Below are 98,802 nucleotides of genomic sequence, written 5' to 3' on the forward strand. Positions count from 1 at the left end.
CTCGTTCACTTTTATGAAGAGATTAAAAGGTGGGGCCGCATTGGACTTTGAATAATATTCTTTGCAGGCACTGCTTTCCGCTTTTCTACTCGTGCGCAGCGGGACAGATGACACCCCGCAGGCGGAGCTTTAGGAGGTTCACCGTCCGCCCCTCGGAAAGCAAAGCGGCTGGAACGGAACTTAGGTACCCCGCTTTTATACATATAACAAAATAGCGGCTGGTTTAAACGCAAAAAAATAGGGATTTGGAATAGTATCTATCCCAAATCCCTTTTAACGATCTGCCTGTGATCTTCCCTCATTGGAAAGGTTATTCTTACACAGCTAGTGTATTCTTATTTTGCCTGCTTCCAGTCTTCAAGCGGACTGATGAGCGCCATGGAGTATTGGTCATCGAAGATTTCACGCGCTAGTGAATTTACACTTTCTTCCGTAACGCCGTCTATTTCTTCAACAATCTCATCCAGAGAGCGGTGTCTTCCGAGCAGCAGCTCGTTTTTTCCGTTCCGGCTCATTCTGCTGTTGGTGCTTTCGAGGCTTAGCATCAGGCTGCCCTTTAACTGCTCTTTGCTATTTTTCAGCTCCCGCTCTGTAATTCCGTCTGCTTTTAACTTAGCAAGAGTTTCATGTACCGTGGATAGCAGAAGTTCAAGCTGGCTGGCCCCTGTGCCGCCATAAATGGTCACCAGCCCGTTCTTCTCATAGCCTGAATGATACGAATAGACGGAGTAAGCAAGCCCTCTTTGTTCCCGCACTTCCTGGAATAAACGGCTGCTCATGCTGCCTCCAAGGATATTGTTAAGGGAAATGAGGCTGTATACTTTATCATGGCCGATCGGAAGACCATTAAAGCCCAGGCAGACATGTGCCTGCTCAGTTTCTTTCTTCCTTGATAATGTATTCTGGTGGAAGTCTGCTTTAATCACTGGTCTCTGCCCTTTTCCTCCAGTATAGCTTCCAAAGTATTTTTCCGCTTCATTGACGAACAGTTCATCAATGTTCCCGGCAATGGAGACCACTACATTATCAGGAATATAATAATCATGCATATACTGCTTCAAAGTATCCCCTGTAAAGGTATCGAGGGTTTCTTCTGTTCCGAGTATCGGATATCCGAGAGGATGCTTTTCATATACCGCCTGGCTCAATAGATCATGCACGATATCATCCGGAGTATCTTCATACATCTTAATTTCTTCGTACACTACCTTCTTCTCTTTTTTCAATTCTTCATCAACAAAGGTCGAATTGAAAAACATATCTGCCAGAACTTCAAGGGCATAACTGGCATGATTATCCAGCACTTTTGCATAATAGCAGGTATATTCTTTTGACGTGAATGCATTCACATGTCCGCCAATGCTGTCAAAGGATTCTGCTATTTCCCTTGCAGAGCGGGTGGAAGTCCCCTTAAAGAACATGTGCTCCAGGAAATGGGAGATCCCATTATTTTCTGGATTTTCATTCCGTGATCCTGTTTTAATCCAAATCCCAATTGCAACCGAACGTACAGTCGGAATATTTTCTAAAACAATCCTTACTCCATTCTGGCAAGTATATCTCTTTATCAATACAATTCCTCCTAATCTAGCTGCAAAACAAACATCTATTGACTATTAATGCATAATTCTTTCTTCACTTAATGAACCGGAAACGGTCATTATATGAAGATTTTCCTGTTTGATTCGTTTAATTAGCTTATCCAAAGCTTTAGAACTTGATTCTGTAGGATGCATAAGGATAAACGCCCCTGGATGCAGCTTGTTCATCACTCTCTCAGTAAGAGTTTCCGGGCTGGGCTTCTGCCAATCAATCGTATCAACGCTCCACATAATAGTGCCCATTTTGTTTGCACTTGCAATTTTCACTGTTTCGTCCTTGAAACTTCCGCTTGGTGGTGCAAACCATTTGCAGGTAACGCCTGTAACTGCCTTGATGATGCCGTTTGTCTTTTGTATCTCATCCTGTGCCCTGCCGGAGGATAATGCAGCCATGTTGGGATGGGAATAGGAATGATTCCCTATTTCATGTCCGCCTTCTGCAATCATTTTAGCAAGCTCAGGGTATTTTTTGGCCCATCGTCCTTCAAGGAAAAATGTTGCCTTAACATCATTCTTTTTCAGAACGGCCAGCATGTCCTGTAAGTATTCGTTTCCCCAGGCAACATTTATCAGCAGGCTGACAACAGGCTTATCAGGGTTTGCTCTATATATAGGGGCAGGGGGGAGATCTTTCAAGTGTTTTTTAGGCGGAACTTGTTTATAAATCAGTTTTTTGCTGTCGAACCTGCCTGACTTTTTCATCTTTTTATATGAAGCATCCAATTCCACTTTCAAACCATTATAGCCTGGCACCGTTTTCCACACCGGGTCAATTTTAGCATTCTGAGCAGGTATTTCAAAGCGTTTCGCCTTGGTTTGCAATTCGCTGTAAAGGCTGCCGGATGCAGGCTCTGTCTGGTTGTTCTGTTCATTCCATGTCTCCATATACTCTTCTGTCAATGGATTCTGAACTAATATCCATGATATACCTGCGATTGCAAATAAAGCAATAAAATGTTGAAATTTAGTATTCATACCATGCCCTCCCATATAAACATTACCTTTACATGTTTATGTGGCAGGAGGACAAGGTAGAACATTCGGGATATCACTTAGGGTCTATAACCTAAAAAAAAGCCGGGTTTCCCCAGCCTTCTCTTATGAATTTGAGTTTTCCTCAGCCTTCTGTTCTTTAAGAACTGCTTTACGCGAAAGGTTGACTCTTCCCTGCTTATCGATATCAAGGACTTTAACCAGGATTTCATCACCGATGGCCACAACATCCTCGACTTTTCCGACACGTTCTTCAGCAAGCTCTGAAATATGGACCAATCCATCTTTACCGCTGAATATTTCTACGAACGCACCAAATTTTTCGATTCGTTTTACTTTACCAAGATACAGGGCGCCCACTTCCACTTCACGGACGATATCCTCGATGATCTTCCTTGCCTTCTGGTTCATTTCTTGATTTGTAGAAGAAATGAATACTGTTCCATCCTGCTCAATATCGATTTTTACGCCGGTTTCTTCAATGATCTTATTGATCTGTTTGCCGCTCGGCCCGATAACATCCCTGATCTTATCCGGATTGATTGTCATGGTAAGAATCTTAGGAGCATACATGGAAAGCTCTGTGCGCGGAGCCTCGATTGCTGTCTGCATATGCTCTAGAATATGCATCCGGCCTCGTTTTGCCTGCTGCAGGGCTTCCTCCAAAATCTGTCTTGACAGACCTTCAATTTTGATGTCCATCTGCAGGGCAGTAACACCTTTTGCCGTTCCAGCAACCTTGAAATCCATATCTCCAAGGTGGTCTTCCATTCCCTGGATATCTGTAAGAACCGTATAATTCTCGCCTGTCTTGATCAGACCCATTGCGATACCTGCAACTGGCGCTTTGATCGGAACACCTGCATCCATCATGGCCAGGGTGCTCGCACAGATGCTCGCCTGAGAGGTTGAACCGTTAGATTCAAGAACCTCTGCCACAAGCCTTACCGTATAAGGGAAGTCCTTCTCGGAAGGAAGCACCGGCTCAAGAGCTCTTTCTCCCAGGGCTCCATGACCGATTTCACGACGTCCCGGCCCCCTCATGAACCCTGTTTCCCCTACGCTGAAAGGAGGGAAATTGTAATGGTGCATAAAGCGCTTGGACTCTTCCACCCCAAGACCGTCAAGGATTTGAACATCCCCAAGGGCACCGAGTGTACAAATGGAAAGCGCTTGTGTCTGACCCCTTGTAAAGAGTCCTGAACCATGCGTTCTTGGCAGAATTCCTACTTCAGAAGAAAGAGGACGGATTTCATCAGGCTTTCTTCCATCCGGGCGTACCTTATCTTCCGTAATCAGCCTGCGGACTTCAGCTTTCACAAATTTCCCTAATATTTCTTTAACCTGCTTTATTACCTCAGGTTCAGCTTCCTTTTCTTCATATTGGGCAATGACCTTATCTTTAACTTCATTAATGGCCTCTTCACGTGCATGCTTTTCCTGCACCTGTACAGCTTTATTGATATCAGATTCACACATGGAGCGGATTTCCGCTTCAAGCTCTGAATCTACTTCATAAAGTGCCACTTCCCTTTTCTCTTTGCCCACTTCACCAGCGATTTCTTCCTGGAAAGCAATAAGGCGTTTGATTTCGTCATGACCAAACATGATTGCTTCAAGCATAACCTCTTCAGGCACTTCATTCGCCCCGGCTTCAACCATGTTAATGGCATCTTTGGTCCCGGCAACGGTTAAATTGATATCGCTTTTTCCCATCTGCTCGACAGTTGGATTAATAACGAATTGATTTTCAATCCTGCCGACAACCACACCAGCGATAGGACCTTCAAAAGGAATATCAGATACGGTCAAAGCAAGTGAAGATCCAAACATTGCAGCCATTTCAGATGAACAATCCTGATCCACACTCATCACCATGCTGACAACCTGTACCTCATTGCGGAAGCCATCAGCAAATAGCGGGCGGATCGGACGGTCTATCAGCCGGCTTGCCAGAATAGCCTTCTCACTTGGACGTCCTTCACGCTTGATAAATCCTCCAGGAATTTTCCCAACCGCATATAGCCTTTCTTCATAATTCACAGTTAAAGGAAAAAAGTCTACTGTTTTTGGTTCCTTGGAGGCAGTGGCGGTGCTAAGGACCGCTGTATCGCCATAACGGATCAAAGCAGCTCCGTTTGCCTGCTTGGCCAGCTGTCCAATTTCAACTGTTAACTGGCGGCCAGCCCAGTCAATGGAAAAAGTTCTTTTAGTTTGTTCCATTAAAAATAAAACCCCTCTCTGTTTCTAACGAGTATTCTAACGGCTATCAGCCGAAAAAATATGTACCTTGTTTTACTAAAAGTAATATATATGAATATGGCATATATTTTTAAAATACAAGCTCTCATTCGCATTATAGTCAATCAACAGCAAAAATAAAAACAAACTACTCCTATTATGCACGAAAAGAGCAGGATATAACAACATAATGTATTAAGTTAGCAGTAACCCAAGGAATATTTTCCCTTAGTTTAGCATATTTAAAACCTAATTCCAGTGTATAGCATTTTATATGTAAGCTGTTTTCTTGAATTTTGCTATTTTAAACAGGAGTTTGATTTTCGCTCCAGGAGTGCCCGCTTTCCGCGGGAGTCTCGAACCTTACGCTCCATCACCCTGAATTGCAAATTAGATATCTCCCATTAAAAAGCCACAATTTTTTTAGAAAAAGCGTATATGTAAAAACATGCAATGTTTTATCATTTTACTTAGGAGCTGGATACAAGATATCCTCTAATATACAAAAAAGCGGGAATAGTTCCCGCTTTCTCTTAAAAATTATCGGCGTAGGCCTAATCGGTTGATTAGTTCACGGTAACGAGTTACATCCTTGTTACGCAAGTAAGTAAGCAAGTTACGGCGTCTACCTACCATTTTTAGAAGACCGCGACGTGAGTGGTGGTCTTTCTTATGAGTGCGTAGATGATCGTTCAAATTGTTAATCTCTTCAGTTAGGACAGCAATTTGAACTTCTGGAGATCCAGTATCGCCTTCATGAGTTTTGTACTCATTGATTAGCTCATTTTTACGTTCTTTTGTAATAGCCATCTATTTTCACCTCCAAATATCTTTCAAAAATCCCCGAAAACTGAGCAAACGTTGGTGATTCGCATTGCCAAGTAATGGTTCATCTCATACAGGTTATATCATACATCTTTTCAATAAGAAAAGCAAGTACAATCAAAAATTATTGGAAAAATACTCTCTTGCTTCATCTTTATCTCTGCTGATTTGGGCAACCAGCTCATCAAGGCCGCTGAATTTCTTCTCGCTTCTCAGTCTTCTGTGCCATTCGATCTTTACTTCATTTCCGTAGATCGTATCATTAAAGTCAAAAATATGGACTTCAACATTTGGATTTTCAGGTTTTTCTTCATGGAAGGTAGGCTTGTAGCCGACATTGCAGACTCCAGAATGCCACTTGGAATCCACCTGGATCCTGACGGCATAGACACCTGTTGCCGGGTAAACAAAGGGCTCTTCCAAGGCAATATTAGCCGTAGGAAAACCTAATTGCCTTCCCCTCTTTTCACCATGAATTACGGTTCCATCCGCCGTATAGAAGCGCCCTAGAATCCTTGACAGTTCTTCAGTCTGCCCGTTTTTCATCAGCTCGCGGATTTTGGTCGAACTCACTTTTTCCTGGTTATCTGACAGCTTCTCAACTGTTGTAGAATCAAATTGGTCCCTAGAATGAAACGGCATAGTTTCCATCGTCCCTTTTCCTAATTTTCCATAAGTGTAATCAAAACCGGCAACCACATGTTTCACATTGAGGCCAATCAGGTATTGATCCACAAACTCCTGCGGGAGTAACTTAGCAAACTCCTCTGTAAAATGGACTATAAAAAGATAGTCGATCCCCAGTTCCCTCATGATCTCAATTTTAGTTTTAAGAGGGGTGATATATTTTACAACCTTATTCTTCTTCCCAAGCACCTCGGATGGGTGGGGATCAAAGGTCATGACCGATACAGGAAGTGAAAGCTCTTCCGCCTTTGCTTTGGCCGTATTGATCACCTTCCTATGTCCGAGATGGACTCCATCGAAAAAACCCAGGGCCAATACATGATGGGGAAAATCGGATTGTTTAATATGGTGGGGATGATTTATATAAATGGTCTCCACAAGAATTCTCCTCTTCCTTAGCGGGAAAGCATAACATAATCAGGCTTTACTGCTCACGAGGACACACCTAAGCCCTTTCATTCATTACGCAGGACTTTCACCGGCTTCATCAGGCCCGTTTTTTCAGGATGAAGCTTATAAATGGCCAGGGCTTTCCTGCTGCTGTCCATTATAACAAAGGGCCCATCAATTGAGTGTATTTCTTCGGGAACCGGAAGCACCGCGCCATTTTTAATTTTCTCTGATACTTTATCACTTATATGATATTTAGGCAAATGAGACAAGCCTATTTCCAGCGGCAGAAGAAAATCCTCACCCTGCCGCACTTTTTCTTCTACTTCCTCAAAGGTTAAACAGTCTTCAATCGAAAATGAGGCAGATCTGATGCGTTCTAACCGTGACATATGGGCGGGAAATCCAAGCCGTTCTCCAATCATCACAGCAAGTGTCCGAATGTATGTACCTTTGCTGCAGCTGACACGGAATTTAAAGGAAATGTGCTTCCCTTCAAATGAATCCCTCGAATCTAAAAGCTCCAAGGAATAGATGGAAACTTCACGGGAAGGCCTTTCGACAGTCTGGCCAGCTCTGGCGTATTCATACAATTTCTTTCCGTTGACCTTTACAGCCGAATACATAGGCGGAGTCTGTGTTATGACCCCTGTCAGACTTCCCAGGACCTCCACGATCTCCTGCCGGCCAATGACACGGTCTACCTCTTTTTCCTCGACGGTTTCGCCGGAGGAATCTTCCGTGGCCGTCGCATACCCCAGGGTAACTTCCCCTTCATAGGCTTTTCCGGCATCGGTTATGTATTCTGCAATTTTTGTGGCCCGTCCCACGCAGACTGGAAGCACCCCGGTCACATCAGGGTCAAGCGTTCCTGTATGGCCGACCTTCTTTGTGCCTAATATTTTACGAAGTTTAAAAACACAGTCATGGGACGTCAGCCCTTTAGGTTTCAAAAGCGGTAATATTCCCTCCAAGCCAATAACCTCCAGTTTTTAAAAATAAAATAAGAAAAAAAGAGGCTCGCTTATGCCGGGTGTCCTGCAGATCGTCCCTGACCAGACAAAATGTCTGATCAGGGACCGCAGAATCCCCCATACACAAGCCAGCCTCAAGTGGTTAATCGTTCATGCTCTTTATCTTCAGATCATTCTCCGCTTTGTTTATGATCTTCTTTATTAATCTGTGTCAGAAGATTTTCAATGCGGTTTCCATAATCTACAGATTCATCAAATTCGAAGAAGATTTCAGGCGTTTTTCGAAGCCTGATTCTCTGACCAATTTCAGAGCGGATGAAGCCCTTCGCCTTCGCAAGCCCTTTGAGAGTATTCTGCCTCTGCTCTTCATCGCCAAGAACAGAAATATATACCTTGGCCTGCTGCAGGTCTCCTGTTACTTCTACATCTGTTACTGTTACAAAGCCGATGCGAGGATCCTTGATCTTACGGCCGATGACCTCGCTCAGTTCCTTCTTCATTTGTTCGCCAACTCGGTTTGCACGAAGGCTCATATAATCACCCCGTTAAATTAAAGCCATTCTATCTCAGTTAGTGTTCGTTCTATCTCTGGAAAAGAGTCTAAATAGAGCAGGGCTTTTTGCAGCTCTTTTTCACTCATGATACGCGAGGAGGACACCACGGCGATCGCCAGCTTCGTCCGCTGCCAGACATCCTGGTGGTCCACCTCAGCGATTGAAATATTAAATCTCTGCCTGAGCCTTGTCATGATGCGCTGAAGTACTGCTCGTTTCTCTTTTAGGGAATGGGCATCGTAAATCACACACTCAAACTCGGCAAAGCCAATCATTTGCGCTCAATTTCCTCCATGACATAGGCTTCAATAACGTCGCCTTCTTTGAGGTCATTGTAGTTTTTAATCGTAATACCGCACTCATAACCTTGAGAAACTTCCTTCGCATCATCCTTGAAGCGTTTAAGAGCATCGATTTCCCCTTCAAAGATGACTACGCCCTGGCGAATCAAGCGGATTCCGCTGTCACGTGTGATTTTCCCGTCCGTAACATAAGATCCGGCAATCGTTCCGACTTTAGAAACCTTGAAGGTAGTACGGACTTCAGCCTGGCCGATGATTTTCTCTTCAAATTCAGGATCGAGCATCCCTTTCATCGCGGCTTCAATTTCCTCGATGACTTTGTAGATGATGCGGTGCAGGCGGATATCTACATTTTCAGATTCGGCCGCACGTTTAGCATTTACATCCGGGCGCACATTAAACCCAATAACAATCGCATTGGATGCAGTTGCCAGCATGATGTCATACTCGTTGATGGCGCCAACGCCGGAGTGGATGATCTTAACCTTTACGCCTTCCACTTCAATCTTCTGAAGGGAAGCTGACATAGCCTCAACAGAGCCCTGTACATCTGCTTTAACAATCAGGTTGATATCCTTAACTTCCCCTTGTTTCATTTGTTCAAATAAATTATCAAGGGTCACGCGGGCTTTTTCTGAACGATTGGATTGAACCTGGCGCTGGGCACGGGCTTCCCCAACCTGACGGGCTGTTTTCTCATCTTCAAATACCACGAACAGATCGCCTGCCTGAGGCACTTCGTTCAGACCTGTTACTTCTACAGGAGTAGAAGGACCGGCATCCTTTACACGGCGTCCCAGATCATTGACCATAGCTCTGACACGTCCGAAGGCATTGCCGACTACAATGGGATCCCCAACCTTTAACGTACCATTCTGAACAAGGAGGGTAGCCACCGCACCCCGGCCTTTATCAAGCTGTGCTTCAATAACGGTGCCTGAAGCTTTACGGTCCGGATTCGCCTTGTACTCTTCCACCTCACTGACGAGGAGGATCATCTCAAGGAGATTCTCAATGCCATCCCCATTTTTAGCAGAAATCGGAACAAAAATGGTGTCGCCGCCCCAAGCTTCCGGTACAAGGTTATGCTCCGTCAATTCCTGCATAACACGATCCGGATTAGCTCCCGGCTTATCCATTTTATTCACAGCCACAATAATTGGAACCTCAGCTGCTTTCGCGTGATTGATGGCTTCTACCGTCTGCGGCATTACGCCGTCATCCGCTGCGACTACAAGGATGGTAATATCCGTAACCTTCGCTCCGCGTGCACGCATGGTTGTGAATGCCGCGTGTCCCGGTGTATCAAGGAAAGTAATTCTTTTATCATTGACCTCTACCTGATAGGCACCGATATGCTGGGTGATGCCGCCGGCTTCACCTTCCGTCACCTTTGTGTTCCTGATAGAGTCAAGCAGAGTGGTTTTACCATGGTCAACGTGGCCCATAATCGTAACAACAGCAGGACGCCCGATAAGGTTTTCCGGAGCATCTTCTTCAGCAGCAAGAGTTTCAAGATCTGTTAGATCTACTTTAATCTCTTCTTCTACCTCTACCCCATATTCAGTAGCAATTAACTCAATCGCATCTTTATCCAGTGATTGGTTAATGGTCGCCATTACTCCAAGCAGGAATAACTTTTTAATGATTTCAGAAGGTTCTCTATGAAGCTTTTTCCCAAGCTCCTGTACAGTTAAGGATTCAGTAAAGGTGATTTTCTTAGGAAGCTCCCTTTCTTTGCGCGGAGGAGCCTGGTACGTTGATGTTTGAGGCCGTTTATTATTTCTGTTTCGATTATTGTTTCGGTTGTTATTATTATTTCTGCCTTTATTAAAGGATCTGGAATCTTTGGATGGGCTGTTGCCTGCAGCAGCTGGTTTATTAGGATTTTTCTTTGTCAGCTTCTGCTTGTTCACGCTGTTATCATTATCATGTTCCTCAAATGTATTCGGCTTAACAGCAGCTGACTGCTGGCCTTGGGGATGCTGCTGGCCACCTGTTTTATTCGCAGGCTTTTGTCCTCCCCCATTTTTCTGGTCCTTTGGCTTGTATGCACTATCTAGTTTATTTACTGTAGAATCGTCGATTGCTGTCATATGATTGGTTACCTCTATATTCATTTCTTTTAGTTTCGTAATGACGTCCTTGCTGGAAACATTATGTTTTTTTGCATATTCGTAAACACGTATCTTCGTCATACGTCCACCCCCATAAAAAATTTAATCGAGCAACGTCTGAAGTTTGTCTGCAAAACCCTCGTCAAGGACTGCAATTGTTACACGGGCGTCTTTACCGATTGCTTGACCGAGCATGAATCTATTTTCCGCTCTGAAAAGCGGAACATTATAAAACTTGCATTTATCGATAATTTTCTTTTCTGTATTCTTTGAAGCATCCTGGGAAAGGAACACAAGCTTCGCTTTTCCGTTCCTGATTTCTTTAACAACCAGCTCTTCACCGGATATCAGTTTTCTTGCACGGGCAGCGAGCCCTAGCAGTGAAATCCACCGTTCATTATCCATGGAATCAGCGGTTCTCCTTTTCAGCGAGTTCTAGAAGCTCATCATAGAGGGAAGGATCAATGGCCGCGCCCAGCTGGTTCGCCAGTATGTTCTTCTTTTTCGCCAGCAGAATCGCCTCTTTCTCAAGAGTAAGATAGGCTCCCCGTCCTGCCTTTTTTCCGGTAGGATCAACTGAAACCTCGCCCTCCTTAGAGCGGACGATGCGAATAAGCTCCTTCTTAGGCTTCATTTCGCCTGTGGCCACACACTTCCTCATAGGGATTTTCTTGCGACTAATCACTAAAAGCCCACCTCTCTATTCTTCTGACAAACTGTCTTCAATGTCAAAGGATAAAAGCTTTTCCTCTACAGGATAAATTCCTGCTTCCCGGGCTTCCGACTCACTCTTTATATCAATTTTCCAGCCTGTCAGCTTAGCCGCCAGTCGTGCATTCTGTCCGCGTTTTCCGATCGCCAGGGAAAGCTGGAAGTCAGGAACAATGACGGTTGTCGCTTTTTCTGCTTCGGAAACCATGACCTCAAGGACCTTTGAAGGGCTTAGGGCATTGGCAACAAAAACAACCGGATCTTCAGACCACTTGACAATGTCAATTTTTTCGCCTTTAAGTTCATTAACGATCGCCTGCACCCTTTGTCCCTTTGGACCCACACATGAACCTACAGGATCCACCTCAGGATTATCGGAGTGGACAGAAATCTTGGAGCGGTCCCCCGCTTCGCGGGCAACAGACTTGATTTCCACGGTGCCATCATAGATTTCCGGCACTTCGATTTCAAAAAGCCTCTTCAGCAGGCCAGGGTGCGTGCGGGATACAAAGATTTGCGGCCCTTTTGATGTTTTTTCCACTTTGGTTAAGAAAACCTTAATCCTGTCATGCGGCTTATAATGCTCGTTTGGCATCTGCTCGCTTTGAGGAAGCAAAGCCTCTATCTTTCCAAGACTGACATAGATGAAGCGGGAATCCTGGCGCTGTACGATTCCAGTCATGATGTCTTCTTCACGGTCAATGAACTCGGAATAAATAATGCCCCGTTCAGCTTCACGGACACGCTGTGTCACTACCTGCTTCGCAGTCTGGGCAGCAATTCTTCCAAAGTCCTTGGGAGTTACTTCCATCTCAACAATGTCTTCTACCTGGTAGTTAGGGTCGATTGCTTGAGCTTCTTCAATGGAAACTTCAAGGCGCGGATCGAATACCTGGTCCACCACATCCTTGCGTGCAAAAACACGCATGGATCCTCTTTCAAGATTTATATCGATTCTGACATTTTGTGCCTGGTTGAAATTGCGTTTATAGGCGGACACAAGCGCCGCTTCGATCGCTTCTAATATTACATCTCTAGAAATGCCCTTTTCCTTTTCCAAAAGGACTAAAGCATCAAGCAACTCACTGCTCATTTTTATCCCCCTCGAATACCCTTAATGAATTCCTTAAAAAGTAACCGCCAGTCTTGCCTTTGCCACTTTTTCGTATGGAATTTCCACGGTTTTGTTTCTGGTTTTAATTTTCATTGTAATGGTCACGGTCTCTCCATCAAACGCATCAAGAATGCCCTCAAACTCCTTCAAGCCGTCAAGCGGCTCATAAGTCTTGATGAATACATTCTTGCCGATGGACTTTGTAAAATCCGCCGCCTTTTTTAATGGCCGTTCAGCACCTGGAGAAGAAACTTCTAAAAAATAGTTATATGGAATCGGATCCGTCTCATCAAGCTTCTCGCTCAACCGCTCACTGACCGCGCCGCATTCATCAATATCAATGCCGCCTTCCTTATCAATGAACACTCGAAGGAACCAGTTCTTACCCTCTTTTAAATACTCTATATCCACTAATTCCAAATTCAAATCTTCCAGGATGGGCAGAACCTGCGCTTCCACTATTTCCGTCACTTTATTGCTCAAACTTAATCCCTCCTTATGAAAAAGAAGCATATGATTTGGCTCTTTTTCGCTGTTTACTGCCGCTCTTCCTGCCGAAGCCCTACATTTCTATAAAACCCTTGCATGACGCAGACATACGAAAAGGCCTTTTTTAAAAAATAAGCCAGTATATACAGGCTTATCATCAACAAAGTCAGATAAAGTTATGTAAACAACGAAAGAGTGGGTTTCCCCACTCTCCTTCGCTCTGTCTTAGTATTTCCAATAAAAATATACCATAACCAAAATATTATTGCAAACAAGAAAAGCTGAAAGCGGTGCCTTCCTAAGCAAACTTATTCTTGCTGCATGTTCTGGACAATCCATTATTTATCTTACTAATTGGAAGGCAGAGGGCCGATAAAGAAGACTTGCTGATTGGCGAGCGATAGTGAAGACAGAAGCTTAGTCGCACTTATGCTTAAGCATAAGACGAGCAGGCCGTGAGAAGCGGGTTTCTTCTCATGGACTGATTGGCTTATGACTCGAGGGCCTCAGCTTGAAGCTGGATCACAGAAAAGCGGAGAACGGTGCTTTTCAAGCATAATTGATTGTAAGCTGAATGACACACCTAGCTTTATTTTAACGAGTATCTTATTGAAAAGCAGCCATCCGACAAGCATAAGACAGGGTGGCTGTGGGAAGCGTTCTTCTTCCCATAGACAGCCTGGCTTATTACTCGAGGATGGCAGTTCGCAGCTGGATCACAGAAAAGCGGAGAACGGTGCTTATATGAATCAATTACGCAATTATAACCTGTTTTGACGCAATAAAAATCCATTTCAACGCAATAACTCAAAAAACGGCGCAATTATTGTCCAAACTGCGCAATTCCATTATAAAACACCGCAATCAGCCAAACGGCACAAATTGAACTAAAAAAAGAACCGGTGAAAACCGGTTCAAGTTTAAAACAGTGAAAGCTGGTTCTGGTCTGGCAGTGCTTCGAGGCAGCCCTGCTTGTCCAGATACTCGAGTATCGTTTTGGAAACCTTGCCGCGCTGCTGAAGGTCTTCCTTGGATAGGAACTCTCCTTCTTCGCGTGCCTTGACAATATTGAGCGCAACGTTTGTGCCCAGTCCTGGCAGGGAATTGAACGGAGGGATCAAGGAGTTCCCTTCGATAATAAATTCACTTGCATGCGATTTATATAAGTCTATCTTTTTAAAGTTAAATCCTCTTTCACACATTTCAAGCGCAAGCTCTAAAACAGTAAGAAGGTTTTTTTCCTTGGTGGATGCGTCAAGGCCTTTTTGATTGATTTCATCAATTTTTGCCCTGATGGCCTGGGAGCCGCGGGTCATTGCTTCGATATCAAAGTCCTCTGCCCTAACCGTAAAGTAAGCCGCATAATAAAGGATCGGGAAATGCACTTTGAAATAGGCAATTCTTACAGCCATGAGTACATAAGCTGCCGCATGCGCCTTAGGAAACATATACTTGATCTTTTTACAAGAATCAATATACCACTCAGGCACTTCGTTTTTCCTCATTTCAGCTTCGAATTCTTCTGAGAGGCCTTTACCTTTACGTACAGATTCCATTATCTTAAAGGCAAGGGAAGGATCCAGACCCTGATAGATAAGATAGACCATGATATCATCACGGCAGCCGATAACCTCGCTCAGGTTACAGATGCTGTTGTGGATCAGCTCTTGTGCATTCCCAAGCCAAACATCCGTTCCATGAGAAAGTCCGGATATCTGGACAAGCTCTGAGAAGGTAGTCGGTTTTGTATCCTCCAGCATCTGGCGGACAAATTTTGTCCCGAATTCCGGAATGCCGAGGGTCCCTGTCTTACACATGATCTGTTCTTCTGTGACTCCCAAAGATTCAGGTCCGCTGAAAATCTTCATTACTTCCGGATCATCCGTCGGGATCGTCTTCGGATCAATTCCGCTCAAATCCTGCAGCATACGGATGACAGTCGGATCATCGTGACCAAGTATATCGAGCTTCAGCAGATTATCATGGATGGAATGGAAGTCGAAATGAGTTGTCCGCCATTCGGAAGTTTTGTCATCTGCCGGGAACTGAATCGGTGAAAAGTCAAAGATGTCCATATAATCAGGAACAACGATAATTCCGCCGGGATGCTGCCCGGTTGTCCTTTTAACCCCTGTACATCCTGCGACCAGCCGGTCGACTTCGGCATTCCTGATATGGAGATTATTATCGGAAGCGTAGCCCTTTACATAGCCATAGGCCGTCTTTTCCGCAACGGTGCCGATGGTTCCGGCACGGTATACATACTCCTCGCCGAATAGCTCTTTTGTATAATTATGGGCCCTCGGCTGGTATTCACCGGAGAAGTTAAGGTCGATATCCGGAACCTTGTCCCCTTTAAATCCAAGGAATGTCTCAAACGGAATGTCATGGCCATCTTTTTTGAAGGCAGTTCCGCATTCAGGACAGTCTTTATTTGGAAGGTCAAAACCTGAACCGACAGACCCATCATTGAAGAATTCCGAATGCTTGCAGTTCGGACAGACATAATGCGGCGGCAGCGGGTTCACCTCTGTGATTTCCGTCATCGTTGCGACAAGCGAGGAACCGACAGAACCACGTGAACCTACGAGATAGCCGTCGTTCAATGACTTTTTAACCAGCTTATGGGAAATGAGATATATGACCGCAAAACCGTGGCCGATGATGCTTTTCAGCTCTTTTTCCAACCGGGCTTCTACAATCTCCGGCAGTTCGTCTCCGTAGATGCTTCGTGCCATATCGTAGCTCATCTTCCGCATTTCATCTTCTGCCCCTTCAATTTTCGGGGTATATAGATCGTCTTTGATTACTTTAATGTTTTCCATTTTATCCGCGATCAGGTTGGTGTTGGTAATAACCACTTCTTTTGCCTTCTCTTCGCCAAGGAACGCGAAAGCTTGGAGCATTTCATCCGTTGTCCGGAAATGGACATCAGGAAGCTTATGCCGATTAAGAGGGTTTGCCCCTCCCTGGGAATTGACCAGGATTTTGCGGTAAATTTTATCCTCTGGATCTTTATAATGGACATTGCCCGTAGCCACTACCGGTTTTTCAAGTTTTTCTCCAAGCTTGACGATATTCTCGATGATGTTTTCAAGCGACTTCTCATTGCGCACATATTCCATCTCAATCAGGTGAGCATAAACCTCTTTTGGCTGAATCTCCAGATAGTCGTAAAATTCAGCAATTTCCTCCACTTCCTCAAAGGATTTCTGCATCATTCCCTCAAACACTTCACCCTTGTCGCAGCCCGATCCTATAATGAGGCCTTCACGATGCTTCTGAAGGACAGACCGCGGAATACGGGGAACTCTGTAGAAGTATTCGAGATGCGAGATCGAAACGAGCTTGAACAGATTCTTCAATCCTGTTTCGTTGACCGCCATGAGCGTACAATGGGAAGGACGGGAGCGCTGGTACGCATTTCCCTGGCCCATATGGTCGTTGAACTGGTCATGATATTCAATTTCATACTCCAGAGAATCCTTCAGCATTTTGAGCAGTAAGTAGCCAGTTGCTTCTGTATCATAAATCGCCCTATGATGCTGAGTCAGTTCGATATCGAACTTTTTGGTCAGCGTATTGAGCCTGTGATTTTTCATTTCGGGATACAGGAACCTGCCGAGCTCGAGAGTATCGATGACCGGATTGGCTGCTTTTCCGAAGTTCAATTTCTTATAGCCTACATTTAAGAAGCCCATATCGAAGCTAGCATTATGCGCAACAAGGATACTGTCCTCGGCCCACTCTCTAAACTTGGTTAAAACCTCTCCAACCTCTGGTGCCGAAACCAGCATATCATCCGTAATCCCCGTCAGGTCGATGATTGTAGCAGAAAGAGGATGGTGCGGGTTGGCAAAGGATTCAAAACGATCGATAATTTCTCCATCCTTGATTTTAACGGCAGCAAGCTCGATGATTGTATCGTAGACAGCTGAAAGCCCCGTGGTTTCGACGTCAAACACCACATACGTATCCTCTGCTAGAAGCCGGTGCTGCGGATTATAGGCAATCGGCACCCCATCATTCACAAGGTTTGCTTCTAATCCATATAACACTTTAATATCATTCTTTTTGCCGGCATTGAACGCTTCCGGAAAGCTCTGGACATTTGAATGATCCGTAATGGCGATGGCTCTGTGGCCCCATTTTTTTGCCTGGGCTACCAATGAACTTACTGAAGAAACGGCATCCATGGTGCTCATCGGTGAATGAAGATGGAGTTCGACCCGTTTTTGATCGTCAGGAGCCAAATCCGCCCGGCCTCTCGGTTTAATTTCATTTATATCATTTGCGATCATGACAAGATCCCGGACAAAGGTGTCATTTTGAATGCTTCCCTGCACCCTGACCCACATGCCTTTTTTAATTCTTGCAAGCTGTACGGCATCTTCTTTATCACGCGAGAACATCTTGACAAGAATGGAGCTTGTATAATCAGTAATTTTGAAGGTTAATAGTGTTCTGCCGCTGCGCAGCTCGCGGGTTTCTGCATCGAATACGTATCCTTCTGCAGCGACTCGTCTTTCTTCGTCTATGATTTGTTCGAGCCTGCGGAAATCGGCATCTTCTTTAATTCGGTAGCCGATTACAAGAGGGCCGTCCGCCGCCGCTCCGTCATCTTTCGCTTTTTCGCTTTCCTTCTTCTGCATTTCTACAAGGGCAGCGAGGCCTCTTTCTTGATCTTCTTTCTGTTTCTGCTCTATGAAACGCTGATATTCTTTATTATCCTCTTCAGCAAGTACTTCTGGTTCGACAGAAAACACCGGAAAACCAATGGATTGATAAATATTGGAGATCATCCCGGAATATTTCCTTTTTAATTGGCCAGCCTCTGCATCATTTCTCGCCGAGATGAGGATTTTGTTTCCTGATAGCCTTGGCACCTGTTCATTAAGGAGTGACAGCAGTGCAGGGGAAATCCCATCGATTTCTTTGATGCAATTCGTCCAGTAATCCCTGACAAGTTCTTCTGTAACCTGAGGGTTTAGAACATTTATAGAAAATGAAACTTTAGCAATATGGGCAAAAGCCTGCATCAGCTGAGCTGAAAACCTTGAATATATGCTGCATGGAATCATCTGTTCCAGCAGGAATGTAAAATGCCACCTTTGGGATTCTCTCTCCACAAACAGTTTTTCAATCTGTGCATTATAGAAATACTGCACAAACGCATCGTCGGTTAAATCCAGCTGCTGAAGCAAGAGCTGAAATCTTTCTTTTTTTGGATTAGGATGCTGATCCATTTACTTGTCCCTCACCACCATATAATCTTTTTTAATCAATAGCACAGGTAATTATATCATATTTTCAATGAAGCCATTAAGCTGATTCGTTTGGTTTCGCCTGCCAAATAAACGCAATTTCACGTTATGTAAAACAGAAAAAGACGCGGTTAGCGCCTTTTTCTTTCTGCGTATTTTAGCCTAGGGATTTTTTTAATTCTGAAAGAATGCCGGATTTTTCGATTTCAGCCACTTCACCCGTGCTTCTCACCTTCAATTCGACAATGCCTTCTCCTGCTTTTTTGCCGACTGTAACTCTTACTGGAATTCCAATCAGATCAGAATCGGCAAATTTAACTCCCGGCCTTTCCTGGCGGTCGTCAATCAGCACTTCTATTCCTGCCTTTTTCAAATCTTGATAGATTTCTTCAGAAAGCTCCCTTTGAAGGTCATCCTTCACATTAACAGGGATAATATGGACTTGGTATGGAGCAAGGTCTGCAGGCCATACCAGTCCTCTTTCATCATTGAACTGCTCAGCGACCGCAGCAAGTGTTCTTGATACGCCAATACCATAGCAGCCCATAATCATGGACTGGCTGCGCCCGTTTTCATCAAGGAAGGATGCATCCATGGCTTCGCTGTATCTTGTACCCAGCTTAAATACATGCCCTACTTCAATTCCCTTGGCAAATTTAATGGTTCCATTGCCATCAGGTGAAAGATCGCCTTCCTGGATAAAGCGCAGGTCCTCATATCTTGAAACGGCAAAGTCACGCTCTGGATTTACATTGACATAATGATAGTGCGTTTCATTTGCCCCGCATACACCATTTATAATGGAGTTTATACTGTGGTCGGCAACGATTTCTATATCCTTGATGCCAATCGGGCCTACAGATCCGATTTCAGCTCCGGCGATCTCGGCCGTTTCTTCAGCAGATGCAAGTTCAACAGAGCCTGCCTCAAATAGGTTTTTCAATTTTATATCATTGATTTCATAGTCTCCTCTTACCAGAACCAGGACAAACTGTTCATCCACTTTAAAGAGGAGAGACTTAATGCAGTTTTCAGGCTTTGTATTTAAGAACGCGGAAACTTCTTCAATGGATTTCTGGTTTTCAGTCAGTACCTTTTCAAGCTCCCTGGCAACTTCTCCTGATTTTTCATAGGAAGCTATGACTGGCGCCATTTCAACATTGGCTGCATAATCAGAGGAATCTGAGTAGGCAATCGTATCTTCCCCGATATCGGACAGTACCATAAACTCATGTGTATCCTTTCCTCCCATAGCACCCGAGTCTGCGATGACTGCCCGGAAGTTTAGGCTGCACCGGCGGAAGACAGCAGAATAGGCATCATACATCTTCTGATACACATCATCTAGGCTTTCTGCATTAGAATGGAAAGAGTAAGCATCCTTCATGATGAATTCTCTTCCTCTTAATAAGCCGAACCGCGGTCTTTTTTCATCCCTGAATTTCGTCTGTATTTGATACAGGGCGAGGGGAAGGCGCTTATAGGATTTCACTTCATCCCGGATTAAGCTTGTGATGACTTCTTCATGAGTCGCACCGAGGGCAAACTCCCTCTCGTTGCGGTCTCTCAGTCTCATTAGCTCCGGTCCATATGTATACCAGCGGCCAGATTCCTGCCATAGCTCTGCCTGCTGAAGAGCCGGCATGAGAAGTTCAACTGCTCCTGCATGGTCCATTTCTTCCCGGATGATCGTCTCGATTTTCTGCAGTACACGTCTTGCCAGCGGCAGATAGCTGTATACGCCGCTTGAATTCTGTCTGATAAATCCGGCCCTGAGCAGCAGCTGATGGCTTTTGGTGTCTGCGTCAGCAGGAACTTCCCTAAGGGTCGGGATCAAGGTCATACTTTGTTTCATCTATTCGCACCTCATCTAAAAGCTTTTAGCAAAATAATGAGCAGAGGCTGGGAATGCATCCCGCCTCTGCCCTCAATTATTCTATCATGGTTTTTCAATATGTTCTATGTTTGTATCTCTTTTCAGATATCGCTTTTTATAAGAAGAACCTTTGAATATCATTCCAGGTTACAACAAGCATCAGCAGCATGAGAAGAGCAAAACCGATAAAATGGACGATTCCTTCCTTCTGCCGGTCAAGCGGCTTTCCTCTGACAGCTTCCACTGCGAAAAACAACAGCCTTCCGCCATCCAATGCCGGAATCGGAAGCAGGTTCATGATCCCCAGGTTGATACTGAGCACCGCTGCCCATTTCAGAAGATAAATCACTCCGGATTTAGCTACTTCCTCTGTAGATTTATAAATTCCAACCGGTCCTGACAAGGCATCGATAGAAAATTTCCCGGTTACAAGCTGACCGAGCATCGAGCCAATCTTCGTGGTCCAGAAATATGTTTCAGTAAATCCGGAAGCAGCCACCTTTCCAGGAGACTTCTCAACAGGAGGATAGACCCCTATCACACCGACCTTTTTCTTATCTCGTTCAATTTCCTTCGGAGTCACCGGTATCTCAAGTGTCTTGCCATTCCTATCTACGATAAACACGATTTCCTTGCCTGGATTTTTTTGAATGGTTTCCTGTATGTCTGTCCAGTCCGAGATTTCGTTGCCATCAATTGACTGCACCAGGTCCCCTTTTTTCAGCCCTGAAGAGACCGCTGAACCATCCTTCGTAAGGGTACCGAGTTTAGGGTCATCCACCAGAATCCCTTGGAAAGCACCTATGATCCAGAATAGGACGATAGCGAGGATAAAATTCATCATGGGTCCTGCAAATATCGCCATGGCTCGCTTTCCCAGGGACTTTGAGCCAAACTGCCTGTCATAAGGGACAATCTGGTTTTCTACCCCGTCTTCTACAAGCATGGCTTCTGGATGGACTGAAAAAGTCTGGATTGACTCATCCTCCTCCTCATCCCCATATCCTCGAATGATCAGGTCATGTTCCAGGTCAGAGCTTTCCACCTCTATGACCTTAATGTCGGGATATTTATCCCTGTTGTTTAAGATGATTTTGCTGACTAAACCTTCGCCGTTAAACAGCAGGCCGACACGATACCCAGGCTTTATTTCAGTAAGGTCCATATCTTCTCCAGCCATTTTTACGTATCCGCCGATTGGAAGGAGACGTATGGTATAGAGTGTTTCATTCCTCTTCATAGAAAAGACTTTCGGGCCTATACCTATGGCAAATTCCCGGCAGAGGATCCCGGCCCGCTTTGCAAAGAACAAATGGCCAAGCTCATGAAAAAACACCAGAGCACCAAATATCAGAATGAAGGCAATCACTGTCTGCAATGTCTGCACTTGTTCAACCACCTTTTTATTTAAATAGAGCGGACAAACTCCCTGGTTTCAGTATCTACTTCCCTAATTAAATCCAAACCGGGGTTTTCCGTTTTAGAATGCCTTTTTAATGCTTTTTCAATCATTCTTTCTATATCCAAGAAATCTGCGTGCCCAGATAGAAAGCGGGAAACTGCTTCTTCGTTGGCTGCATTTAAAACCGTCGTCATGGTCCCGCCTGCAACGCCTGCTTCATAGGCATATCTAAGGCAGGGAAATCTTTCAAAATCCATCTCTTTGAAGTTCAGCCGTCCTATTTCTGCAAGATTTAATCTATTTGCCTTTGGAAAAGGAATTCTCTCCGGATATGTGAGTGCATATTGAATGGGTACTCTCATGTCGGGAGTTCCGAGCTGGGCAATGATTGATGAGTCATGGAACTCTATCATGGAATGAATGATGCTCTCCCTATGCTGAAGCACCTTTATTTGGTCATAAGGAAGGCCAAACAGCCAATGAGCTTCAATTACTTCAAGCCCCTTGTTCATCATGGTAGCCGAATCGATCGTAATTTTGGCTCCCATAGACCAGTTGGGATGATTCAAGGCATCCTCAACGGTTACCCCCTCCAGCTCGTCTCTCGTGCGGTCCCTAAAGCTTCCGCCAGAAGCAGTAATAATCAGGTTTTCAATGCTTTTCTCCTGTTCACCCTGCAGAGCCTGAAAGATGGCAGAATGCTCACTGTCCACCGGAAGCAGCCTTACACCTGCATCATTGGCAGCTTTCATAACCAGGTGTCCGGCGGTTACAAGTGTTTCCTTATTGGCTATGGCGATATCTTTTCCTGCTTCAATTGCCTGAAGGGTAGGATATAACCCCACACTGCCCAGAACTGCATTCACGACAATATCGGTCTTTTCATGGCAGGCAGCTTCCACAAGCCCCTCCTCCGAATAAGAAAACGCGATTTCTTCTCCGGCGAATTCCCGCCTAAGTGATTCACAGTCTTCCTTTGACTGTACTGAAACAAATTCGGGAGTAAATTCCTTAATAAACTTCCTTGTCAAACCAAGGTTTTTGCCTGCTGACATCGCAGTCAGCACAAACTTATCGGGATTCATGCGGATAATATCAAGCGTCTGCGTCCCGATTGAGCCTGTTGCACCTAAAAGGCTTATATACTTCAACCATCTCAACTCCTGTAGATAAAACAAAGATCAATATTATATCAAGTGCAGTAAATGAAGAATGGGAAGGACAAATATCAGGCTGTCCAGCCGGTCCAATATCCCTCCGTGGCCTGGCAGGATATTGCCTGAGTCCTTTACACCATAACGCCTTTTATAGGCTGACTGAACCAAATCCCCAATTTGTCCGAATACAGAGATAAATATGGCGATGGCAGCAAGCTTCCCTATGGTTTCCTGCATGTCGGCAGCAAAATAAAAGATGACCGCCACCAAGATTCCGCAGATTATTCCCCCGACTGCACCTTCTATGGTTTTATTCGGGCTGATTTCGGGCCACAGCTTCCGCCTTCCAAGGGCACGTCCCACAAAATATGCCCCTGAATCGGTTGCCCAGATCACGAATAAAGCAAAAAAGATATACACCAGTCCCATTTCCCGGGTCTGGTAAAAGTAGAAAAATCCCATCCCTACATACAGGACGGCTAACATCATAAAACCAGCATCATCAAATGTGTACTTATTTTTGGTTATGACTGTAAATGTCAATAGCAGAAGCACCAGCAATAAGATTATTTCAAATTTTGAATAGTTTATATCCTTCAATGTATCGTACGCAGAAGGAGGGAGCAGCACTACCCACAGGCCTGCAAAAGAAAGCAGCGCCGGGATGCTGACAACCGAGAGCTTCCTCATTTTCAAAAGCTCATATAAACCAATCGTTCCTAGCAAATAGGTAATCAGCAGCAGCGGCCACCCGCCCCAAATCACGATGGGCAGAAAAATGGCTGCAGCCACAACCCCTGTAATAATCCTCTGTCTCATAAAACCCTCACCTTCATAGAAAAACGGAGGTATCCCGTTTTGCCCCGACAAGCACAAGACAGACGGGCCGTGGGAAGCGTTCTTTCTTCCCATGGATCGGCTGGCTTGTGACTCGAGGGGCAGGATACCGGAGTTAGACAATTTAGAAAAGCGGAAGTGCCTTGGTCTGACCCCTTTGCCACAAGACAAGCAGACCATGGGAAACGGGTTTCCTTCCCGTGGACGGTTTGGCTTGTGGCATGTGGGGTCAAGGCACTGCAGCTGGACAAATAGAAAAACGGAGGTATCCCGTTTTGCCCCGATTACGGTGGCAGGATACTGGAGTTAGTCATTTTCGCTGCCCTTCGGAGGCCATGCAGGCGCTCCAGCTGCGTAAATGAGGTCTGTCACACTCCGCCGTATCTTCTGGACCGTTTTTGAAAATCAAAGACAGCCTGAAGCAAATGCTCTTCACTAAAGTCTGGCCAATATACGTCAGTGAACCATAATTCCGTATAGGCAAGCTGCCAGAGCATAAAGTTACTGAGCCTGATTTCCCCGCTGGTCCGGATCAGCAGATCCGGTTCAGGAAGGCCATCGGTCATCAAATAATTGGAAAACAGCTGTTCATCCAGCTGATTTTCATCTATTATACCATTCTTGATATCTTTGAAGACCTCTTTCATTGCCAGCATGATTTCAGCACGGCTGCCATAATTCAATGCAAAGTTTAAAATCATCCCGGTATTTTCACTGGTATCTCTTATTGCTTTTTCTACCGCATTAAGGGTATGTTTCGGAATAGCTTCCTTTTGGCCGATCATCTGAACCTTTACGTTTTCTTCGATCAGCTCAGGAAGAAAGGTACCCAAAAACTCTTCCGGCAGTTTCATGAGATAATCGACTTCAAGCTGCGGTCTTTTCCAATTTTCAGTGGAAAAGGCATAGACAGTCAATGTTTTGATCCCAAGATTGCTCGCCAGCTTCGTAATTTTTTTTACGACCTTCATTCCCTCATGGTGTCCAGCAATGCGCGGCAGGGCCCTTTTCTTTGCCCATCTTCCATTGCCGTCCATGATGATGGCAACATGATCCGGCACAGGCAGCTTCTTTAAATCAGCTATCTTGTCCGCTATATTTATAGAATCACTTTTATTTTTCCAGCGTTTTAAAAACATTTCCATCCTAAGTATCCCCCATTGAATTAACTCCTAATATGTTGCCGGCAGAGTAATTTCAATATGTATTCACTTATAAAAATTTTTTTACTTCTGCTATATCGGCTGCCCTTGATTAGTAATGCGAGCCGGAATTTTTATAAGCCTGTGTCATTTTGGAGAAAGCCTTCCAAAATGAATCTACTTAATAATATCAAAAAAACGCAGAAACTCCTATTATTAAAGGAAAAATGATTTTACCAGCGAGGGGGCAGCCTGATCCAGCCGGTCCCCATGAAGACGGCCAGGTTACAATTATTTTATACAAAGCAGCTGTCTGCTTAGAACTACCCGTGAAAAATAAAGCGGCTAAAAAAAAATCCCCTCTGACAGGGGCAGTTTTTTACTATAATGGATGTAGATTAAACGTCCAGGATTTCTTTTTCTTTATCCTTGGTGATCGTATCAACCTTTGCGATGTAAGAATCCGTTGTTTTTTGGATATCATCGGAATATCTTCTCAGTTCATCCTCTGTGATCTCACCATTCTTCTCTAATTTCTTAAGATCGTCATTGGCATCACGGCGAATATTCCGTACAGCAATTTTCGCTTCCTCTGATTCTTTTCTTACCTGTTTTACAAGCTCTTTACGGCGTTCTTCAGTAAGAGCAGGTATCATCAGTCGAATAACAGAACCATCATTGGTTGGGTTAAGGCCCAGGTCAGACTTAAGGATCGCCTTTTCGATTTCAGAAAGTACTGTTTTGTCATATGGCTGTATCACTAATAAACGTGCTTCTGGGACAGATATTCCCGCAAGCTGGTTCACTGGTGTTGGCGCGCCGTAATAATCAACTGTGATCCGGTCAAGCAGAGCAGCGTTTGCCCTTCCTGCGCGAATGCTGGCAAGTGCACGGCTATAAGCACTGATTGCCTTATCCATTCTTTCTGTTGCATTTGCAGTTACTTGTTTTGGCATTTTTTATTTCCCCCTTACGATTGTTCCGATATTTTCGCCCATAACGGCCCGTTTAATGTTTCCTTTTTCCATAATAGAAAACACGATTAAAGGAATATCGTTATCCATGCATAAAGATGATGCTGTCGAGTCCATCACTGCCAGACCTTCCTTTAGTACATCAAGATAAGAAAGTTCTTCATATTTCACGGCATTTTCATCCTTAAGAGGATCTGCGTTATAGACTCCATCCACATTGTTTTTGGCCATTAGAATCACTTCGGCTTCGATTTCCGCGGCTCTCAGTGCAGCAGTTGTGTCAGTGGAGAAATAAGGATTCCCTGTTCCAGCAGCAAAGATTACTACCCGCTTCTTTTCCAGGTGTCTGATCGCACGTCTTCTAATATAAGGTTCCGCAACTTGTCTCATTTCAATGGATGTTTGGACCCTTGTCTCAATGCCCTGATTTTCAAGACTGTCCTGCAGGGCCAATGAGTTCATTACGGTTGCGAGCATGCCCATGTAATCGGCTGTCGCTCTGTCCATACCCATTTCACTGCCTATTTTGCCGCGCCAGATATTACCTCCGCCGACAACTACCGCTACCTCAACATCAAGCTCGGCGATTTCTTTCACCTGTTCAGATACAGATTTAATCACTTCAGGATCCAGGCCAAAGCCAAGATTTCCTGCTAAAGCCTCACCGCTAAGTTTTAATACGACACGTTTATATTTTGCGCTGCTCATAAAAACCTCCAACTATGTAAAATCTGCTTCTGCTCAGGACTAAACAAAGATTTTAAAAATAGGGAACACGAAGTGTCCCCTATTTTACATCCTCATGCTCTAAAATCCGAGAATATTAGTCCTTTTTAACCTGGCTCATTACTTCTTCAGCAAAGTTATCCTGGCGTTTTTCAATTCCTTCTCCAACCTCATAACGGACGAAGCTTGCAATTTTTCCGCCTTTAGACTCAACAAATGCTCCCACTTTTACATCCGGGTTTTTAACGAAGGTCTGGTCATTAACACAGATTTCTTCATAGAATTTATTGATGCGGCCTTCAACCATTTTTTGAACGATTTTTTCAGGCTTGCCTTCATTAAGCGCCTGCTCAGTAAGTACCTTGCGCTCACGCTCAATCTCATCAGAAGTTACCTGGTCGCGTGAAACATAAAGAGGTCTTAATGCAGCGATGTGCATAGAAACATCTTTTGCTGCTGCTTCATCTGTAGTTCCTTCAAGAACGGTAAGAACACCAATGCGTCCTCCCATGTGAAGGTATGCACCAAATGCATCAGCATCTGTTTTAGTTTTCACTTCATAGCGGCGAAGAGTCAATTTCTCACCGATTTTAGCAATTGCAGCATTAATATGCTCAGCAACTGTTGAACCGTTGTCCATTGTCTGTTCAAGTGCTTCTTCAACTGAAGCAGGTTTTTTTGCAAGAAGATGGGAAGCAAGTTCCTTGACAAGAACCTGGAAGCCTTCGTTCTTCGCAACGAAATCTGTTTCAGAGTTAACTTCAAGGATTACCGCTTCGTTTCCTTCAGTCAGGATATAAGTAGAACCTTCAGCCGCGATGCGGTCAGCTTTCTTAGCTGCGCTCGCAATGCCTTTTTCACGAAGGAAATCGATCGCTGCCTCCATGTCGCCATTTGTTTCAGTTAATGCTTTTTTGCAGTCCATCATGCCTGCACCTGTTTTTTCACGAAGTTCTTTAACCATTTGAGCAGTTACTGCCATTTGTAAAACTCCTCCTTAAATAGTGGTATGTAGCTAATGATGTCCCTTTGATAGTGTTTTCGAAATCAGGTATTTTAACAAGAAGGCAAAAAAATTTTTCCATCTTTAAAAAGAAATCGGAAACAGGGTCTGTTCTTAAAAAAAGGTGATAAAAGGCCTTATCCTCTTATCACCTTTTGCTGAAATTAAGCAGTTGTTGTTTCTGTTTGCTCTTCGCTTTGTTTAACTTCTAAAATAGCGTCTGCCATTTTACCAGTCAGAAGCTTAACTGCACGGATTGCATCATCGTTTGCAGGGATTACATAGTCGATTTCATCAGGATCGCAGTTTGTATCAACGATACCAACAAGCGGGATGTTCAACTTATGAGCTTCTGCAACTGCAATACGCTCTTTGCGAGGGTCAATGATGAAGATTGCATCAGGGATACCCTTCATATCTTTAATACCGCCTAAGAATTTTTCAAGGCGATCCCATTCTTTTTTAAGCTGGATAACTTCTTTTTTAGGAAGCACTTCAAATGTACCGTCTTGTTCCATCTTTTCGATTTGCTTAAGACGAGTAATACGTTTTTGAATTGTTTCGAAGTTTGTTAATGTACCACCTAACCAACGTTGGTTAACATAGTACATACCTGCGCGTGCAGCTTCTTCTTTAACAGATTCTTGTGCTTGTTTTTTAGTACCTACAAAAAGGATCGTTCCGCCGTTTGCTGCAACTTCTCTTACGAAGTTGTAAGCTTCTTCTACCTTCTTAACTGTTTTTTGCAGGTCAATGATGTAGATGCCGTTACGCTCAGTGAAGATATATTTCTTCATTTTTGGGTTCCAGCGGCGAGTCTGGTGACCGAAATGTACACCAGCTTCAAGTAATTGCTTCATAGAAATTACTGACATGTGATTATTCCTCCTAATGGTTTTTGTTTTCCTCCGTTCCAATCATCTCCGGACAACAACTGATAGATCAGCACCATGTGTCCGAATCCCTGAACGTGTGTATTAACACCGTTGACTAATATAGCATACTAAAAGCTTTGAATCAAGCGTTTTATTCTTTACCCGCGAAATTTTAATAAAAGTTCGATTTCCGTCTTACCCTTATTGAGCTTTTGGGCAATCTGTCCATATGTAAGGCCTGCCTGCTTTAATGCTCTTGCTTCCTTGAGAAGGGCCTCGACATAAACATCCCCGCTGTCTTTATACTCCTCGATCCTGCTGTTAAGCTCTGCTTCAAAGGCCTTTGGCTTCGGTTCGGAATGGGGGAGACCACCCGGTGCTTGTTTGGAGAGCTCCACTATATCTTTTTGGATGAGATCTGGAAGAGGGATACCGCCTTCTTGTCCGGCCTCATTTACCGCAGGCTGATAGGCAGTGATTGCTTTGCTCTTCTTTCTTTGATTCCCCTTTTGAAGAGGTTTATCTGCAGCCTGAGGAACGCTTCGGAGTTCCCTTTTGGCTTTTTGTACATGGCCATTTCCTGAGGGAGATTTCAATTTGGAAAGCAAAACCTCATTTTCTTCTTTCATCTCCTGTGCAAAGGAGGTGAGAATATCTTCGATTTCCCTTACTGAATTTTTTTGTTTTTTCTCCATGGAAAGAATCTTATTCTGCCTGGTATATAAGATGACGATGCCTAATATGGCAGCTATATTTAAAACAAAACTAATGAATAGTAAAAAAATGGTCATGGGACAATTCCCCTTTTAAGTGTGCCTTCACCGCTACATTGCTTTTGACAGGGAAGTCCTTAATTTGAAAATAGCTTTTGAATGGATCTGAGATATTCTTGAGGTAGACAGTTCCATGATCTGGCCGATTTCGGTCAATGTCATTTCTTCCTTGTAAAAAAGCTGCAATACGAGCTGCTCTTTTTCGCTTAGCTCTGATATTTCCTTCGCAAGGTCACCGTATAATTCTTGTTTTACGATCTGCTCTTCCGGAAGAACCGCTTTCTCGTCTTTAAAAACGAGCTTTCCGTCTTTTTCTTCATGCTCTTTGTGAGTTTCATCCATTGAAAGGACATTGGAAAAAAAGTTCTCATTGATAGCAGCCGAAACTTCATCTTCCGTTAGATTAAGCTCCCGGGCAATCTCACCGGCAGAAACCGCCCGCATGTACTTTTGCTCAAGTTTTTCCACGGCGGCTTCAATTTTTTTAGTTCTTTCCCTTGTGCTTCTGGGCAGCCAGTCTTCTTTCCGCAGCCCATCTATTATGGCACCTCTTATCCGGAAAGAGGCATAGGTATCGAATTTCAAATCCCTGTTGGGGTCAAAGCGTTCTAAAGCATCAAATAAACCAACCATGCCAAGGCTTCTCAGATCATCCCTGCTGACACTCTTAGGCAGTGTGGCAGAAATTCTCTGTACATGGTAGGAAACCAGGGGCATGTATTTTTTCACAAGAGTGTCACCGGCTTCCGGATCGCGGCTCTCTGACCACCTTCTCCATTGCAGCTGCTCTTCTCCACTAGTCAATTGAGACATCGTACTCCTCCTCATGCGGCCGCATACTTCTATTTTTCAGATTCATAATCACCGCTGGTATAAAGCAGGTCACTAGACTGAAAAAAAGGCCCCTTGGTGTTGTTATAGTTACTTCATTTATCTAAATAGATGGACGAGCGTCCTCCTATAAACATCTGTTTCTATTAAAAACTAGGTACAAAGACCGTCTTTTTGCAGTTTTCATCGCTGCTTAGGCAATTATACCAGCTGATTACTACGAGAATAAGAGGAAAAACCGTTAAAAAACTAGGAAAATAGCCATGTTTTATTATAAATCGATAGAACCCTTGTTAACCGTCCGGACATTCAGCAACCAGCTGCCCGTATCGAATTCGATTGTCCGGCCGCTGTTTCCTCCTGTATCCTCCGCAATAAGGGGGACTCTTAATCTTTCTAGCTCCAATTTTACAGCCTCTATATTCCTCGGTCCGATCCTCATGGAATCGCTGGGATTGGTAAATTTGAACATCTGGGCGCCGCCGGCTATTTTTGCTCTTATATTTATAGAGGAAGCCCCTTGTCCCATAAGACGGCTGAGCAGCTCCTTCAAAGCCGTGTCCGCGTACTTGGCAAGGTTAAGTTCCCTCCCCCGTGCCATCCGTGAGTCAGGCAGCATGATATGTGCCATGCCTGCAAGACTGCTTGAGGCATCGTATAGAACCACGCCGACGCAGGAGCCAAGGCCTGCAGTCCTTAATGAATCCGGCGTTTCCGTAATCTTCAGATCCGCTATCCCTACTTTAATTATCTGTTTGACCTCACTCACTCTGGTATACTCCCAAAGAATGAAAGATTGCCTGAAATGAACCTGGATCAGGAACCAGGAAAAAGCATCCATTTATACGGGTGCCGGGAGTCATCTCATCCTCAACAAGCTCCGTGTTAATGACAATGGCAAAGTCGCTGACCTGGGATGTCTCAATTAACCCTGGGCTGATCACCGCACCCGCCATGTCAATGGACATGTAGGGAACAGAAGGATACAGGCAGAGGGAAGTAAAATCAGACAGGGCTGACAGATAGGATCCTGCCATAATATTGCCCAGCTCTCTAAGGGCACTCTCAGCGATCTCCGAATATCGGACTGGAGCAGCCCCCTCTTCCCCTGTCAGCTGATAGATGAACCTATCAGCCTGTTCAAGGGGGAGCAGGAAAAACATGCTCCCCGGCACCTCTCCTTCAAGTCTAAAAAAAATGCTGACCACCACATTTTCGGCTCCACCCGCCATGTCCATCATTTCATCAAATGAAACAAGGCTGACATCAGGCACCTTCATATCGATTTTTTTATTTAACAGCTTTGAAAGGGCCGTGGCGGCATTACCGGCGCCAATATTTCCTATTTCTCTTAATATATCAAGATGAAAGGCGGTGATTCTGTCGTAGAACTCCATTTCAGCTCTTTCCTTGGTTATCTTTTAAATCTTCAGGATTAAGGATGTTTTCCAGGTTTAATAGAATCAGTAGCCTTTTATCCAGCTTAGCTATTCCCTGGATAAAATCTGCTTCGATTGTTCCTACTACCTCCGGCTGAGGACCGAACCATTCCTTTTTAATATCCAGTACATCGTTGGCCGCATCAACTATTAACCCTACTTCCTCTTCATTGGAAAACGCGATGATCATTCTTGTACTTTCCGTAAATTCCTCTTCATCCAAATTAAATCTGGTGCGGAGGTCAATGATTGGCGTGACGACACCACGCAGGTTGATGACTCCTTTTACAAAAGCGGCGGTTCCAGGCACCCTTGTAATATGCTGGACCTTTTCAATGGACTTTACTTCCTGAACAGGCAGGGCGTATTCCTTATCACCATGCTGAAAAACGATGACTTTGACGGCTTCTGCATTCAGTACACTTTCTTCAGACATTTAATCACTCCTAAATCAGGTTACGGCAAATTTTTAAAACATTTGTCGTAAACTTTATTATTTCGGAACAAAGAGGTTGATTTCCGCTCCAGGATGCTCGCTTCAATCAACCTGTTTAACAATGGAATTGCTTCATAAAACCCTAAAAAGCACAATCTTTTAGAAAAGAGCATTTAACAAAGACACATTATTTAATTAATGCATTGCAATCAACAATCAAGGCTACCTGCCCATCCCCAAGAATAGTGGCACCTGAAATAGCAAACACAGAATTCAAGTAGCTGCCAAGGGGTTTCAGCACAACCTCCTGCTGTCCGATAAATTGATCCACTACCAGGCCTGCCATTTTGCTTCCTTTCCTAACGATGACCAGTGAGAAGTATTCGCTCTCCTCTTCCTCTCCTGGAACATCAAAGATATCCTTCAGGAATACGAGCGGGACCACCTTTCCTCGGAAATCGATGACCTTCTGGTTATGTGCCTGCAGGATTTCAGACCTTTTCACAATCGCTGTTTCTATAATAGATGAAATCGGAATAGCATATTTTTCTTCACTGATATGGACGAGCATGACCGAAATGATCGATAGAGTAAGAGGAAGCTGTATCGAAAAGATGGAGCCGCTTCCCTCCACTGAATCGATCGAAACCGCACCGCCAAGGGATTCTATTGTATTCCGGACAACATCAAGCCCGACTCCCCGGCCCGAAATATCCGAAATTTGCTCAGCGGTGGAAAACCCTGATGCGAAAATCAGCTCATACGCCTGTTTTGGCGATAAGGAGGCTCCGGCCTGTTCTGTTAGAATTCCTTTTGAAATGGCTTTGCGAATGAGCTTTTCCGCATTCATTCCTGCTCCATCATCCTGAATTTCAATAAATACATGATTTCCGCTATGGTAGGCTTTCAGCGTTACATGGCCTTCTTCTTCTTTCCCGTTTCCTCTGCGTACTTCCGGAGTTTCTATCCCATGGTCCAGGGCATTCCGCAGCAGGTGGACAAGGGGATCGCCGATTTCATCAATGACCGTTCTGTCCAGCTCGGTTTCCGCCCCGATGATTTCAAGATTGATTTTTTTGTTTAGGTCTCTTGCCAGCTGTCTTACCATTTTCGGGAACCTGTTAAATACCGTGTCTACAGGCACCATCCTCATGTTTAGGATGATATTCTGCAAATCGCTTGAAATCCTTGTCATCCGCTCAACTGTTTCATTAAGCTCCTGGTTATTTAGATCCCTTGATATCTGCTCAAGCCGCCCTCTGTCGATGACAAGCTCTTCAAATAAATTCATCAGAACATCAAGGCGTTCGATATTGACACGGATGGTTTTCGAGCTGGCTGTTTTTTTCGTGTTTCCCTGTTTTTTTTCATTCTCTGCTGCTTTTGGCTTAATTTCCACTGCCTGTGCCTGCTCTTCCGGCTCTTCTTTTCCGCCAGGCACCTCATTTTGAGTCTCCTCCCGGCTGAATTGGATGGATTTACAAACCACAGATTCTATTTCAGATACCTTTAATACTTTATTTTTTATGTCCTCTGCTGAGTCTTTGGAAATCAGGGAGACCGTAAATTTGTTGTCAAATTGCTCTTCTTCAAGGAGCTCCACAGAAGGATTTGACTTAATAATTTCCCCGCATTTTTCAAGAATTTCAAACACCATAAAGACACGGACGGCTTTCAGTAAACAATCATTCCTTACTGAAACAGTTACTTCATAACAATTATATCCTTGTTCTTTCGACTGCTTTAGAACCGTGAGCTCGAAGTCATCATATGTATACTGACCCGTGTCTTCTTCTGCTTCAGCGGCGGCCGAGGCAGAAACCTCAGCTTCCGTCCTTAATGCCGGATCTTCACCTGTTTCAATCCTGTGAAGCATCCCGACAATCTCAGTTACATCTCTTTGCCCGCTCCCTCCTTGTTCGATCGAGGAAACCATCGCCTCAAGAGCATCAACCGCCTGAAAGACAACGTCAAGAAGCTCCGTGGAAACCGAAGTGTTGCCATTCCTGATATTATCAAGAACATTTTCCATTTTGTGAGTTAAATTGGCAAGGTCTTCATAGCCCATAGTCGCTGACATTCCTTTTAATGTATGGGCTGACCGGAAAATATTATTAACGATTGATACATCTTCAGGATTTTTTTCCAGCAGGAGAAGCTGTTCACTGCAGCTTTGAAGATGCTCCTTGCTTTCTTCAATAAAAACCTCAAGATATTGGCTCATATCCATTATTCCTACACATCCTTCACTGCCTGGATCAATGCCAGGGCTATGTCATTTACATGTTCAACACGATCCACACATTTAGTCGCAATGGCAGCTTTCGGCATCCCGAATACAACTGCCGATTCAGATGACTCTGCTATGGCCCGTACACTGCCGCTCTTTTTCATCGCAATGAGGCCCTTCGCCCCATCGCTTCCCATTCCAGTCATAACAACAGCCACTTTATGATGGTCTGTCTGTTCGGACAGGGATTCAAACAGAACATCTACTGATGGTCTGTGGCCTGTCCTCGTTTCGCCTTCATCGAGTATGACAGCCAGTTTTCTTCCGGCTTTTTTTACTTTCATATGAAATCCACCGGGAGCAATATAAGCGATCCCTTTCCGGATGATTTCCCCGTTTTCTGCTTCCTTTACCGTGATCCTGCATAACGAATCCAGCCTGGCTGCCAGTGAACCTGTAAAGCCTTTCGGCATATGCTGGACAATCAAAATCGGTGTTTCAAAATCACCCGGCAGTTTGGCAAGCACTCTTTGGAGGGCCCCGGGACCGCCGGTGGATGTTCCTATACAAACAATCTTCCTTGCTCCGGATGACGGATTCACAGCCGGATTGGCCGTAAATTCAGCTGCAGACAGGTGAGATTTCCCTGCAGCCTCAGGCTGGAATTCTTGTTTGCATAATATCCTTATGTTTGCCTGGCTGGCGGCTGCAATTTTCTCCAGCAGCAGGCCTTTAACTTTGGAAATGTCCAGGGAAATGGATCCGGAAGGCTTCGGCACAAAATCAAATGCCCCCTTGGCAATCGCTGTCAATGTGTTGTCTGCTCCCTCTTTTGTTGTGCTTGAAAGCATGATGCAGGGAACAGGATGTTTTGCCATGATGTGTTCCAGGGCGCTCAGACCATCCATAATAGGCATTTCTACATCAAGCGTAATCACATCCGGACTGACTTTCTCCAGCTTGTCGAGTGCATCCCTGCCATTCCTGGCCGTCCCAGCCACTTCCATCCTCTCGTCTTCGCTTATCATTTCGGAAATGAACTTCCTCATAAACGCTGAATCGTCCACTACAAGAACTTTTATTTTTTCCATATCAGCCTACCTCTTAAAAACGATTTGCTTGAGCCTCCCCATGAAGCCTGCCTTCATGGGAATAAGATCCTGCTTATCATCAATTCTCTTCAAATATTTATCGAGGACCGCTCCCAGGGCAGCTGATATCTTCGCATGCGGCCTGGTTAGAATAAATGGCGCCTGCTCCATAACTGCTCTTGTTACCGCCCGGTCTTCGGGAAGGACCCCAAGAATTCCAATATCCTTCTGAAGGAACTGCTGTATTACCTGCTGAAGCCTTTTTACTGTGTTCATTCCCTCTTTATCAGAGACCGCTTTGTTGCAGATCAAATAAAAGGGCAGATCCTGTTTTTGCAGGGTCAGGTATTTAATGGCCGCATACGCATCTGTTACAGAAGTCGGTTCCGGTGTTGTAATGACAAACACTTCATCTGCCGAAAGGATAAAAGGGACGGTGTCCTCAGAAATGCCGGCCCCCATATCAAAAATAATGTATTGGTAGGTTTCAACTATCCCTTCAAACTCGCTGAAAAACCGCGATACCTTATCAGTATCCAGCTGAAAGATCCGGGACAAACCTGTACCGCCGGCGATATAGGAAATGCCCGAGGGTCCCTTGGAAATAACATCAACAATGGATAAGCCTTCTTCAAAAAAACTGACAATATTCTTTGCAGAGGTATTGCCCATTAGAATATCAATGTTCCCCATGCCGATATCCATATCAAACAGAAGAACACTCTTGCCTTTTTGAGCTAAGGAGATGGCAAAATTCAAAGAAAAATTGGATTTTCCTACTCCGCCTTTCCCGCTGATCACTCCTATTGCCTTTGTCTCTTTCCTCGCCCTCAAACTCTCTACCTTCAGCCTTAAATTTTGTGCCTGATCACTCATGCCAGTGTTCTCCAATTATCTGTTTAATGATTTCCGGAGGTTCAGCCTTCACCATATCATCCGGTACATTCTGCCCTGTTGTCAGGAAGGCCGTCCCAAGCTGATACTTCATCATCAGGTTCAGGATCGCGCCGCGGCTTGATGTCTCATCAGCTTTGGTGAATATGAAGTGGTCGATGGGTACCGATGAAAATTGCATGCAGATTTCCTCCATGTCCTTCTCTTTAGAAGCAAGAGATAATACCAGGAATGTTTCAAGATCTTCATGAAAATCAATGACCTCCTGTAAACTCAGGATAAACTCCCGGCTGCGGTAGTTCCGTCCTGCAGTATCTACCAGAATGTGGTCGTAATCCTGAAATCTCTGAGAGGCCCGTCTGAAGTCCTCCATATTGTAGGCGACCTCAACAGGTACCCCCAAAATCTGCGCATAGGTTTTCAGCTGTTCAATTGCCCCGATCCGATAAGTATCGGCTGTTATAAATGCTATTTTTTTGTTCTTCCTCATCATTAGATCGGAGGCCATCTTTGCAAGAGTTGTCGTCTTTCCGACCCCGGTTGGTCCTACTACATTAATGAATTTTTTTGTAAAGCTTTGCTTATGGAATGGCTCACCAGAAACAGCCTGCTCTAATTCCGTAGAAGCCCAGGAAAATACTTCATTCATGCCGGCCGACTTCGGTCCTTGATACCACTTTTCCATAAGCCTGCCTGCCACCCTGCTGCGCAGTCCTTCCCCAATTCCCTTATCCTTAAGGAAGCCGTCCATTCTGCGGATAGGAAGAGGAAGATTTCCGCCTGCTTCCAGCTGATCTGAATCCATTTCTTTAAGCATTTGCTTAAGGCTTTCAAGCTCGGCAAGAATTTCCTTTGGGCCACCGCTGTCTGCACCTGCTTCAGGGCTGCCTTGCCCTGTTTCGGCTGCAGCTCTTGTCCCGCTTCCAGCATGCACAGGGGGGGGGTCCTGCTGAAGGAAAGGATTTTCAACTATAATCCTGTCCTCTTCAACAGAGCTTTTTACAAGTGATGCAGCCTGAGGCTTAGAATCGATCGCTGCAAGAACTTCAAAATTCCTTTTTTTGAAGAGTCCCAAAAACCCTCCTGAATGGGTGACTTTTGAATTTAGAATGACTGCGTCATTTCCAAGCTCATTTTTGATTTGTTCCATGGCCTGAGTCATGGTCGGAGTTATATATTTTTTTATCTTCAATCAACATTCACCACCCCTACACTTTGTACTTCCACATTCGCCTCTAATTCGTTATACGATAAAATGGGAACCTGCGGGAAATACCTTTCAGTCATCTGCCTGATATACATCCTGACCGCAGGCGAGCATAGGATGACCGGAGACTGGTCGATCAAGGAAGCTTCTTCAAGCTGCCTTGCGATTGATTCTAATATCATCTGTGATTCATTCGGATCCATTGAAAGGTAATTTCCATGCTCTGTCTGCTGAACCCCTTCTGCCACAAGTTTTTCAACACGCCCTGATAAAGTGATGACCTTCATGCTCTCCCCTCCAGAGGAAAACTGGGAAGTAATCTGTCTGGCCAGAGCCTGCCTGACATATTCAGTAAGGAGATCGGTATCGGTGGAAAGTCGTCCGAAATCGGCCAGTGTTTCAAAAATAACCGGAAGATTCCGAATGGATACCTTTTCTTTCAGCAGCTTCGCCAATACCTTTTGTATTTCCCCAATCGAAAGCGGATTCGGTGTCACCTCATCCACCAATATTGGCGAGCTTTCTTTTAGATGATCGATCAGCTGCTTGGTCTCCTGCCTTCCCAAAAGCTCGTGGGCATTCGCTTTGATAACTTCTGTCAAATGTGTGGACACTACGCTTGGAGGATCAACAACTGTATATCCCATCATCTCGGCATGTTCCTTCATTTCCTCGGAAATCCACTTGGCGGGAAGCCCGAATGAAGGTTCCACTGTATCTATCCCCTCAATTGAATCATCCTCAATCCCAGGGCTCATGGCGAGATAATGATCGAGGAGAAGCTCACCCCGGGCCATTTCATTTCCTTTGATTTTCAGCCGGTATTCATTGGGATTCAGCTGAATATTATCTCTTATGCGGACAACAGGTATGACCAGGCCAAGCTCTATGGCAAGCTGCCTTCTGATCATGACGATCCGATCCAGCAGGTCTCCTCCCTGATTGGCATCCGCCAGCGGAATCAGTCCATAGCCAAATTCAAATTCAACCGGATCGACACTTAATAGGCTGACCACACTTTCAGGGCTCTTCATTTCGTCTGTTTCGATTTCTTCCTCCATCTCCTGGATTTCCTCCAGTTTGACTTTAGGCTTGCGGTTGGTTAAATATCCGCCTAAAATCAACGCTCCTCCAACCGGCAATGTTACCAAATCATTGATTGGCGTCACTAGACCCAAAAGGATGATGGCTCCCCCCGCCACAAACAGCATAGGAGGAAAGGCGAGCAGCTGGGTGCTGATGTCTGTACCCAGATTTCCATCTGAAGCTGCCCTTGTCACCACAATCCCTGTTGCGGTTGAGATCAGCAGGGCAGGTATCTGGCTCACAATGCCATCTCCGACAGATAGAAGGGAGAAATGCTGCGCAGCATCCGATAAGCTTAAGCCCTGCTGCATCATGCCAATGACGATGCCCACAATTAGATTGATCAGCACAATGATGATGCCTGCTATGGCATCTCCCTTGACAAATTTGCTGGCTCCATCCATTGCTCCATAGAAATCAGCTTCTCTTCCTACCTTTTCCCTTCTCTCCCTTGCTTCCTTTTCAGAAATCATGCCGGCATTCAAATCCGCGTCAATGCTCATCTGCTTTCCAGGCATGGCATCCAGTGTAAATCTGGCCGCTACCTCTGAAACACGTTCTGCCCCTTTGGTGATGACAACAAACTGTATAATGATCAGAATTAAGAATACAACCAGTCCAACTATAATATTTCCGCCGACTACGAATGTTCCAAATGTTTCTACAACCCCACCCCCATTGCCGGTGCTTAAAATGGATCGGGTTGTAGAAACATTCAGCCCTAATCTAAATAAAGTCAATAGCAATAAGAGAGAGGGAAATATGGAAAACTGCAGCGGCTCCTGCATATTCATGGAAGTCAACAGAACCAGGAGCGCCAGAGATATATTGATTATGATCAACACGCTCAAAAGCCATGTGGGAAAAGGAATAATCAACATAGCCACAATTAATATAACACTTAGCAGAACCGATAAATCTCTTGCTGACATACTATCTCTCCTATCAAAAGGCTTACATCCTGCCTTTTAATTTGTATACAAACGCTAATATTTCTGCAACGGCCTTAAAGAACTCCTCCGGAATCGCCTGTCCTATTTCACAGCCATCATACAGGGCCCTGGCGAGCGGCCTATTTTCCACCATTGCGATATCATTCTCACCCGCTACCGCCTTGATCTTCTGGGCAAGGAAATCCACTCCCTTTGCCACCACATAAGGAGCATCGCTTTTTTGATCGTCGTACTTCAGGGCAATGGCAAAATGGGTAGGATTCGTAATGACTACATCGGCTTTAGGAACCTCCTGCATCATCCTCTGCATGGCCATTTCCCTCTGCCTCTGCTTCATTTTTGATTTGATAAGCGGATCGCCTTCCATATTTTTATATTCATCCTTAATATCCTGCTTGGACATCTTAATGCTTTTTTCAAAGTCGAATTTTTGGTACATATAATCCAATGCAGCCAGGAACAACAAGGCTCCTGATGCGTACAGTCCCACACTCAGAGTGACCTTTGCCAATGAGACAAGCGCCGCCCCTGATGATTTTTGGGTCAGAAGCATAATTTCAGGAAGCTTTCTCCAGATTACGATGAATGTGACGATTCCTACAAATGAGATTTTTAGGATCGATTTCAAAAGCTCGACAATCGCTCTCATAGAGACGATCCTTTTAAATCCGCTGATCGGATTCAGTTTCTCAAGCTTAAACTGTATGGCTTCTGTGGAAAACATAATCCCTACCTGGGCATAATTCGCGGTGGCTGCCGCTATAAAGGCGGTCCCAAGGACAGGTGCAATAATGAACGCCATCTCTTTTAAAACGGTGATAAACAGTCCCTGAATATTCTGCTGTTGAAGATTAATGGTTTTAAAGTCTGTAAGATTCATGGTGAAAAGGGCCATCATCCTCTCCAGCATGGATGGCCCTGTGATAAGGAGGAGAAGGAATACCGCCAGCATCACAACAGCGGTATTAATATCCTGACTCTTTGCCACCTGCCCTTTTTTTCTGGCATCCTGCCTTTTCTTAGGGGTTGCCTTTTCCGTTTTTTCGCCTGCGAAAAATTGCAAATCAAGCCGAAGCATCTCTTAAGTTCCTCCCATCCAATGCATCAATCCCCTCATGGCTAAAAGGCTGAAATCAAATAGGCTGCGCACACTCATCAGCATCGAGCCAAAGACCAGCACCAAAATGACAAAGCCCGCGATAACTTTTACTGGCATTCCCACCACAAAAATATTTAACTGCGGAACTGTTCTTGCCACAATGCCGAGCCCTACATCCACTAGAAAGAGACTGCCTACCACCGGCAGGGACATTTGAAGGGCAATAATGAATGTTTTATTGAACGCTTCCGCCAGATACATAATAAAATTTTGGTTTCCCATGGGAAGGAAGGCCTTATCGATTGGGACGGTCTGGTAGCTGTAAAAAATCCCATCCAGCAGCAGATGATGTCCATTGGTTGCGAGCAGAAACAAGAGAGCAATCATATATACATACTGTCCCATCAAAGGACTTTGTGTCCCGTTCTGGGGATCGATGACATTGGCCATGGTAAAGCCCATCTGAAAATCTATGAAACCGCCTGCCATCTGGACTGCAGCTATAATCATATAGCCTGTGAATCCAAGGATCAGTCCTACCATCGCTTCCTTGATAATCAATAAAAAATAAAGGCCGTCAATATCCATAGGCGGAGCTTTGATGGTGTAATACATGATCCAGGCGAGAAAGAAGCTCAAACCGATCTTATGGGTCATCGGGATCGTCCGGTAAGAAAAGACTGGGCTCACAACAAAAAACGAGCTCACTCTGACCAGCACTAACAAAAAAACAGCGAATTTAGGCAAGAGTTCTTCCATAGTATCTATCCGATGAACCTTGTAAGATTAGAAAATATTTCAGTAGTGTAAGAAAGCATATGACTCAGCATCCAGGGTCCAAAAAACACGAGACCGATCAAGACAGCCACAATTTTCGGGACAAATGACAGCGTCTGCTCCTGTATTTGGGTCGCAGCCTGGAAGATACTGATGAGCAGGCCCACCACAAGAGATAGCAAAAGAAGCGGCCCGCAGACCAGAAGCACTGTCATAATCCCTTTTTCAGCAATAGATATAACAAATTCCGAATTCATTGTTTCCCTCCGCTTTAATAGCTCTGCAGCAAGGATTTGACAACCAGATACCAGCCGTCCACCAGCACAAAAAGCAAGATTTTAAATGGCAGTGAAATCATGACTGGGGGAAGCATCATCATCCCCATTGACATCAGCACACTTGAAACAATCATATCAATCACCAAAAAAGGGATGAAAATCATGAATCCTATTTGAAAGGCCGTTTTTATTTCACTGATTGCAAAAGCCGGCACAAGAGCTGTGATGGGAATATCCTTGATCGATTTGGGACGGTCCATTTTGGCGTATGTTAAAAATAGATCCAGATCCTTCTGCCGCGTATGCGCGCTCATAAATTCCTTAAATGGCACGGATGCCCTGTCATAGGCTTCATCCAATTTAATTTTGTCATTGAATAGCGGGGTAAGCGCCTGCTTATTCACTTCCTGGAAAGTCGGTGCCATGATAAAAAAGGTTAAAAACAGCGCAAGGCCCACAAGCACCTGATTGGGGGGCATCTGCTGGGTACCGAGTGATGTCCTAACAAAGCTGAGTACTATGATGATCCTCGTAAAGCAGGTCATCAGGATCAAGATGCTTGGTGCGAGCGACAGGACTGTAAGCAGCAAGAGCATCTTAACAGAAGTGGAGACGTTGTCCGGAGCAGCATTGCTAAACATATTCATGACTTCATTCATCTTCTGCTCCGCCCTTCTTTTCCACATTCTCAGCAATTTTTCTTCTGGATTTCGATATCTCCTCCAGCTGCTTCTTCAGCTGGCCAGTAAAGGATTCATTTGCTGTCCCGCCATTTCTTCTCTTTATCCATTTGGAAAAAACATCAGTAGGCTGCATCATTCCTTCAAGCCTGCCCTCATGCTCTTTCAGGAGAAGGCTGTACTCCTCTTCATTATCAATCTCCTTCAAAAGCTGGATGGTATCCCCTACGCCCACTACAAGAATAGAGTTTCCAACCTTGACAAGCTGAATGGATTTACTGCCGCCGAGTGCAGTTCCGCCAAGATTCTGAAGAACTCCTGCCTTTTGAAATCCACGATTTTTCTTTGTAATAAACCTCAGCATAAAATAAAGAAGTGCAACTACAAAAATAGTTGCAAATATCATTCTAAGAAAATCCCAAAACGTGAAGCCCCCTGAGCTGCTTTCTTTCAAAGAGGAAGAATCATCGGCCCCTTTCGTGCTGCTTTGTTTAGCCTTTTGGGGATGATCATACCAATCCTTGACGCTTTTATCCGTTTCAGCGGCATGAGCATAGCTTCCATGGAAGATAACAAATGTCAGCAAAAGCAAGATGCCAATAACCTGTTTCATACGCAAAATCTTACACCCTCTTAGTTGTCATTCTTAGCTTAGTGTCTTGTTGATGGCTTCGAGCACTCGGTCTGCCTGGAATGGCTTAACGATAAAGTCCTTGGCTCCAGCCTGGATGGCATCGATGACCATCGCCTGCTGCCCCATTGCTGAACACATGATGATTTTTGCCCCTGGGCTGAAACTCTTAATCTCTTTAAGAGCCGTGATGCCGTCCATTTCAGGCATTGTGATATCCATGGTTACAAGATCGGGCTGAAGCTCTTTGAATTTCTCGATAGCCAGCTGGCCGTTCTCGGCCTCACCCACTACTTCAAACCCATTTTTAGTTAAAATGTCTTTAATCATCATTCTCATGAAAGCTGCATCGTCCACAATTAAAATTCTATGTGCCATTTTTTATTCCCCCAAATTTAACGTAATTTTTTTATCCTATCTGTCTGGCTTATTATATCTGTGATCCTCACTCCGAAATTCTCGTCGATGACAACCACTTCTCCCTTGGCGATCAAGCGGCTATTAACCAGTACATCCACTGGTTCTCCCGCCAGCTTGTCCAATTCAATAATCGATCCTGAAGATATTTCCAACAATTCTTTCACAGATCTCTTGGTCCTTCCCAGTTCAACTGTAACTTGAAGAGGTATGTCCAGCAAAATATCGAGGTTGCCAGATTCCTTTTCCTGCCCCTGGTGAGAGGTAAAGGCTGCAAAGCTTGCTGGCTGCACATTGACCTGTGCTGCGGACGGACCTGAAGATTGTCCCATGTGCTGGGCTGCGTGGGCTGGACGGACAGGTACTGCCTGCTCCTCCTGCGTGCTTCTGCTGCTTTGCGTGTATACCGGCTCCTCTTCCCGAGCTGGGTCCTTGATGTCCGGAACAATTTCCTCTACCGTTCCGCTAGTAGAATCCACCGATGTATCCTCTGGATTCAGCAGGTCATTGACAAGACTTTTTGCAAAGGTTAAAGGCAGGAGCTGCATAATATTCGAATCTATCAGACTTCCAACTTTCAATCGGAATGAGATTCTTGCAAGCATGTCCTCTTTCGGAAGGACATTTTCTCCAGACCCCTCCTTTAGATTCATTAGATCGATACTAGGAGGTGATATATCTACTTTTTTATTAAAAATGGTGGACATGGAGGTTGCAGCGGAGCCCATCATTTGATTCATTGCTTCCTGAACTGCACTCAGGTGTATTTCGTTCAGCTCTTCAGAAGGTTTTGTTCCATCACCGCCAAGCATCAAGTCTGCAATGATAGCAGCATCACTTTGTTTTATAACAAGGAGATTCAATCCTGTAAAACCGATCGTATAATGGACCTGGATTGCCACATACGGTGTTGGAAACTCTTTTTCAAGCTGTGCTATAGGTACTACATCCACAGATGGAGTCGTGATATCCACCTTTTGGTTAAGCAAGGTGGATAGCGCGGTCGCGGAGCTTCCAAAGGATATATTTCCTATCTCCCCTAATGCATCTCTTTCCATTGAAGTAAAATAATCTTCAGCACCTTCTATTGCCGGCTCCTCTGCCGATTCGGAAGACCCCCGAAGCAGGGCATCTATCTCATCCTGCGAGAGCATTTCACCACTTACCATCTTCGTCTCTCCCCTCAATTTGTTCAAGAATCTGAACAGCCATTCTCTTGTTTGATTTCCCAGGCTGGGCTGTATATTTAGGAACTTCCCCGATCTTTACCAATAAGGGAGCATTTATCTGCTGATTCAGTTCAATTACATCTCCAATGTCCAGGTTTAAAAAATCCTGGACGGTTATGTCTGTGCTTCCAAGCTCGGCTGAAAACTGTACTTCCGCTTTTTTTATCCGGCTTTCCAGCACTTCTATTTCCTGCGGCAAAGGCTCCTTCTTAGCAGTCTGCATCCAATAATGCACCGATAGCTTAGGGATAATCGGCTCAAGGACTACATGAGGAATGCATATATTGATCATGCCGCTTGTCTCGCCGATAACTGTATTTAAAGATATAACTACAACCGTTTCATTTGGCGAAACCATCTGCAGGAATTGCGGGTTTACTTCGAATCCAGAAAAAACAGGTTCGATTTCCGCAATCGTCGACCAGGGTTCCTGAATAAGCTCAAAGGCATTTTCAAACAAATTGGACATAATTTTTGTTTCAATTTCTGTGAGAGTATCTACTTTGTTTACACTCACACCCCTGCCACCAAGGACACGGTCGAGCATGGCATAGGCTATATTAGGATTAACCTCCATTAAGATACTGCCATCAAGAGGAGGAACCTCAAAAACATTCATGATCGTCATTTTAGGTATTGACCTGATAAATTCCTCATATGGAATCTGGTCAGTAGAGGCCACATTAATCTGTACGAGGGTTCTTAGCTGGGCAGAAAAATAGGTAGTTAACACCCTGGAAAAATTTTCATGGATCCTGGTGAGGTTCCTGATCTGATCTTTCGAAAACCTCAGTGCTCTCTTAAAATCATACACTCTGACTTTTCTTTCTGAGTCTTCCTTTTTCAGCTCTTCTGCATCCATCTCTCCTGTTGAAATTGCTGAAAGCAGTGCGTCTATCTCGCTTTGAGATAATATTTCACCTGACAAAATCCTTCACCTCTCCTTTCTACGCCTAATACGGCTTCTGTGGCAGGACTCCATTAAAAGCTGTCAGCCCTCCCCTGCCGTCTATTATTGAAGGATAGAAGAGGTAATATATACTTTAACGATTTTTCCATCCTGCATAACCTGGTTGATTTGGCTTTTTAACAGTTCCTCAAGCTTCTCCTTGCCGTTTTTTCCTTTTAAATCATCCGCCTTCATTTCAGATAACTGTGTAATGATTATGTTTTTCACCTGGAAATTCCGCTTATCCAGCTCTTCTTTTGCATCCTTGCTGTCTGTCTGTATCGTAAATGCTATACGGATAAAATCACCGCTGGCTAAATTGGTGGTAATCTCCGGTATGTCGGATGAAGCTTTGACAATCTGATCAATATTAGGCTGTGCATGAGCTTTATCATTCCCTGTGAATTTCATAACTACCACTAGTGCTATCCCCCCGACCAGTGCGATCGACAGCAGCACAATCAGCATAATAGATACCAATTTATTCTTCATTGTAAATCCCCCCTTTACCAGCAGCTGCTCCTAGAATATTAATAGAGCGGTAGAATTGCTGAATCGCCTGAACTACCGCATATTCCGGCTCTGCTACGATATATTTTTTTCCATTGAATAAAGTGATCGTTGTATCGGGATGAGAATCCACAGTTTCGATATAAATGGCATTCAAATGAAACTTTTTACCGTTCAGTTTTGTAACGTTTATCAATGGTTTTAGAGAGCTGAAGGAGTCACCTCTTCAGCCCATCCCTCCTTACACTATCGTTTTAGATTGACAAGCTCCTGAAGGATTTCGTCAGAGGTTGTAATGATTTTTGAATTGGCCTGGAATCCACGCTGTGCCGTGATCATCTCTGTGAATTCCTCTGACAGGTCCACATTGGACATTTCAAGGAGGCCGGATTGGATGTTTCCAATTCCGCCTGCTCCTGCAAATCCGGTAGCAGCTGTTCCAGAGTTGCTTGTTGGCTTAAATAAATTGCTACCTGTTTTTGCCAATCCTCCGGGGTTGGCAAACTTGGCAAGTTGTATTTGTCCTGCAGACGCTTGCGCACCATTGTTTAAATAGGATACTTTTCCATCCGGGCTAATAGAGATATCCGAAGCAGTAGTAGGAATTGTAGTTACCCCTGCGACAGGTAATCCATCACTATTAACTAACATGCCACTACTGTCCAGATAAAAATTACCTGCCCGAGTGTAACTAAGATCTGAACCGCTTCCTACAACAAAATACCCGTCTCCAGAAATCGCTAAATCAAGCGTTCTTCCGGTATTTTGAAGTGATCCCTGAGTATCAATAGTGTCAATAGCTGCAACTTGAGACCCAAGACCTACCTGTCTTGCATTGGTTCCACCTCTAGTAGCAGTTGGAGCACCCGCGCCTGCTATGGTCTGACTCATCATATCCTTAAAAATAACCCGGCCCTTTTTAAATCCGTAAGTATTTACGTTTGCAATATTATTTCCTATTACATCTAACTTGTTTTGGAAGTTCTTCATTCCGCTGATCCCGGAATACATTGATCTAAGCATGTAAAATATCCCCTTTCGTTACGGCTGCTTCGTTCGGTCCGCAGCCCGGCTCTCCTACATGAGGTCCAGCCTATTCCATTACAATGGTTCCATTTATATTGGTAAAGATATGGGCGCTTGCTTCCGCCCGGTCCATGGCTGTAATTACAGTGCTATTTTTTGCGCTTACTATCAGGGCTGCATTTTTTAACAATACAAGCGAATCCTGTACTCCCATTTTTTTTGCCTCATAAACCTTTTCCTCAAGCTTCCCCCAAATTTGCGGATCAATTTGTATTTTTCTTTGCTGAAGCCGTTCCTGTGCATGCCTGCTGATCGTCAAAGCTGTCGGACTTTGGTTCAGGACTGAATTAAGCTGCTGTGAAAAGCTTGTCCCGTTTCTGCCGGGAGGTGCAGCAATTTTTTTAGGAATGGGCAAGGGAGCACTGGAAATCGTCCTGAAATTAACTTTTTCCATGATAGGCTGCTCCTTTTTTTGCTAAAAGCATCTTTGCCGGTATTAAGCCGATATGCCTTTAGGAAATTTTTATGAACTGCTTGGAATTGATCCAAGTGGAATCCGGATCATTCATCTCAAAAAGAGCCGCTCCATCTTTTAAAGCGACCGATTTAACAACCGCTGTTAATTCTTCATTATTATCGTTCTTCCAGGTTACTGTTTTTCCAATCAGCGAGCTTGCCTGCATGAGGGAATTGCCTTCTAGTCCTGCAGATTGTGCATTGACTTGAGAGATATTGCCAGGTTCGAGCTTTGTACCGTCCTCAAGGGTAAATTCGACTGTGTCATTTTTGAATTGGACGGACACAATTTTGCCTTCTCCCTGCTGAACCTGCTGGGATGTACCTTGCTCTTCTGAGTCAAGGATCTTATGCCAGGTGACATCCTTCCCTACAAACTGGTTATAGGCGATTAAGGAATTTTGCTGCTGGGAGCTCACAAATTTATCCATTGTCTTGCCGAGATTTGTAATTTGCTCAAGTGTTGAAAAGGTGGCCATCTGCGCAATAAAGTCCTTATCCTCAAGTGGATTCATCGGATCCTGGTTTTGAAGCTGTGTCATCAGGATTTTTAAGAAATCATCCTTTCCAAGGTTATCTCCGCTGGCCTGCCTTTGCTGCTGTTGATACGTGCTTAAAAGCAAGGGGGATTGAATTTTGTCCATCAGTTGTTATACCTCCATATTCATTAAGGCATCTTCAAAGGTTTCATCAAAGCCTTGGTTTTCCTCCTGTTTTTTCTTCTGAGGCTGCTGTCTTTCCCGCTGTTCTGGCTGATCCTGGTGCAGGAATCTTTCGCTGCTGAACTGGCTGAACTGCTGGGATACCTCTATACGGTCAACAGGAATGTTCTGGGCTGCAAATGCATGCTTCAACCCATTGATATGGGCTTCAAGTGTATCCTTAGCCTGGCTGGTTGATGCTATAATTTTCGCCGCTACCATGGAATCCTTCTGAATGATTTCAATTCTTAGGGAACCCAGATGCTCTGGATTAAGCTTGATAAACAACTTTTGAATTCCCTTGTCATTGGTTATATGCGCCTTGGCCAGAATGTTTTCAAACTGTTTAATAAACTTATCCTGGTCCGCTCTCTGTGTGCTGGGATCCTGACTCAAAGCAAGCATTTCCAGCTTAGGGAGGGGTGTGTTCAACGAAACGGGCTGAGTACCTAATTCCAGGTTGTTCTTTTTCGTCATCTTGCTGTCTGGATCAGCACTTTCTCCAGCTTGCAATCTAGCATATGCGTCTTTGGCAATTTGTGCTGAATTGTATATGCTCTGCTGAAAAGGATTGGCAGGGACGCTCTTGTCCAGGGAGGTGTTATCACTGCCTGGCTTTGATTGAGTCACTCCGGCCTGAACTTTTTCTGCAATAATGCCCAGGAATTCCTTAAGCTTTTGGAATCCAGCTGTCTGTTCTTTCGTCAAATCCTTAAATTCAGAGCCTAAACTCAGAAGCTTCACGGTCTTTACCACCTGGCTGAAATCTGATAAATCCAGTTTGCTGATGTCTTTTATATCCAGTTTTGTAATCGGAAGAATCAGAGATATAAGCTGTAAAACATCCACAGATTGGATTTCTTCTTTCTCCTCTTTAGAAGTAATGCCTAATTGCTCCCCCAGGGAAACAGCTGAATCATGAAAAGTCTTTCCTTCTTTGCTCTTTACAGCTTCTAAAAGGCCGGCCAGTGAGGATTCACCCAAAATCAATTGTTTAGCTAATGATTGGCCATCTTCCCATTCCGTCATGCTCTCGAGATTCAGCATACTTAATACATCGGCAAGCTGCTCGAGCTGTGAAGAGTTAAGCAGCTCAGAATTTTCCATTGATGCTTTACTTTTTGTGATGGAAGCAATTACAGAACCGAACTTCTGGCTGTTTCCAATATCCATTTTCGCAGAAATACCAACACCAGGAACACTCGCAGTCACTGGCAAAGCTGTTGCTATGGCAGAGGTCATACTTCTTCACCTCCTTTCAGATTAATTTCCCGCCACATCCTGCTGTACCGGCTGGGCAGTTAGCTTTTCTGTCAGGCTTGCCGCTTTTGCAGGATCCATTTTCTGTAGAATCGCTGCCACGGTATCAGAGGTAACACTAGATAGGATTTTTACGGCTTCTTCATCACTTAATTTAGAAAGGATAGGCGCTGCCTTGCCGGGAGACATCGTTTCATAGGTTGCAACAATTTCCTTAAATGACCGTTTATTTTCTTCTGAACTCTGTTTCAGCTCATTGATTTCCTTTTGGAGATTCTGGTTATCCATGTCTTTCTCATTGATGGTCTTATCCCTGCTGTCAATGATACTCTCAAGCTGTGAAATCTTTGCTTTTTCTGATTTAATGGAACTCTGCAGGCTTGAAATCTTGTTTTCATACATTTTAAGATCCGGCTTGTCTCCGGTCTTATCCGATTTAGAAATCCAAGGGATTTTTGGCGCATGCTCCTGGATCGCCTGGCCGACATTTACACCGGCAACCTTCAAAATGACAAAAACAAAAATGAGAGCAACAATGAGAGGTATAACAATAACAAACAGAAACCACTGCAGCCTGCTGTGTCTTTTTTCTTCTAATTCAAGTTCTTTATCCATCTCTTCACCTATAGTCCCCTGCTCATATACTGCTGGATGGATATTTCATCCATCTGCCTGTTTTCGAGCAGGTTGATGTGTCCCATGAATCTTGTGTACTCTTTCTCTTTTATCTTTTCATACTTCTTCACTTCAAGATTTGATTCCATCAGCTTTTCCTGATAAAGATTCACCTTCTGTCTGGCGATCATGACCGCTTTCTGGCTGTGGCTGATCAGCTTTTCAAGATTATCCATAAAAAGTCCCTGGTGCCTGATATGCTGGACAGACAATCCAGATTTCAATTTTTCCTCCTGAAATGCTTGAAGATCTTCCTTTTTCTTTAAGAGTTTATATAACTTTTCTGCCGCTTCCTCGAATTGTTTCAAACATGAGCTGTACTGTGCGTAAGCTTCATCTTTTTCTTTTTCCTTAATGGAGAGGATCTTCTCGAACTTATACTGATATTGCACGTTATTCACCGCTTTCCATCAACTGCATCAGCCCAAATACACTTTCATCCTTTGTCGTCTTCTCTTTTGTGCTCTGTTTCAAAAATGCGATAATTTCCGGATACTTTTTTATGGCCTCATCTATTTCCCTGGATGACCCCTTCTTGTATGCCCCGATATTGATCAGGTCCTCGGATTCCATATAAGTCGCCAGAAGATCCCGCATTCTTTCCGCATTTTTGATATGACTGTCCTCTGAAATGTGGTTCATGATCCTTGAGATGCTTTTCAACACATTGATAGCGGGATACTGTCCTTTGTTAGCCAGACTGCGGTCCAGGACAAAGTGACCGTCCAGGATTCCGCGTACCGTATCCGCTATGGGTTCATTCATATCATCGCCGTCCACAAGCACGGTATAAAAAGCCGTGATAGAACCATGTATATTCGTGCCGGTCCGCTCCAGGAGCCTTGGCAGGATGCTGAAGACAGATGGGGTATACCCCTTGGTTGTTGGCGGCTCTCCCACCGCAAGGCCGACTTCGCGCTGCGCCATGGCCACCCTTGTTACCGAATCCATCATGAGCATGACATTCATCCCTTTGTCCCTGAAATACTCGGCGATTGCCGTGGCTGTAAAGGCGCCTTTGATCCTCATCAGGGCAGGCTGGTCGGAAGTCGCCACAATCACAATGGAACGGCTGAGCCCCTCCGGCCCAAGATCCCTCTCAATGAATTCCCTCACCTCACGGCCGCGCTCCCCTATAAGGCCGATCACATTTAAGTCTGCCTTTGTATTCCGGGCAACCATCCCGAGCAGCGTGCTTTTCCCCACGCCGCTTCCCGCAAAAATCCCAACCCTTTGACCTCTTCCCACTGTAAGGAGAGAATCAATCATCCTGACACCCACATCGATGCTCTCAGTAATGGGCGGCCTTTCCATCGGATTCGGAGGATCTTGTTCAGTCGGTACGGCTGTAAGCCCTTTGGGCAACAGGGATCCATCCAGAGGATTTCCCAGTGAATCGATGGCTTTTCCGATAAGCTCCGGTCCCACCTTAATCTCAAGAGGCCTGGAGGTGGTTTCAACCAGACTGCCGGGTGAAATTTCACTGACTGCCGTATAGGGCATCAAAATGACCGCTTCATTTTTAAACCCGACCACCTCCGCACGGATCAGCTTTTTTTTGCCTTTCGTTCCGGTATGGATATAACAAACATCGCCTACTGAACTCTCCGGCCCCTGGGATTCAATCATGATTCCAACGACCCGTTTAACGCGTCCATAATGCTTAAACGTATTCAGCTCTTCAATTTTTAAAAGCAGATCTTCCGCTTTCACAGCTATTCTCCTTTTAACAGATCTGACAGCTTGCTTTTAATTTCCTGCAGCTGGCTGTCGACACTGGCATCGATTCTTCCGTTAGAGGATTCAATTATACAGCCCGTGACCGCAAGCTCCTCATCAGGATAAATGTATAAATCTGTTTCCCTGGGAAAGAGCGAGGTCAGGCTTTCCTTTTCGGATAGCAATAATTGATAATGCATTGGATGGACATGAAGCTGGACTTCAGTATATTCTCGAGCTTCTTTAACCGCGCGCTTGACAAGTTGAAGGATAAATTCCTGTGATTCCCCCAGCTTCTGCCCGATGATTTTTTCAGCAATTTTTACACTGAGCTTTACAATGGTTTCCTGGGCAGATTCGATTCTTTCCTGATAATCAGCCTGTGAATCCTGGACAGTCTTTCTTGCAAGCTGGACCGCTTCCCTCATTTCCCGATAACCATCATCCCTGCCTGTCTCGAATCCGCTTCGATATCCATCCTGTTTAGCGGCTTCCATCATCCCGGGTATCTCTTCCATCTCAATCTGTTGTTTATCATTCCTGGCGTTTTCAATGATCCGGCGGGCTTCCTCCTCCGCTTCAGAAATCAGCTTCCGGGAAGCTTCAGCAGCTTCCTGAAGCATCTGTTCGATCTGCAGGGAAGGATCAGCCCCCGTTTCAATCTCTATTTCACTTTGAACATAAAGGCTTCTGATCCGGATTGGTTTATCGGTTTTGGCATTTAATGCATAGGACGATTTAATAATCCTAGACAATTATGTCATCTCCTCCGCCTCTGGCTATCACAATTTCTCCTGATTCCTCCAGACGGCGGATGACAGCCACAATTCTTGATTGCGCCTCTTCTACATCACGCAGCCTGACAGGGCCCATAAATTCCATTTCCTCCTGGAATGTGTCAACCATACGTTTGGACATATTTTTAAATACAATGTCCTTAACCTCCTCAGAGGAAACCTTAAGTGACAGCATAAGATCATCGTTTTCAGCATCCCGGATGACCCTCTGGATGGCTCTGCTGTCAAGGGTGACAATGTCTTCAAATACGAACATTCTTTTCTTAATTTCTTCTGCAAGCTCCGGATCCTGGATTTCAAGTGCATCCAATATGGTTCTTTCAGTCGACCTGTCTACTCCATTTAACACTTCAACAACTGCCTCTACACCGCCAGTCTGAGTATAATCATGCGTAACAGTTGCCGACAGCTTCCTTTCCAGGATCTGTTCAACTTCATTAATGATCTCAGGAGATGTACTGTCCATGATCGCAATCCTTCTTGCTATATCCGCCTGTACCTCTTGCGGAAGCTCTGAAAGAATCTGGCCGGCTTGGGCGGGGTCCAGATAAGAAAGGATCAAAGCAATGGTCTGCGGGTGCTCGTTTTGGATAAAATTCAAGATTTGTCCCGGATCCGCTTTTCTGGCAAAATCAAACGGCCTTACCTGAAGGGATGATGTTAGCCTATTGATAATCGCGGATGCTTGTTCAGACCCAAGCGCCTTTTCAAGGACAGTTTTGGCGTATCCAATGCCTCCCTGTGCGATATAATCTTGGGCCATGGCAATATTATGAAATTCTTCTACTATTTCTTCTTTATTCTTAGAATCTACTTTTCTAACACCGGATATTTCTAATGTGAGCCTTTCAATTTCTTCTTCAGACAAATGCTTATAGACAGAAGCTGATACGTCCGGCCCTAGAGAGATAAGCAGTATAGCTGCCTTTTGTTTTCCAGTGAGCCCTTTTTCCTTCAACCGTACACTACCTCCCTTTTACTCTTCCGCTATCCAGGTCCGCAGAAGTTTTGCAAACTCTTCCGGTTTTTCTTTGGCGAGTTTCTCAAGCTGTTTTCTGCGCACATTCGCTTCTGTTTCAACCGGTTCGCTTACATCCGGTATATCCAACGTTGTGTGCTCTTCTAAACTAAATTCCTCTTCCACGTTCTTCCTTCTTGAACGGATGTATAGAATAATAGCGACTATCAGTGCTGCAAGCAGCACTCCGCCAACGATATAGATCCACAAAGGAATGGACGATTTCTGCTGAGAAGAAAAATTCACTTTTCCATTAAAAGGCTGGACCGACACAGCAATCTTTTGATTTACAATCTGGTCAGGGGTAGTTGCCGGAAGATATTGTTTATCAACAGAAGTTCTCACGATGGTGCCAAGGACCTTTGTTATATCATCAATCCTTGCCTGAGGCAGTGAATTGACATCATTTTTCTTAGGGGGCTCTACCATGACCTGAATGCCAAGGTCCCTGATTTTATAAGGACTTTCTACGATATCCTTTTTAATTCGATTGACTTCATAGTTGACCGTATCTTGGGCTTTTTCATAGTTCCCATCCTGCCCGTTAGTAATCTGGGCATACTGGCCGGCAGTGTCGGATGTCTCTCCCGATGTAGGTGTCCCCCCGGCGGCGGCACCTTTTCCATTCCAGGTTTCGGTAATCTTTTGAGCACTTATTGCAATTCCCTGCATCTTCGTCTTATCGACCGGCTCTACTAGTTTTTCCTCTCTTTTTTCCTGAGTGAAATCAATATCAGCTGTTACCGAAACGACCACCTTGTCCTGACCCATAAGAGTGCCAAGCATGCTTTGTACACGTCTCTGCAAATCGCGCTCGACTTCCTTCTGCATATCGTGCTGGGCCGTAAACACGGTTCCATTTTGCAGATTATTTTCATTTTTCAGATCAAAATACTCAAAATTTTGATTCATAATGACGATATTATCTGTAGGCAGATTAGGCACGCTTTTTGAAACAAGATGATAAAGAGATCTAATCTGGCTGTCCTGGAACTGGTAGCCGGGCTTTGTCTGCAGGACGACTGAAGCCGAAGCTTCCTGTCCGCTGTCGCTTACAAAGATGCCTTTGTCAGGCAGGCTCAGCATCACCTTCGCATCTTCAACACCGTCAATCCCTTTAATAAGATTCGCCAGCTCCGTCTGCATGCTATCCAGCTTCACCACTTGAAATTCATTATCTGTCATGCCAAATCCGGCATTTTTGCTAAAAAAAGAATAATCAATGCTCCCTGATTCCGGAATACCTTCCGAGGCTAATTGCACTTTTAATGTATCCACATTCTCTTCAGGCACCAGGATTGTTTTTCCTCCGTCAGCAATCTGTGAGGAGATGCCTTTCCCATCAAGGTTCTCCTTGATCTGCCCTGTTTCTGAAGGGGCCAGATCACTGTAAAGAGGGACCATTGTTTCTCTTGTAGAAAAAAAGGAAATGGCACCGATTAAAGCAATGCCGAGAATAACCGACACGACGAGCCATGTTCTCTGCTTCTTGGTCCTGCCGTTCCAAAAACCGGATATTCTGTTTTTCATGTTTCCTAAAAATTCATTCATTCTGATCCCCCGGTATCCTGTATATCCCTAATTCATTTCTCTCCGGCAGCCTCAGTTACACCTGCATTCTCATGGTTTCCTGATAAGCTTCTATAACCTTGTTCCTTACCTCCATGGCTGCCTGGAGGGTGATACTTGCCTTTTGGGAAGCAATCATGACCTGATGAAGATCCACATCTTCTCCTTTAACAAGTTTGGCGGTCATATTGTCTGACATATTCTGCTCTTCATTTACTTTGTTAATAGAATCTTTCAGTACGGACGCAAAACTATCCTTTGCATCGTATGATGTATTGATCGAGTCTGCGTTATTCAATTGACTGGCAGGCTGGACTGGGCTGACAGGCAAATGTATTCCATTAATCATTTTTTATCCTCCGCTCTATTTCCCGATTTCCAAAGCTTTCATTAACATGGCCTTCGAAGCATTCATGACCGTAACATTTGCTTCATATGATCGGGTGGCACTCATCAAGTCGACCATTTCTTTTAGTGAGTCAACATTCGGCATTTTAACATAACCATTTTTATCGGCATCTGGATGTTCTGGATCATATACCATTTTAAATGGTGTTTCATTGTCTTCTGTTATTTTGGTTACCTTGACACCGTTCCCCAATGAGCTGCTGTCTACTCCCAGTGCCTGATTGTAAAAGCTTGAGAAAGATCCACCATTCGGCTGGAGGACAACCATCTTGCGCCGATAAGGATCCCATTCCTTGGTCTCGGCATTATAGGTCCCTCGAGTTGAGTCTGCATTCGCCATATTGGATGAAATGACATCCATCCTGACTCTCTGTGCCGTGAGGGCGGATGCCGTATTATTTATACTGTGAAAGATACTCATTTATTTCCCTCCTTTAATCACGGATTGAAGGGACCCGAATTTGCCGCTTAAAATTTCAGCTACCGCATTATAGTAAAGCTGATTTTCAGCAAGGTCACTCATTTCTTTATCCACATCGACGCTGTTTCCATTCGCATTGTATTCCTGGTTGCTTTTCGTAAAAACTCCTCCTGTCCCGCCTGGACCATTTTCGAACTCAATGTGTTTAGGGCTGGTGCGGTAAGCCTTCATTGAATCCAAGCTATCCTGCAGCATGGATTTAAAGCTGACGTCCTTCGCCTTGTAATTGGGCGTATCCACATTCGCAATATTTTGCGAGATTGTTTTTTGTTTAAGGGAGGAGTAATTTAGCGCACTCTCCAGGGTATTAAACGTATTTGAAAAAAGATTCAATTTTTCCACCTCAAAATGTTTAATATTAGGTAAAAAGGGGAATTATGTAGAATTACGTCATTTTTTGTAATAGCATGAACTCCTTTCCTATTTTATAGAATCTATATCTCAATGTCTATGCAGTAAAATGGTAAAAATATGAGTTTTTTGTCCTATTTTCTAACTTTTTGTTACAATTAAATTTCAAATTGGTTACATATACCAAGTATTTTATTGAGTATGAGGAATATATTTCCAAATGTAAGAAAAAAACAGCAAAAAAAATACTCCATTCGGCATATTGCCAAAAGGAGTATTTTATAGTTAATCAGCTGCTCTTTAATTTTTCTAGTTCAACTAGGAATTTAGAATTTAAAACCTTTATGTAGGTTCCCTTCATTCCCAAAGAACGGGACTCAATTACACCGGCACTTTCGAGTTTCCTAAGCGCATTGACAATGACTGATCTTGTAATCCCTACACGATCTGCGATTTTTGAAGCAACGAGCAGGCCTTCATTTCCCTTTAGTTCTTCAAAAATATGCTCAATTGCTTCGAGCTCACTATAAGACAGCGAACTGATCGCCATCTGAACAACAGCCTTGCTGCGTGCTTCTTCTTCAATTTCCTCTGCTTTTTCGCGAAGGATTTCCATGCCGACCACTGTAGCACCGTATTCTCCAAGGATAAGGTCATCATCGTGGAACTTTTCTTCCAATCGAGCCAGAATTAATGTTCCCAAACGTTCTCCTCCGCCAATGATCGGAACAATGGTGGTTAATCCTGATTTAAACAATTCCTTGTTCTCAACGGGGAAAGCTGTATATTCACTTTCAATGTCAATATTTGAAGACGTTTCCTGAATAGTAGAAAGACCTTTGATGTATTCTTCCGGAAACTGGCGGTCTTCAAGCATTTTCTTCATTCGTTCATTTTCGATCTGCTGGTTGATAGAGAAGCCTAAGAGTTTTCCTCTTCTGCTTACCACAAATACGTTAGCCTCAATTACTTCACTCAAGCTTTCCGCCATCTCTTTGAAATTCACAGGCTTTCCTGCAGAGCTTTGAAGCATTGAGTTAATTCTTCTTGTTTTTGTTAATAAATTCATTACTTATTTCCTCCTACTTACTTCCACAATCATTGCAATTTGTCTTCATGAATCTTTGTATGAACGGAACATGCTGACTAAAGAGGAATATGTCCGAAATCTTTCATTTGTCATGTACCCTTCATGAATTCATTCAAACTTGCTGCAGCCTGAAAAGCTGCCCTCCGCCAGTCTGTTCATATCTTTTTCACGCTTTTACAGAATAAACTGGCTTAAATCCTTATCTCTGGATATATTCCCCAGCTTTTCCTCTACGTATTGAGGGGTAATTGTAATCTTTTCCATTGTGATGTCCGGTGCTTCAAAGGATAGATCCTCAAGGAGCTTTTCAAGTATAGTATGAAGTCTTCTCGCGCCAATATTATCAGTATTCTGATTCACATCATAGGCCACCTCAGCTATTCTACGAATAGCATCGTCAGAAAATTCAATTTGTATACCTTCAGTTTCCAATAAAGCCGAATATTGTTTAAGCAGGGCATTATCCGGTTCGTGCAGGATCCGGACAAAATCATCCACTGTAAGTTTTTTAAGTTCCACTCTGATAGGGAAACGCCCTTGTAGCTCCGGAATTAAATCGGAAGGCTTAGACATATGGAAGGCGCCGGCTGCAATAAACAAAACATGATCTGTTTTAACCGATCCATACTTCGTTACAACTGTAGAACCCTCGACAACAGGAAGAATATCCCGCTGAACTCCTTCTCTTGATACATCGGCTGATGACCCGCCTGACTGCCTGCTTGCAATCTTATCAATCTCATCAATGAAGATGATCCCGTTTTGCTCCGCACGATACACAGCTTCCTGGGTCACATCATCCATATCAATCAGCTTGGAAGCTTCTTCGCTTGTCAAAACCTTCCTTGCGTCGCTCACACTGAGTTTTCTTTTCTTTCTTTTCTTTGGCATCAGGCTTCCCAGGGCATCCTGCATATTCATCCCCATCTGCTCCATGCCCGACCCTTGAAGCAGATCGAACATGGACGCCTGCTGTTCTTCAACCTCCACGGTCACCATTTCGTTTTCAAGTTCTCCGGCTGACAATTTCGCTTCAACCGCTTTTCTTTTCTCATACATGGTGTAATCCTCAGAGGAAGATGACTCGTCCTCCTCCTGGCCATTGCCGCCAAACAGCATTTCCAAAGGATTTTTGAAGTTGGCCTGTTTTTTAGCCGAAGGCACCAAAAGCTCCACAAGACGGGAATTCGCATTTTGTTCAGCCCTGTCTTTTACCGAGAGCATTTTCTCTTCCTTAATGAGCCTTACAGATGTCTCTACAAGGTCTCTCACCATCGATTCGACATCACGGCCTACATAGCCGACTTCTGTGAATTTAGTTGCTTCTACTTTAACAAAGGGTGCGCCCACTAATTTTGCCATTCTGCGGGCAATCTCTGTCTTTCCTACACCGGTAGGACCGATCATCAGGATATTCTTAGGAACTACTTCATCCCTTAGCTTATCTGACAGCAGCATGCGGCGATATCGGTTTCTAAGCGCAATGGCAACCGCCCTTTTAGCATCATTCTGTCCGACAATATATTGATTCAGCTTTTCTACAATCTGTCTAGGGGTCATATTTGACTTATTCGTTTTCATATCCCCACTCCTTTTAAAGCTCTTCAACAATGATATTTGTATTTGTATACACACAGACCTCTGCGGCTATCTCAAGGGCAGCCTTCGCAATCTCACTGGCTGACAAATGTTCTCCTGAATACCGCTTTAATGCTCTTCCTGCGGATAGGGCATAATTCCCGCCTGATCCAATCGCCAGAATGCCGTCATCCGGTTCGATGACTTCCCCTGTTCCTGAGATCAAAAGCATATGGCTCTCATTCATGACAATCAGCATGGCTTCGAGCTGCCTGAGCATTTTGTCCCCGCGCCACTGCTTCGCAAGCTCAACTGCAGCGCGCTGCAAATTCCCATTATATTCTTCAAGTTTTCCTTCAAACATTTCAAACAGAGTAAATGCATCGGCTACAGAACCAGCAAATCCCGCCAGCACCTTCCCGTTGAAAAGACGTCTGACCTTACGCGCCGTATGCTTCATCACGACCGCATTCCCAAATGTAACCTGTCCGTCTCCCGCCATGGCAGATTTGCCATTGTGATTGACTGCAAATATAGTAGTAGCATGAAAATTACCCATATAACTCTCCTTTCAGTTCCTGCCTGCAACCTGTTTCACGAGCCAATTACGTATTTAGGCACGCGGATGAGTATTAATGTATACCTTCCGCAGCTGTTCTTTTGTAATATGTGTGTAAATTTGGGTCGAAGATATTTCAGAATGCCCCAAAAGCTCCTGGACAGTTCTTAAATCCGCACCATTATTCAAGAGATGTGTGGCAAAGGAATGCCTCAGCATATGGGGATGAAGACTTTTTTCCTTAGAGGCTTTCTTAATGACGCCATCTAGTATATACCTGACACCCCTCGCAGACAAGGGTCCTCCCTTTGCATTCACAAACAGGAAGTCATGCTCCCTTCCAGCTTTTAACAACCGGGATCTTGAGGTCTCAATATAAATTTTAACTGCTTCCCTTCCATAGCTTCCAATTGGAACGTACCGGTCTTTCCTGCCTTTCCCATGAATCAGGATAGTTCCCAGTGAAAAATCGATATCCTTAAGCTTCATTTCACAGCATTCACTCACCCTCGCTCCTGTTCCATATAAAAGTTCAAGAAGCGCAAGGTCCCTGACACCTAATACCTGGTCAGGATCACATGCCTGAAAGAGAGGCTCAATTTCTTCCTCATACAGAAACCTTGGAAGCTTATGGTCCTTTTTAGGTAGCGACACGAGCGAAAAAGGATTTTCCTCCACCGCTCCCTCCCTCATCATGAAGCGAAAAAAACTCCTCAGGCAGGATATTTTCCTGGAGATCGTTTTCTTGGCTAGATTTTTCTCATATAGGCCTGTTAAAAATAATCTGGCATCCAAATATTCGATCGCATTGAAATCGGCAAGCCTATGTTCACTCATAAAGATGATAAATTCATTAATATCTCTTTGATAATTGATGACCGTATGATTGGAACAATTTTTTTCAACTTGTAAATATTCTGTGTAGGACTTCAAGATCTCTTCAATTTTCATTTGCATTCAGCACCCTTATAAAGCTACTAAATATTATCATAGTTCCACTCGGCAGGCAATGAATTTTCCATATTTTTCACAAAGTTCTGAATTGTTTCTAACGCCCTTTTTGCATGCATTTCGTTGCGGTCTTTTTTGGCCTTAATCCTTTGATCGAGGTCAGGGAAAAGACCGAAATTCGCATTCATCGGCTGGAAGGTTGACGTATTGGCAGCAGTTATATAATGAGCCATGCTGCCGATTGCTGTTTCTGCCGGGAAAACCAGAGGTTCTTCACCATTTATGATCCTCGCGGCATTGATGCCTGCAATTAATCCCGATGCAGCAGACTCCACATAGCCTTCAACCCCCGTCATCTGGCCTGCAAAGAAAAGCTCTTTATTGGCCTTTAGCTGGTAGGTTGGCAGCAGCACCTTTGGAGAATTAATAAATGTATTCCGATGCATGACCCCATACCGTACAATTTCAGCATTTTCAAGACCCGGAATAAGGCGGATGACTTCTTTTTGCGGTCCCCATTTAAGATGCGTTTGAAAACCTACTATATTATATAGTGTTCCGGCCGCATCATCCTGTCTAAGCTGAACAACTGCATATGGCCTCTTCCCTGTTTTCGGATCCTCCAGCCCCACAGGCTTCAAAGGTCCAAACAGCATAGTCTTCTTTCCTCTCTGCCCCATTACCTCAATAGGCATACAGCCTTCAAAGAAGACTTCCTTCTCAAATTCTTTTAAGGGCACTGTTTCAGCGGATACAAGCGCCTCATAAAATGTGTTGAATTCCTCTTCAGTCATCGGACAGTTCAAATAGGCTGCTTCCCCTTTATCATAGCGGGACTTCAAATACACCTTATCCATATTAATGCTGTCTTTTTCAAGGATCGGGGCGGCGGCATCATAAAAATATAAATATTCTTCCCCAGTCAGTACCTTAAGCTTCTCCGCAAGGGCCGGACTTGTAAGCGGACCCGTTGCAATAATGGCCGGCCCTTCAGGAATTTCTGTCACCTCTTCATTAAAAACAGTAACATTCTCGTGGTTTTTCACCTTTTGTGTCACTCTGTCAGCAAATTCGTGGCGGTCTACAGCCAAAGCGCCGCCTGCCGGAACAGAGCTTTCATCCGCTGAGGAAATAATGACAGAATCTAAGTTCCTCATTTCCTCTTTTAATACTCCGACAGCATTCGTGAGCGTGTTCGCCCTGAGCGAGTTGCTGCAGACCAGCTCGGCAAACTTGTCGGTATGGTGGGCTGGAGTCTGCCGTACCGGCCGCATCTCATACAAATGGACCTTGATGCCTCGTTTAGCGAGCTGCCATGCAGCTTCACTTCCCGCAAGTCCGGCACCAATTACATTTACTGCCTTTTTCTCCATTTTACGAACCTCCATATTGTCTTATGTATCATTAAGCCGTAAAAACTATTATCTTCAAGATAAGCCTATCCTAATTACGGTATACCAAAACAAGGAAACGATCTTTTTTTATCACTTTGCTCAAGTGCGAACATAAAATTATAAGACTAAAACTCACTATTTGTCCATATGCATTTTACATTACGTTTCAAATAAAAAAAAGTTTCATGCTTTTCCTACATGCTATCTGCAAAAGCAAAAGGCGCTTTAGTCCAGGAGAATTCCCGGCTGCATAAAAAGAAGGCGGGGAGTTCCCCACCTTCTTTTTAGCTCTGCGGTTCTTCTTTATAGTCACAATTTGTACACTGGACCTGGACACCTTTTTTAAGCTTCTTCTCCACCAGCGTATGTTCACATTTCGGACATTTACGTGCTATAGGTTTATCCCAAGAAATGAACTCACATTCCGGATAACGGTCACAGCCATAAAAGATGCGCTTCTTTTTGCTTTTACGCTCAATGATATTGCCTTCATGGCAATTCGGGCATTTAACTCCGATTTCTTTTACAATCGCTTTTGTATTCCGGCAATCCGGGAAGTTGGAGCAGGCCATGAATTTCCCATATCGGCCCATTTTAAATACCATTGGACTTCCGCAGGCTTCACAATCTTCTCCAGCAGGCTCATCCTTTATTTCAACCTTTTCCATTTCAACTTCCGCTTTTTTCAAATGCCCTTCGAAATCCCGGTAAAACTCGTCGATGACATTGACCCATGGAATTTTTCCATCTTCAATATCATCCAGGTCTCTTTCCATTTTGGCAGTGAAATCAACATTTACAATTTCCGGGAAAAACTCCAGGATTAATTCTGAAACAATCTCGCCAAGCTCTGTTGGAATGAACCGCTTATTATCAAGTGCAACATATCCACGCTTTTGAATGGTATCGAGAGTAGGGGCAAAGGTTGATGGACGGCCAATTCCCAGCTCTTCCAGTGTCCTTACCAGCCTTGCCTCCGTATAGCGCGGCGGCGGCTGTGTAAAGTGCTGCTTCTTTTCAATATCTTTAGAGACAGCTGTATCTCCTTCTTCAATCACGGGAAGAAAATTCTCTTTTTCTTCTTCTGAATCATCCGAGCCTTCCACATAGACTTTCATAAAACCTGGAAATTTTATTTTAGAACCATTGGCCCTGAAAACTACTCCTGAATTCTCTAGGTCCACACTCATCGTATCCATAATCGCAGGTGCCATCTGGCTTGCAACGAATCTTTCCCAGATGAGCTTATACAATCTAAGCTGGTCTCTTGAGAGGAATTCTTTTATGGATGCCGGCTCTCTTAGAATGCTTGTCGGCCGGATGGCTTCATGCGCATCCTGTGCATTGGATTGTTTTTTTTCTTTTCTCTCTTCGGAAGCGATATATTCTTTGCCATATTGACTTGTAATGAAGTCCTTTGCTTCTTCCTTAGCAACATCGGAGACCCTGGTTGAATCGGTTCTCATATAGGTAATCAAGCCTGTGGTGCCTTCTTTTCCAATCTCGATTCCCTCATACAGCTGCTGGGCAAGCATCATGGTTTTCTTCGCCCTGTAATTCAGCTTTCTTGCCGCTTCCTGCTGCAGGGATGAAGTAGTAAATGGGACGGCAGGATTTCTCTTTCGTTCCTTTTTGGTTACATTGACAACCTGGAACTCATTACCGGAGATCCTTGTAAGGACAGCTTCTACATTGCTTTCATTGCCAAGCTGGACTTTTTTTCCATCCATCGATATAAATCCGGCTTCAAACGTCTCGCTGCCTTTCATAAATTCCGTCTTGATCGTCCAATATTCTTCCGGGATAAATTCCTTTATTTCCTTTTCCCGATTAATGATCAGGCTTACTGCAACAGACTGCACCCTGCCGGCACTGAGGCCTTTTTTCACCTTCTTCCAAAGGAGAGGGCTGATATTATATCCCACCAGCCGGTCAAGGACTCTTCTTGCCTGCTGGGCATCTACAAGATTCATGTCAATCGGCCTTGGATGCTTAAAGGATTCTTTGATTGCATCCTTCGTTATTTCATTAAATACTACTCTGCAATCAGATGAAGAATCGACATCAAGAGTGTGTGCCAGATGCCACGCAATGGCTTCCCCTTCCCTGTCGGGGTCAGCCGCAAGATAAATTTTCTTTGCTTTTTTGGCTGCTGTTTTAAGCTCTTTTAAAACGGGGCCTTTTCCCCGAATGGTGATATATTTAAGATTGAATTCGTTTTCAACATCTACACCCATCTGGCTCCTTGGCAAATCACGCACATGGCCCATGGATGCTTTTACTTTATATTTTTTCCCTAAATATTTTTCAATAGTTTTTGCTTTAGCTGGTGATTCAACTATTACAAGATAATCAGCCATACTTAATCCTCCTCAAGAGGGAATAATAAATCTTCACTATTATTAATCATATAAAAACATTTTGTCAATCTTATTTCAGTTCTAGAATAATTATTCCGTCTATTTATCATCTATCTTCCCTGGATTTCTTCCTATGAAAAAAGGGCAGGACTGCCACCTTTCAATTAAGGCTCTTTGTATAAAACAGTCATAATTAGCGGGCATGTGTTTTTTTCCATTATATTGGAAATTTCCTAAGTCCGCCTTTTGCAAAATGTATCTCACTTTCGCATTTTTTTCAACTGTTTTATTTCAAAGAGATTTTTTTATCGTATTTTTTAGGGAACGATCTCAATTAAAACCAAGCCATTAATCAGGGTATTCCTCTTCAATATCGAGATGGGTGACAATCGGCTTAGCTCCTTCCTGAATCAGGCGGTTGGTGCCCGCGGAGAGACAGCTGGTGATATTCCCAGGCACACTGAATACGTCACGTCCCTGCTCGAGCGCGCTATAAGCTGTAATCAAGCTTCCGCTCCGTTCCTTTGCCTCAATGACCAGGACAGCTTTGGATATTCCGCTGATAATCCGGTTTCTTTGCGGAAACATCCAGGGCTCGGCCTTTTTAGATGGTGCATATTCCGAAATAACCGCTCCATTTTTCATAATACTTTGGGCCAGCATTCCGTTTTCCTTTGGATAAACATGAAAGAGACCGCCTCCAAGTACCGCAATGGTCCTGCCAGCGTGATCCAGAGCAATTTTATGGGCGGCCGCATCAATTCCGGCTGCAAGGCCGCTGTTTATGATATACCCCTTCTTAATCAGAGGCACCAAAAGCCTTTTGACAGAATCCAGTCCATAGAGAGAGGGCTTCCTTGGCCCGACGACAGCAAGATGCTTTCCTTCATTAAATAAGGAGACATCCCCTTTCATATAAAGCACCCAGGGCGGATTATAAATATTCTTCAAAGCGGCTGGATAATCGGGATCGGCTATAGTCAGACACTGGATGCCGTGGGATTTGTACTTGTCTAAGCTGGGAGAAATTACATTCTGATGAAGGTCTTCATAAAATTGGGCAGCATGGGCGCGGGTTATTTGAAGGAGGGACTGCCAATGGGCAGGGGAGTTTTCGTAAATTCTTGAAAGTGAGGGGTCCAGCTGAAGGATGCGGAAAATGGACTTCCAGCCTATTCCGCGGCAATGGTCCAAATGGATCAGCCTTATATTAAAATCTTCCATATATTCATCTCCTTTGAATTTCATGTTTCGGCAGGTGCATAGTAAAAAACCGAGGCTGACAAAGCAGCCTCAGCGGGTGTTCCATGGTATTGCAGGAGATCTATTAATGAGTTTTACACTTATCATAGATTCCTTTTTCTTTAATCACAGAGATGAGGGTTTCACCCATAACAGACGGGGTTTCTGCCACTTTAATGCCGCATTCGTTCATGACGCGGATCTTTTCGTCTGCTGTACCTTTACCGCCTGAGATGATTGCACCAGCATGGCCCATACGCTTTCCTGGAGGCGCAGTTCTTCCGCCGATGAAGCCGACAACAGGCTTGGTCATGTTTTCCTTCACCCATTTGGCTGCTTCTTCTTCAGCAGTTCCGCCAATTTCTCCAATCATGATAACCGCGTATGTTTCAGGGTCTTCATTGAAAGCTTTAAGCACATCAATGAAATCTGTTCCATTGACAGGGTCTCCGCCTATTCCTACTGCTGTAGACTGGCCGATTCCTGCCTGTGATAACTGGTGGACAGCCTCATATGTGAGTGTTCCAGAGCGGGATACCACACCGACATGTCCTTTCTTATGGATATAGCCAGGCATGATGCCGATCTTGCACTCATCCGGAGTGATGACACCAGGGCAGTTAGGGCCGACAAGGCGCGTCTTCTTGCCCTCCATATAACGCTTTACCTTAACCATATCAAGTACTGGAATATGCTCTGTAATACAAATAACGATATCAAGCTCTGCATCTACAGCCTCTAAGATCGCATCTGCAGCGAATGGAGCAGGAACATAAATGACAGATGCATTTGCACCAGTCTGGCTTTTTGCTTCAATTAATGTATTAAATACAGGTACACCTTCTACCTCTGTGCCACCCTTACCAGGTGTAACACCTGCGACGATCTGTGTACCATATTCAAGCATCTGCTTTGTATGGAATAAAGCCGTTGAACCTGTAATACCCTGTACAATGACTTTAGTATCTTTATTAATAAATACGCTCACCTTTGCAACCTCCTGACTATTAACCTACTAATGATACGATTTTTTGTGCGCCGTCTGCCATTGATTCTGCAGCAGTGATATTCAAGCCTGATTCATTCAGGATTTTCTTACCAAGATCAACATTTGTTCCCTCAAGGCGAACGACAAGCGGAACTTCAAGTCCAAGCTGGTTCGCAGCTGTAACCACACCTTCTGCAATGACATCACATTTCATGATGCCTCCGAAGATATTGACGAAGATCCCTTTAACGCTTTTGTCTGAAAGAATGATCTTAAATGCTTCTGTTACCTTTTCAGCTGTAGCACCGCCCCCAACATCAAGGAAGTTGGCAGGATCTCCGCCATAGTGCTTAATAATGTCCATAGTCGCCATGGCAAGGCCGGCACCATTTACCATACAGCCGATATTTCCATCAAGGGATATGTAGCTCAAATCATATTTAGAGGCTTCAATTTCCTTAGGATCCTCTTCTTCAAGGTCTCTGTATTCCACAATATCTTTATTGCGGTACAGCGCATTGGAATCAAAGTTCAGCTTTGCATCAAGCGCCATTACTTTTCCATCGCCGGTCACAACAAGCGGGTTGATCTCAGCAATAGAGCAATCCTTTTCCACAAAAGCCGTGTAGAGGCCCATCATGAACTTGACAGCCTGTCCTACCAATTCCTTAGGTATGTTAATATTAAATGCTATTCTTCTTGCTTGATAGCCTGTAAGGCCGACTACTGGATCGATAACTTCTTTGAAGATTTTTTCAGGTGTCTTTTCAGCTACCTCTTCAATTTCAGTTCCGCCTTCTTCAGATGCCATTAAGACGACTCTTGAAGTAGCACGGTCAAGAACAAGCCCGACATAGTATTCTTTTTTAATATCGCAGCCTTCTTCGATAAGCAAACGCTTTACTTCTTTGCCTTCCGGGCCAGTTTGATGCGTAACAAGCGTTTTACCAAGGATTTCACCTGCGTATTGACGTACCTCATCAAGGTTTTTCGCTACTTTAACTCCGCCGGCTTTACCGCGGCCGCCCGCATGGATTTGTGCCTTTACCACACATACTTCCGTACCAAGCTCCTTTGCAGCTTCAACTGCTTCTTCAACCGAAAAAGCAACGCGGCCGTTAGGAACAGCAACTCCATATTTTCTGAGGACTTCTTTCCCCTGATATTCATGGATATTCATTTCCCATCCTCCTATCAAACTATGACAATAAAAATAGACTGCGCTTTCATTGTATAAAAAGTAAAAATGATTGTCCACCATTACGGCGCAAAGAATGACGAAAATAAAATATTTTTCTAAAATTATATTAATTTTGATTAAATATCCTTTAATACAGCCATCTAGTTCACTCTATAAAACTTGAAAGCTTTTCCGGGATAAAGATATGTGAGTAGTCCCAGATCCTTCTCAACAATGTTCCCCACAACATTTACTTTAGGATCTGCCGGGAGGTTCCTTTTTACGATTTGCAGCTCCCCTTGATAACGGCCATACAAGCTGTTGTCAAGGGTGACAGAACCCTTCATACGATCGTGTACAGGACCTGGGGCAATGGTTAATCCATTCTCCATGGCATGCATTCGCGCCGGCTCAGAACGGATTACATCCCTTGCTGAGTCCATGCGGTTCTTATGCTCGAGTCCAATCAGCCCTTCTTCCTCCTTGGTAAGCCCGGGCGAAGCTTCGATCGAAATCTCGATGACCCCCTCTTGATACTGTTGGAACTTTCTGATAGATTCCTTACAAATAGAGGGATCCCCTATCACTGCTTTATCCACATAGCATTCAAGAAGCAGATCCAGGGCAGATGTGAAGGGTGAGGCACCCCGATGATCTTCCAATGTGGGCAGGCCTTTGAATAATGGCCCCCTGAAATCCCCATCACCAGGAGCAAATGCAGCCACAGTCATTCCGCACTCACTCAGCCACTTATTATGCAAAATAAAGTCCCTTCGTTCCAGGCCGGTTTCCGGCCGCGGGTAAAAATTATGCCAGGCCTCTGTATGTTTGATATTCAATCCGAATCTTTTTAATTCCTGAAAGCTCTCGCGAGTCAGGGTGCTCGCATTCAGCGCTATCTTCATCGATTGCGACAGCCTGGCAATTTCCTCCGCTCCGATGCCATAATCTGCTCTTATTCCAGTCACTCCCCACTTGGAGATTTCATTGATATTCTCATGGTTCAGGCCCAGGGGCTCAAACGACCGGGGAGAAAGGTCAGCCATCAGCTCAAGCCCCAGGTTCTTTGCCTGTGAGCCTAAGGTTCTCAGCAGTCCGGCATATAAAGAAGCATCATCCTCCGGGATATGAAGCGAAGTAAAAATAGAAGTGAAACCCGCTTCCATCATCCTCCTCAGATAGGCCTCCTGTTCTCCTTCCGAAAAATATCCTAAATAAACAGACACACCAAACATAAGCTCATCTCCTTTGGAAACCTATTCCATGATCTATCTTCTATCATAACAGTTTGGTTTAAGCAAATAAGGCTATAAATTGGGGCTGCATGAGCTCCATTCCAGGCGCTTCGCTTTCCGCGGGGCGGGCGGTGAGCCTCCTCGGCTTCGCCTGCGGGGTCTCACCTGTCCCGCTAATCCCGCTCAGAAAAGTGGAAAGCGGTGCCTGCCAAACAGATAAATTACAAAGCTAAATGTTGATCCATATCCATTTATACTTGCAGGCAGAGACCCGACAAGCATAAGACGAGCCGGCTGTGGGGAGCAGTTTTCTCCCCATAGACGGATTGGCTTATGACTCGAGGGTCTCAGCTTGGAACTGGATCAAGGAGTCTTCGCGCCTTCCATTCCACTCATGCAGGGTGCAGATATTAAAAGCGCCAGTACAAATGAGTTTCATCAGGTAGAACCATACACCACAGGAGGTAAATTACCTAAAGCATGCCTGTCCATCTATTATGTAATTTTTATACCTAGCCGAAGTGATCAAAAGATGAACGTGACTAGCAAAATCTGTTTAAGAAACCTTGGAAATAGTGTCGAACTAAAAAAAGGGGTCGGAATGAGAATATTCCATTACCCCTTTTTCTGTTGAAGGCGGCTTCAGTACGGAGCACCAGGCCTTTCTTTACTTATGCATATTATCCGCCATGCTTTCTTTAAAGCCGAATGCATAAGTGAAAATAAATCCAAAAACATAGGCAATCACTAATCCAAGAATGTAATAAATGAATTTATTGTCTGCAATCAGAGGGGTCAATGAAATCCCTGAAACACCGATCCCTGTTGCAGCTGTTTTCATCACTGCCTGGAAGGCTCCTCCACAGGCGGCACCGAGGCAGGCAGTGATGAATGGCCTTCCGAGCGGAAGGGTAACCCCGTATAGAAGAGGCTCTCCTATTCCAAGGAAACCAACTGGAAGTCCTCCCTTGATGATATTTTTCAGCATCTTATTTTTTGTTTTTGCGTAAACGGCTAGCGCTGCACCTACCTGTCCTGCACCGCCCATGGCAAGGATCGGCAGGAGCGGGGTCATATGGGTTTTGGCGATGAATTCCGCATGGATGGGGGTCAGCCCATGGTGAAGGCCTACCATTACCAGCGGAAGAAATGTACCTGCAAGGATGGCTCCGGCTACCGCACCTCCGATATCAAGCACTCCATTGATTCCTTTGATGATGCCGTCCGACAAAAATCCTCCGACCGGCTGGATGACAATAATGGTCAAGACTCCTACTATCAATACTGTGATAAGCGGGGTCAGGATGATATCCACCGCATTTGGAATCACACGGCGCACTCTTTTTTCTACAAAAGCCATCAGCCAGGCTGCAAGGATTACAGCAAACAGGCCGCCGCGTCCGACGACTAAAGGATCTCCAAACAAGTTAATGTTCGCAAGCCCAGGATTTATAATGATATATCCGGCAATGGCACCGAGTGCAGGGGTGCCGCCAAATTCCCTGGCAGTATTCCAGCCGACTAAAACACCGAGGATCGCAAATACCGTCCCTCCAATCAGGAGGAGTATCTGCAGCCAGGTTTCCTTTGGATCTGCCCCGGCATTCACAGCAAAATTGGCGATTCCGTTAATGAGCCCGGAGGCAACAAGTGCGGGGATCAGCGGGATAAAAATAGAGCCGATTCTTCTTAATAAATTTTTAAAAGGAGTATTATTGCGTGTTTTAATTTCGGCTTTTCTCATATCCGCAAGATCTGTTTCAGCAGCTGCTACTTCTCCCACCTGAAGGCCTGTCATTTCACTGACCTCCCCTGCCACTTTATTGACAAGCCCGGGACCGATTACGATCTGCAGGGTTTCGTCCTCAATGACGCCAAGTACCCCGTCGATCTTCTTTAGTGCAGGAATATCGGCCGCCTCCCAATTTTTCAATTGCAGACGGAGCCTTGTCATGCAGTGTGTTACTCTGATAATATTCTGGGTGCCTCCGACATGTTCGGATATTTCATTCGCAAGACGCTGTTCCTTTCTCATCTTACTCCCCCTATTTCCCCTTAATTATAATGCCTTTCTTACAAATCCATCCGCTGCTTCTAGTTTACTATCTGCTTCTTCAAGACTGCACTGGGTCAGAAGCATGATGATCGCCTTTTTTACCTGCCCGCCGGACTTTTCGTAAAAATATGAAGCAGTCTCATAATTGGTCTCTGCTGCTTCCATAATAATCCGCTTCGACCTTTCCACCAGTTTCTGATTGGTAGGCTGAACATCTACCATAAGGTTTTTATATACCTTGCCAATTCCAATCATGGTGGCCGTGGAAATCATATTAAGCACCAATTTTTGGGCAGTCCCCGCCTTAAGCCTCGTAGATCCCGTCAATATCTCGCTTCCTGTATGGATTTCAATTGGAATATCACTGAAACGGCTGATTGCTGAATCTGTGTTACAGCAGATACTCCCTGTCATCACCCCTTTTTCTTTAGCATATTCCAATCCCCCTATTACATAGGGAGTCCTGCCGCTGGCGGCAATCCCGATCACCACATCATGCTCTGATAAATTTATGCTTTGCAGGTCGGCTGCTGCCAGCTCCCTGGAATCTTCTGCTCCTTCTACAGCCGCCGTGAAGGCTTTTTCTCCTCCTGCAATCAAACCGACAACCAGACCCGGCGGGGTTCCGAAAGTCGGAGGGCATTCCGCTGCATCCAAGACACCCAGCCTGCCGCTGGTCCCAGCTCCAAGGTAAATGATTCTCCCATTATTTCTTAAGGCTGAAATCGTTTTCTCCACAAGCCTGTTAATCTGTACTAGCTCACTCTTTACAGCGGAAGGGACAGACTGATCTTCCTCATTCATGATCGTCAGGACTTCCAGGATGGTCATTTCATCCAAATTCATTGTTTTGGAGTTTCTCTGTTCTGTTGATAGCTTCTCTAGCACGCTGACACCCCTTTTATTTCGTTTACGATTCCATTATATGAGAGAAGAAACTGTAATTCAATTACCTTTTTATATTATATGAAACAAAATTTCAAAAATGGGAAAATAAAAGCATTCTTAAAGCTAAGAATGTCTTATTTTCTCTGTTGAAGTACCTTATTCCGGGATTTATTAAAAGATTCCATAATTTGATTCCCAATCTGATGGAATACACTCAAATATAAACCATCGATAATATTCAGCTGGGCCATCCTTGAAGCGATGCTTCCAACCCTGTACTCCTCTTCAACATCCGGGAAGCACAGCTTGATATCAGCCATCTTATAAAGAGGTGATTTTTTCAGGGAGGTGATGGCGATGACCGTTACTCCATGCTCCTTGGCAAACGATGCAATCTGAAGGATTTCTTTTGTCCGCCCAGAGGTGCTGATGGCAATCAAAACATCTTTTTCTTTCATGGAACCGATATAGGAAACCATATAATGATAATCTGAGGAGGCGACAGTATTCAATCCAAGCCTCATAAATTTATACTGAGCATCCACGGCCGGGGAAAAGGACCCGCCTACACCGAAAACGGCAATTTTCTGTGCGCCCTTAATTTTTTCAATACTGGCGCTGAAGTCCTTTTTATCCAGGGTATTCAGGGATAATTCAAGTGCATATTTATTAAAATATGTTACCTTATTAAACAAGCTCTGGGGAGTATCCTTTTTATTCAACAACGAAAAATTATTGATGTTTTCTTCAGAAAATGTATTTTCCTTTGCCAGGACCACCTTCATCATTTTAAAGCTCCCCACACCGATGGTTTTACAGAAACGGACCACACTTGCTTCGCTTGCTTCAGCCTGTGAAGCAAGCTCCTTGGTGGTCATGGTGGGGATGAATTCCGGGTTGGCCAAGATATAAGAAGCCACCTTCTGTTCAGCTGCAGTAAAATTATGCATATTGGATTTTATTCTGGCTAAAATACGGAGCTCCATCATTATAAAACCTCCTGCCTTTTTTGATTTCATTTCCATACTTGCAATTATACTTAGAAGAAACATTCCTGATAAGCTTTAAAAAAATTCCTCCTAAACAGGAAATATCCCTTTGTCTGTCAGGACTTCGCTTCTTTATCAATTTTATAAATAAAAGCAAACACTTCAGCGACAGCCTGGTAAAGATCTTCTGGAATGGTCTGGTTCAGCTCAAGCTGTGATAACAGCCCGGTCAGAGAGGAGTCCTTTTGAACAGGGATTGAATTTTCCCGGGCTTTCTGCAGGATATTTTCAGCAGTCTGACCTTTCCCCTTTGCGGTTACGCGCGGGGCTCCTTCCCTCTCCGAATCATAGCGCAGTGCAACTGCCTCTCTCCTTTTATTCTCTCTACTCATATCCTTAAGTCCACTCCTGTATAAGGAATCGTTTGTTTTATATAATTTGAACTGCTTTTTAGACCTTGATCTGCATTCCCGCCTGAAATATGGAAGGACGACAGGGTAAAATTGACTGCCTTAAAATTCTCCTTCAACTTGGGCAGCCATTTGTCAGCAAGCAATTTCACAAGGCTTGCGTTTTCATTATAGACAGTAAGGCTGACAATCCGGTTCTGTACCTGCATATCAATCGTTACATCCTTCAGGGAGTCTAGCTGCAGATAAAATAAAACACGGCAATAGTCTGAATCGACCGAGCCATCTCCCTTCTTTTTACCGCTGAAATGCAGGGTCAGGTCTGCTTGTTTGAGAGGCACCTGGATAAAAAGGTTTTGCAGGGGACCGCTTTCCTGGGATAAGAGCTGCTGGGCAGCCAGCTTATTCAAAAGCTCCTGTGCCTGCTCCCTTACAGGGCTTTTATCGGATTCCTTAATAAACGCCTCCAGAGCATGCTTCAGCGTCTTCACGCTCTTCTCAGGGCTGTCTGCAGTCCACTCCTCTCCCGCCTGCTCCAAGCCGAAAGCCGCCGCAATTTGTTTAAAGAATTCTTTGAGTTCCTTTGGTTTTACGGAATGGGCCGCACCTAATTGCCGCAGCTGGGCAGAAAGTTCCTCATTCTCATTTCCTCCAGCCTTATCCTGACTCAGGTTTCCAGCCCCTTGGAGGATGTCCGGGTTTTCCAGGATCTGCATCGCCCTGTCAAGGTTAAGGCCCAGTTTCTTCAGCATCTCTTTTCCTGCTTCTGAAAGGCTGAATACACCATTCTCACTGCCCGCTCGGTTATCATTCATAAGCTCCATAAGCATTCCTTTTACAAGCTTTCTCTGTTCCCCATTTATATGTGCATCTATTGTCCCGCCGCTATCTTTCAGCGCATTCGGAAGAACGCTCAAAACTTCCTTGATGAAAGGCTTCACAGATGCTTCCTCTTTATTGGCTGTCTGGGATACGGCTTCAAGGAGGGCGGCATTTTCCCCTTCAGGCAGGCCCTTTGCAAGACCCAGGGATTTCAATGCCTTAAAGGCTAGGCCATCCTTCCCTTCTTCCTTTAGCCAGTTTTCGACAAGGGCCGATATTGCCCTTTCCCCCGTATGGTCCGCCCCTATCTGCAGGGCAGAAATTTGAACTTTCAGTCCAGCGGCTGATGGAAGATGCTCCATTTGGGTTAGGTGTTTTGAGAGGCTGTCGAGGAGAGCATATACACTCCTGCCTGAGTCGAGGCTCTGCAAGGCAGCGAGGTTTTCTTTTGTAACGGGAAGATTTTGATTATAAAGCGTTTTTACTGTTTCCATCCTGGAAGCAGTTTCCGGGGCTTCTTTCAGCCAGCTTAGGATGGTTTCAAAGCTCTCTTTGCTTGCGGGAATTCCATTTTTAAGCGAGAAGTCAGCCAGCTCCATGGATTCCCTTTCTTGAGGAATGGATAAAAGGCTGAGGAGCTGCTGCGGGGCCTGTGAACCGTCCTTAATGAAAGAAGGATCTACAATCTTAAGGGCTATCTGGCCTTGACCGGACTCCACACGAAACCAGTATTGCCCCCCTGCCTGCAGTGATGCCTGGACCACGGCTGTCAGCCTTGTGCTCCCAATCTGAACAGCAGCCATTTGATTGGGAAACAGCTTGGTGATCTTTCCGTATACCAGCTGCCCCGGTTTAAGAGAATGAGATGTAACAGAGTGAGACTGCTTGAGAATGGAAGATAGGATATTATCCGTGCGCATATTTTTCTCCTTTCACAAAAGTCTTTATTTCTGGCTGATCCAATAGTCCTTTACAGGCGCAAAGCTTTTCCTGTGCCACTCTGTAATTCCATGAATCCGGATGGCTTCCAAATGTTCTTTTGTTCCATAGCCGGCATTGGTTTTAAAATTATAGTGCGGATGCTTTTCACCAAACTCAGCCATCATTTCATCCCTGGTCACCTTGGCTATGATTGAAGCGGCCGCAATAGAAATACTGGATGCATCTCCTTTTATAATCGATTCCTGCGGAAAAGGGGCAGAAAGCTTCATCGCATCAATCAGCAGATAATCGGGGGCTGTCTTCAATTCAAGTATACTTTGATTCATCGCTTTCTTTGCAGCTTCATAAATATTGATCCTGTCAATTTCATCTGAATGAATGATGCCCACTCCAATAGCCAGGGCTTCTCTCTGTATATGATGATAAAATGACTCAAGTCTGCTTTTAGGTATTTGCTTCGAGTCGTTCAGTCCCGGGAGGAAGAACGATGGAGGAAGGATGACAGCTGCAGCTACCACAGGGCCGGCAAGCGGTCCTCTGCCTACTTCATCTATGCCGGCAATGAGGGAAAAACCTTGGCTCTTTACCCGGTTTTCATGCACTGACATCTCTGTGAATTTTCGCTTTACTGCTTCCAGCTTTTCAAGTTCTTTCCTCTTTTTCTGAGCAAGCTGGACAACACCTTTTCTTCTATCATTCAGGCAGTCCTTTAATAGGACATCCTTTAAGTCTGTTACTTTACGCAATTCCTCGGCTGCTTTACTAATACTGAGTGATTCAACTTTCATCCTCTTCATCCTTACTAATATCGGCAATGTATGTAAAAACCTGAAGGGACTGATCCAGATCTTTATGGTTGGGATCCCGCCCTTCAGGCAGAGTTCATCATGTACTATTCGGCTGATCCTTCCAAATCGGAAGGTGTTTCTAAAGTGATTGGGCCCATTTTTTCCGAACGGAGCTCTCTTATAATCAATTCCGCCGTTTTGTCGTAATCCACCAGCCCTTTTGCGGCCAGGACTCCGCGGAAGATCCCTATCTGGTCAAAAAGCTCTACCAAATCCTCCGGAATATGATCCAGATTGTATCTTTCCTTAAGGCGGCTTGGATATTCCTTCTCCAGGAACTTCAGGGTATACACCGCAAGATCATGCTGGTTCAGCAGGGTGTCTTTTATCGCCCCAGTCACTGCCAGTTTAAGACCTACAGCCTGATCCTCAAATTTCGGCCATAGGATTCCCGGTGTATCAAGGAGTTCCAGCTCTTTTCCCACCTTGATCCATTGCTGAGCCTTGGTTACTCCAGGCATGTTCCCTGTTTTGGCGATATTCTTCTTGGCAAGACGGTTGATCAGTGTGGATTTCCCGACATTTGGAATTCCCACAATCATCGCCCGGATGGCCCTTGGCCGAATGCCCCGCGATTTCATTTTTTCCAGCTTAGGCTTCAGGATTTCATGCGAGGCACCAAGGATTTTATGAAGTCCGCTGCCGGCCTGTGAATTAATCGCTATGGCATGCTGCCCTTTTTGTTCAAAATACTTCATCCATTGATTGGTTTTTTCTTTATCCGCCAGGTCAGCTTTATTCAGCAGAATAAGCCTCGGCTTATGGGCAATGATTTCATCAATCATTGGATTCCTGGAGGAAGCGGGTATCCTCGCATCCACCAATTCAAAAATGATATCCACAAGTTTAAGTTTTTCTGTTACTTCCCTTCTTGCTTTGGCCATATGGCCAGGGAACCACTGTATCGTCACAGCATTCCACCTACTTTGCTAGTTCTTGTCATATGCTACACTTCGAAATCGGTCCAAAGGCCAGTACACCAGGCTCGTTTTACCGATCACTTTTTTCATGGGCACAGTCCCTATCGCTCTTGAGTCCCTGCTGTATCTCCTGTTGTCACCCATTACAAATAATTCGCCTTTTGGAACCGTATCTCTGTTTATATAGTCCTTGAGTGTAAACGGCTCGGTCAGCGGCCCATCCATTACTTCTTTTTTATATTGATCCAGGTATGGCTCTTTGTAGGCTTTTCCATTTACGTATAGCGTATCATCTTTATATTCAATCCGGTCTCCAGGAAGCCCAATGACACGTTTTATGTAATCCTTTCCCTCAGGGGCATGGAAGACAATGATGTCGAAGCGCTTCGGCTTGCCTACAGTATAGCCTATTTTATTCACAATCATTCTGTCATGATTATGCAGAGTCGGCATCATTGATAAACCATCCACCACAATCGGAGCAAAGAAGAAATAGCGGATAATAGCTGCCAGCAGAACCGCAATAATTAAGGCCTTCGTCCATTCCCAAATTTCATTTCTTTTTTTAGTCATTCTAGTTCCACCGCCTATAAAGTCTTCGCTTAGATAATGTTACTGCTATATTTTACACTATCGAAGAAAAATAAACGCTTATTATCACTCATGGCCAAAGCGGAAAGCGGTGCCTGCCGAATATAATAATATTAAAAGTATAGTGTTCATGTTTTTATTTTATCGAACAAACATCTAGCATAAGGCGAGCAGGCCTTGGGAAGCGGTTTTCTTCCCATGGAATGATTGACTTATGACTCGAGGGTCTCAGCTTGGAACTGGACAGTGAGTCTCGCACCTTACACTCCAATCAACCAGTTTTAAAGACAAATTTCCATCGCATGAACCTATTCAAAAACAATTTTAGGGATGACGGAGGTGGAATAATCCCATAAAAAAGGAGCCTGTATACACAAGCTCCTTTTTTGTACATTATCATATATTGCACAGGCTTCGAATCCTGATTCGTTAAATTAGCGAATCTCTTTGATACGAGCTGCTTTACCGCGAAGGCTGCGTAGATAGTAAAGTTTAGCACGGCGTACTTTACCGCGGCGAACTACTTCTAAGTTAGCGATTTTTGGTGAATGTACAGGGAATGTACGCTCAACTCCAACACCGTAAGAAACCTTACGAACTGTGAAAGTTTCGCTGATTCCACCGCCACGACGCTTGATCACTACACCTTCGAAAAGCTGAATACGTTCACGAGTTCCCTCGATAACTTTAACGTGTACACGTACAGTGTCACCAGGACGGAACGCAGGAAGATCTGTTTTCAATTGCTCTTTTGTGATTTCTGCAATAAGTTGTTGCATCGTCTTTCAACTCCTTCCAACAGATGCTCATGACAATATATTAGATTGCAGCGGAACATCTTAATAAAAGCCCGGAGACTCCAGGCCACAAAGAATATGATAGCATATAAGCCTGACAGTTGCAATATCATTTATCTTCTTTTCAGGAACTTTATCAATCTTTCTTTACTTCTTCAAGCCAGATCTTTTCTTTCTCGCTTAATGGATAGTTTTCCAGCAGGTCCGGCCTCCTGGTGAGGGTCCTCCTCAGAGATTCCTTGGTTCTCCATTCCTCGATCCGGGCATGATTCCCTGACAGCAGGATATCCGGCACCTTGATTCCCCTAAAGTCCGCAGGCCGGGTGTAGTGGGGATGCTCCAGCAATCCCGTAGAGAAGGAATCCTTAATCGGGGATTCTTCATTGCCCAAAACTCCAGGAAGGAGTCTCACAACGCTGTCGATCACGACCATTGCACCCAGTTCCCCGCCGGTCAGGACATAATCGCCGATCGAGATTTCATCCGTAACCACATGAGTTCTGATCCTCTCATCATAGCCTTCATAATGGCCGCATATGAAAATCAAGTGCTCTTCTTGCGAAAGTTCTTCCGCCTTTTTTTGGCTGAATCTTTCACCCTGCGGGCAAAGCAGCACGACCCTCGGCTCTTTGCTTCCTGCCTCTTTTTTAAGGGCATCCACAGCATCAAAGATCGGCTGGGGTTTCAGGACCATCCCTGCTCCGCCGCCATATGGATAATCATCTACAGTATTATGCTTATTGTCGGCGAATTCCCGGAAGTTTGTGACGTTGTATGAGACTGCCTCTTTTTCCTGCGCCTTCTTCAGGATGGAACTGCCCAGCACTCCGGCAAACATCTCAGGGAACAGTGTCAAAACATCAATTTTCATTAGTCTAACAACCCTTCCATAGGAAGAATTTTTATCTGCTTATCCACAATGTTGATTTCTTTGACAATATCTTCGATGTAGGGAATTAAAATCTCTTTTCCCCTTTTTCCTTTTACCACCCAGACATCATTTGCACCGGGAGCCAATACTTCACGGATTGTCCCAATTTCCTCCCCTTCGAGGGTCACCACCATGCAGCCGATGATTTCATGGTAATAATATTCCCCTTCTTCAAGCTCATGCAGCTGGGAATCGGATACTTTTAGTAAACCGCCTTTGAGTTTTTCCACCTGATTCACATTATCATAGCCTTCAAACGTAAGCAGGTCGAAATTTTTATGTTTCCTGTGCGATTTAATGGCCAGCTCAACAGGCTCTGTACTCTTTTCTGCGAAGAAGTACAGTTTATTTCCTTTTTTGTATCGTTCTTCTGAAAAGTCCGTCTTAGAAATCACCCGGACCTCACCTCTAATTCCATGGGTATTGACGATTTTCCCCACATTAAACCATTTATCCATTCTAACCACACCTTTAACGTATTTCCGTAATCATTCCGTCCTTCACCACAATGGTTTTCGTACCTATTGCCTCATCCCAGACCTGCCCCACTTCCACTTTTACAATAGCCTGAAGTTCCCGATCCTTCAGCTCACTGCCTAAAGGAAGGAGACCCAGCTGGTCGATTTGGAAATCAAGCATTTTTATTTTTTCCTGTCTTTTGTTAATTTCCTTCTCAAAGTGTACTTTTAAACTGCCAGGATGCATTTTTTTCATTTTTTCCATTTTTTTTAATTCAAAGCGCAGCTGGCCGCATTCCTTTAAGAGCTGACCCTTATTGTGCTCGTATTTTTCCAGGAGTTGATTCTTGCTGGTCTCGGTCAGTACATGCTTCACTATAACTGTTTGAAGAATTTCCATTTCCAGCTCCTCCATTCAAAAAAACTTGTTATGTACTAAAAAAGAATTTAATTTTATATAGCAAAAAAGGAGGGCCTAAGACCCTCCTTTATTCGGATATCTCCAAATAAATCTTCTTGTGCTGTGATGATCCTGCTGCATAGACTACAGTTCGAATCGCCTTAGCTACACGCCCCTGTTTCCCGATTACCTTTCCCATATCTTCCTTGTTTACAGAAAGGGAATAGATGATCTTTTCACCTTCTTCGTTCACAGAAACGCGAACGTCATCCGGATGATCCACAAGGGGCTTAACAATTGTTTGGATTAATTCCTTCATCGCAGCGGATGATTATTTGCCGCTTTTAGCATTATGAAATTTTTCCATGATGCCTTGTTTAGAGAATAGGTTGCGAACTGTGTCAGATGGTTTTGCACCATTTTGCATCCATTTAAGAGCTAGTTCGTCGTTGATGTTGATTGTAGCTGGTTCTGTAACAGGGTTGTAAGTTCCGATTGTTTCAATTGAACGTCCGTCGCGTGGTGCGCGGGAATCTGCAACTACAATACGATAGAAAGGAGATTTTTTAGCTCCCATACGTTTTAAGCGAATTTTTACTGCCATTTTATATAAGCACCTCCGAATAGTTTCACACAAGATAATATAATACCAAACACATTTCAGGTTGTAAAGGTTTTTTTCTTAACAGACGAAAAACTCCTTACATGAAAGGGAATTTAAAGCCTTTCTTTTTCCCTTTTTGCATATTGGTCATCTGTTTCATCATTTTCTTCATGTCCTCAAACTGCTTTAACAGGCGGTTCACTTCCTGGATGGTCGTCCCGCTTCCCTTGGCAATCCGTTTTCTGCGGCCGGCATTGATGATTTCAGGCTGCTCTTTTTCATTCGATGTCATGGATTTTATGATGGCTTCAACTCGTCCAATCTGCTTCTCATCGATGGAGATATTGTTAAGGCCCTTCATCTTATTGGCTCCGGGAAGCATCTTCAATAAGTCATCAAGCGGGCCCATCGAGCGTACCTGGCCGAGCTGCTCCAGAAAATCATCGAATGTAAATGACATGGTTCTCATCTTCTGCTCCAGCTCTTTCGCTTTATCAGCGTCTACATTAGCCTGGGCTTTCTCGATCAGAGTGAGGACATCTCCCATCCCGAGTATACGGGAAGCCATCCGCTCCGGATGGAATGGTTCAAGGGCATCCATCTTTTCACCCATACCGACGAACTTGATCGGTGTCTTGGTTACAGCGCGGATCGAAAGCGCTGCCCCCCCTCTTGTATCGCCGTCCAGCTTGGTCAGCACGACCCCAGTCAGCCCGAGCTGTTCATTGAAGCTCTGGGCTACATTGACGGCATCCTGGCCAGTCATGGCATCCACAACAAGGAAGATTTCATCGGGGGAGGAAAGTTCCTGGATTTCCTTAAGCTCACCCATGAGCTCTTCATCTACATGAAGGCGGCCTGCAGTATCAATCAATACATAGTCATGGTGTTCTTCCTTTGCTTTCGCAATGGCCTGTCTGGCAATTTCAACCGGGCTGACCTGGTCACCAAGTGAGAATACCGGGAAGTCCAGCTGCTTGCCAAGAGTCTCAAGCTGTTTGATCGCTGCAGGACGATAGATGTCCGCAGCCACAAGAAGCGGCTTCCTGTTGTATTTTTTCCGCAGGAGGTTCGCAAGCTTTCCCGTTGTGGTCGTTTTCCCCGCACCCTGCAGGCCGACCATCATGATGACGGTAGGCGGCCTGCTGGAAACAGCGATCTTGCTTTGCTCTCCTCCCATCAGCTCGGTCAATTCTTCCTGTACGACTTTAATGACCTGCTGTCCGGGGGACAGGCTTTTTAGCACTTCCTGTCCAACGGCACGTTCACTGACTTTTTTCACAAAGTCTTTCACTACTTTAAAGTTAACATCCGCTTCAAGAAGTGCAAGACGGACCTCACGCATCATTTCTTTTACATCAGCTTCGTTAACTTTGCCTTTTCCCCGAATCCGCTGGAACGTGTTCTGCAATCGGTCGGCTAAACTTTCAAATGCCATACTGCCGCCTCCCTAATCCAGATTTTCGAGCGAGGCTGCCGCTTTTAAAAGATCCTCTTTCGAAGAAGCCGGGTTTTCCGCATACTTTTTTAAAACGGCGATAATTTCTTTTCGCTCTTGGAATTTTTGAAATAATAACAGCTTTGCTTCATAATCCTCAAGCATAGCTTCAGTTCTTTTGATGTTGTCATAGACCGCTTGACGGCTGACATTAAACTCTTCAGCTATCTCTCCAAGGGAGTAGTCATCTAAATAATAGAGTGACATATAACTCTGTTGTTTTTCAGTTAACAGCGAATAATAAAAATCGTATAGATAATTCATCCGCGTAGTTTTTTCGAGCATGGGCCACCCTCCCTTGTGTTAAGTGAAAACCCTTTACAAAATATCATTCTACATGACACCTAAATCGATGTCAAGAAAAATACTTTACAGCAGGTCCGAGCAGGGAATAAGGCTGGCCCAGTTGTTTTTAACCGGGCCAGCCACTTTTGCATCATTCAGGCGCCGAGTATTCCTCCGGCTCTTTATCAATCAAATTGGCAAATAGACCGTACACGTATTTTTCGGGATCGAATACCTGCAGATCATCCATTTTTTCTCCGAGGCCCACAAACTTCACCGGAATTTCGAGCTCATTGCGGATCGCGAGGACAATTCCCCCCTTTGCCGTTCCATCCAGTTTGGACAGGACGATTCCGGACACATTTGTCGCTTCCTTGAAGGTTTTCGCCTGGTTCAGGGCATTTTGGCCGGTTGTCGCATCAAGGACCAGGAGGACCTCATGCGGCGCTCCCGGCACTTCCCTTTCTATAACGCGCTTAACCTTCTCCAGCTCCTTCATCAGATTGACTTTATTTTGAAGCCTTCCAGCTGTATCACAGATCAGCACATCGGCTCCTCTTGCTTTTGCTGCCTGTAGGGCATCAAACATAACGGCTGCCGGGTCAGACCCTGCAGCCTGTTTGATGACCTCGACCCCGGCACGGTCTCCCCAGACCTCAAGCTGTTCAATCGCACCAGCCCTGAATGTATCTCCAGCAGCGAGGATGACTTTCTTTCCCTCTTCCTTAAGCTGATGGGCAAGCTTTCCGATAGTAGTGGTCTTTCCGACACCATTCACTCCTACAAACAAGATGACCGTAAGACCTTCCTCCTGAATGTTTAGAGCTGGATTTGAATCTCCCTTGCTTTCATAAATATCGACCAGCTTTTCAGAAATAACAGACTGGACCTGCACCGGATCCTGGATGTTCTTCCGTTTCACTTCCATCTTCAATTCTTCAATCAGCTGCTCAACGGTTTCATATCCCACATCTGCCTGAAATAGGATTTCCTCCAATTCTTCAAAGAAATCTTCATCGACTTTCCGGTAACGGGCAACAAGGTCATTGACTCTTCCGGTAAAGGAGTCCCGGGTCTTGGTGAGTCCCTGCTTGAATTTATCCGTAACAGCATCACTCTGCTGCGTAAACTTCTCTTTCAGCTTCTTAAAAAAACTCATGGTCACACATCCTTATACGAATTGTTTCGTGTCCTCAAGCCTCACGGAAACCAGCTTGGACACTCCGGATTCCTGCATGGTGATTCCATATAGGACATCCGCTTCCTCCATGGTCCCTTTTCTGTGAGTAATAACGATAAACTGCGTTTCTTCACTGAAACGTTTCAGATAATGACTGAAACGATAAACGTTTGCGTCATCCAGGGCAGCCTCCACTTCATCCAGTATACAGAAAGGCACGGGCCTTACTTTCAGGATGGCGAATAGGAGGGCGATAGCAGTCAATGCCCGTTCCCCGCCGGAAAGAAGCCCAAGATTCTGCAGCTTTTTCCCTGGGGGCTGAGCAACGATCTCGACACCGGTATGAAGAAGATCTTCCGGCTGTGTCAGCTTCAGTTCAGCCCTTCCGCCTCCGAATAAGGCAGGGAACACTTCAGCAAATTGTTCCTTGATAGCATAGAAGGAAGCACGGAATCTCCGCTTCATTTCTTCATCCATTTCCTCTATGACCTGGAACAGTGTATCCTTCGCTTCCTGGAGGTCATTTTTCTGCTCAAGCAGGAATTCATATCGTTCGTATACCCGAGTATATTCATCTATGGCCCCTATATTGACCGGCTCCAGCTCTTCAATGGCAAGCTTAATCAGCTTCACCTTTTTCCTTGCTTCCTCAGCTGGGATCCTCAGCGGATGCCCTTCCTTTGCCGCCTCAAATGAAAGCAGATATTCCTTCTGAAGATGGACGAGCTTATTATCCAGTTCCACATCCAGCCTGTTCAATTTTACTTCCTCATCTTTCAGGGCCTCTGAAAGCCCCTTATGCTGGCGCATAACTTCCTTGAGGAGAGCTTCATTGGATTCAAGCTCGGAATGGCACTCAGACCGGCGTACCTTTTTCTCATTGAGCAGCTCAAACGCTTGATTTTTTTCCACAAGCTTCTGCCGGGCCGCTTCTTCAATGAGATTTTCACCGCTGAAATCATTCTGCATTTCATTACTCAATAGGGAGAGATCTTCCGTATACTCACGATGTCTCTCTGATAATAGTTCATGTTCTTCAATAATCCGATTATATTTATCTCTTTGATTCTGAAGCTGTTCTTTTTTCGTGGCCAGCTTGATTTTCAGCTCATTCAATTCCTCAGACAGGGCTTCCCTCGAGGAGGTCTGGTTCTGCTTCTGCTCTGTCAGGGATTCGATCTCCGAATTAAGCTTTTCCACTTCCTCGCCGCAGGCAGCCAGCAGCTTCACGACCGCTTCCTTCCGTTCAAGCCTTGCCTTGCTTTCCTCTTCGGCTGAAACCTTTTCAAGGTCGTATACGGCAAGCCGGTCATTAATATTCTTTTCTTGGATTTCTACTTCCCGGATTTCGCCTTTTAAGGCCTGTTCCTGCAGGCGGAGCTTTTCCCCGCTTGCACGGACCTCCTCAAGTCTTATTTCCTGGCTTTCGATATCCCGTTTTAATACCTGGACATGCTGCTGAAGCTTTCCGGTTTTTTCGTCCATATCAACAAGCTTTTGCTTTAGCTCTTCCAGCTCGCTCTTTCGCGAAAGAAGAGAGGATGCTTTTTGTTTGATGGCTCCACCGGTCATGGATCCTCCTGGATTTACCACATCGCCTTCAAGGGTGACAAAGCGGTATCGCTGTCCCGTCATTCTTGCAAGCTCATTGGCCCCCTGCAGATCCCGGGCAATGATGATGCTGCCAAGAAGATTCCCTACGATATCCCGGTATTTTGCATCATATTTAATTAGCTCAGAGGCAGTGCCTATATAGGCTGCAGAACTTTTAAGCTGCCTTTCGGCCGATTCCGGAATGGATTTTGCCCTGATGACAGACATCGGCAGGAACGTAGCCCTGCCATATGAATTCTTCTTTAAAAAGGCGATTGCTTTTCTGGCATTTTCTTCGCGGTCCACTACGATATGCTGGGCAGCCCCTCCCAGGGCGATCTCAACAGCAGTCTGATAGTCCCTGGGAACCTCAATGAGTTCAGCGACCGCTCCTTCGATTCCTGAAAGAACCGATTGCTTGGCTTTTAGAACTTCCTTTACTCCCTGAAAAAAGCCGGCATAGTCCTCATCCATCTCCTCCAGCATTTCCTTCCGCGACTTTGCCTGCTGAAGATATTGCAAGGCTTGATACAGCGTTTTTTCCTGCTTTTGATAATTGTTTTTCAAATTATCCAGCTGGCTCTGCTGTTTTCTGAATAAGTGGATTTGTTCCTCCATCTGTTCCTGGAGCAGCTTCAATTCCTGTACTAATTTGGATTTTCCGGCATCCACCCTGGTGCGTTCGGCGAGATATTGAGCATTTTGCTCATCCAATCTGGTGCTTTTCGAAGATTGGAACTGCAGCTGCTGCTCGAGAATCTGGAATTCATTCCTTGCTGCCGCCTGCCTGTTAAGAACTTCTATATACTCACTTTTAAGTGCTTCAATGGTTTCTTCAATATCCACCTTTAACGTGGACATCAGCTTTTGTTTTTCAGAAACTGAAGCCTGAAGGGAATGAGTTTCCTCTTCTAATTGGACCAGCTGGAGCCTTTCCGCTTCTTTTTGGTCCTTTAAATGCTGAAGCCTTCCGGATGCTTCGGTTATGGCTTTTTCCAGCTGAACCTTATTCTGTGATGCATTCTTTTTACGCTCTTTTAGAACTTCTTTGCGCCCCTCAAGCTTCTCCAGTTCCTCACTGGCATGTAAAAGCTTTTCCTGCAGCCTATTAATATCGTGATCCAATGAAGCAATCGTGTTTCGATACTGATTAACCAGTCCTTCTTTTTTCTGGAGATCCTCAGACATTGCAAGCTCCTGCACTTTGTGCCGCTCATATTCATGGGAGAGCTCTTCCCATTTCTTGTGCAGCGCTTCAATGTCAAAGACGGTTAACGCTACTTCGAATTCTTTCAGTTCATCTTTTTTCTCCAAATATTCTTTAGCTATGGAAGACTGAATCTTCAGGGGTTCAACCTGTGCATCCAATTCATACAGGATATCCTGTACCCTGTTTAAATTTTCCTGTGTCTCAAAGAGCTTATGCTCCGCTTTTTTCTTCCGGTTCTTATATTTAAGAACACCGGCAGCCTCTTCAAAGATGGATCTCCGGTCTTCCGGCTTGCTGCTTAAAATTTCTTCTACCTTCCCCTGGCTGATGATAGAAAAGGCTTCTTTTCCAAGGCCGGAATCCATGAATAGATCGATAATATCCTTCAGCCTGCAGGATTGTTTATTAATAAAGAACTCACTGTCACCGGAACGATATACCCTTCTTGTCACACTTATTTCCTGATATTCCAAAGGAAGGACTCTTTCTTCGTTATCAAGGGTCAGGGTAACCTCGGCATAATTGAGAGCTTTCCGTGAGTCACTCCCCGCAAAGATGATATCCTCCATTTTTCCGCCGCGCAGGGACTTGGCAGACTGCTCTCCAAGCACCCAGCGTACAGCATCAATGATGTTGCTCTTTCCACTTCCGTTGGGTCCGACCACCGCAGTGACACCAGGTACGAATTCAACCTCAATGCGCTCTGCGAAGGACTTGAACCCTACTACTTCCAATCGTTTGAGGAACAACCTATTTCCCCCTCTATCTTCTGCATTTCAAACTCTGTTATTGTTGTTCTTTCAGTTTTTTTAAGGCCTGTTCGGCAGCATGCTGTTCCGCTTCCTTCTTTGATCTTCCAGAACCTTTCCCAAGCTCATTCCCGTTCAGACATACAACCGAAATGAACTCACGATTATGGGCGGGACCCTTTTCCTGCAGGATTTTATATTCAAGTGCTCCTGCCCCGTCACGCTGAATCAACTCCTGAAGCTGGCTCTTATAATCCATCACATGAGAAAAAGCACCATCGTTAATTTTAGGGAATACCGTTCTTTCCAGGAATTTCACGACTGCCTCTAAACCCTGATCTAAGTACAAGGCTCCTACAAATGCTTCAAAAACATCCGCCAAAAGGGCAGGACGGGATCTTCCCCCTGTCATCTCCTCACCCTTCCCAAGCAGGATTAATTCACCGAAATCCAGGTCATTGGCAAATCCCACAAGGGACGGTTCGCAGACAATGGCTGCCCGTAATTTGGTAAGCTCTCCTTCGGTCATGGTTGCATATTTTTGGAACAGGTATTGTGAAACAGTCAACTCAAGTACGGCATCACCCAAAAATTCAAGCCTTTCATTATCTTCGTACGGCTTGCGGCGATGCTCATTCACATAGGATGAATGGGTAAATGCTTGCTGTAAGAGTGCTTCATTGGAAAATTGGAATCCAACTTTCTCCTGAAAGCTTTTAAAAACGAACTCTTTATAAGATGTTTTATACTTTTTACCATTCCTGCGCATAAAATCCTCCGCCACTCTTTAAAATCTATCATTCATGAATAGGTTTCCCTTTATTAGCTGTAAAATCAAAGAAACTTGGCTCTGTGGATCAAACAGCCAAGTTTAAGTATACATAAGATTGCCTTATTTTAAAATAGAATGAGGTACGGCCCCTTTTGTATTCGTGCTGTTTTTTTATCTCTATAGGATTGGACCTTTCATCCGAACAAACAGAAGGGTCCATAAATGAAAGAAAGAGGCTGTGAGACAGCCTCTTTCAATCTTTCCTAGAAACATTGGATTACATAGTGCTTTGTATGTAATTCACAGCGTCTCCAACTGTGACGATCTTTTCTGCGTCATCATCTGAAATTTCCATTCCAAATTCGTCTTCAAGTTCCATAACCAACTCAACTACATCAAGGGAATCGGCACCAAGATCGTCTTTGAAAGAAGCTTCGAGTTTTACTTCTGACTCATCGACTCCTAAACGGTCAACTACGATCTTTGTTACGCGTTCAAGAACTTCTGCCATATTACTCACCTCCCCTCAAGTCATTATAGTGTATTTCATTTAAATAATAAATGATAAATTAGGTCAAATCCCGAAAATTTAAAGAGCGGAAATATTCTGCCAGATAACCATCAGGGCACGGACTGATTACATAACCATACCGCCATCCACATGGAGGGTCTGGCCTGTCATATACGAGCTGTCATTAGATGCCAGGAACACTGCCACTTTTGCGATATCTGCCGGTTCCCCAAGCCTTGCAAGGGGAATCTGTCCAAGCATTGCCTGTTTCATATCTTCAGTCAGCTTATCGGTCATATCAGTTGTAATAAAGCCCGGAGCCAGCGCATTAACAAGGATCCCTCTAGGGGCAAGCTCCTTCGCGGTAGTTTTAGTTAAGCCGATAACACCCGCTTTTGCCGCTACATAGTTCGCCTGGCCTGCGTTGCCGCTGACTCCGACTATGGATGCAACATTGATGATCCTGCCTGATCTTTGTTTCATCATGGGCCGTGTAACAGCTTTTGTGCATAAGAAAACACCCTTCAGGTTGATGCTGATTACATCATCCCACTCATCTTCCTTCATACGCATCAAAAGGTTGTCTTTTGTGATTCCCGCGTTGTTGACAAGAATGTCAATCGTGCCAAAACGGTCTGCCGTCTGCTTGACCATTTCACTCACCGCTTCAGCATTGGAAACATCACACTGGATTGCAAAGGCATCCCTGCCAAGCTTTTTTATTTCTGCTGCTACTTCCTCTGCCTTTTCTTTGCTTCCAGAATAATTCACCGCAACATTTGCGCCTTCTTTCGCAAGGGCGATGGCAATCTCTCTGCCGATCCCGCGGGAAGCCCCTGTAACAAGGGCATTTTTTCCGGCTAGTTTCATTCTGTGTCCCCCCTTAGAGCTTCAAGTGTCTTTTCAAGTGAATCCTGGTCACTGACCGCAAAGACACGGGCTTTTCTGTCCACTTTTTTGATCAGTCCCGAAAGCACCTTGCCCGGCCCGATTTCAATGAAGGTATCTACACCCGCATGTAACAATGTATGTACAGAATCTTCCCAGAGTACCGGCGAATAGAGCTGTTCGATCAAACGCTGCTTAATTTCCCCGGGTTCGGTCATTTCTCTGGACGTTACATTAGAAATGACAGGAACTTCAGCCTCATTAATCTGAATGGAATCCAGTACCTGCTGGAAGCTGCCAGCTGCCGGCTTCATCAATTCCGAATGGAACGGACCGCTTACAACGAGGGGAATCACTCGTTTTGCTCCTTTTTCCTTTGCGAGCTCTCCAGCCTTTGCCACTCCTTCAGCAGAACCGGAAATAACGATCTGGCCCGGACAGTTTATATTGGCTAATTGAACCGGCTCTCCCCCTCTGGAAACTTCATCTGTGACAGAAGAAAGAAGTTCCTTTTCAAGGCCCAGTACGGCAGCCATCGAGCCCTGGCCATGAGGAACAGCCGCCTCCATGTACTCGCCCCGTTTTCTTACGGCATGTACTCCATCTTCAAAGGAAAGCGCACCGGATGCAACGAGTGCAGAATATTCTCCAAGGCTGTGCCCTGCAGTAAAATCAGGGATGATGCCCGCTTCCTTCAGAAGCTGAAGGATTGCAGTGCTGACTGTCAAGAGTGCAGGCTGAGCATTGAAGGTCTTGGTCAGCTCCTCCTGGTCGCCGTGAAAGATCAGCTCTGTTAATGGAAACCCAAGCTTTTTATCTGCTTCATCAAATATATTCTTTACATGTTCATATTTCTCATATAGTTCTTTTCCCATACCTACAGTCTGGGATCCCTGTCCTGGGAAGACAAACGCTATTTTACCCATCAATAATCCCTCCACTTAGTTTTTCTCGATCATCTTACGGATGGTGCTGCTGACTTCGTTCTGTACCATTTCGCGTGCCTGGCGGACCGCATTATAAATGGCATTGGCATCAGAGGAACCGTGCGCCTTTATAACAGGGGCCTTCAGACCGAAAAGTCCTGCACCTCCATACTCCGAATAATCAAGCTTGGTTTTCAATTCCTTCAGCTGCGGCTTCAGAACAGCTGCCGCCAGCTTGCTCTTCATATTGCTTGTCAAAGCCTCTTTCATCATTTTGAACATGCCGAGGGCCGTTCCTTCCAATGTCTTAAGGACCATATTTCCTGTAAACCCGTCTGTGACCACGACATCCGCAGCCCCGTCCAGAAGATCCCTTGCTTCCACATTGCCGATAAAGTGAATGCCGGCTTCTTTTAGCAGGCCGTAAGCCTCCTTGGTCAGTTCATTCCCCTTCTTTTCCTCGGTCCCAATATTCAAAAGACCTACGCGGGGACTATGTATTCCCCGTACTTTTTCCGCGTACACTGAACCCATGTAAGCATACTGGACAATATGTTCTGCCTTTGCATCGGCATTGGCTCCTACATCCAGGAGGACAAATCCCTTGCCGTCTATGGTGGGCAGGGTCGGAGATAATGCGGGCCTTTCAATTCCTTCAATCCGGCCGACTACAAATAGTCCAGCAGCCATAAGCGCCCCCGTATTGCCTGCAGAAATGCAGGCATCCGCAATCCCATCACTGACAGACTGTGCAGCCAGGACCATAGAAGAATTTTTCTTTCTCCTGACAGCCCTGACAGGTTCATCTGTTGCCAGAATTTGTTCTTCTGTATGGACAATTTCAATTCGGTCGTGCTCCTCTAAATGCTCCCGGATCCTGGCTTTATCTCCATATAATACAACCGTAAGATCTGAAAAGGCTTTGACGGCCTTTACCGCCCCTCCAACCACTTCTTTAGGGGCATGATCTCCGCCCATAGCATCTATTGAAATTTTCATAGCATTATACTTCCTTTTCGTCTATATTCGACCTGTACATTTCAAATTGGCCTTTGAAAACAAGCTCACCGCCGACCCAGCTGTCCACTTCCACAATCGTTCTTCCCGGAAGAGAACGGTTCTCGACCCGTGCTTTGGCAATTACCCGTTCACCTTCCTTTACCTGTCTGGTAAATTGGATGTTCGCTTTGGCCGTCAGCGCGAGCTCATCATTAATCACAGCAACGGCCAGAGAATTGGCCTGGGCAAACAGATGGTGGCCCCGGGCGATCCCGTTTCTCTTGAAGACATGCTCATGCTTCACATCAAAAATGGATATCGCATTCTTATCAAGCTCTATATCAATAATATCCCCAATTATCTCTTCAATCGGCAGCGCCTTGATTTCATCACTAAGATTCTTCTCTGCCACGCTCTTGATCCGTTCCCTCAGCTCAGGTATGGACAACTCAAGACGGTCCAGCCTTATCGTCTGGACACTCACCTCAAACCTCTCAGCCAGCTCTTCATCCGTTACAAATGGATTTTCTCCGATTGTCTCCAGCAAAAGCTGCTGGCGATCCTTTTTGCTCCGACGCATTTAGACTTTCACCATCCGAACTATTATGACTAGGTACTAATAGTAGTATATATAGACCCCCGGAAAAATGTCAATTTAAAGCGTCAATGCGGTCCTTTCCAGCTCATCATTTGGCTTATATAATAAATCCGCAACAAAATCCCTGCCTATATTTTATCGTGTATAAACACGAAAAATCCGCATGTCCTGATCTTCATAGAGCAAAGCAAAGCCGGGCTGCGTGTTTTGCCAGCCCGGCTTCTTTGGTTCTCAATCGAATTTCTCTCCCGACAGGACCCCTGACTCTTTCAAATGGTTCCTAAGCGGTGCATATTCGGGATCTTTCCAAAAAACATCTGAATTTACAAGGGCTGCCGCATCGCTGCGGGCAACCTCGAGCGCCCTGTAATCATGGACCATGTCCGCCATTTTGAATTCGGGCACTCCGCTTTGTTTTTTCCCGAAGAAGTCACCCGGCCCCCTCAATTCAAGGTCTTTTTCCGAAAGAACAAAGCCGTCATTGGTCTCGCTCATAATTTTCATTCTTTCTTTTCCAACTTCATTCTTAGGGTCCGCAATCAGCACACAATACGATTGATCACTTCCCCGGCCGACCCTTCCCCTCAGCTGATGGAGCTGGGACAAACCGAACCGCTCTGCATCATAGATGACCATTACCGTGGCATTAGGGACATTGACTCCTACTTCCACCACCGTGGTGGAAACGAGGACCTGGATGTCGTTTGTACTGAAGCTCCTCATCACTTCTTCTTTTTCAGCAGCAGGCAGCTTCCCGTGCATAAGACCTACATGGAAGCGGCCCTGAAAATATTGGGTCAGGGTTCCGTGGACGTCCAGAGCATTCTGCAGATCCAGCTTTTCCGACTCTTCGATAAGAGGACAGATCACGTAGGCCTGGCGTCCCTGCCGCAGCTCTTTTCCCACGAATCCCAATACTCGGTCGAGGGTATCATGCTTTGTCCAGTACGTTTCGATTTTCTTCCGGCCAGCAGGCATTTCATCAATGATGGAAACATCCATTTCTCCAAAGGCAGTAATGGCAAGGGTCCTTGGTATCGGGGTCGCAGTCATGAATAAAACGTCAGGGCTGGCACCTTTTTCACGGAGGACCCTTCTTTGTTCTACTCCGAATCTATGCTGTTCATCGGTAATGACCAGGCCAAGACTTTGGAAATTCACTTCATCCTGAATCAGTGCATGTGTTCCGATCAATATATCTATCTGCCCTGCTTCGAGCAGCCCTAATATTTCCCTCCGCTTTTTCCCTTTAATGGAGCTCGTTAAAAGCGCTGTGCGGATTCCATGGGGCTCCATCATCCCCTCCAGAGACTTTGCATGCTGTTCTGCAAGGATTTCCGTCGGCACCATAAGGGCTCCCTGGAAACCAGCGCTGTTGGCAGCGAAAAGCGCGATCGCCGAAACGACGGTTTTGCCGGAGCCTACATCTCCCTGCAGGAGGCGGTTCATTCTATACGGAGACTTTAAATCTGTCAGGATTTCATTCACGACTCTTTTTTGTGCATCCGTAAGCGGAAAAGGAAGGCTGTCTATAAAGCCCTTCAACTTCCCAATGTCATACTTTTGTTTGAGGCCTTTTGACTGTTCCCTTTGAACCTTGCGGATTGCCTGCATTTTGAGCTGGAATAAAAGGAATTCTTCATAAACGATCCGTCTCCTGGAATGACGGAGGTCCCTTTCATCCGCTGGAAAATGAAGGGCACGCAAGGCATCCCTCCTGTGCAGGAGTTTGTAATCCCTGATAAGATTCTCGGGCAGAATTTCCTTGATGTCCTGGCCAAACTCTTTAAAGGCAGCGGCCAAATACCTTCTAAGCCCCTTTACCGTAACATCCCCTTTTACAGCATACACCGGCTCGAACTGGCTGTCCCTTTGCTGCTGCCCGGTCTGGTAGCTGGAAACCGTTATGGTCTGTCTGTGCTTATCCCATTTTCCCGTTACAGTCACCGGCTGGCTGATCGCCAGATTTTTCTTTAAATACGGCTGATTAAAAAATACACAGGTGATGAGATATCTCCCTACTAACAGGCGGATCGTCAGCTTGGATTTTTTACGCCCGTAATAAACAAGAGAAGGCTCACTGTGAATGACTCCTTCCACAGTGACCCTCTCGTCATGCTGCACTTCGGCCAGGTCCCTCAGACGGTAATCCTCATACCGATAAGGGAAATGCAGAAAGAGATCCATCACATTATTGATATTCATCTCGTTCAGAGCACGGGCTGTTTCTTCTCCTATCCCTTTTACCGTGGTGATGGGAAGTTGATGTAAGTCGTTCACTATTTCTTTGATTCTAGCGATATACCGAAGATTTTGGCCTCAAGCTCTCTTCCGGTCGGTGTAGCCGCTAGACCTCCCTGGGCAGTCTCCCGCAGACCCACCGGCATGGTAAGGCCAATTTTATACATCGCATCGATGACCTCATCGCAGGGAATTCTGCTTGTTATACCGGCAAGCGCCATGTCTGCCGCCACCATGGCATTAGCAGCCCCCATGGCATTTCTTTTCACACATGGAACCTCAACCAGCCCGGCAACAGGATCACATACCAGCCCGAGCATATTCTTTAATGTGATCGCCATTGCTTCAGCACTCTGAGAAGGGGTTCCGCCCGCCATTTCAACGATGGCTGCGGCCGCCATCCCAGCAGCTGAACCCACTTCAGCCTGGCAGCCTCCCGCCGCGCCTGAAATGGAAGCATTATTGGCTACCACAAAACCAAATGCACCTGCAGCAAATAAAAATTCGATCATTTGTTCACGTGTCGGGTTCAGCTTGTTTTTCACCGCAAAAAGAGTCCCGGGCACCACACCTGCAGAGCCTGCTGTGGGGGTCGCACAGATGGTCCCCATTGCCGCGTTTACTTCATTCGTCGCAACCGCCTTGCTGACTGCATCCAGAATGATTTCCCCTGAGAGAAAATTGCCCTTTTTTATATACTCCTGAAGAAGGACCGCATCCCCGCCGGTAAGTCCCGAGTGGGAGCGGACTCCCTTTAGGCCCCTCTCCACCGCTTTTTCCATGACTTCAAGATTTTTGTCCATCTGATTCAAGACCTGTTCGAGCGTTCTGCCAGTTACCGCTATTTCCTGCTCGATCATGACTTGAGAAATCTTTTTCCCCTGGCTTTCTGCCAATTCTACTAATTCAGCTACATTTCTGAACAAAAGAATCCCCCCTGCCTTACTCTACAATTTTTGTAACCTTTGTTATATTAGGAAGTGCTGTCAATTCTTCAAGCACTGCATCATCTATGTTCTGATCCACTTCAATGGTCATGAGCGCCATTTGTCCAACTTCTTTTCGCGATACATCCATATGGCCGATATTGATTTGGTGCTTGGTTAGCACATTTGCAACGGCCGCAATGGCCCCATAGCGGTCATCATGGACCACAAGAATCGCAGGATGGTGGCCCGATAGCCTTAATTCAAAGCCATTAAGCTCGGTAATCTCCACCTTGCCGCCGCCTATGGATATCCCCACAAGTTCAAGCTCCCCGATTTCATCCCCGATCCGGACCCTTGCCGTATTGGGGTGATCTGTGATGGCATCTTCCTCGATAAAAGCGATCTTTATTCCCTTTTCTTCCGCAATGTCAAGGGACTGAATAATCCTTTCATCATCAGTATCAAAATCCAGAAGGCCGCCTGCGATGGCTACATCCGTCCCGTGACCTTTATAAGTTTTGGCAAATGATCCATAAAACGAAATTTCTGCCCATTTAGGTTCTCTATTAAATAAACTTCTTGCCATCCGGCCAATCCTGGCCGCTCCCGCCGTATGAGAACTTGATGGCCCAATCATAACTGGTCCAATTATATCAAAAATACTTTTATACTTCATAAGGTAATGCATCCCCCTTGAAAAGGATTGATAATGTATGGCTGCCGATTCAAATGTAAGGGCTTTCATATATTTACACTCATAGAATCTAAAGCCTTGCCAGTACGCTGCCCAATTAGTATGGCACAAACAGCATAACGAATTTTCCACCGTTTGAAAAGGTTTTTCTCAAATACTTCTATTCGATGCACTTAATCTGCGATTCTAGTAAAATTCTCTGAAACGTTTAAGGCAGGATTCCATCTTAGTACCGCATAAAAAAAGGGCCGGCACTTATGCCAGGCCCTAAAATTCTTACTCAATGGAGAAGATGAAAGAATACAGGGGCTGCTTGCCATTATGGACTTCCACTTCTGCGTCCTCGAACTTTTCCTCACAATATGCGGTTAGTTCAGCAACTTCCTCTTCGGACGTTTCTTCCCCATAAATGATGGTCAGTATCTCTGAATCTTCATCCATCATGGAGCCCAAAAGGTCTTTGGCCGCCTGGACTTTATCGGTATGTTTCACGGTGATCTTTCCTTCTTCGATCCCCATGAAATCTCCGGTCTCAATCGTCAGACCTTCTATATGTGTATCGCGCACCGCATATGTGATCTGCCCGGTTTTTACGTGACCGATAGCTTCAGCCATATTGGCTTCATTTTCTTCAGGAGATAGGGACGGATTAAAAGAAAGCAATGCGGAAATACCCTGAGGAACTGTTTTTGCAGGAATAACGATGACGTTTTCCTCGACTACCTCTGCTGCCTGCTGTGCTGCCATAATGATATTTTTATTATTTGGAAGGATGATGACAGTCTCGGCATTGGCATCCTTTATAGCTGCCACGATATCCTCCGTGCTTGGATTCATCGTCTGACCGCCTTCAATGACAGATCTTGCTCCTATTGAGGTAAACATATCCCGTATTCCTGCACCCATCGCAATCGCGACTACTCCAAACGCTTCCTTCTTTGGTGCTTCTGTTTTTTCTACATGAAGAGGTGTATGGGTTTCACCGATTATCGCTTCATGCTGCTGTCGCATGTTATCTATTTTGATTTTAATCAGGCTGCCGAATTTCTGGCCATAATTCAGGCATTCACCCGGCTGCTCGGAGTGAATGTGGACCTTCACAATTTCATCATCTGACACGACCAATAAAGAGTCGCCATAATGGCTTAAATGCTCCCTGAATTCTTCTTCAGAAAATGGAGAATCCGCAAGCTTGTCCTCTTCAAATTTCACCATGAATTCCGTACAATACCCAAAGGTAATGTCTTCTGTGCTGATATGTCCCTGAACGGATTTATGGTGCTCAGCATTAACCATCTCATCCATGGTCGGATGGCTTGCAGGTGTATTCGGCAGGTCTTCCCCTTTTAATTCTGCAAGGAATCCTTCATAAACAAAAACGAGCCCCTGCCCGCCGCTGTCTACGACGCCAACTTCCTTCAATACCGGAAGGAGTTCTGGAGTTCGATTTAAAGAAGCTTTCGCTTCCCTGATCGTATCCTCCATGACCTTAAGGATATCTTCATTCTGCTTTGCTGACTGCACGGCACCTTTTGCTGCATCTTTAGCCACCGTCAAAATCGTTCCTTCAACTGGCTTCATAACAGCCTTGTACGCTGTCCCGACACCCGCCTCCAGTGCATTCGCAAACTCTTCACTATTGATCAGCGCTTTATTTTCAATAGACTTGGCAAAACCTCTGAAAAGCTGGGAAAGTATGACACCGGAGTTCCCGCGCGCTCCCATCAGCAATCCCTTGGCAAGTGAATTCCCGACCTTGCCAATGTGCTCCTGAACATTGTTCTTTACTTCTTTTGCCCCTGAGGTCATGGAAAGATTCATATTTGTCCCAGTGTCCCCGTCAGGCACAGGAAAAACGTTCAATGCGTCTACGTATTTCGCATTGGCCGACAGGCTGTTGGCACCCTTTACAATCATTTCGGCAAAACGTTTTCCATCTAAGCTAGTAATTGACACAAATTTTCCTCCTTATTAAGGGTTCGTTACACGAACTCCCTGCACAAATATATTTACGGAATCCACTTCCAATCCCATCGTCTTGTCCAGGGTATACTTCACTTTCGATTGAACATTATGCGCGATCTCAGATATCTTCGTTCCATAGCTTACAATTATGTACATGTCAATATGGACCTGTTCGCTATCCTGGCGGACGATGACCCCTTTAGAAAAGTTCTCTCTGCGGAGAATTTCAGCAATCCCGTCTTTTAATTGTTTTTTGGAAGCCATCCCCACAATGCCATAGCAATCAATCGCTGCACCGCCTGCAATAGTGGCAATCACATCATTGGATATATCAATCTGCCCGTATTTCGTATTCAACTCAATGGACATCTACCTTCACCTTCCTAAGAGAAATTCTCATTTAGCTACAGACCATTTTACTATAGTAACCTTCGTTTTAAAAGCCCTGTTCTTTCGACTCTAGGGAGAAGCCAGCTTTTACTATTTTCTATGTCAAGGTATTTTTCTTGAAAGACATCATCACACCTATTGCATTCTTTCAATATCTATGTTAAATTATTAAAGTGTTTCTAATGACTTAAGAGAAATGATAAATACCTTAAGCATGTTCGTAGTTAGGAGGGAATCAAGCATGGCACGTAAATGTGTAATCACTGGTAAAGGAACTACTTCCGGAAACCACCGCTCACACGCAATGAATGCTAACAAACGTACTTGGGGTGCTAACCTTCAAAAAGTTCGCATTCTTGTTAACGGTAAACCTAAACGTGTATACGTTTCTGCAAGAGCGCTTAAATCTGGTAAAGTAGAACGCGTATAATGCTGACGGCATCCTAAAAGGGTGCCTTTTTATTTTGAAAGCGGAAAGCGGTACCTGCTGAATAAATCTTTTGTGTATGCTATTGTCTCTATATACTTATCGCATACTTAAAAACTAATTTGCAGGCAGCCATCCGACTAGCATAAGACGAAGCGCCCATGGGAAGTGTTCCTTCTTCCCATGGGCGCTTTGGCTTATGACGGGAGGATGGCAGTTCGCAGCTGGACAACTAGAAAAGCGGAGAACGGTGCCTCCTGAACAATCTCTTTATGTAAATAAATATTTCCACATACTATTCGCATAACTATAACCTATTTAGCAGGCAGAGACCCGACAAGCATAAGACGAGCCGGATGTGGGAAGCGCTTTTCTTCTCATAGCCGGCTTGGATTATGACTCGAGGGTCTCAGTTCGCAGCTGGACAAC

95 protein-coding genes and 1 pseudogene are annotated in these 98,802 nt (G+C 44.8%); 1 reads left to right on the forward strand and 95 read right to left on the reverse strand.

The window, feature by feature from the left end:
• Positions 1-335 precede the first annotated feature (335 nt).
• The 95 genes and pseudogenes from H539_RS0103915 to H539_RS0104395 form a co-directional block, all read right to left on the reverse strand.
• Positions 336-1,571, reverse strand: coding sequence for a M16 family metallopeptidase (locus tag H539_RS0103915; protein ID WP_026692441.1), 1,236 nt, complete (start codon positions 1,569-1,571; stop codon positions 336-338).
• Between the two features lie 45 nt (positions 1,572-1,616).
• A complete protein-coding gene (locus tag H539_RS0103920; RefSeq protein WP_026692442.1) occupies positions 1,617-2,576 on the reverse strand; it encodes a polysaccharide deacetylase family protein in 960 nt (319 codons plus the stop codon).
• A gap of 123 nt (positions 2,577-2,699) precedes the next feature.
• Positions 2,700-4,817, reverse strand: a complete 2,118-nt coding sequence (gene pnp, locus H539_RS0103925; RefSeq protein WP_026692443.1) for a polyribonucleotide nucleotidyltransferase — start codon at positions 4,815-4,817, stop codon at positions 2,700-2,702.
• 558 nt (positions 4,818-5,375) lie between these two features.
• Complete coding sequence (gene rpsO, locus H539_RS0103930) at positions 5,376-5,645, reverse strand: 30S ribosomal protein S15 (protein ID WP_026692444.1); 270 nt, start codon at positions 5,643-5,645, stop codon at positions 5,376-5,378.
• 132 nt (positions 5,646-5,777) lie between these two features.
• Entirely contained in the window at positions 5,778-6,725 is a 948-nt protein-coding gene (gene ribF, locus H539_RS0103935) for a bifunctional riboflavin kinase/FAD synthetase (protein WP_026692445.1), read from the reverse strand.
• 77 nt (positions 6,726-6,802) lie between these two features.
• Positions 6,803-7,711 carry a tRNA pseudouridine(55) synthase TruB gene (gene truB / locus H539_RS0103940; RefSeq protein ID WP_026692446.1) on the reverse strand — a complete coding sequence of 303 codons (909 nt, stop codon included), beginning with the start codon at positions 7,709-7,711 and terminating at the stop codon, positions 6,803-6,805.
• 170 nt (positions 7,712-7,881) lie between these two features.
• Positions 7,882-8,244: a 30S ribosome-binding factor RbfA gene (gene rbfA, locus H539_RS0103950; RefSeq protein WP_026692447.1), complete on the reverse strand. Its 363-nt coding sequence runs from the start codon at positions 8,242-8,244 to the stop codon at positions 7,882-7,884.
• A gap of 17 nt (positions 8,245-8,261) precedes the next feature.
• Complete coding sequence (locus H539_RS0103955; protein WP_026692448.1) at positions 8,262-8,540, reverse strand: DUF503 domain-containing protein; 279 nt, start codon at positions 8,538-8,540, stop codon at positions 8,262-8,264.
• Positions 8,537-10,765 (reverse strand): translation initiation factor IF-2, encoded by a 2,229-nt coding sequence (gene infB, locus H539_RS0103960; protein ID WP_026692449.1) that lies wholly within the window; start codon positions 10,763-10,765, stop codon positions 8,537-8,539. Before infB ends, H539_RS0103955 begins: the two co-directional genes overlap by 4 nt.
• 21 nt (positions 10,766-10,786) lie before the next feature.
• Positions 10,787-11,089 carry a YlxQ family RNA-binding protein gene (locus H539_RS0103965; protein ID WP_026692450.1) on the reverse strand — a complete coding sequence of 101 codons (303 nt, stop codon included), beginning with the start codon at positions 11,087-11,089 and terminating at the stop codon, positions 10,787-10,789.
• Between the two features lie 4 nt (positions 11,090-11,093).
• The gene (gene rnpM / locus H539_RS0103970; protein ID WP_026692451.1) at positions 11,094-11,369 is read right to left on the reverse strand and encodes an RNase P modulator RnpM; all 276 of its coding nucleotides are present in this window, start codon (positions 11,367-11,369) and stop codon (positions 11,094-11,096) included.
• Positions 11,370-11,384: 15 nt separating this feature from the next.
• The gene (nusA, locus tag H539_RS0103975; RefSeq protein WP_026692452.1) at positions 11,385-12,488 is read right to left on the reverse strand and encodes a transcription termination factor NusA; all 1,104 of its coding nucleotides are present in this window, start codon (positions 12,486-12,488) and stop codon (positions 11,385-11,387) included.
• Positions 12,489-12,521: 33 nt separating this feature from the next.
• Positions 12,522-12,992, reverse strand: coding sequence for a ribosome maturation factor RimP (gene rimP, locus H539_RS0103980; RefSeq protein WP_026692453.1), 471 nt, complete (start codon positions 12,990-12,992; stop codon positions 12,522-12,524).
• Positions 12,993-13,918: 926 nt separating this feature from the next.
• Entirely contained in the window at positions 13,919-18,244 is a 4,326-nt protein-coding gene (locus tag H539_RS0103985; RefSeq protein ID WP_026692454.1) for a PolC-type DNA polymerase III, read from the reverse strand.
• Between the two features lie 175 nt (positions 18,245-18,419).
• Positions 18,420-20,117: a proline--tRNA ligase gene (locus H539_RS0103990; RefSeq protein WP_026692455.1), complete on the reverse strand. Its 1,698-nt coding sequence runs from the start codon at positions 20,115-20,117 to the stop codon at positions 18,420-18,422.
• Between the two features lie 136 nt (positions 20,118-20,253).
• Positions 20,254-21,516, reverse strand: coding sequence for an RIP metalloprotease RseP (rseP, locus tag H539_RS0103995; RefSeq protein ID WP_026692456.1), 1,263 nt, complete (start codon positions 21,514-21,516; stop codon positions 20,254-20,256).
• A gap of 29 nt (positions 21,517-21,545) precedes the next feature.
• On the reverse strand, positions 21,546-22,691 hold the full coding sequence (locus H539_RS0104000) for a 1-deoxy-D-xylulose-5-phosphate reductoisomerase (protein WP_026692457.1): 1,146 nt from the start codon (positions 22,689-22,691) through the stop codon (positions 21,546-21,548).
• Between the two features lie 36 nt (positions 22,692-22,727).
• Entirely contained in the window at positions 22,728-23,516 is a 789-nt protein-coding gene (locus H539_RS0104005) for a phosphatidate cytidylyltransferase (RefSeq protein ID WP_026692458.1), read from the reverse strand.
• Between the two features lie 386 nt (positions 23,517-23,902).
• Complete coding sequence (locus H539_RS0104010; protein WP_026692459.1) at positions 23,903-24,679, reverse strand: undecaprenyl pyrophosphate synthase; 777 nt, start codon at positions 24,677-24,679, stop codon at positions 23,903-23,905.
• A 395-nt stretch (positions 24,680-25,074) separates the two neighbouring features.
• A complete protein-coding gene (gene frr, locus H539_RS0104015) occupies positions 25,075-25,632 on the reverse strand; it encodes a ribosome recycling factor (protein WP_026692460.1) in 558 nt (185 codons plus the stop codon).
• A 3-nt stretch (positions 25,633-25,635) separates the two neighbouring features.
• The gene (gene pyrH, locus H539_RS0104020) at positions 25,636-26,358 is read right to left on the reverse strand and encodes a UMP kinase (protein WP_026692461.1); all 723 of its coding nucleotides are present in this window, start codon (positions 26,356-26,358) and stop codon (positions 25,636-25,638) included.
• Positions 26,359-26,473: 115 nt separating this feature from the next.
• Complete coding sequence (gene tsf, locus H539_RS0104025) at positions 26,474-27,358, reverse strand: translation elongation factor Ts (RefSeq protein WP_026692462.1); 885 nt, start codon at positions 27,356-27,358, stop codon at positions 26,474-26,476.
• A 185-nt stretch (positions 27,359-27,543) separates the two neighbouring features.
• Positions 27,544-28,254 carry a 30S ribosomal protein S2 gene (gene rpsB / locus H539_RS0104030; protein ID WP_026692463.1) on the reverse strand — a complete coding sequence of 237 codons (711 nt, stop codon included), beginning with the start codon at positions 28,252-28,254 and terminating at the stop codon, positions 27,544-27,546.
• Positions 28,255-28,412: 158 nt separating this feature from the next.
• A complete protein-coding gene (locus tag H539_RS0104035; RefSeq protein WP_026692464.1) occupies positions 28,413-29,045 on the reverse strand; it encodes a hypothetical protein in 633 nt (210 codons plus the stop codon).
• Positions 29,046-29,078: 33 nt separating this feature from the next.
• On the reverse strand, positions 29,079-29,840 hold the full coding sequence (locus tag H539_RS0104040; protein WP_026692465.1) for a FliA/WhiG family RNA polymerase sigma factor: 762 nt from the start codon (positions 29,838-29,840) through the stop codon (positions 29,079-29,081).
• A 289-nt stretch (positions 29,841-30,129) separates the two neighbouring features.
• Complete coding sequence (locus H539_RS0104045; protein WP_026692466.1) at positions 30,130-30,627, reverse strand: chemotaxis protein CheD; 498 nt, start codon at positions 30,625-30,627, stop codon at positions 30,130-30,132.
• Positions 30,620-31,255 (reverse strand): chemotaxis protein CheC, encoded by a 636-nt coding sequence (locus H539_RS0104050; RefSeq protein WP_026692467.1) that lies wholly within the window; start codon positions 31,253-31,255, stop codon positions 30,620-30,622. Before H539_RS0104050 ends, H539_RS0104045 begins: the two co-directional genes overlap by 8 nt.
• A gap of 1 nt (position 31,256) precedes the next feature.
• Positions 31,257-31,733, reverse strand: a complete 477-nt coding sequence (locus tag H539_RS0104055; RefSeq protein ID WP_026692468.1) for a chemotaxis protein CheW — start codon at positions 31,731-31,733, stop codon at positions 31,257-31,259.
• A gap of 187 nt (positions 31,734-31,920) precedes the next feature.
• Positions 31,921-33,963 carry a chemotaxis protein CheA gene (locus H539_RS0104060; protein ID WP_026692469.1) on the reverse strand — a complete coding sequence of 681 codons (2,043 nt, stop codon included), beginning with the start codon at positions 33,961-33,963 and terminating at the stop codon, positions 31,921-31,923.
• A 5-nt stretch (positions 33,964-33,968) separates the two neighbouring features.
• Positions 33,969-35,054: a protein-glutamate methylesterase/protein-glutamine glutaminase gene (locus H539_RS0104065; protein ID WP_026692470.1), complete on the reverse strand. Its 1,086-nt coding sequence runs from the start codon at positions 35,052-35,054 to the stop codon at positions 33,969-33,971.
• A gap of 6 nt (positions 35,055-35,060) precedes the next feature.
• On the reverse strand, positions 35,061-35,930 hold the full coding sequence (locus H539_RS0104070; protein WP_026692471.1) for a MinD/ParA family protein: 870 nt from the start codon (positions 35,928-35,930) through the stop codon (positions 35,061-35,063).
• Positions 35,923-37,140: a flagellar biosynthesis GTPase FlhF gene (flhF, locus tag H539_RS0104075; RefSeq protein ID WP_026692472.1), complete on the reverse strand. Its 1,218-nt coding sequence runs from the start codon at positions 37,138-37,140 to the stop codon at positions 35,923-35,925. The genes H539_RS0104070 and flhF overlap by 8 nt, the downstream gene beginning before the upstream one ends.
• Positions 37,137-39,173: a flagellar biosynthesis protein FlhA gene (gene flhA / locus H539_RS0104080; protein WP_026692473.1), complete on the reverse strand. Its 2,037-nt coding sequence runs from the start codon at positions 39,171-39,173 to the stop codon at positions 37,137-37,139. Before flhA ends, flhF begins: the two co-directional genes overlap by 4 nt.
• A 22-nt stretch (positions 39,174-39,195) precedes the next feature.
• Positions 39,196-40,272, reverse strand: coding sequence for a flagellar biosynthesis protein FlhB (gene flhB / locus H539_RS0104085; protein ID WP_026692474.1), 1,077 nt, complete (start codon positions 40,270-40,272; stop codon positions 39,196-39,198).
• 3 nt (positions 40,273-40,275) lie between these two features.
• Positions 40,276-41,052, reverse strand: a complete 777-nt coding sequence (gene fliR / locus H539_RS0104090) for a flagellar biosynthetic protein FliR (RefSeq protein WP_026692475.1) — start codon at positions 41,050-41,052, stop codon at positions 40,276-40,278.
• Between the two features lie 5 nt (positions 41,053-41,057).
• Positions 41,058-41,327: a flagellar biosynthesis protein FliQ gene (gene fliQ, locus H539_RS0104095; RefSeq protein WP_026692476.1), complete on the reverse strand. Its 270-nt coding sequence runs from the start codon at positions 41,325-41,327 to the stop codon at positions 41,058-41,060.
• Between the two features lie 14 nt (positions 41,328-41,341).
• Positions 41,342-42,007, reverse strand: a complete 666-nt coding sequence (gene fliP, locus H539_RS0104100; protein WP_026692477.1) for a flagellar type III secretion system pore protein FliP — start codon at positions 42,005-42,007, stop codon at positions 41,342-41,344.
• On the reverse strand, positions 42,000-42,641 hold the full coding sequence (locus H539_RS0104105; protein ID WP_035321907.1) for a flagellar biosynthetic protein FliO: 642 nt from the start codon (positions 42,639-42,641) through the stop codon (positions 42,000-42,002). The genes fliP and H539_RS0104105 overlap by 8 nt, the downstream gene beginning before the upstream one ends.
• Positions 42,642-42,674: 33 nt before the next feature.
• Positions 42,675-43,037, reverse strand: a complete 363-nt coding sequence (gene cheY / locus H539_RS0104110; RefSeq protein ID WP_026692479.1) for a chemotaxis protein CheY — start codon at positions 43,035-43,037, stop codon at positions 42,675-42,677.
• A gap of 17 nt (positions 43,038-43,054) precedes the next feature.
• On the reverse strand, positions 43,055-44,245 hold the full coding sequence (gene fliY, locus H539_RS0104115; RefSeq protein ID WP_026692480.1) for a flagellar motor switch phosphatase FliY: 1,191 nt from the start codon (positions 44,243-44,245) through the stop codon (positions 43,055-43,057).
• Complete coding sequence (gene fliM, locus H539_RS0104120; RefSeq protein WP_026692481.1) at positions 44,232-45,233, reverse strand: flagellar motor switch protein FliM; 1,002 nt, start codon at positions 45,231-45,233, stop codon at positions 44,232-44,234. The genes fliY and fliM overlap by 14 nt, the downstream gene beginning before the upstream one ends.
• 84 nt (positions 45,234-45,317) lie before the next feature.
• Complete coding sequence (gene fliL, locus H539_RS0104125; protein ID WP_026692482.1) at positions 45,318-45,746, reverse strand: flagellar basal body-associated protein FliL; 429 nt, start codon at positions 45,744-45,746, stop codon at positions 45,318-45,320.
• On the reverse strand, positions 45,736-45,960 hold the full coding sequence (locus tag H539_RS0104130) for a flagellar FlbD family protein (protein WP_026692483.1): 225 nt from the start codon (positions 45,958-45,960) through the stop codon (positions 45,736-45,738). Before H539_RS0104130 ends, fliL begins: the two co-directional genes overlap by 11 nt.
• 50 nt (positions 45,961-46,010) lie before the next feature.
• The gene (gene flgG, locus H539_RS0104135) at positions 46,011-46,787 is read right to left on the reverse strand and encodes a flagellar basal body rod protein FlgG (protein WP_026692484.1); all 777 of its coding nucleotides are present in this window, start codon (positions 46,785-46,787) and stop codon (positions 46,011-46,013) included.
• A gap of 70 nt (positions 46,788-46,857) precedes the next feature.
• A complete protein-coding gene (locus H539_RS0104140; protein WP_026692485.1) occupies positions 46,858-47,244 on the reverse strand; it encodes a TIGR02530 family flagellar biosynthesis protein in 387 nt (128 codons plus the stop codon).
• Positions 47,245-47,302: 58 nt separating this feature from the next.
• Positions 47,303-47,950 carry a flagellar hook assembly protein FlgD gene (gene flgD / locus H539_RS0104145; protein WP_245602123.1) on the reverse strand — a complete coding sequence of 216 codons (648 nt, stop codon included), beginning with the start codon at positions 47,948-47,950 and terminating at the stop codon, positions 47,303-47,305.
• A 6-nt stretch (positions 47,951-47,956) separates the two neighbouring features.
• On the reverse strand, positions 47,957-49,249 hold the full coding sequence (locus H539_RS0104150) for a flagellar hook-length control protein FliK (RefSeq protein ID WP_026692487.1): 1,293 nt from the start codon (positions 49,247-49,249) through the stop codon (positions 47,957-47,959).
• A gap of 21 nt (positions 49,250-49,270) precedes the next feature.
• The gene (locus tag H539_RS0104155) at positions 49,271-49,882 is read right to left on the reverse strand and encodes a MotE family protein (RefSeq protein ID WP_026692488.1); all 612 of its coding nucleotides are present in this window, start codon (positions 49,880-49,882) and stop codon (positions 49,271-49,273) included.
• An 8-nt stretch (positions 49,883-49,890) separates the two neighbouring features.
• Complete coding sequence (gene fliJ, locus H539_RS0104160; protein ID WP_026692489.1) at positions 49,891-50,334, reverse strand: flagellar export protein FliJ; 444 nt, start codon at positions 50,332-50,334, stop codon at positions 49,891-49,893.
• Between the two features lies 1 nt (position 50,335).
• Entirely contained in the window at positions 50,336-51,655 is a 1,320-nt protein-coding gene (gene fliI, locus H539_RS0104165; protein WP_026692490.1) for a flagellar protein export ATPase FliI, read from the reverse strand.
• A 2-nt stretch (positions 51,656-51,657) separates the two neighbouring features.
• Positions 51,658-52,416 carry a flagellar assembly protein FliH gene (fliH, locus tag H539_RS0104170; RefSeq protein ID WP_026692491.1) on the reverse strand — a complete coding sequence of 253 codons (759 nt, stop codon included), beginning with the start codon at positions 52,414-52,416 and terminating at the stop codon, positions 51,658-51,660.
• Complete coding sequence (fliG, locus tag H539_RS0104175) at positions 52,409-53,416, reverse strand: flagellar motor switch protein FliG (RefSeq protein ID WP_026692492.1); 1,008 nt, start codon at positions 53,414-53,416, stop codon at positions 52,409-52,411. The genes fliH and fliG overlap by 8 nt, the downstream gene beginning before the upstream one ends.
• An 18-nt stretch (positions 53,417-53,434) precedes the next feature.
• Positions 53,435-55,027: a flagellar basal-body MS-ring/collar protein FliF gene (fliF, locus tag H539_RS0104180; RefSeq protein WP_026692493.1), complete on the reverse strand. Its 1,593-nt coding sequence runs from the start codon at positions 55,025-55,027 to the stop codon at positions 53,435-53,437.
• 55 nt (positions 55,028-55,082) lie between these two features.
• Positions 55,083-55,394, reverse strand: a complete 312-nt coding sequence (gene fliE, locus H539_RS0104185) for a flagellar hook-basal body complex protein FliE (protein WP_035321895.1) — start codon at positions 55,392-55,394, stop codon at positions 55,083-55,085.
• A 15-nt stretch (positions 55,395-55,409) separates the two neighbouring features.
• The gene (flgC, locus tag H539_RS0104190) at positions 55,410-55,874 is read right to left on the reverse strand and encodes a flagellar basal body rod protein FlgC (RefSeq protein ID WP_026692495.1); all 465 of its coding nucleotides are present in this window, start codon (positions 55,872-55,874) and stop codon (positions 55,410-55,412) included.
• Entirely contained in the window at positions 55,875-56,267 is a 393-nt protein-coding gene (gene flgB, locus H539_RS0104195) for a flagellar basal body rod protein FlgB (protein WP_026692496.1), read from the reverse strand.
• A gap of 307 nt (positions 56,268-56,574) precedes the next feature.
• Positions 56,575-57,354, reverse strand: a complete 780-nt coding sequence (codY, locus tag H539_RS0104200) for a GTP-sensing pleiotropic transcriptional regulator CodY (protein ID WP_026692497.1) — start codon at positions 57,352-57,354, stop codon at positions 56,575-56,577.
• Between the two features lie 195 nt (positions 57,355-57,549).
• On the reverse strand, positions 57,550-58,956 hold the full coding sequence (hslU, locus tag H539_RS0104205) for an ATP-dependent protease ATPase subunit HslU (protein ID WP_026692498.1): 1,407 nt from the start codon (positions 58,954-58,956) through the stop codon (positions 57,550-57,552).
• Positions 58,957-58,969: 13 nt separating this feature from the next.
• Entirely contained in the window at positions 58,970-59,512 is a 543-nt protein-coding gene (gene hslV / locus H539_RS0104210; protein WP_026692499.1) for an ATP-dependent protease subunit HslV, read from the reverse strand.
• 54 nt (positions 59,513-59,566) lie between these two features.
• The gene (gene xerC / locus H539_RS0104215; RefSeq protein ID WP_026692500.1) at positions 59,567-60,469 is read right to left on the reverse strand and encodes a tyrosine recombinase XerC; all 903 of its coding nucleotides are present in this window, start codon (positions 60,467-60,469) and stop codon (positions 59,567-59,569) included.
• A 20-nt stretch (positions 60,470-60,489) separates the two neighbouring features.
• Positions 60,490-61,836 carry an FADH(2)-oxidizing methylenetetrahydrofolate--tRNA-(uracil(54)-C(5))-methyltransferase TrmFO gene (gene trmFO, locus H539_RS27715; RefSeq protein ID WP_051348431.1) on the reverse strand — a complete coding sequence of 449 codons (1,347 nt, stop codon included), beginning with the start codon at positions 61,834-61,836 and terminating at the stop codon, positions 60,490-60,492.
• Between the two features lie 305 nt (positions 61,837-62,141).
• Complete coding sequence (gene topA, locus H539_RS0104225; protein WP_026692501.1) at positions 62,142-64,217, reverse strand: type I DNA topoisomerase; 2,076 nt, start codon at positions 64,215-64,217, stop codon at positions 62,142-62,144.
• Between the two features lie 348 nt (positions 64,218-64,565).
• Entirely contained in the window at positions 64,566-65,441 is an 876-nt protein-coding gene (gene dprA / locus H539_RS0104230; protein WP_026692502.1) for a DNA-processing protein DprA, read from the reverse strand.
• Positions 65,442-65,544: 103 nt separating this feature from the next.
• Positions 65,545-66,447, reverse strand: a complete 903-nt coding sequence (gene sucD / locus H539_RS0104235; protein WP_026692503.1) for a succinate--CoA ligase subunit alpha — start codon at positions 66,445-66,447, stop codon at positions 65,545-65,547.
• 19 nt (positions 66,448-66,466) lie between these two features.
• Positions 66,467-67,627, reverse strand: coding sequence for an ADP-forming succinate--CoA ligase subunit beta (sucC, locus tag H539_RS0104240; protein ID WP_026692504.1), 1,161 nt, complete (start codon positions 67,625-67,627; stop codon positions 66,467-66,469).
• Between the two features lie 161 nt (positions 67,628-67,788).
• Positions 67,789-68,862: a DUF871 domain-containing protein gene (locus H539_RS0104245; RefSeq protein ID WP_026692505.1), complete on the reverse strand. Its 1,074-nt coding sequence runs from the start codon at positions 68,860-68,862 to the stop codon at positions 67,789-67,791.
• A 667-nt stretch (positions 68,863-69,529) separates the two neighbouring features.
• Positions 69,530-70,897 carry a PTS transporter subunit EIIC gene (locus H539_RS0104255; protein WP_026692507.1) on the reverse strand — a complete coding sequence of 456 codons (1,368 nt, stop codon included), beginning with the start codon at positions 70,895-70,897 and terminating at the stop codon, positions 69,530-69,532.
• Positions 70,898-70,921: 24 nt separating this feature from the next.
• A pseudogene (murQ, locus tag H539_RS0104260) lies at positions 70,922-71,812 on the reverse strand (N-acetylmuramic acid 6-phosphate etherase); the annotation flags it as partial.
• Positions 71,813-71,940: 128 nt separating this feature from the next.
• Complete coding sequence (locus tag H539_RS0104265) at positions 71,941-72,795, reverse strand: MurR/RpiR family transcriptional regulator (protein ID WP_026692509.1); 855 nt, start codon at positions 72,793-72,795, stop codon at positions 71,941-71,943.
• Between the two features lie 116 nt (positions 72,796-72,911).
• Positions 72,912-73,187, reverse strand: a complete 276-nt coding sequence (locus H539_RS0104270) for an EscU/YscU/HrcU family type III secretion system export apparatus switch protein (RefSeq protein ID WP_026692510.1) — start codon at positions 73,185-73,187, stop codon at positions 72,912-72,914.
• The gene (locus tag H539_RS0104275) at positions 73,184-74,947 is read right to left on the reverse strand and encodes a hypothetical protein (RefSeq protein WP_026692511.1); all 1,764 of its coding nucleotides are present in this window, start codon (positions 74,945-74,947) and stop codon (positions 73,184-73,186) included. The genes H539_RS0104270 and H539_RS0104275 overlap by 4 nt, the downstream gene beginning before the upstream one ends.
• 24 nt (positions 74,948-74,971) lie before the next feature.
• Positions 74,972-75,757, reverse strand: a complete 786-nt coding sequence (locus H539_RS0104280; protein ID WP_026692512.1) for a ribonuclease HII — start codon at positions 75,755-75,757, stop codon at positions 74,972-74,974.
• A 104-nt stretch (positions 75,758-75,861) separates the two neighbouring features.
• Positions 75,862-76,728 carry a ribosome biogenesis GTPase YlqF gene (gene ylqF, locus H539_RS0104285; protein WP_026692513.1) on the reverse strand — a complete coding sequence of 289 codons (867 nt, stop codon included), beginning with the start codon at positions 76,726-76,728 and terminating at the stop codon, positions 75,862-75,864.
• An 18-nt stretch (positions 76,729-76,746) separates the two neighbouring features.
• Complete coding sequence (gene lepB, locus H539_RS0104290) at positions 76,747-77,310, reverse strand: signal peptidase I (RefSeq protein WP_026692514.1); 564 nt, start codon at positions 77,308-77,310, stop codon at positions 76,747-76,749.
• Positions 77,311-77,762: 452 nt separating this feature from the next.
• Complete coding sequence (rplS, locus tag H539_RS0104295; protein ID WP_026692515.1) at positions 77,763-78,107, reverse strand: 50S ribosomal protein L19; 345 nt, start codon at positions 78,105-78,107, stop codon at positions 77,763-77,765.
• A 154-nt stretch (positions 78,108-78,261) separates the two neighbouring features.
• Entirely contained in the window at positions 78,262-78,996 is a 735-nt protein-coding gene (gene trmD, locus H539_RS0104300) for a tRNA (guanosine(37)-N1)-methyltransferase TrmD (protein WP_026692516.1), read from the reverse strand.
• Complete coding sequence (gene rimM / locus H539_RS0104305; protein ID WP_026692517.1) at positions 78,996-79,514, reverse strand: ribosome maturation factor RimM; 519 nt, start codon at positions 79,512-79,514, stop codon at positions 78,996-78,998. The genes trmD and rimM overlap by 1 nt, the downstream gene beginning before the upstream one ends.
• Before the next feature lie 13 nt (positions 79,515-79,527).
• Entirely contained in the window at positions 79,528-79,914 is a 387-nt protein-coding gene (locus H539_RS0104310; RefSeq protein WP_026692518.1) for a YlqD family protein, read from the reverse strand.
• Positions 79,915-80,002: 88 nt separating this feature from the next.
• Positions 80,003-80,233, reverse strand: a complete 231-nt coding sequence (locus tag H539_RS0104315; protein ID WP_026692519.1) for a KH domain-containing protein — start codon at positions 80,231-80,233, stop codon at positions 80,003-80,005.
• A 12-nt stretch (positions 80,234-80,245) separates the two neighbouring features.
• Positions 80,246-80,518: a 30S ribosomal protein S16 gene (gene rpsP / locus H539_RS0104320; protein WP_026692520.1), complete on the reverse strand. Its 273-nt coding sequence runs from the start codon at positions 80,516-80,518 to the stop codon at positions 80,246-80,248.
• A 97-nt stretch (positions 80,519-80,615) separates the two neighbouring features.
• Complete coding sequence (ffh, locus tag H539_RS0104325) at positions 80,616-81,956, reverse strand: signal recognition particle protein (RefSeq protein ID WP_026692521.1); 1,341 nt, start codon at positions 81,954-81,956, stop codon at positions 80,616-80,618.
• A 12-nt stretch (positions 81,957-81,968) separates the two neighbouring features.
• Entirely contained in the window at positions 81,969-82,301 is a 333-nt protein-coding gene (locus H539_RS0104330) for a putative DNA-binding protein (protein ID WP_026692522.1), read from the reverse strand.
• A 151-nt stretch (positions 82,302-82,452) separates the two neighbouring features.
• The gene (ftsY, locus tag H539_RS0104335; RefSeq protein WP_026692523.1) at positions 82,453-83,460 is read right to left on the reverse strand and encodes a signal recognition particle-docking protein FtsY; all 1,008 of its coding nucleotides are present in this window, start codon (positions 83,458-83,460) and stop codon (positions 82,453-82,455) included.
• Between the two features lie 12 nt (positions 83,461-83,472).
• Positions 83,473-87,033: a chromosome segregation protein SMC gene (gene smc, locus H539_RS0104340; protein WP_026692524.1), complete on the reverse strand. Its 3,561-nt coding sequence runs from the start codon at positions 87,031-87,033 to the stop codon at positions 83,473-83,475.
• Positions 87,034-87,070: 37 nt separating this feature from the next.
• On the reverse strand, positions 87,071-87,802 hold the full coding sequence (rnc, locus tag H539_RS0104345) for a ribonuclease III (RefSeq protein ID WP_026692525.1): 732 nt from the start codon (positions 87,800-87,802) through the stop codon (positions 87,071-87,073).
• Between the two features lie 280 nt (positions 87,803-88,082).
• The gene (locus tag H539_RS0104350) at positions 88,083-88,316 is read right to left on the reverse strand and encodes an acyl carrier protein (protein ID WP_026692526.1); all 234 of its coding nucleotides are present in this window, start codon (positions 88,314-88,316) and stop codon (positions 88,083-88,085) included.
• A gap of 126 nt (positions 88,317-88,442) precedes the next feature.
• Entirely contained in the window at positions 88,443-89,186 is a 744-nt protein-coding gene (gene fabG / locus H539_RS0104355) for a 3-oxoacyl-[acyl-carrier-protein] reductase (protein ID WP_026692527.1), read from the reverse strand.
• Entirely contained in the window at positions 89,183-90,130 is a 948-nt protein-coding gene (gene fabD / locus H539_RS0104360) for an ACP S-malonyltransferase (protein WP_026692528.1), read from the reverse strand. The genes fabG and fabD overlap by 4 nt, the downstream gene beginning before the upstream one ends.
• Before the next feature lie 15 nt (positions 90,131-90,145).
• Positions 90,146-91,129 (reverse strand): phosphate acyltransferase PlsX, encoded by a 984-nt coding sequence (gene plsX / locus H539_RS0104365; protein WP_026692529.1) that lies wholly within the window; start codon positions 91,127-91,129, stop codon positions 90,146-90,148.
• Positions 91,130-91,133: 4 nt separating this feature from the next.
• Complete coding sequence (gene fapR / locus H539_RS0104370; RefSeq protein ID WP_026692530.1) at positions 91,134-91,709, reverse strand: transcription factor FapR; 576 nt, start codon at positions 91,707-91,709, stop codon at positions 91,134-91,136.
• Positions 91,710-91,958: 249 nt separating this feature from the next.
• A complete protein-coding gene (gene recG, locus H539_RS0104375; protein ID WP_026692531.1) occupies positions 91,959-94,007 on the reverse strand; it encodes an ATP-dependent DNA helicase RecG in 2,049 nt (682 codons plus the stop codon).
• Complete coding sequence (sdaAA, locus tag H539_RS0104380) at positions 94,007-94,894, reverse strand: L-serine ammonia-lyase, iron-sulfur-dependent, subunit alpha (RefSeq protein ID WP_026692532.1); 888 nt, start codon at positions 94,892-94,894, stop codon at positions 94,007-94,009. Before sdaAA ends, recG begins: the two co-directional genes overlap by 1 nt.
• Before the next feature lie 16 nt (positions 94,895-94,910).
• Entirely contained in the window at positions 94,911-95,573 is a 663-nt protein-coding gene (gene sdaAB / locus H539_RS0104385) for an L-serine ammonia-lyase, iron-sulfur-dependent subunit beta (protein ID WP_026692533.1), read from the reverse strand.
• A gap of 294 nt (positions 95,574-95,867) precedes the next feature.
• Positions 95,868-97,547 carry a DAK2 domain-containing protein gene (locus tag H539_RS0104390; RefSeq protein WP_026692534.1) on the reverse strand — a complete coding sequence of 560 codons (1,680 nt, stop codon included), beginning with the start codon at positions 97,545-97,547 and terminating at the stop codon, positions 95,868-95,870.
• Between the two features lie 15 nt (positions 97,548-97,562).
• A complete protein-coding gene (locus tag H539_RS0104395) occupies positions 97,563-97,925 on the reverse strand; it encodes an Asp23/Gls24 family envelope stress response protein (RefSeq protein ID WP_026692535.1) in 363 nt (120 codons plus the stop codon).
• Positions 97,926-98,187: 262 nt separating this feature from the next.
• On the opposite strand from H539_RS0104395, the gene rpmB reads away from it, so the two are divergent.
• Complete coding sequence (rpmB, locus tag H539_RS0104400) at positions 98,188-98,376, forward strand: 50S ribosomal protein L28 (RefSeq protein WP_026692536.1); 189 nt, start codon at positions 98,188-98,190, stop codon at positions 98,374-98,376.
• Positions 98,377-98,802: the final 426 nt, after the last annotated feature.

The organism is Peribacillus kribbensis DSM 17871 (assembly GCF_000430765.1).
GTDB lineage: Bacteria > Bacillota > Bacilli > Bacillales > DSM-1321 > Paraperibacillus > Paraperibacillus kribbensis.

Coding starts and splice junctions, on each gene's coding strand:
- H539_RS0103920 (WP_026692442.1), bottom strand. CDS start 2,576: ATGAATACTAAATTTCAACATTTTATTGCTTTATTTGCAATCGCAGGT.
- pnp (WP_026692443.1), bottom strand. CDS start 4,817: ATGGAACAAACTAAAAGAACTTTTTCCATTGACTGGGCTGGCCGCCAG.
- rpsO (WP_026692444.1), bottom strand. CDS start 5,645: ATGGCTATTACAAAAGAACGTAAAAATGAGCTAATCAATGAGTACAAA.
- rbfA (WP_026692447.1), bottom strand. CDS start 8,244: ATGAGCCTTCGTGCAAACCGAGTTGGCGAACAAATGAAGAAGGAACTG.
- H539_RS0103955 (WP_026692448.1), bottom strand. CDS start 8,540: ATGATTGGCTTTGCCGAGTTTGAGTGTGTGATTTACGATGCCCATTCC.
- infB (WP_026692449.1), bottom strand. CDS start 10,765: ATGACGAAGATACGTGTTTACGAATATGCAAAAAAACATAATGTTTCC.
- H539_RS0103965 (WP_026692450.1), bottom strand. CDS start 11,089: ATGGATAATGAACGGTGGATTTCACTGCTAGGGCTCGCTGCCCGTGCA.
- nusA (WP_026692452.1), bottom strand. CDS start 12,488: ATGAGCAGTGAGTTGCTTGATGCTTTAGTCCTTTTGGAAAAGGAAAAG.
- H539_RS0103985 (WP_026692454.1), bottom strand. CDS start 18,244: ATGGATCAGCATCCTAATCCAAAAAAAGAAAGATTTCAGCTCTTGCTT.
- H539_RS0103990 (WP_026692455.1), bottom strand. CDS start 20,117: ATGAAACAAAGTATGACCTTGATCCCGACCCTTAGGGAAGTTCCTGCT.
- H539_RS0104005 (WP_026692458.1), bottom strand. CDS start 23,516: ATGAGACAGAGGATTATTACAGGGGTTGTGGCTGCAGCCATTTTTCTG.
- H539_RS0104010 (WP_026692459.1), bottom strand. CDS start 24,679: ATGGAAATGTTTTTAAAACGCTGGAAAAATAAAAGTGATTCTATAAAT.
- frr (WP_026692460.1), bottom strand. CDS start 25,632: ATGCCAAAACAAGTAACTGCAAATGCAACAGAAAGAATGGATAAGGCA.
- pyrH (WP_026692461.1), bottom strand. CDS start 26,358: ATGAGCAGCGCAAAATATAAACGTGTCGTATTAAAACTTAGCGGTGAG.
- tsf (WP_026692462.1), bottom strand. CDS start 27,358: ATGGCAGTAACTGCTCAAATGGTTAAAGAACTTCGTGAAAAAACAGGT.
- rpsB (WP_026692463.1), bottom strand. CDS start 28,254: ATGTCAGTAATTTCTATGAAGCAATTACTTGAAGCTGGTGTACATTTC.
- H539_RS0104035 (WP_026692464.1), bottom strand. CDS start 29,045: ATGACCATTTTTTTACTATTCATTAGTTTTGTTTTAAATATAGCTGCC.
- H539_RS0104040 (WP_026692465.1), bottom strand. CDS start 29,840: ATGTCTCAATTGACTAGTGGAGAAGAGCAGCTGCAATGGAGAAGGTGG.
- H539_RS0104050 (WP_026692467.1), bottom strand. CDS start 31,255: ATGGAGTTCTACGACAGAATCACCGCCTTTCATCTTGATATATTAAGA.
- H539_RS0104055 (WP_026692468.1), bottom strand. CDS start 31,733: ATGTCTGAAGAAAGTGTACTGAATGCAGAAGCCGTCAAAGTCATCGTT.
- H539_RS0104060 (WP_026692469.1), bottom strand. CDS start 33,963: ATGGATATGAGCCAATATCTTGAGGTTTTTATTGAAGAAAGCAAGGAG.
- H539_RS0104065 (WP_026692470.1), bottom strand. CDS start 35,054: ATGGAAAAAATAAAAGTTCTTGTAGTGGACGATTCAGCGTTTATGAGG.
- H539_RS0104070 (WP_026692471.1), bottom strand. CDS start 35,930: ATGAGTGATCAGGCACAAAATTTAAGGCTGAAGGTAGAGAGTTTGAGG.
- flhA (WP_026692473.1), bottom strand. CDS start 39,173: ATGTCAGCAAGAGATTTATCGGTTCTGCTAAGTGTTATATTAATTGTG.
- flhB (WP_026692474.1), bottom strand. CDS start 40,272: ATGCTTCGGCTTGATTTGCAATTTTTCGCAGGCGAAAAAACGGAAAAG.
- fliR (WP_026692475.1), bottom strand. CDS start 41,052: ATGGAAGAACTCTTGCCTAAATTCGCTGTTTTTTTGTTAGTGCTGGTC.
- fliQ (WP_026692476.1), bottom strand. CDS start 41,327: ATGAATTCGGAATTTGTTATATCTATTGCTGAAAAAGGGATTATGACA.
- fliP (WP_026692477.1), bottom strand. CDS start 42,007: ATGAATGAAGTCATGAATATGTTTAGCAATGCTGCTCCGGACAACGTC.
- H539_RS0104105 (WP_035321907.1), bottom strand. CDS start 42,641: ATGAAACAGGTTATTGGCATCTTGCTTTTGCTGACATTTGTTATCTTC.
- cheY (WP_026692479.1), bottom strand. CDS start 43,037: ATGGCACATAGAATTTTAATTGTGGACGATGCAGCTTTCATGAGAATG.
- fliY (WP_026692480.1), bottom strand. CDS start 44,245: ATGGTAAGTGGTGAAATGCTCTCGCAGGATGAGATAGATGCCCTGCTT.
- fliL (WP_026692482.1), bottom strand. CDS start 45,746: ATGAAGAATAAATTGGTATCTATTATGCTGATTGTGCTGCTGTCGATC.
- flgG (WP_026692484.1), bottom strand. CDS start 46,787: ATGCTTAGATCAATGTATTCCGGGATCAGCGGAATGAAGAACTTCCAA.
- H539_RS0104140 (WP_026692485.1), bottom strand. CDS start 47,244: ATGGAAAAAGTTAATTTCAGGACGATTTCCAGTGCTCCCTTGCCCATT.
- flgD (WP_245602123.1), bottom strand. CDS start 47,950: ATGGACAAAATTCAATCCCCCTTGCTTTTAAGCACGTATCAACAGCAG.
- H539_RS0104150 (WP_026692487.1), bottom strand. CDS start 49,249: ATGACCTCTGCCATAGCAACAGCTTTGCCAGTGACTGCGAGTGTTCCT.
- H539_RS0104155 (WP_026692488.1), bottom strand. CDS start 49,882: ATGGATAAAGAACTTGAATTAGAAGAAAAAAGACACAGCAGGCTGCAG.
- fliF (WP_026692493.1), bottom strand. CDS start 55,027: ATGAATGAATTTTTAGGAAACATGAAAAACAGAATATCCGGTTTTTGG.
- fliE (WP_035321895.1), bottom strand. CDS start 55,394: ATGATTAATGGAATACATTTGCCTGTCAGCCCAGTCCAGCCTGCCAGT.
- flgC (WP_026692495.1), bottom strand. CDS start 55,874: ATGAGTATCTTTCACAGTATAAATAATACGGCATCCGCCCTCACGGCA.
- codY (WP_026692497.1), bottom strand. CDS start 57,354: ATGAATTTATTAACAAAAACAAGAAGAATTAACTCAATGCTTCAAAGC.
- hslU (WP_026692498.1), bottom strand. CDS start 58,956: ATGAAAACGAATAAGTCAAATATGACCCCTAGACAGATTGTAGAAAAG.
- hslV (WP_026692499.1), bottom strand. CDS start 59,512: ATGGGTAATTTTCATGCTACTACTATATTTGCAGTCAATCACAATGGC.
- xerC (WP_026692500.1), bottom strand. CDS start 60,469: ATGCAAATGAAAATTGAAGAGATCTTGAAGTCCTACACAGAATATTTA.
- trmFO (WP_051348431.1), bottom strand. CDS start 61,836: ATGGAGAAAAAGGCAGTAAATGTAATTGGTGCCGGACTTGCGGGAAGT.
- topA (WP_026692501.1), bottom strand. CDS start 64,217: ATGGCTGATTATCTTGTAATAGTTGAATCACCAGCTAAAGCAAAAACT.
- dprA (WP_026692502.1), bottom strand. CDS start 65,441: ATGGAAGATTTTAATATAAGGCTGATCCATTTGGACCATTGCCGCGGA.
- sucC (WP_026692504.1), bottom strand. CDS start 67,627: ATGAATATCCATGAATATCAGGGGAAAGAAGTCCTCAGAAAATATGGA.
- H539_RS0104245 (WP_026692505.1), bottom strand. CDS start 68,862: ATGTTTGGTGTGTCTGTTTATTTAGGATATTTTTCGGAAGGAGAACAG.
- H539_RS0104255 (WP_026692507.1), bottom strand. CDS start 70,897: ATGAGAAAGGAACAGCGTCTTGCGAATGAAATATCCGAACATGTCGGA.
- H539_RS0104265 (WP_026692509.1), bottom strand. CDS start 72,795: ATGATGGAGCTCCGTATTTTAGCCAGAATAAAATCCAATATGCATAAT.
- H539_RS0104270 (WP_026692510.1), bottom strand. CDS start 73,187: ATGAGTAGAGAGAATAAAAGGAGAGAGGCAGTTGCACTGCGCTATGAT.
- H539_RS0104275 (WP_026692511.1), bottom strand. CDS start 74,947: ATGCGCACGGATAATATCCTATCTTCCATTCTCAAGCAGTCTCACTCT.
- H539_RS0104280 (WP_026692512.1), bottom strand. CDS start 75,757: ATGAAAGTTGAATCACTCAGTATTAGTAAAGCAGCCGAGGAATTGCGT.
- lepB (WP_026692514.1), bottom strand. CDS start 77,310: ATGACTAAAAAAAGAAATGAAATTTGGGAATGGACGAAGGCCTTAATT.
- rplS (WP_026692515.1), bottom strand. CDS start 78,107: ATGCAACAACTTATTGCAGAAATCACAAAAGAGCAATTGAAAACAGAT.
- trmD (WP_026692516.1), bottom strand. CDS start 78,996: ATGAAAATTGATGTTTTGACACTGTTCCCTGAGATGTTTGCCGGAGTG.
- rimM (WP_026692517.1), bottom strand. CDS start 79,514: ATGGATAAATGGTTTAATGTGGGGAAAATCGTCAATACCCATGGAATT.
- H539_RS0104310 (WP_026692518.1), bottom strand. CDS start 79,914: ATGGAAATTCTTCAAACAGTTATAGTGAAGCATGTACTGACCGAGACC.
- H539_RS0104315 (WP_026692519.1), bottom strand. CDS start 80,233: ATGAAGGAATTAATCCAAACAATTGTTAAGCCCCTTGTGGATCATCCG.
- rpsP (WP_026692520.1), bottom strand. CDS start 80,518: ATGGCAGTAAAAATTCGCTTAAAACGTATGGGAGCTAAAAAATCTCCT.
- ffh (WP_026692521.1), bottom strand. CDS start 81,956: ATGGCATTTGAAAGTTTAGCCGACCGATTGCAGAACACGTTCCAGCGG.
- H539_RS0104330 (WP_026692522.1), bottom strand. CDS start 82,301: ATGCTCGAAAAAACTACGCGGATGAATTATCTATACGATTTTTATTAT.
- ftsY (WP_026692523.1), bottom strand. CDS start 83,460: ATGAGTTTTTTTAAGAAGCTGAAAGAGAAGTTTACGCAGCAGAGTGAT.
- rnc (WP_026692525.1), bottom strand. CDS start 87,802: ATGCGCAGGAATGGTAAAAAGTATAAAACATCTTATAAAGAGTTCGTT.
- H539_RS0104350 (WP_026692526.1), bottom strand. CDS start 88,316: ATGGCAGAAGTTCTTGAACGCGTAACAAAGATCGTAGTTGACCGTTTA.
- fabG (WP_026692527.1), bottom strand. CDS start 89,186: ATGAAACTAGCCGGAAAAAATGCCCTTGTTACAGGGGCTTCCCGCGGG.
- fabD (WP_026692528.1), bottom strand. CDS start 90,130: ATGGGTAAAATAGCGTTTGTCTTCCCAGGACAGGGATCCCAGACTGTA.
- plsX (WP_026692529.1), bottom strand. CDS start 91,129: ATGAAAATTTCAATAGATGCTATGGGCGGAGATCATGCCCCTAAAGAA.
- fapR (WP_026692530.1), bottom strand. CDS start 91,709: ATGCGTCGGAGCAAAAAGGATCGCCAGCAGCTTTTGCTGGAGACAATC.
- sdaAB (WP_026692533.1), bottom strand. CDS start 95,573: ATGAAGTATAAAAGTATTTTTGATATAATTGGACCAGTTATGATTGGG.
- H539_RS0104395 (WP_026692535.1), bottom strand. CDS start 97,925: ATGTCCATTGAGTTGAATACGAAATACGGGCAGATTGATATATCCAAT.
- rpmB (WP_026692536.1), top strand. CDS start 98,188: ATGGCACGTAAATGTGTAATCACTGGTAAAGGAACTACTTCCGGAAAC.